Genomic DNA, 91,084 nt, shown 5'->3' on the forward strand with positions numbered 1-91,084 from the left:
TGTATCCTTTGTTTGTTCAATTAACTTGAACCCTTACAAGCTCTGTCAAACATCTGCTATTTAGTTTTCAAAGACCCGGTTTTGCCCCGCCGAAACGAAGCGACAAGCAAGGACTCTAACCAAACCATCCTAACTTGTCAATATTTTTCTTTGCTATGTCCGTCTGTTTTTTTATCGTCGCCGAGCTGTTTTGCCGGGCAACGGAGCGCAGTTATAACCAAAGCCCCATTGAGCGTCAACCTTTTTTTTAAAAAAAATATTGCCGGCGACAAGATACTGATCTAGCGCCCTTTTCATCAACTGAAATAATAGCGGCAATCACACAATCTCGATGACTATATAGTTTTTCTTCCCTTTCTGGACCAGAAGATAAGATCCCCCAACCAGATCAGCTACCGTTACCAGATAATCCTGGTCAGTCACCTTGGTCTTGTTAAGACTGAGGCCGTTGCCCTGAATGGTGCGGCGCAGATCACCCTTAGATGCAAAGGCCGCGGTATGGGTTGTCAGCAGCTCAACAATGGGAGTGCCTGCGTCAAGAGCGGTGCGTGCAACCGGGAAGGTCGGCACGCCCTCAAATACTGACAGAAACGTCTCTTTGTCCAGCCGGGCAAGACTATCTGTCGTTGCGTTGCCAAAGAGAATCTGCGACGCCTCAATTGCCTTGTTATATTCTTCAATTCCATGAACCATACAGGTCACTTCTGCGGCCAGGCGCTTCTGTAAAGGACGCAGATGGGGCGATGCCGCCTGCTCCTTTGCCAGTCCTGCCACTTCGTCATGGCTGAGCAGGGTGAAAATCTTGATGTATTTTTCGGCATCCTCATCAGAAACATTCAACCAGAACTGGCAGAACTTGTAAGGGGTGGTCAGTTTTGCATCAAGCCAGACATTGCCGCTTTCAGTTTTACCGAACTTGCCGCCATCAGCCTTGGTAATCAGCGGGCATGTCAGTGCAAAGGCCTCTCCACCCTCTTTACGGCGAATAAGCTCTGTTCCCGTAGTAATATTCCCCCACTGATCGGAGCCTCCCATCTGCAATCGGCAATTCTTTTCACGGTATAAATGCAGATAATCAGTGGCCTGCACCAACTGGTAGGTGAACTCTGTAAAAGAGAGCCCGGTTTTGGTTTCTTCACTGAGTCGTTTTTTAACGCTGTCCTTGGCCATCATGTAGTTGACGGTAATATGCTTGCCGATATCACGGATAAACTCAAGAAACCCGAAATTTTTCATCCAGTCATAATTATTGACCATCTCGGCTGTGTTGGGGTTTTTCGATTCAAAATCCAGAAACTTCGCCAGCTGCTTTTTAAGACAATCAACATTGTGCTCAAGGGTCTGCTCATCAAGCAGATTGCGCTCAGCCGATTTCATCGACGGATCACCGATCATGCCGGTTGCCCCGCCAACCAGGACAATCGGTTTGTGGCCGGCACGCTGGAAATGCTTGAGCATCATGACGCTGACCAGATGCCCGATGTGGAGGGAATCAGCGGTCGGATCAATGCCGACATAGGCCGTGGTCATCTCCTTCTGGAGCTGCTCTTCGGTCCCAGGCGTTATGTCGTGGATCATGCCGCGCCATTGTAGTTCTTTAACAAAGTTTCTGGTCATGACTACCCTGCTTTACTTCTGTAGAGGCTAATCTTCCGGGTCAATACTGGCGGCTAAACATACCAGACAAATCAGAGTCGCGCCTGGATGCGCTCAATACAGGTACAGCACCCAGTACCTTCGTCAATAGTCAGCACAACCGCTGACAGCTGTGGGTCATTCTTGGCAACCTCGAGGCGTATCGGCATCTGTGATAAAAAACGCTCCAGGGCCGCGTCTTTTTCGTTACCGATAATAGCATCCCGACTACCCGACATACCGACATCGGTTAAATAACCGGTACCACCGGAAAGTATGACCTCATCCGCGGTCTGAACGTGGGTGTGGGTGCCGATCACCGCGCTGACCCTGCCGTCGAGATAATAACCGAGCGCCTGCTTCTCGCTGGTTGCCTCCGCATGAAAATCGACCAGGATAATAGAAGTAGCCTGGCGCAACTCATCAATAAGCAGGTCAGCAGCGCGAAATGGACAATCGAGGTTTTTCATGAAAACCCGTCCCTCCAGGTTGCAAACACCAACCCTGATGCCACCAGCAGTCTCGTAGACCCCCGTACCCCGGCCCGGCAGGCCAGGTGGATAGTTGGCCGGGCGCAACAGGCGATGTTCCCGGTCAAGAACCGGGATGATCTCCTTTTTGTCCCAGATATGGTTGCCGGAAGTGACAACATCAACACCGCAGGCAAAAAGCTCCTTGAGAATCGGTCCGGTCAGCCCATAGCCGGCGGCTGCATTTTCGCCGTTGGCAATCACCAGATCGATCTGATAACGCCCCACCAGGCCCTGCAGATGGTCACTGAGCGCCTTTCTTCCGGCACGGCCGACAATGTCACCAACAAACAGCAATTTCAATACAACAACCTCGAAGCGGTAGCGCAAGACCTGCCAGCAGCGGCGCTATCTGCCCGGAAGACGCCACCGCTAAAGAAGAACCGTCACCAACCATCAGCTACTTGGCATACTCTACCGCACGCGTCTCACGAATCACATTAACGCGGATCTGCCCCGGATAGGTCATCTGCTGCTCGATCTTGGCAGCAATGTCCTTGGCCAGAACGTGGGAGTAATCATCAGACACCTCATCGCTGGAAACCATCACGCGGATCTCACGACCGGCCTGAATGGCAAAACAACCGGTGACACCGGAAAAAGACGTGCCAATCTGTTCGAGATCGCGCAAACGCTTGACGTAGGTCTCCAGGGTCTCACGGCGGGCACCTGGACGGGCACCGGAAAGAGCATCGGCGGCCTGCACCAGAATAGCAAGGACCGTATCGGGTTTTTCATCCTCATGGTGGGCCATTATCGCATGGACAATGGCGGCCGACTCACCATATTTACGCGCCAGCTCCCCACCATTAACCGCATGTGAGCCTTCCAGCTCGTGACTGACCGCCTTGCCAATATCATGCAGCAGGGCCGCACGCTTGGCTTCTTTGACATTCAGACCCAGCTCAGCAGCCATCATCCCGCAAAGAAAGGCCATTTCGATAGAGTGAACCAGGATATTCTGGCCGTAGGAGGTCCGGTATTTGAGCATTCCCAGCAGCTTGACAATTTCGGGGTGAATCCCATGAACACCGACATCGAAAGTGGCCTGTTCACCAGCTTGACGGATCTCCTCGTCGACCTCTTCGCGTGCCTTTTCGACCAATTCTTCAATCCGTGCCGGGTGAATCCGTCCATCAGCGATGAGCCGCTCGAGGGCGATACGGGCGACCTCGCGCCGCACCGGATTGAAGCCGGAAATAACAACCGCCTCGGGGGTATCATCAATGATCAGATCGATACCGGTAGCGGCTTCTATCGCACGGATATTGCGTCCCTCACGGCCGATAATCCGCCCCTTCATCTCATCTGACGGCAACGGCACCACGCTGACGGTTTTTTCTGCTACAAAATCACCGGCATAGCGTTGGATCGCAAGGGCCATGATTTTTTTGGCTTTTTTATCAGCCGTCTCCAGCGCCTCATCTTCGATGCGTTTGATACTTTTGGCAGCATCATGCCGCGCCTCACTCAACATTCCATCAATCAACTGCTGCTTGGCCTCGGCCTGGGTCAAACCGGAAATCGCCTCAAGGCGCGTCTGCTGCTCTGCCCGCAATTTTTCGGTTTCATCCATTCTGTTCTGCAGCTCTGACTCCAACTGGCGCAACTGCTTCTCTTTGGCGGCCAGCTCGTCATTTTTCTTTTCCATCTGATCAAACTTGCGATCAAGATTTTCTTCCTTCTGCTGCAACCGGTTCTCGTTGGTGTGAATCTCCTTGCGTAATTCACGCGCCTCTTTTTCCCAATCGGTTTTGGCCTGAAGAACCAGATCTTTCGCCTGGATAATCGCCTCTTTAGTAATTGTTTCTGCCTCTTTGCCGGCATCACTGACAATTTTCTGGGCTACCGCCTTGGCACTGTTGACCGTCGATTCAGAAAGTTTACGGCGCAGCAACATTCCCAAAAAAACCCCGGCTGCCAGAGCGACCAGAACCAAAACAATCGTAATTATTTCTGTTTGCATAAAAACCTCCCCCTTTAAGGGCTATGTTAAGCCTGGCAATTTGCTGCACCAGGTAATGGTTTCCGTATCTGTCACCAGAACATCCAGAGACTGATCGTGCGCTCCGACTGGTAATGCGTCGCACAACTGAAATGAATAAGAAAAGCCGACCCGAACAACCTGGTTAGAGCAACAGGCCAGATAGCGATCATAAAAACCCCGACCGTAGCCAAGTCGGTGGCCCCGGCGATCAAACGCCACCCCGGGAATTAAAATCAAATCCGGTGCCTGCCCGCTCATTTCAAGATCGGCAACAGGCTCAAGCACACCAAAAGCACCCGCCACCAGCTGTTTCGGACTGACAATTTCAACAAATTGCAAGTCCTGTTTTGCAACCCGGGGATAATAAACCTGTTTACCCTGGTGACGGGCAGCGACAAAGATGTCACTCGTTGCTATCTCATTTTGTATGGGGCTGTAGAGTGCCAGGCTCCGTGCAGAACAAAACAGCTCTGAGGCCATCAAGCGCTGCTGAGCCAGACGCGACAATTGCGCCACCTGCTCAGGCAACAGGGCACTGCGACGTCCCAGCATATGCGTTCGGATCGCCCTTTTATCCATAAACCAATAAGTCCAGGCTTGGTGCAGGTATGGCCGGAAGGTTCCGCCAGAGGAGGGTCAGAAATGAGAGGAAAAACGGGTATGTAAGCAGTTTACCGGCAATAGCGCTCTAGCGGCAATTGTCATCCACCTGTATGAAGGAAGCCGCTCTGAAGACAACTTGCACTCATAGTACCTATCCGCAAGATGATACTGCATGCCAATGAAATATAAACCACACAACCCGCTCCCGGGACCGATTTAAAACCCGGGGTGGTTTGACTTGCATTCACTTCTTCTCGTTCGACACTCAGGCAACAAGCGTTCCGACGATCTATCAATCAACCCGACAACAGTCGAGAATATCGGTGATATTACAACGGATTGTTCGGGATTAGCAACCAAAATTATCATCAATTTCCAGCAGCAACTGACGCTCCAACTGTCCCAGCCGCCGGCCTACCTCACTATCATCCTGCGCTTTTTTTTCCTGCAACAGCAGGTGTTCTCCGGCCAGGTTCAACAGGGTCAGAATCATCAGGTCAACCGTGTCGACAGACCTGCCGGCGGCTGTTTCCGCCAATTTTTCTTCTGCAAAGGCCACAACCTTCTGGATCTGTTGTTCCGACTGTTGACTACGCAAGGTATAGATGCGCCCCTGGATCCTGATCTGAAGTTGTGCGCTCATATTCCCTCCACATCGATGTCATCTAAACCTGCGAGGATTCGATCAATCTGCTTCAGCAAGTACTGCCTTTCTTCCAGCCACCGCTGCTTCTCCTGCTGCAACTGGCGATTACTGAGTTTCAGGGCACGATGTTGCTCAAGCAAGACAGCTATGGATTTTTCCAGATCAACCAGCTTCTGCATTTCGATCATCCCTTTGTTGGACGGTGCAACATCAAACAAAAATCAAGAACGCTCAAACAGGGCACTGACAAACATGTCGGCATCAAAGGGGCGCAAATCGTCAAGTTTCTCGCCAATGCCAACATAGCGGACAGGGACACTGAGCTCTGCCGCGATGGCAACGACAATGCCGCCTTTCGCCGTTCCGTCAAGCTTGGTCAGGGCAATGCCGCCCAAACCGACCGCTTCATGAAACATGCGCGCCTGGGTCAGGGCATTCTGGCCGGTGGTGGCGTCAAGGACCAGAAGGATTTCATGGGGGGCACCAGGGATCTCGCGATCAAGCACCCGGCGCACTTTTTTCAATTCTTCCATCAGGTTGACCTTGGTATGCAGGCGACCGGCGGTATCGAGAAGCAGGATATCAGCCTTGCGTGCCACCGCCGCCTTCGCAGCATCAAAAGCAACTGCCGCCGGATCAGCCCCTTCCCCGTGGCGAATCACCTCAACTCCGGCACGTTTACCCCAAATTTCGAGCTGTTCAGCCGCAGCCGCACGGAAAGTATCCCCCGCCCCCAGGACGACCTTGTGCCCGGCCCGGGAGAGCTGGCTGGACAATTTGCCGATGGTAGTCGTCTTGCCAACACCGTTAACCCCGACAACCATCATTACAAAGGGGGAAGCCCTGCTGAAATCGACAGAAGAGGCCTCGACCGCAAGAACTTTTTTCAGCTCCTGTTTGAGGAGCTCGCGGACCTCTTCAGGTTCTTTCAACCTCCCTGAGGCCAGGCGCGCTTCCAAAGTCTGGATCAGATGCTGGGTAGTTTTCATGCCAAGATCAGCGGTAATCAAAACCTCTTCAAGGTCTTCGAGCAACTCTTCGTCAACCTCGGTGCGTCCACGCAACAAGCTGTCAACCCGCCCTACCAGGGACGACTGGGTCTTGGCGAGTCCCTGTTTGAGGCGCTCAAACAGGGTCAGGCGAGGTTCCGGTTGGATTTCCGGTTCCGGTTGGATTTCCGGTTCCGGTTGGATTTCCGGTTCCGGTTGGATCTCCGGTTCCGGTTGGATCTCCGGTTCCGGTTGGATCTCCGGTTCCGGTTGGATCTCCGGTTCCGGTTGGATCTCCGGTTCCGGTTGGATCTCCGGTCCGGGTTCAGCCTGTTTCCTGGAGCTTTTCTTTAACGGACGGCGGACAATTTTCAACAGCAGCAGCACCAGCAGCAGAGCCATGATCGTCGCTACCAGGTACAGCCCCCCCCAGGCCGCCACCATCAGGTGCTCAGCCGGAACACCGAGGGCTCCCAGCCACTGGGTCAGCATCTCAATAAAGCCGGTAAACTTTTCGAGAACATCATCAACGGTCAGGGTTCTGACCTTATCCACCAGATCGTACCAACTCATATTCAATTATTCCAAACGAGGTTAAAGTTCATATGGAAAGTGCCAGGAACTACTAGCAGCCATTGGGCACTACAGGGCAATATCATCGTACAGAAACTCTGCACAACGGCGCAACTTTAGAGCCGCCCGGGCGACCAGTGCTCCTTGCTGCAATTGCAGAATCAGCAGGTAATCTTCAGTCAGGGGTTGAATCAAGGTCGTTCCCTGCTGCGTACGAATAACCACCTCTTCCGGGCAATCAGAACCCATGCGTTCCAGAGCCTCTCGCAGTAAGGTCAGTATGATCCCATGATGGGCTCCCAGTATTTTAATATCATACTCGCCGATGCGTGTTGCCTGCTCAACAGCCTCTCCTTCCCAATCGACGATAATCACCCCGAGAGCACCGGGGACATCCTGCAACAGCTGGTTCAGAACCGCTTTAAACGGCATAGGCTTTTTCTCCTGTGGTGAACCTATCTATCATGGTGTCGTAAAAACTCATCTACGACTGCGTTGCGGCATCAACCCTTGGCAACAGCATTCTCTGTTTCATGCCGCACCGCCGGCGCATAGTCATTCATACGCACCGAGACCAATCGCGACACACCGGGCTCCTGCATCGTAACGCCATAAAGGGTGTCAACAACTCCCATGGTGCGCTTACTGTGAGTAATCAGGATAAACTGTGAACGATCTGTCATTTCGCGCACCATTTCCGCAAAACGATCAATGTTAGCGTCATCCAGTGGGGCATCAACCTCATCGAGAACGCAGAATGGCGTCGGCTTGAGCAGAAACAATGAAAATATCAAGGCAACAGCCGTCAGGGCCTTTTCTCCACCTGACAACAGATTGACGTTCTGCAGACGTTTGCCCGGCGGCTGGACAATAATGTCAATACCCGTTTCAAGCAGATCATTTTCATCGGTCAGTCGCAACTCAGCCTGGCCACCACGAAATAATCGTGGGAACACCTGGCGAAACATTTCATTAGCCTGGTCAAAGGTTTCCTTAAAGCGCCGGCGGGTCGTACGATTAATCTGGGTGATGGCCTTTTCCAGATCGTCGAGTGACAGTTTGAGGTCATCGCGCTGGCCGATAAGAAAATCGTAGCGTTTTTCCTGCTCCTCATACTCTTCAATCGCCATCAGGTTTACCTCCCCCAGATCGGCAATTTTCTGCTGGAAACGCTGCAGCTGTTGCTGCTGACGTTCAAGCTCCGCTTCAGTGGCCTGGGGGACCTGATGCAGCCGCAGATCGACAGCATAACGTTCCTGTACCCCCTGATACAGGTGCTCCGCCTCCAGTTGCTGTTCGCGCTGTCGTAACTGTAAACGCGCAACAGTCTTGCGCGCTTCCTCGGCATCGGTACGCAACCTCCGCAACTGCTCACGCTGCTCATCGAGTGCTTCACGCAGTTGTTGATAAGCTTCCTGCAAGCGCACAGTCTGTTGTAACTGTGTATGCCGGTCATCAAGGCGCTGATCCAGATCTGCGCGGATCAGGGACTGTCTCTGTTGTAGCTGCCTGCGCGCAGCATCCTGCTGCGATAAACGCTGCTCAAGGTTCTGCTGCCGTTCACGCAATTCATGGCATTGGCGGTCAACCCGCACAAGGGCCTGATCTGTCGCCTGGCGTTGCTGCTGAAGTTCGGCGAAAACCACCCGATACCCGGTCAGCGTCTCACGACAACGATCAACCGCCTGACGCAAAGAGGTTAACTCCTGCTGGTCATGTTGCTGTTGTTGTTCAAGTTGCCGCTGCTGTGCCAGCGCTGCATCACGACCGGCCAGGCACTCTTCCATTTCTGCCAGCAAGCCGCTGTGGGCCTCATCGATTTGTTCCAGATCAAAAGAAACCAGCTGCCGGCGCCGCGCCAGGCTGTCCTGCTCCTTGTCCAAAGCTTGCTGATCCTTCCCTAACTCCAACGACTGCAGCTCAAGACGATGAATTTCTCCCTGAAGCCGTGCCAGCACTTCGTCGGTTTCGCGCAAACGATCCTGATGTTGCTCCAGTTCACGCTCCTGACTGCTGTGTTTCAACTCAAGTTCGGCGATGCGTTCTGCAAGGTCATCCAGCTCGCGTTGGCGACGGAGCAGACCCGTTGCGGATGCAGCCATGGAACCGCCATTTAATATGCCGCGCCAATCCAGACAGGTTCCAGCCCGGTCGACCAGTGTCACCCCGACAGCAAGCGGCTGATCAAGGTGATCGGCTACCACGTCAACCAAAAAAACGCCAGTGAGCAATTGCGCAACCACCTTTTCGGCGGCGGCAACCGGGGTGACCAGACCCAGCAAGGGAACACCTATTGAACTGACACTGGCCGGCACCTTCTGGTTGGTCAGCAGCATGAGACCGCGCACCTGTTCTTGCTGCAGCAGTTCAAGGCTTGTAAGCGGGGTGTCAGTCAGGCCCAACGGAACCGCCTGCAAGCGCTCCCCCAGCACACTCTCTACCGCGAGTTCATGGGTTGCGTCAACGCGCAGCAGATCCGCAACAATCCGACGGCCCGCAGCAGCGGCTAACAGGGTGCGGGTGCCTTCGCCACAACCTTCCCGTCGCTGTTGCAACTCTTCGAGCGATTCATAACGGGAGTGCAGCTGCTCAAGGTCCCGGCGACAGCTATTAACCAGGGTCTGCTGCTGCTCCAGATTATTTTTTATCACCTGAAGCTCTTCCATCAGCCCCTGCTGTTGGTCGTGTAACGCTTCGGTTTTGCCAGTGACCGCATGTCGCTGGCCGGTTAGCTGCTGCCCCTGTTCTTCCAGTTCGCGCAGGCGCTCATCAATCTGAGACAACTCCTTGTGCAACTGCTGCTGACGCTGCTTTTCCGTAGCCAGACGGCGCTCAATCTCTTCCCGACGATTCTGCAGGCGACTGGCCTGGGCAAATTGTTCCATCAGCGCCCGGCGACCATGCTCGTAGCGTTCATTGGCCTGGTGATCCCGCTCTAAAGCCAGAGTCAGCTCCTTTTCAGCGCTGCGGGTTTTATTTTCAAGGTCGCTCAGGCTCTCCTTCGATTCCTGTTGCTGGGTCTGCAACTCACCAGCTTCGCTCTCAAGCTCGGCAAGACGCAAAGTACATTGTTCCAGTTCGGTGCGCGCCTGCTGATCCTGTTGCTGCAGCTGCTCCTGCTGACGCTGAATCAGGCCCAGCTCACCTTCCAGACGCGTAATATCGGCACCCGCCTGGTAGTCCTGTTGCTGTGCCTGATGATAATCTCCTTCAGCTGCGGTAAGTTGCAGCTGCCGCTCTTCCAAACGCAGTTCCCCCGCTTCCAATTGGCCATCAAGGCGCTCAAGGATATCTGCTTCGCGTTTCTCCTGCTGCTCAAGCAGGGCGACTTCCCCATCAAGACGCTGCAAACGATTCCCGCTGAGGCTCAGCTCAATCTGTCGTGCTTCGCGGCGTAGCTCGCGAAATTTCTCCGCTTTACTTGCCTGGCGCTGCAGGCTGCCAATCTGGCGCCTGACCTCCGAAATAATGTCACCCAGACGAATCAGGTTCTGGCGCGTAGCATCCATCTTGCGCACGGCACTTTTCTTGCGCGACTTGTATTTAGTGACCCCGGCCGCCTCTTCAATCAAGCTGCGCCGCTCCTCCGGCTTGGCGCTGACCAGAGCACCAACCTTACCTTGTTCAATAATCGAATAGGCGCGCGCGCCGACTCCGGTATCCATGAACAGCTCATTAATATCCAGCAGACGGCAGGGGGTTTTGTTGATCAGATAATCGCTGTCGCCACTGCGATATAATTTGCGCGTTACCATGATTTCGGCGAAGTCTTTATAAGCCGCCGGACAATGACCGTCGCTATTATCAAAAATCATGGAAACTTCTGCCAAACCGGTAGGCTTGCGGGTTTCACTGCCGCCGAAAATCACATCTTCCATCGTGCGACCACGCAGGTGCCGGACATTCTGCTCGCCCATCACCCAGCGGATCGCGTCAAGGATATTACTTTTGCCGCAACCGTTGGGACCGACAATGCCGGTAATCCCCGTCTCAAACTCAATAGAGACCTTGTCAACAAAGGATTTGAATCCGAAAATGTCAAGACGCTTGATCTTCATGGCCTATCGTTGACTTATCTTAAGAAAGAAGAGAAATTCCAACCTATTGCTGGTGGATGGGTATCCGCCAGAGGGCTGGTTATGTTATCAGGGGCATTTAGTCAAGTAAAGCACAGATATCCTCAGGATTGTCGGCAGCTATTGTCCCTTGCTGGCCGGCACTGGACAGGCTATCATGATCCTTGGTGTTGTTTATCTTGCAATCGGCCGATCGGGCAAAACAGGTGTAAAGATTTATGATGAGATCGATCATCACCACTGCAACCCGCATTATCATGACCCTGCTGCTGATTGGTCTACTCGGCATTGCCCTGTTGTTGCTCTATATCAGCCGACTGGATCTGGAAGAATATCGCCACACCCTTGAGGAGCAGATCAGTTCAGCATTGCAACAACCGGTGAGTATCGCCTCCGGATCCATTAAATTTCGCCAGGGGTTGGCCATTGACTTGTATCAGGTTGAAATCGGCACTAAGCAGGAGTCCCATCTGCTCATTCCACACATCAGGGCCACCCTCCCCTTATTGCCACTGCTGAACAAACAAGTCGTCCTCAAGAACGTGGAAATTCTCGAGGCCGAAACCACTCTGTACTTACCGTTAAAGAAACAACCTCAACCTGCAGCGACAAGGATCTCTCAAGACAACTCCTTTCAACTGGATATCCGTATGCTGACAGTCAGGCATGCCGAAGTCAGGATCTATGATCAGGGTAAGCCCCTTGCCCATCTGGCCAACCTCCACGCGGTTATCTATGACTGGCAGGCGCAACACCCTGCGCAACTGGTTATTTCCGGTCATGAGCTTCAAACGCAGGCCGATTTTCTCCTTGAAACCATACTGCCGCCTTTTACCGGCGAGAACTGGCGGCGGCTCAACTGGCAGGCTGACCTGCACATCGGTCGCCATGGATCCGAAATCGAGATAACAGACTTACAAACGGCACTGGCACAATCGGGGCGCATCAAGCTGACCCTTGACGGCGTCCCCGCTGACGGAGCCCAGGTGTCAACCACCGTAATCCGGGCCGGCAGCAGCGTGCCACTGATTCATATCGACGGCATCTGGACATCTGCCACGGATACTGAAAAACTTGAGCACCTTGACGGCACACTGCTGGGCTTTCCCGCCAGTGGCTATTTCAGCCTGCAGCACACCCCGACCCGGCAACTCAGTGCTCTGCTGGAAAGCTCCAATCTCGCCGTCACAACCGAGGATTTTGCCGCAATCAATCAAATTACTCAGGCCGGGGTTGTTTCAGGGGTTCTTGATCAGCTGCGTCTGCGCATCGACCACCAGTGGTCTGAAACCGGCGAAGACACGCCTCCTGTACGCATTGACGGCGAGATCAAACTCTCTGAGATCACCTGGAAGGATCCCGCAGCCTGGTCAATCAGTGCCATTGACTCCGAGTGGAGCGTCAGCAGTTCAACCCTGACTCTGGCCGCTACTCAAATTCATACCGATCTTGGCAGCCTGCAGGTCAGTGGCCATATCGATCATCTTTTTACCGATCCATCCCTCAGACTGGAAGCCAGGGCAACCTCCCCGATGGAGAACCTGGTGGCTGGTCTGAGCCTGCCCACAGGCTGGTCTGCCACCGGACCGGCACATCTGGAGATTGGAATCAATGGAGCCGTCAACGCCCCGGCCTTCACCCTGGGCGCCAATCTGGCTGACAGTCATATCAGCCTCGGCTCCTACTACATCAAAGAAGCCCAACAACCAGCACGGATAGAGGCCGGCGGCACGCTACATCACCATGACCGAATCGAGCTTGATCGCTTTACTATCAATCTTAAGCCCGCACAGATTGCCGGAAAGGCAACGATGCGCCCCTGGGATAAAGTGCCGAGCGCTACCTTGATCACAGACGATCTGGACCTGTCCAGTCTGTCCTCTATCAACCGCACCTTCAGGCGCCTGCAGTTAGCCGGCAAGGCCTCCGCAGAGTTATTCATGGATGCCGCCACCCTGAACGGCAAGTTGTTCATTACTGCCGGTGGCGCCCACCTGACCTCCCTGATCGGCGATCTCAATAGTGTTTCCGGTACAATCAGCATCAACAAAAATGGCTTACGCTTCAGTCAGTTACCTGCCAAGCTTGGCGAGTCCCAGTTCATTGTCAACGGAAATCTGCAAGGATGGACCAATCCGTTGCTCAAACTAGAAGTTACAGCCACCAGCGCGCGGGCCCGGGATCTGGTGTTCAGCAATCCCGACTTGACCCTTCATAACCTGCGCGGACGACTGGAAATTGATCAGCACGGCATCAGCTTCGATCCGGTAACCGTCACCCTGGAGAAATCCACCCAGGCTTCCGTATTCGGCAGCGTCAGGAACTTCAGGCGACCGCAGACCAATCTGATTATTCATGGTGAGCAAGCCCATGTCCTCGATATTATCAATCTGTTTCGTGGGCCGCCAAAAACATCAAAAAATTCCATTCGCCTCAATTCACCGCAGGAACCCATTACCATCCACATCAGCGCGCGCGAGGGAAATCTCAGCGGCATGAAGTTCAGCAACGCTCGCACCACCCTGATTGATCACAAGGGGGTTCTCTCCATTTACCCTCTGACCTTTGAAAGCGGGGGTGGCTGGGTCCGCGCCAAGGTCGAGTACAATCGCCACGATCAGGCTGCCCCGCTTAAGATTTCCGGGCACCTCAACGGCGTCGACGCTTCCATCGTTCATCATGATCTGTTTGATCGTCCCGGCTTGATCCGCGGGCCCATGACCGGTGACTTTTACCTTACAGGAGACCCTGGCAGCGGTGCGTTCTGGAAGCACGCCAGCGCTGGTGCCTATTTTCAGATCCATCAGGGTACATTACGCAAATTCCGCGGATTGGCACAGATGTTTTCACTGCTGAATGTTTCGCAGATTTTCAGCGGCCGACTGCCGGACATGGACCAGGAAGGGATGCCCTTTAATCTGATGGAAGGGAGCTTTCTGCTCAGTGATGGGATACTTCATACTGAAGATCTCAAAATAATCGGTGAAGCCATGAATATGTCGATCGTCGGCAAGCAGAACCTGACAAACGAAACCCTTGATATGATTCTCGGCGTCATGCCCCTGCGCACGGTTGACAAAGTGGTCAGCTCCATCCCGATCGCCGGCTGGGTGCTGGCAGGCGAAGATCGGGCGGTACTGACCGCCTATTTCCGCATCGAAGGCGCGGTCGAAACTCCTTCTGTCAGCGCCATACCTGTCAACACGATCTCTAACACCGTCCTGGGCGTTTTCAAACGCACTCTGGGATTGCCCGAAAAGCTGATCAAGGATCTCGGATCCTTCTTCCAGTCCGAAACCCTCAAAAAAGAAGAGTCCGAATAGCAGCGTTCCCCCGCAAAAAAATAAGTTTCTGCGAAAGCCTGCCACCTTAAGTCATTGAGATCTTTTTCCAGGCATGGAATCAAGCATGCAATTAACTATTCGCGAACGTAAGTATCCATGTCACTCTCGTGGACCATCCCCATGGTACGCGCGTATTCTGATGAAATGATCTCACAGTGAATGCGGGTGTCTCTGGCAACTTCGTTAAAAACTGCACGGACCTGAGGATCAATAATATATTTAGCGGCCTGCAAAAAGGTTTTTTCCAGATTCTCTTCTTCTTTAATGGCCAACTCCCGAGCTTTTCGTTCATGCACATCCTTGTTCAGCGCTTTTGTCAACTCAACCAACATCACTGAATCGGCCTTAGGCGGGCGGCCTACCACATCTTCAAAACTCCCCAGATCATCCCATTGATAATATTGATAAAACTTCCCGGCGTTTTCCCTGACCTCTTCAGCCAGCCGGGTCAATACGCTTTTACCCTTTTCATTTTCTGTTATCTTTGCTGCTTCCAGGTAGAAATCCATCAGATTTTTTTTAGCCAGAATAGCCATCTTCAACGCTTCTTTTAAGGTGTATTCCTGTGGCATATAATCCTCCTTGACCTTGATAGGGGGTTAGCCAACCCTGGGGTAAGCCCTGATTCAGAACATGGATCTGTGCCTTAATGTTTATCATTGTTTAGGAAAAAGTCTACTCTGGACGACCGACAAAAAAGACCCCTCACATAAATACAACAAGTCATCCTTATCCTTGCCGCGGGATCTGGACTGGACAGGAATAACGCGATGGCGGTTTAAAAATCCGTGACCTATGGGGGGATTTTCAGTTCGGGCAGGTTCAACGCAGGAGGAGTACGGCCGGGAAAAGCCGCAGGAGCTACCGATACCGGTTATAGTGGGCCGGTTTCCACAGACGGATCAGATGCGCCCCTCCTCTACGGCATGGCAGGCGACCTGACGACCGGCATGGAGAGTACACAACAGCGGCACTTCGGAAATACAGCGCTGATCCGCGAAGGGGCAGCGTCCGTGAAAAACACAGCCACTGGGCAGGTTGATAGGAGTCGGCACCTCCCCTTTCAATCGCGTGTGGCGACTACGGCCGCCGGTCAGACGCGGGATGGCACTCAGTAGAGCCTGGGTGTACGGGTGCCTGGGAGACTCAAACAGTGATGCCGTATCAGAAAGTTCACACATCGTCCCCAGATACATAACACCGACCCGATCACTGATATGTTCCACTACCGACAGATCGTGAGCGATAAACAAATAGGTCAGCTGATGCTGTTGCTGCAGGTCCATCATCAGATTGAGAATTTGCGCCTGGATTGACACATCAAGGGCGGAAATAGGTTCATCAGCAACGATAAATTCCGGGTTGACAATCAATGCCCGGGCAATGGACATGCGCTGACGCTGCCCTCCGGAAAATTCATGGGGCAGCCTGGTGACCCACTGTGGATCACTACCGACCTGCAGCATCACCTCGTCAACCCGATCTTTCACCTCGGCCGACGTCAGCTGCGGATAGTGATAGCGCAACGGTGCTTCCAGAGTTTGACGAATGGTCTTGCGCGGATTAAGCGATGCATAGGGATCTTGAAAAACCATCTGCATTTTTTTTCGATAAGGGAGCAGCTGTTTGTGGCTGAGGTTGTCGATCCGTGCCCCACGATAAAATATTTCACCACTGTTGGGTGGATATAACCCCATTATTGTCCGTCCGAGGGTTGATTTGCCGCATCCCGATTCCCCAACGACACTGAAGGTTTCGCCGGGCAACAGGTCGAAGGACAGGTTATTGACTGCTTTGACCAGGGTTTTATGCCGCGCTAACCGACCATCGCGCCATTGCAACTGATCCAGAACACCTCCGGAAATATCGAAGTGCTTGTACAGCTTGTTGACGGTCAGGATGTTATTATTCATGGTCAGGCTGCTCCGAGGGAGTTGCTACAGGATAGAGGTGGCAGGCGGCGAGAACGCCATTTCCTGCCCTTCGTAGGGCCGGTGTATCGGTGCGACAGATCTCCATAACCTGACGACACCGTGGATTGAAAGCACACCCCGGCGGTATATCTTTCAAGGTCGGCATCATCCCGGGGATTTGATTCAGGCGCGTGCCATGGCCACCGCTTTGCGGCAGTGCCGCAATCAAGCCCTGCGTGTAGGGGTGCTGTGGCCGGGCGATGACATCTTGTGTCGGCCCTTTTTCAACAACCCTGCCGGCGTACATGACGGCCACTGTCTGGGTCACCTGGGCGACAACGGCAAGGTCGTGGGTAATGAGAATCATCCCCATCCCCTCCGTCTCACAAAGCTCTATCAACAAATCCATAATCTCCGCCTGGATCGTCACATCCAGAGCCGTTGTCGGCTCATCGGCGATAATCAGTTCCGGGCCGGTTAACAGAGCGATGGCGATAATGATCCGCTGGCGCATTCCCCCTGAAAATTCATGGGGATATTGTTCCAGACGCTTTTCCGGCGAGGGAATGTGGACTTTACGTAATTTTTCCAGGGCAATGGCACTTGCCCGCTCCCTGCTGATTTGCGGGTTATGGGCCATCAGAGTCTCAATCATCTGGGTTCCAATCGTCAGCACTGGATTGAGAGTCATCATCGGATCCTGAAAAATCATGCTGATCCGGTTTCCACGGATCGTGCGCAGATGCTCAGCACTCATGGTGGCCAGATTCTCGCCATGAAAGTTCACCTCACCTGAGGCGATGTATCCCGGCTGACTGATCAGATTGATTATAGAAAAACCGGTGACCGACTTGCCGGCCCCCGACTCCCCCACGAGCCCCAGGCGCTCCCCTCTGGCAAGACCGAAACTGACTCCGTTCGTAGCGGTTACATCGCCGCCCCGCAAGGCGAACTTGACCACCAGATCCTTCACTTCAAGAAGTATTGCCATGGTGTCAGCCCTTGTAAAGCTTGGGGTTGAAAACGTCGCGCAAGAAGTCTCCAAGAAGATTGATTGACAAGACCAGCACTACCAAAAGGACTCCAGGAAGAATCGTAATCCACCAGGCGCCGCTGAAAATATATTCAAACCCGGAATTGATCAACGACCCCAACGACGGTCGATCGATCGGCATCCCCAGTCCCAGGAACGATAAGGCCGCCTCGCTCATCACCGCATTGGCAACCTGAATTGTCGAGAGCACCAGAATCGGTGACAAGGTGTTCGGGAAAATCTGGCTGAGGATAATCCGGGATGACGTAAATCCGGCCACTCGTGCCGCTTCAACATATTCTTTCTTGCGTTCGGCCAGCACCGAAGCGCGTACCGTTCGAGCGTACTGGGGCCATTGTGAAAAACCGATGACAAGAATCAAAAAAGGGACGGCAATTTCTCCAAAACGAGAGACACCCACCACCGCCTGCAGCACAGCACTGAGAAAAATCGCGACCATCAAATAGGAAAATGACAATTGAACATCAGCCGCCCGCATGAAAATAGCGTCGAGCCGCCCGCCATGGTAACCGGCAAAAAGGCCGATGAGAACACCAAGAAACGCCTGAAGCAACACCGCGCCAAGGCCGATCATAATAGAGATCCGCATGCCGTAAATCATGGTCGAGAGCATATCGCGTCCCTGAGCATCGGTTCCCAGCAGAAACTCCCGACTCCCCTGGTCTTCCCAGGCCGGCGGAATTTCCGAATTCATGATATCGATCATTTCGGGGTCATACGGGTTATAGGGCGCTATCAGCGGAGCAAAAATTGCGCTGCATAACAACAGCACCAGCACCAGCAAGCTGACTATCGCAATTTTATCGCGCTTGAAGCTGTACCACAGATAACTCTCACGAAAGGTCGCCAGAGCGCTCATGACGAGGCCCCACCGATCCGGATTGTCGGGTTAACCAGACCATAGATCAAATCGACGATCGTATTAACGACAACCATCACAATACCGACAAACATCAGATAAGCCACCAGCAGCGGGGAATCAGATCGTTCTACCGCTTCCATAAACATGAAACCAAGCCCTTGCCACTGAAACACCGTCTCGGTAAGAATCGTAAATGCGATGGTCACTCCCAACTGCACACCTCCGACGGTAATCACCGGCAACAAGGTATTTTTAAACGCGTGAACAAACCAGACCCGTTGATTGCTGAGCCCTTTAGCCCAGGCGAACTTGATATATTCCGATTCCAGCACCTCCATCATTTCTGCCCGAATCAGGCGGATAAAAAGGGGCAGCATGATGGAGCTTAAGGCGACGCTTGGCATCAGAATATGCAACCAGCCATCGACGGTCAGCAGGCCGCTGTCCCAGCCACCGACCATGACCAGTTCACCGCGTCCGAAGGAAGGCAGCCACCCGAGCTTAATCGAAAAAACATAGATCATCATGATGGCAGTCAAAAAAACCGGGATTGAAACCCCGACAATACTGCCGCTCATTAAAAATCGAGAGAAGAAATGGTTAGGACGGATGGCGGAAAAGACCCCCAGCGGTATTGAAAAGAAAATAACAATCAGACTGCTGACAAAAACCAGTTCGAGGGTCGCCGGAGCCTTTTCCAATATGACCTCGGTTGCCGGTCGCTTGTAGAAAAAAGAATTGCCCAGATCCCCCTGAATCGCTTTGCCGAGGAAACGAACATACTGGACATACCAGGGATCATTAAGCCCCAATGTTTCCCGAAATTCCTGCAGTTCCTCTGCCGACACCGAAATTCCGGTCATTTCGCGTACCGGGTCACCGACACTCTGCTTGACGGCAAAACCGATGACGCTGATGACAAAAATAACGACAAGGGCTTGAATAACCCGACGGATGACAAAAGCTATCATACCTGCTCCAAGAATGTTCAGGGGGGAGCGCCGTCGGCGCTCCCCCCTGAACCCGTAACTACCTCAAGCACTATGGTATCAGTCGATGACCAGATCACCGAAATAGGGGAAATCCATCACATTGACAATCGGCTCAATCTGCAGGTTTTTCTTGCCCGCCCAGGACAGATCCTGCCAGTGCAAGGGGACAAAAGCCGCGTCATCGTAAGCGATCTGCTCCATTTGCTGCATCATCGCAATCCGCTTGACCTGGTCGGTTTCCGACTGTACTGCAATAGTCAGACGATCGACTTCAGGGTTACAGTAGTTGCCGGAATTGTACTGACCGTATCCGGTTTCCTTGTTGGGACACATCAACAAAAATTCGAAAAAGTTGCCGGTATCCTCGGTGTCCGAGTGCCAGCCGATCATCTGAATATCAGCGACCTGAGCATCGAACTGGTCCCAGTACTGTGCCTTGGGCATTGTTTTCAGATTCACCTTGATCCCGATTTTACCCAGCATCGATGCCGCAGCTTCAGCAATTTTCTCGTCATTGACGTAACGGTTATTGGGGGCGATCATACTGACCTCAAAACCATCAGCGTAACCGGCCTCCGCCATCAACTGTTTGGCTTTATTCAGATCGTAACGTGGGGTCAGTGCCGGATTATGACCCAGGTAGCCCTTTGGACTGTTCTGCGCTCCGACAGTTGCCCGTCCCTTCATCAGCTTTTCAGCAATACCGGCATTATTGACGGCATAAACTATCGCCTGACGGACCTTCGGATCCTTGAATGCCGTGACCCGGTTCTGATTCAGTTGAAGTGTGATGATGCGGGTGCCACTCATGGTTACGAGCTGAACGTTGTCAGCCTTTTCGATCCGGTCCATATCCTGCGGCGGCACCGGCATAATGAAATCGACATCACCGGAAAGCAGCGCGGCGACACGGGTTGCGTCATTCTTGATCGGGGTCAGGATAATTTTGTCGACATTACCGGGGGAAGCCTGGTCCCAATAGCCGGCAAATTCATCAAAAACGACCTTGACGCCCTGCTGGCGCTCAGTGACCCGATATTTACCGGTACCAGATGCGTTCTCGTTGGCAAAAGAATAATCGGTCTTGACGATAACCCCCTTGTCCATTCCTCTGTCATCGTTACCCGAATAAAATTTACTGTCCATCGGAAAAACATAGGTGGCCGTGTTCAGCAACAGCGGGTAGGGCACCTTGGTAACCAGATCCACTGTATACTTATCAACCTTGACCGGGACATCAAAGGGTTCAAAAATGCCCTTGAAATCAACGGAGTTTTTCAAACGGTTCACGGTCCAGATAACATCATCCGCAGTAAATTCGTTGCCGCTATGAAACATCACCCCCGGTTTGAGATAAAAACGAACGGTAAACTCATCCAGACGTTCCCAGCGCTCGGCCAGGCGCCCCTCAATCGTTGTCTCCTTGGTCCAGCGCACCAGAGGATCGAACACCATGTGGGAGTACTGCAGCATCCCGCCTGACAACTGCACATGGGGATCAAGGGACACTGGATCGGCATCCATCGCCAGTTTAAGGGTTTTGGCCTGCACCAGACCAGCCATCATTAATACCAGCAGTATCACGAACAAAACTCTTGTCATTTTTTGCATCGTCTACCTCTCCTCTTCGACCAACAGTTATTACCGGTTCTCCCTCGAACGATCCCGCGATCATTCGTTCATTAAAGGGACATCCACTGATGAAAATCTATTGAGTTTATCACTCATTGTCAACAACAGCCGCCAGGACACATGAGAAATATGTTCATAAACATCCGGGGATATTTGCCCGATGCTGGTTTTATAGAAAAATATCGGAGTCTACCTATGACCATGCCGCTCGCAAACAACAGACCAAAAGGTTGGGCACGACGGCGACGAAGTCAATCTGACATAAAAAGGACTACCCTCCCAGGTAGGCTTTTTTAACGTCGGGGTTGTTGCTCAGTTCAGCGCTGGTGCCTGCGGCGACGATATTGCCGGTATCGAGGACATAGCCGCGATGGGCGAGGTTCAGCGCCAGACTGGCATTTTGTTCAACCAGCAGGATGGTCATTCCTTCTTCATTAAGACGCTTGAGCTTACGGAAGAGCTCATACTTCAACACGGGGGCCAGCCCCATACTCGGTTCGTCAAGAAGGAGCATCCGGCAACCGGTCATCAAGGCGCGACCGACGGCCAACATCTGTTGCTCGCCGCCGCTTAAGGATTCACTGCGCTGGTGGCGACGTTCCTTCAGCCGCGGGAAAAGGTCAAATACGTAATCATATTCCCGCTCCAGATCAGCATCCTTGTCTCGAGCGAAGGTGGCAAGCTTGAGGTTCTCCATTACCGTGAGGTTTCCGAAAATCCGGCGTCCCTCCGGGGATAACGCCATCTTGAGATGTTTAACCACATCGCTTGGGCGCGTGGCCAGAATGGATTTTCCCTGGAAACGAATATCACCGCCGATCACACGCGGGGCTTCAGGCGGAGCCAGCCTGGCAACAGCATAAAGACTCGTGGTCTTGCCTGCACCGTTGGCACCGATCAGAGTGACGATCTCACCCTCGTTGACATGGAAACTGATTCCGTGCAGTGCCTGGATATTGCCATATCTGACTTCAAGGTTTTCAACACTGAGCAGCATCAGATTTTATCGTCTCCCAGATAAGCGGTGATAACAGCCGGATGATTGCGGATTTCTTCCGGCGTCCCTTCAGCGATAGTCTGACCGAAATCGATGACCTTGATGTGGGTACACAACTCCATCATCACATCCATGTGATGCTCGATCATCCAGATGGCGACATCAAAACGCTCATCAATCCAGCGGACCAGGCGGATCAGTTCGTGAATATCGGACGAATTCAGTCCGGCGGCCGGTTCGTCGAGCAACAGCAACTTCGGATGGATAGACAGGGCACGGGCGATCTCCAGCTTGCGTTGGGTGCCGTAGGGGAGGTTTCGGGGATACTCATCGGCATATTTCTTCAACTCAAAAATGTCCAGCAGCTCCGTCGCTTCACGGGCGATTTCCTCCTCGCGCTGACGATAGCGCTTGCTGCGCACCGCGCTGTGAAAGAACCCATAACCAAGGCGATAATGCTGTGCCACCCGGATATTGTCCATCACCGACATGTCGTTCCATAGACGGATATTCTGAAAGGTTCTGGCCACCCCCAGGGCCGTAACTTTGTGGGGCTTCAAACCGGCCGTCGGCACACCACCAATCAGAATCTGCCCCTCGCTCGGCTGATAGAAGCCGCTGACCAGGTTGAAGACCGTTGTTTTACCGGCACCATTCGGTCCGATCAGTCCGGTCAACTGGTTACCGGCAAGCTTGACGTTAAAATCGGATACCGCTCGCAAGCCACCAAAATTCTGCGTCAATCCACGAATTTCAAGGATTGGAGCGGGAGTTGTCTGCTGCTGTACTTGTTGCATAGCGCTGCCCATCTCTATTTAAACCGGTAGAATTTCTTCAGACGGGGGAAAGTCTGCCCTAACTCACGATTGCCCATAATGCCTTCCGGGCGGAACTGCATCAGGATAATTAACACCAGTGGAATCACGATCCACTTGATAATCTGCAGCGGGCGTAAAAGCTCAAGCAGGATAGTAAAGAGTACCGCTGCCAGAATTGACCCGGAGAGAGACCCCATCCCGCCGAGATAGACCATCACCATGATCTCCGTTGACTTGAGGATATTGAAGCTGCCCGGATTCACGTATCCGAGGATGTAGGCGAACAACCCCCCGCCAATTCCCGCCAACCCTGACGACAGCATGAACGTGATGGTTTTGATCTTGTTGGTGTTGACGCTCATGATCTCGGCGGCTACTTCGTCCTGGCTGATGGCGTTAACCCCCTTGCCGAAGGTCGACGAGACATAGCGGCGAATCACCCATACGCAAAAAATGGTAAACAGAAACACCCAGATCGGCATCCACGGCAGATAAATGGTATCTTCCATGGCATTGATCACCCCCTTCATCCCCATAAAACCGCGGGAACCGCCGATGGTGTTCATATTTTCGATGGCGCTGATAATAATATAATTGGCCGCGATGGTGATAATCGCCAGGTAATCCCCCCGGGTCTTGTAGGAGGGAAAGGCGACCAACAACCCGGCCAGCGCCGCCGCGACGCCGCCCGCGAGAATGATTACCGGAAAAGCATAGAGAGCATATTCAGGATCCAGCAGCGCCGCACCAAACACCCGATCCCTAGCGAACAGCCAGACCCCGAGCACTGAGGCAACGTAGGCGCCGACACACATGAAGCCGGCGTGGCCGCAGGAAAATTCGCCCATGTAGCCATTGACCAGGTTCAAGCTCGACGACAGGATAATGTTCACCCCCATGAACATCAGCACCGACAGGTAATAGAGGCCCAGATACTCATTATAGGCCAGATAGACGATCACCCCGCCGAGCAGCGCCAGGATCAGGTGAACGGAATAACGTTTCAACAAGGGGTACTCCTAGATCTTGGTGGTTTTGGCAACACCGAAAAAACCGGTCGGCTTGAAGGTCAGAATCACCAACAACACGGTAAAGGCAATCAGGTCACGCAGGGTCGACGGGAAAAAAGCCACCACCAGGATCTCGATCCCCCCGAGCAAAAACCCACCCAAAAACGCACCACGGATATCACCGATACCACCTACTACGGCGGCAATAAAGGCCTTCCAACCGATGAGCGCGCCCATGTAAGGCTCCAGCACCGGATAACTCATGGCAAACAGCAGCCCGGCCAACCCGGCAAAACCGGAACCGAGAACAAAGGTGATAACGATGATCTGATCCAGGGGAATCCCCATCAGCGGCACAGCAAACTTATCGTAAGAGATCGCTCGCATCGCCATACCGACCCGGGTTCGGGTGACGATCCAGTGGAGAATCAGAAACACCAGGAAGGCGGTGACAATAACGGCAATTTTAAGGTTGGTGAAGCTTACGCCGCCGACGTTGTAAACATGCTCCTGAATCAACGGCGGGAAGGCCTTACGGCTCGCGCCAAAAATCGCCAGGTTGGCATGCTGCAGAATCAAACCGCACATCAGGGCGGTGATAACCACATAGAGCCGGTGCGCCCCCTTGTTGCGCAGGGGTCGATAAGCGACACGTTCCAGGGTGACCCCGACCAGTGAGGTCAGGATCATCGTCAGCGGCACACACAGAGTCAGCACCACCCAACCGGGCAGGCCCAGCGCCGCCAATAAAAAAGTGGCAACAAAAAAAGCGACGTAGGCGCCGACCATAAAGACATCGCCGTGGGCAAAGTTGATCAGGGTCAACACCCCGTATACCAGGGTATAGCCGAGGGCGATCAGGGCATAAAAACTCCCCCACTGCAGGGCGTTGATAGCATTTTGAATAATCAGTTCCAGCATCATGAACCTTTTGCCTGCAACCCGCAGAATAACGTACCACCGCTCCGGGCAGGAGCGATCTGTCACGAACCTGTGGGTGACCCTTTTTCCGGTTGGTAAAGGAGAAGTATCCCGTCATGCCGATCAGACGAAATCGGCATGACGGGATCAGATGATATTAGACGCTCAGGGACAGACCGACTCCTTGAATTCAAACTCACCGGTCTGGCTGATCTGGACCACCACGGCACATTTTACCGGGTCGCCTTGTTCATCAAACTTCATACTGCCGGTAATTCCATCGAAGCTGGTGATCGCTTTCATCCCATCAAGAACGGCCTGACGGTCGGTACGCAAACGGCCGGTCAATTGGCCAGCGTTCTGAATCCCCTGCAACACAACCTTGGTCGCATCCCAGGTCAGGGCAGCGACGTCATCCGGAGTATAACCGTAAGTCGCGGTGTAGCGGTCGATGAACTCTTTAGTCGCACCGGTGGCACCAGCGGCGGCGTAGTGGGTGGAGAAGTGCAGTCCTTTACAAACATCCCCACACAGTGTCATCAACTCTGCTGAGCCCCAGGCGTCTGAGCCCATGATTTCGCCGGTGTAGCCCTGTTGGCGAGCCTGACGCACGATCAGCGCCACTTGATTGTAATTGTTGGGAACAAAAATAAAGTCGGGCTTGCGGTTGATGATTGTAGTCAGCTGCGCAGAGAAGTCCTGGTCTCGGGTACCGTGACTTTCAAAGGCGACGACGGTGCCCGCGCCCATCTTCTCTTCAAATACCTGTTTGAAAATTTCAGCCAAACCTTTTGAATAATCGTTGGAAAGGTCATAAATAACGGCGGCAGTCTTCGCATCAAAGGTCTTGACGGCGAAATTGACGGCTACCGGTCCCTGGAAGGGATCGAGGAACGCCGCGCGAAAGACCCAGGGACGGTCCAGGGTCGCATCGGGATTGGTCGACCAGGGGGAAATCATTACGGTCTTGTTATCGTTGGCAATCTGCCCGGCCGGCACCGCCTGCTTCGATGAATTAGGCCCGACCACTGCCAGCACCTGGTCGCGCTCGATCAGTTTGAGCATCGCAGTAACCGCCGATTCGGCCTTGGATTCGTTATCTTCATAGATAAAATCAAGCATGTACTTTTTACCACCAACTTCCAGACCGCCGGCACCATTGATGTCGGCCTTGAGCATTTCGGCAGCAAACTTGGATGATTCTCCAACCTTCGGGATATCCCCGGTCATGGAGATGTTGAAGCCGATCTTGATGGTGTCCGCCAGAACCGGCAGCACCAACACCAGTGTAAATACCAGTGCCAGAAATAAAATGACTGTTTTTCTCATTTGAAGCCTCCTGTTGGTTGATGGAAAATCTTTTGACTAAAAGCCCTGTCGCACAGAGCACAAAAAAACCGCCCGCCGGTTATGATTTAACCGGATCGTGGCGGCGTCATTGCCCTGCCAAAACAGATTGATATTCTTCCATAAACACCTTCGCCCTGAACAAAACTGATGTTCATTGTTCTTTAACCAGGTCAAGAAATCAAGCGGAAAGTTCTGCCATGAACAAATATCCTCCCCTCGGCATCATTTCCGGGGTTTGTTCCCCACGTACACAGTCGCGATGCCATAGGTTAAGTCAACATATTGAACCCGCGCAAAACCGGCTTCCGTCATCATTGCGGCGAAATCATTCTGCACCGGAAAATCGAGCACTGAATCAGGCAAATATTCGTAGGCACTGCGTTTTGACAGTAACCCCCCAATTGCCGGCAGGACTTTCCGGAAATAAAGATAGTATATTTTACGAAAAAAGTCATTTTTTGGATGAGAAAACTCAAGAATCACCGCCCGGCCACCCGGCTTGAGTACCCGCACCATCTCACGTAAACCCGCCTCACGATCAACCACGTTACGGATACCGAAGGCGATGGTAACACCATCAAAGCAGTTATCCGGATGTGGGATCGCTTCACAAGGAGCATTGACCAGCATGATCCGCTCCCCACAGGGCGACTGCTTCAGTTTAGCTTGCCCCTGAACCAGCATCCCCTGAGTGAAATCTTCGCCGACGATCATTACCGAGGGGTCGGTCTGGGCGGCAATCTCCAAAGCCACATCGCAGGTGCCGGTAGCAATGTCGAGAACCAGTCCATTTTTGGGAATACTCAGCTGGCTGACAGCAAAGCGTCGCCAACGCCGGTCAATACCGAGAGACAGAACCCGATTGAGCAGATCGTAACGATTGGAAATATCATCGAACATCTGCCGCACACCGCGGCCCTTGTCGGAAATCTGGTACATGAAATAACTCCTGGGATTAACGGGATTGTCACGGAAGATGTTTCTATCATAGAGTGTTTGACAGCACCAACAAAAATCCCGGGGCCTCGAACCTTCCCTCTCATGGAAAGCATGCGGATGAACACACAACAAACAGAGCAGATCACTATCGTCTGTGCTGCCATCATCATTCACCAGCAGAAGGTATTGTTGACACTTCGTCCCCAGGATAAACGTCTGGGAGGGTTCTGGGAATTTCCCGGTGGCAAACTCGAGCCGGGGGAAGTCCCTGAGGCCGGACTCCGGCGGGAATTGCGCGAAGAGCTTGATATCCAGATTGACATTGACCGGCTGTTACAAAGGGTTCAGCACCGTTACGAATGGGGTTCTGTACGCATCGACGGCTATCTTTGTCGCCACACCGGCGGCACGATCAGGCATCTGGAAGTCGCTGACCACGCCTGGGTACCTTTTGACCAGTTGGACACCTATAATATTCTGCCGGCCGATCAACCCTTCATCGAGTGGCTGAAGAACCACGGCAAGCAGGAAGAGGGGCCGGTGCAGGAGGCAAACAAATGAGCGTTAAATTAACCATTCTCTGCGAGAACTGTGTTGAGAAAGCCTCTCCTTTAGGCCTGCTGGGGGAATACGGGTTTAGTTGCCTGGTTGAAACAACCAGCGGCACCTACCTGTTTGATACCGGAGGCGGGCTGACCATCATCAACAATGCCGAACGCCTCGGAATCGACCTTGGCCGACTGGATGGGATCATCCTCAGCCATGGCCATTTTGACCATACCGGTGGTCTCAAACAGGTACTGAAAAAAACCGGGCCGATTGCCGTCTACGCTCACCCGGATCTGTTCAACCGGCGCTTCAGCAGCCATGGCGGCCCTTTACGCAATATCGGTATTGCCTGGGAGCAAGAAGAACTTGAACTCCTTGGTGCCGATTTTCAGCTGTCCAGAGGCCCCGTTGAAATCGCCGAGAGCTTGCTACTTTCGGGGCGCATTCCCCGGACCAGTCCACACGAAACCGGCGACCCCAAACTGGTGATTGAGATCGCAGGGGGGAAACTCGACAGCGACCCCCTCGAGGACGATCTCTCCGCGTTTCTGCGCACCGACAAGGGACTGGTACTCCTTCTCGGTTGCGCTCACGCCGGACTGATCAACATTATCGACCATGCCATCGCGGTCACCGGGGAAAAACGAATTCATGCGATCGTTGGAGGCACCCATCTGATGTACAGCGGCAAAGACCAGCTCAAGGCAACCATGGATCGGCTGGAAAGCGAGGAGGTCTCTTATATTGGCGCATCCCATTGTACTGGACGGACCGGCGCCCTGGCGCTGGCGGAGCGCTGCGGGGAGCGCTATTTTTCGGCAACCGTCGGTGCAACCCTGGAAATTTAGAGGTCAGCTATCATGCATGAGCTGCCTTCCGGCACGATCGTTCGCGGCTAAAAGCGCTCATTGCAGGTTCTGCTGAATATTGCCGAGGGTCAATCGGCGGCGGCAATCCCCATCACCTCATGGCGAAAGCGTTTGACCAGTTGTCGTTGAAATACATCCAGCTTGGCCAGACACCAGCTCACCAGAGGCTCAGAAATCCCGCCATAAGAGGCTTCAGCAATAGTGCCGCAGATACAGGCGATAGTATCTGAATCACCACCAATAGAAACAGCCGTACGAATCGCATCTTCAAAGTCGCTGCTGTACAGAAAGCAGCTTAGCGCCTGGGGCACCGAACCCTGACAGGTCACATCAAATTGATATCCGGGTCGAATCTGGTCCGGCGTCAGATCCAGGGCATAACCGAAGTGTTGCTCGACAGCTCTTTTGATCTGATCTTTGCCCTTACCATGACGTGCCAGAAAAACCGCACTGGCGACCGCCTGCGCGCCCCTGATTCCCTCCGGGTGGTTATGGGTCGGCAGGGCGCTCTGCCGCGCCAATTCCATTACCTTGTCCAGTGTGGATCCGTACCACCCCACTGGTCCTGCCCGCATGGCCGAACCATTACCGAAACTGTTGTACCCTCCGGGACTCTCTCCCTGTGCCCAGGCAGCAAAACTTCGTCCGTAACCGGCGTTGGGATAGCGCCGGTAATTGGAGCGATAAGCCTCACCGAAAGGAATATGATCGAGCAGGGCCTGCGCTGTGGCGATGGTCAGCACCGAATCGTCCGTAGCCCGGCAATCGGCATGACAGAATTCAAAGTCCCTGGCCTTATAATTGTGCCATTCAAACCGGCTGCCGACCATATCTCCAATCAACGCCCCGAGCATTTATCCTCTCCTTTTACAAACCGCCTGTAATGCTGTGCGTCGCTCAAGCCTGAGAACCCACATTAGATGCCAACGATAAAGTAATGATCATGTTATGCTGCCGGGTCAGCAGATGAAACACCGACAGATCGGGTTCATCTTGCCTGTCAATCATAAGTGTACGCCTGCCGGGGCCAGGCGCAACAAGAATATCTTGACCTTTTCATCCCCAGCAGCTCTTACATTTACTGCCGGATGGCGTTAAAATTACCCAGGGTAATTCAATTCCTTACCAACTGGAGACCAAATGAAACATCTCCTGATCTTTCTGCTTTTCCTCGTAGCACCGGCAGTAGCAGAGGGAGCTCTTTTCCACGGCGAATGCAGCGTGTCCTTCGCGGTCCGCTCGACCCTTCATGATTTTCAGGGGTCCGGCCGTTGTGAGCCGTTTATTATCCGTGCAGCTGATGGTTCCATCGGCGCCCCCCTGCTGGCAGTTCCGGTCACCAGTCTCGATACCGATAGCCGTCGTCGCGACAATCAGATGCACAAGATGTTTGAATCCGAGGTATTCCCACTGATCACCGGTTCTACCGAAGAGGTCATTCTCAAAAACGTTCTCGCCCTTTTCAACGGGAATCATGTTTTACCAACAGAGATTGTCTTTGACCTAAAGATTCGCTCCATAACCCACCAGATACGGGCAGCGGTTGTAGAGCTTCACGTTGGTGCAACAGAGCTCAGGGCCGAATTGCGTTTTGACGTATCCCTTTCAGCATATCAACTGCACCCTCCTTCGGTCTTTGGAATCATCAGGGTTAATGACACGATTGAAGTCACAACATCGGTGCTGCTGCACGCTGACCAATGACCCGCCGGCCAGCTATCTGCTAAGGATTTAACGATGAAACCTGTATGGATCCATCATCTGGAGACCGCGGTCCCGGATAAAAGCTACAATCAGCAAGACGTCGGCGAGCAGATGCTTGACTGGACCAGCGATCCGCGCGCCCGGCGACTGACCCGGATGCTCTACCGCAGCTCCGGTATTGATACGCGTTACAGCGTCATCCCGGACTGGGGTGCCAATTTCTTCACCGCAACGCCGGACGGTACCTTCAGACAACCAACAACCGCGCAACGCAACCGGATCTACACCACTGAGGCGACCACCCTGGCCACTAAGCTGGGGCATAAACTCTTAGGCGGTACAACCACATTCGATCCGCAAGACATCACCCACGTTGTCACCGCCTCCTGCACCGGCTTTTTCAATCCCGGTATCGATTATATCCTCTGCCGTGAGCTGGGGCTGGGCGACAATACACAACGCTATCATCTTGGTTTCATGGGTTGCTATGCCGCCTTTCAGGCCTTGAATATGGCGGCTCAATTCTGCCGGGCCGATCCGGATGCCGTGGTTCTGGTCATGTGTCTGGAATTATGCAGTCTGCATCTCCAGCTGAACGGCAGTGAAGACAGTCTGCTGGCCAACGCCCTGTTTGCAGACGGCGCGGCGGCGGCCCTGGTCAACTCGCGCCCGGCAGCCGCCGGCCACAGCTACCGCATCATGGATTTTCACTCGGCCCTGATCCCCTCAGGGGTGGACGCCATGGCCTGGAGCATCGGTGATAACGGTTTTGACATTTCCCTGTCGAGTTATGTTCCTAAAATCATCGGCGCAGGAATCGCCGATCTGATAAAACCCCTGCTGGATCTGCACCAGATGGGGATTGAAGACGTCCATACCTGGGCTGTCCATCCGGGCGGCAAATCCATCATCGACAAGGTGGTCGAAGGTCTAGAGATTCCACCCGGCAAGGTCGCGGCTTCACGTGATATTCTTCGGCGCTATGGCAACATGAGCAGCGCCACCATCCTTTTTGTGCTGCACCATATCCTCGCAGCAGCCAAAGAAGATCACCAGCAACTGATCGGGGCGATGGCCTTCGGGCCGGGTCTCACCGCTGAAATGGCCCTGCTGCAGCTAGAGCCGGGCCATCCATGAGCGCCGCTTGCGATTACGACGTCATCATTGTTGGTGGTGGCCCGGTCGGATTACTGCTGGGGAACCTCCTTGGTCATGGCGGCATCCGCACCCTGCTGGTAGAAAAAAAAGCGGCAGCTCCCCGGCGATCCATGGCCATCGGCATGACTCCTCCGAGCCTGGAGATCCTGTCACGGATCGGTCTGGCAGAGACCTTTATCAAAGAAGCCGTCAAGGTTGATCATGCCTGTATTTTTGAAGAAAAAAAGTTCCTGGGCGAGTTACGTTTCAACTCACTTCAGGGACATTATCCCTTTATCCTCTCTCTTCCACAGGCGCAAACCGTCTCGCTGCTCGAAAAAAATCTGGAATCTTCAAGCAGTATCACGCTCCGCCGCCAGTGCAGCTTTCTGGATGCAACCCAACAACAAGACAAGGTCCTGGTGGCGCTAGGCCCTGATGAGAACAGGAGTCAGCTATTCACGACCAGGGTTCTGATCGGTTGTGACGGCCATCGTAGTAACGTCAGAACGGTGGCAGCCATCCCCTGTTTCGACACCAGAACCTACCCGGTTAATTTTGTCATGGCCGATTTTCAAGATCGAACAGATTTCGGCTGCAGAGCCCACCTGTACTTTAACCGCGCCGGATCCCTGGAATCCTTCCCTTTGCCAAAAGGGCAGCGGCGCTGGATTCTGCAGCTTGATCGGCACCAGAGCAGCTCTGACGTCACTACCCTTATTCATGGGATACACAACCGTTCCGGCCTGAATCTGTCACCTGCTGATTGTGTTGACACCTCCCGTTTCAGCGTTCATCGCTTTGTCTGCAAACGTTATTTTTCGGGAAGGACCATACTCTGTGGTGATGCCGCCCATGTCATGAGCCCCATTGGTGGCCAGGGAATGAATACCGGCATGGCTGACGCGGAATTCCTCGCCGATCTTCTGATCAGGCACTTTCTCTCTTCAGAGGATCTGGCTGCGCTGTTGATGCGTTATGATCATGTGAGACGCCAGGCGTTCACGGTGGCTGCAAATCGGGCGGCACGGGGAATGTGGCTGGGAACCAGGCGTGGACGAGTCGCCTCTTTTCTCCGTGCGCCGGCTATCAGAACCCTGCTTAACTCCCCCTTGAGCAACTGCCTGCCCCCCTATTTTGCGATGCAGACGATCCCCGGCCGGTCTCTTTCAGGGAGTCATTTTTATCCGGAGGCGACAGGATGAGGTGGCCCAAAAAAGGCTTCAAATCACCGGGAGAACATTTTCTGCAGTATCAGCTCGGCAAAGGTCGCAATGTCTTTCTGCTGTTACTCCTCGTTCTGACCGCAACAGCGATCTATCCCGCCCTGCACGTTGACATCGAAAATGACAACAGCTCCATGGTTTCCCATGACCGGGAGCTACGACAGAACTACAGTGTTTTTCGCGACACCTTCGGCAATGACGAACTCCTGATCATCGCCCTGACCGCTCCGGATCTGTTAACTCCTGAAAAAATCAAGCGGATACACAATCTCAGAGCCGATCTGACCGGGATCAACGGTGTTATCAGTGTAACAACGCCGTTCTTGCAGCGACAACCACCCGTCATCATGACCCCCTTTTCTCCTGCTTTGCCGCCCCTTACCACCCCTGAGTCAGGCCTTTCCTCTTTGCCCATGTTACTGTCCCCGGACCGCGAAACAGCACTGATCCTGGTTGACCTGAGTGCTGATATCGCCAAGCAACAGCTGGCACTGACAACCATTGAGGACCTGATTGGCAAGGTCCATTCAGATCTTGATCTTCGGCTGTCCGGAATCCCGTTACAAAAGCTGACCGTATCGCGACTCATACAGCGAGACCAGCTGGTTACGATCCCCCTTGCCGTGGTCATTCTGAGTCTGCTGCTGTGGTTTTTTTTCCGGCAGTTGTCTGGATTGTTGTTGCCCCTTACGGTGATGGCCATCAGCATGTCCTGGACCATTGCTCTTTACAGCCTCAGTGGCTTTGCCCTGAATACCATTACTGCACTGCTAGCACCGGTTGTCATGGTTCTATCGGTAACGACCACCGTACATCTTTACAACAACTGGTTGCGCGGTAACCCGTCAACCAACGATAGACATCATCACATCATCAGGGTGGCAATAACCCTGTTCCGTCCCTGCCTGTTCACAACCTTGACGACAGCCATGGGGCTGGCTTCTTTGTTGCTCAGTAATATTCCGGCAGTCCGTTTATTCGGTGGCTTTGCGGCGATGGGTATCTGTTTGTCATTTGTTGTCAGTTTTCTTCTGGTTCCAATTGTCTTGAGCTTTTTACCGCAACCGATCCCGCAACAAGATGCAAGCTCTTCTGTTTTTCACCATATCCTGGCGAAGCTGGCTGATTTGTCAATCAACCAGCCCGGGAGGGTACTGCTGGCGGCTCTGGCTTCGGTCCTGTTTGCCTTCAGCGGAATTCCACAGATCAGCAACAATACCGACCTGATCCGATTTCTGAAAACAGATCAGAAGCTGTTCCGTGATACCATGCATATCGACCGTACCTTCGGAGGAGTCAACCGGATCGAATTCATGCTTGAGCGCACTGATGGCTTACCCCTCACACAAAACCGGGACATTCAACAGCTGATCATTTTTCAACGCGGCCTGGAAGCCATGCCTCAGGTCACTGGAACCGATAGCCTGTTGTCATTACTCGCGCAGCAGATGGCATCTGCAGGTATAGCTTTCTCACCGGCTGAACCAGGTCAGATCGTGCGTCTACTGAAGACCGCCCAAAAGTCCGAATCCGCCATCTTTGACCGCTTCAGCAGTCCGGACCAGACCCGACTGCGACTGAGTGTCCGCACTCCTGTCCTGGGAACTGCGGATCTTGCAGCTCTGATCACCGACATTGAAGAACTTGCCGATCTGGGTCTTGGTGGCTCATATTCGCTGACACCAACCGGCGAAGCCTACCAACTGGCAATCGACTCCAATCAGCTGGTTCGCAACCTGGTCGGAAGCTTTTCCCTTTCTCTGGTGATGATTCTCGCCGCCATACTGGTGATGTTTCGATCCCTCAAACTGCTGATCGTGGCCCTGATTCCCAACCTGATTCCGTTGCTCTGGACCTTCGGGCTGATGGGCTATCTGGGGATAGATTTAAGTACCGGCACAGCCATGATTGCCGCTGTCGCCATCGGTCTGACCGTGGACAGCACGATCCATTACCTGGCGGAATTTCAACGGGAAAATAGCGGCGACATCAATGCCGCCATCAGATGGACAACCACAACAACAGGACAAGCCCTGAGCATTTCAGCCCTGGTTCTTTTTTTTGGTTTTGCGGCCGGAGGCGCCAGCAGTTTTCTGCCGACAGTCTACTTTTCCCTGCTGACCGGCACAACCATGCTGGGAGCATTGCTCTGTGATCTTGTCGTTCTACCCGCCGGCCTGGTATTAATGAATCGCTTTGAAGCCGGGAGACGGGCATGCTGAGGCAATTATCCACGATCAAAGAGCGATTCAATCGTGCGCGCAACATCTCAGGTCATATTGACACCCCGGAAAAAAAACGACAATTCAACCGGCAGCATTTTGCCGTTTCAGCAAACCGCTATGACCTGGCAACCAGAGCCATGTCATTAGGCCGTGATCGCAGCTGGAAAAAACAACTGATCGCCGCCCTTCCGCAAGGGGGAGCGCTGAACTGCCTGGATCTGGCCACGGGCAGCGGCGATCTGGCTTTTCTGCTCGCTCGCGCCTACCCCGAGGGCAGGGTAATCGGCCTCGACCTGACAGCGGAGATGCTGCAATTGGCCAATGAGCGTAACCACTATCATCATCTCACTTTTGTCTGCGCCGACATGGCAACTACGGGGCTGGCTGCTGGCAGCTTCGACATCATCACCGGCAGCTACGCCCTGCGTAATGCCGCCGACCTGGGTGACGTTTTAGATGAAATTCAGCGCCTGCTCAAACCGGGCGGGCATGCCGCATTCCTCGATTTTTCAAAACCGGCACTGATTGTGGCACAAAAAGGACAGTATCAATTACTCAAGAGCTGGTGTGGCTTGTGGGGGTTGTTGCTGCACGGTGATCCGGGGATCCACGCCTATATTGCCGACAGCCTGAAACAGTTTCCCGACCGGAAAAACTTTCATCTGCTGCTCCGCAAAGCAGGTCTCGAGTTGATATCGTCGCGGTTGTTCTATGCCGGAATACTCGAATTGGTGCTGGTGCGCAAAGCAGCATCAAAAGGTTTAACAGCGCTGTAAAGTGCGATGGTTCCGTAGATGGTATTAACCGTCTGCAGCTGCTTCACGTCGATAAAACCCTGGCCGGAAAAGAGTTCGGGCATGCGGCCGGCGATGTGATCTCTGGTCGTGGCAAAACCGTCGAGCACTTGCACGGTCAAAAACAGTAACCGCATCAAGCGGCTGTCCGGAGCCCCCCAGTCGGCAACATAAAATTGCCCGCCCGGTCGCAGAACCCGATAAACCTCCCTGACGGACCTGACTTTTTCGTCCCAGGTTAAATGATGAAAAAACATGGTCGACAACACCTGATCAAAACTGGCACCCGCATAAGGCAAGGAAAAAGACAAAGCCCGATCAAAGGCAATTGACAGCCCTGCCGATTCTGCCTTGCGCCTGGCTTTGTTCAGCATTCGCTGATCAGCATCAACACCGGTCAGTTCCAGAGCCGGGTGGTATTTCTTGACCATTACCGCCAGGGTTCCGGTCCCGCAGGCCAGATCCAGGGCTTTTTGTCCTGGTTGAAGTTCGGCCCGGCGTATCAGAGCCTGCTTGACGGTCCGCTCGCGGCCGGTCAGTCCAACGATCAGATCGTAAAAGGGGGTAAAAAGATGAAATCCCAGGGCGGGGATAAATTTTTCACTTTCGGGGATTTTCACAACAGAACCGTCAGGGCAAGAAGTCTCAAATACTTCAGCTGAAATAACTGTCAGACCGTTGTAAACCAGTCTATATCATTTATCTGCACCCGGCAAATGCCGACCAGAGCCATTGGTGCCCTATAACATGGCCGACGTGTTGTCACATGGCCGTTTATTCCCCCTATACCCTCTGTGCACACTGCCCTACATTGCCAACAACCGCCGAGATGTAGTTTTTTATTTAACCTGTGATAGAATGGGTAGCACCTGTACAAACGGCACCTGTGAATCAAATGAAAAGAAACCAAGGAGGTTACACTATGCCTGTCAAGAAACTATATCTGTTCCTCACGCTCTCGGTTGCCGCTCTGATGACCCTCACCCTCGCTTCCTGTGGCGGCGGCGGTAGCGACAGCTCCAGTAGCGGTGATGGAACCCTTACCCTCGCACTTACCGACAGCACCACTCAGGAATACCGGGCAATTTATGTCACCATCGATCAGGTTGACGTCCATCGTGCCGACGGCAACTGGGAGGTTGTAGCCACCCCACAGGCGACCTATAACCTGCTCGAACTGGTTAATGGCGTCACTGTTGTTCTCGGTGAGGAAAGACTGCCAGCGGGTGACTATACCCAGATGCGCCTGATTATTGGTGCTGTTGCGGATAATGGCACCAACCTTGACAACAATCCCCACCCCTACGCCAACTATCTGTTGATGACTGACAACAGTATCGAGAAACTCAAAATCCCCAGCGGCCCGCAAACCGGCATCAAACTGGTCAGCGGCTTTACCATCAACGAAAGCCAGACCACCGAGCTGCTCCTCGATTTTGACGCCATGCGTTCCGTTGTCAAGGCAGGGACTAGTGGCCTCTACCTGCTCAAACCCACCATCAAGGTACTAAAAGTTGCCGAGTACACCAGCGTTGAGGGAACGGTCACAACCACCATAAATGAAGTATCCACACCACTGGCTGGTGCCTTCGTCAGTGCTCAGGCCGGTGATCCGCTGCACATTCACGCAGGCACCGTTACTGATGACGAGGGTGAATACAAACTGTTCCTGATGCCCGGCACCTACACCCTGGTGGCCACCGCAACTGAGTACCTGCCGGCATGCAGTCCCCTGACCCTGACAAGGGGTGATCAATTACTGGCCGATATTGATCTGACACCGGCAGATATAGCCTTCACCCTTGAAGGCACAGTCACCGTAGCAAATCCTGCTGAAGATCAGAGTGTCACCCTGACCTTCTACCAGACGGTTGCCTGCAGCGATGCCACCCCCGCCGTCGTGGTGGTCAGGGAGTTAAATGTCGCCGCTGACACCGATGGGGTCAGTTATGAGATCAGCCTGCCTGGTGGAAGCTATAGGATTGTAGCGACCACTGACGATAAGAATGCGATTGAGATAAATCTCAACCTCAACAGCAGCGCCACCGAAAACATAAATTTTCTTTAAAAAAAAGAAGCATTAGTATCATTTTCTGCCACCCCCGTCGCTATCGATTAGCCGCGGGGGTTATTTTTGGGGAGCACTGATTAGTCTCAATAAATGTGAATTGACAAACAAAGCTGACTTCTCTATAGTTGTGTTCTACGAGGAGGCCGCCATGACCCTTTCCATCAGTACCAGTATTTCCGCCCTGAATGCCCTTGGCAAAAGACAGGCGAACAGCGCCAATAACATTGCCAACAGCGAGAGCGAGGGGTTTAAAAAATCGCGGGTAGTGCTTGAGGAAGGTGCAAAGGGAACGGTTACGGCAAAACCCCAGGTGGTCAACACCCCCGGCACCATGATCAACCAGCCCGATGGTTCGCTGACTGAAACCTCAAACGTTGATCTGGCCACTGAAATCACCACTATGATGCCGACCAAACATGCCTACCAGGCCAATCTCAAAGCCCTGCAAGCCGCTGCCGAGATGGAAAAAACCACCCTTGATCTGATCGGCTAGGCGGGCTGATTCTCATCCCTTGATCGTGTCCCGCACCTTGACGGCAAACTCCGCCACCGAGAAGGGCTTCTGGATAAAGTGAACACCTTCATCCAGGACGCCGTGGTGAGCTATAACGTTGGCGGTATAGCCGGACATGAACAGGACCTTCATCTCCGGCTGCAATGCCTGAATGATCCCGGCCAGGTCGCGGCCATTCATCTCCGGCATCACCACATCGGTGACCATCAGGTCGATGGAATCTTCTTTTAGTTGAGCCAGGCGAATTGCTTCGCTGGGAGAGGATACCGGCAGCACCTGATAGCGCTGGTTTTCGAGCATGGTTCCGGCCATTTCCAGAATCGCCTGGTCATCTTCAACCAGAAGGACGGTTTCACCACGACCCCATGGGATAGCGGAATTTTCACGAGTCATCATTTCTTGAACCTCACCAATCTGCCGGGGCAGATAAACCCGGAATGTTGTTCCTTTATCCAACTCACTATAGACATTGATAAAACCCTTATTCTGTTTAACAATGCCATGAACGGTGGCGAGCCCCAGCCCGGTTCCCCTGCCAACCCCCTTGGTGGTGAAAAATGGCTCAAAAATTTGGGCCTGCAGCTTCTTCTCAATGCCACAGCCATCATCGCTGACCGCCAACAACACATAATCACCAGGAAAAACGTCGATATGTCTGGCGCAATATTCTTCATCAAAACTGACATTACCGGTTTCAATGGTAATCTTCCCGACGCCACCAATGGCATCGCGGGCATTGACACACAGGTTGGCCAGCAACTGATCGAGCTGCGACGGATCGATACGAATCTGCCATAGATCGGACCCGGGACGCCAGGCGATATCAATATCTTCACCAATGAGACGCTCGAGCATCTGTAACATGCCGGTTACAGAGGCGTTCAGGTCGAGCACTTTGGGCGCGACCGTCTGCTTGCGCGCAAAGGCCAGCAGCTGCCGGGTCACCTCTGCTGAACGCTGGGCTGCATCAATAATCTGAGTGAGCCGCTTGAACAAGGGGTCATCGGCCGTTATTTTGGATAAAGCCAGTTCGGCATTACCAAGAATAACCCCAAGCATATTATTGAAATCGTGAGCGACACCACCAGCTAACTGCCCCACTGCCTCGACCTTCTGTGACTGCAGCAACTGATCACGCAAATTCACCTGCTCAGTAACATCTCGGGCAATGCCAATAAAACCAGTGATCTGGCCATTTTCATCTGTCACCGGCGAACCACTGGAAACATGCCAGCGCCAGCTGTCATCGCTGGATTTAACGCGGTATTCAGGACTGGTCTGTTTTTTACCGGCAATCAGGGTTGTTTCAAAAAAGTTGCGGCACAGAACCAGGTCGTCGGGGTGAATAAGATGGTCAAAAGGTTGCCCCAGGGGATTTTGCGCCCCCTCACCCAGAAAATCAATCCAGTTGGGTGAGACATAAGTAAAAATGCCTTCAGGCGAGAGCGAGTAGACAATATCATGGGCATTTTCCACAAAGCCACGAAAGCGCATTTCACTCTCACGCAGTTCCTGTTCGATGCGCCGCTCCTCGGTCTGGTCCCGGAACACCAACACCACTCCGGTGATATTTCCCTGATCATCATATATGGGGGCACCTGAATCGGCAATGGGGCGTTCGCTGCCATCAGGGGTAATCAGCAGGGTATGATTAGCGAGCCCTACGACCACCCCCTCCTTCAGTACCTTGGCCACCGGACTTTCCACCAGAGTTCGTGTCTCTTCACTGACGACACAAAACACCTCATCAAGCTGACGACCTAGGGCTTTACTTTCACTCCAACCGGTCAGTTGTTCCGCCATCGGATTCAACAACTCGACCCGACCCGTAGCATCGGTGGCGATAACAGCGTCACCGATCGCCTTTAAAATGATGCTGTGACGTTCAACAATAGCGCGCAACAGTGCCTCAGAAGTGTACAACCTTTCATAGTGAAACCTGCGATCACGTTGCCAGAACAGAATCCCCATGGCACCAATGGACAGTATCAGGGTTGCCAGCAGTCCGCTGATCATCAGCGCGCGAAATCGCCATTCAGCAAAAATTTCCACCGCATCTTTTTTGACAACAACGAACCATGGAGAATCGGGCACCGGCGACACTGCCGCGACTACAGAAACGCCACGATGATCTGTCCCTTCAAAAATACCCTGATGACCAAGAACTGCCGCTACCGCAGGGTCATTGGTGTTCTGCAGAGGAATCCGCAGATCTAAAGCAGCGCCTTCACGATGGCGCACATCACTGAGCACCAGCACGTCATCCCCGTCGCGCGCCACGAGATAGGCTTCCGCCGTATCACTCGGGAGCGGCCAGCCCTGTATCATGGGGAAAAGCTGTTCCTGCGCGTTGCTGATCAGCAAAACGGCACCCATGGCCTCGGTTTCGGCCCGGACATCGGAATAAAGTGGGGCAACTGTTGCCAGATAAGGCTTGTGGGTCATTGGATCAGGATAAATATGGGTAAACAACGGGCGCCGTTGAGCCATGGCATTATAAAACAGATCAATGCAACAATCGGACAAAACCCTGTCGCGACCTGTCATGGTCAATCGAATCGTAGCGTCAGGATCAAGCAATACGACATCCTGATAATGATGATTGGCCTGAAAACTCATAAACCTTGAGCGGATAAATTCGCGGCTTTCTGTCTGGGGATCGGCAAGGAAACTGGCAACTTGACGCAGGAACGGTTGACTGCTGATAATCAGTTCGGCATTACTGAGGCGCTCCGCGCGCCAGGACACCAGTTGATCGACCTTAAGCTGGGCAACAGCGGAAAGGTCCCTCACCATCACAGCATGCATTGCCGCCTGCTGATTTTGAAAGAACCAGGCTCCGGTTACGGTAATGGTCAGCAGAATCACGCCAAGAGCAATGATGATCCAGCGGAATTTTTTAGCTGCAAGAGCTGTCTGCATCAAACCTCCTGACGCACACCGGGGTCGTTCACTCTATGAATGCCGGGATAAGGAAGAACAAAAGACAAAAAGACAACAAGGTAAGAATACGCTAATACATCCCAAAAGAGAAGAAAAAAAGGAAGCAAAGCGGCCGATCATTAACGAAAAATACCCGTTTGCATCATCGTTGCAACAATAACGAGAAATCCACCATGATACGATTCGCGGATGGCTGCAAAACGAAAAAAACAACAGGGGCTCGTTAGGGACTTTGGAAAACCGGAATCTTTTCCACTGGCCAGCGGTCTCCCTTTTTGAGGAGTGCAGCGAATGTATCTGCCGGCAGTGGTTTACTGAACAGATAACCCTGGACGACATCACATTCGTTGGCCACCAGAAAGTCCAGCTGTGCGGACGTTTCCACCCCTTCTGCAATGGCCACGAGGTTAAGGTTATGGGCAATGTCGACGATACTGGCAACAACGGAAGCCCCGGACGGGTCGGTGCTGACGTCGTGAATGAAAGACTGATCAATCTTCAGACTATCAACGGGAAAGCGCCGCAGATAATTCAAGCTTGAATAACCGGTGCCAAAATCGTCAAGGCTCAAATGAAGTCCGAGCTTTTTCAGTTCATGCAGGGTTTTACTGGCTCTTTCGGGATCGTCCATGATCATGCTTTCAGTTATTTCAAGTTCCAGCAGATCTGAACTGACCCCGAAGTTTTCGAGAACGGCCCTCACCGTATCCGCCAGATCGCCCAGGCGGAACTGCCTTGCCGACAGATTAACGGCAATCCGAATGCAGGGCAGCCCCGCAGCCTGCCAGCTCAGGCTTTGGCGACAAGCCTCCTCCATGACCCACCTGCCAATCGGCACAATCAGGCCGGTCTGTTCGGCAATAGGAATAAACTTGGCGGGAGAGATCATCCCGCGCTGCGGATGCTGCCAGCGCAGCAAGGCCTCACAACCGGCAATCTGTCCGGTGCGCAGATCCACCTTAGGCTGGTAATGCAGGATCAGCTCATGATGGTCAATAGCCAGATGCAGATCATTCTCCAGCTCCAGGGTGTCGACCCCCTCTAACTCCATTTCACTGCTGTAGAGGCTGCAGCAATTCCCACTTTTTTTTGCCTGATACATAGCAATATCGGCATAACGGATCAGAGTATCGCTATCATCACTGTGGTTGGGGTACAAACTCACACCCACACTGGCCGACAGATTGAATCGCCGCTCACCAAGCTCATAAGGAGCAGTCAGCACCGCAGAAAGATTATCGATCACTGCCATGACATCATCCCGGTTGGCCACCTGGGTCAGCATGACAACAAATTCGTCACCGCCGAAACGCGCAACCGTGTCGGTTTCCCGTACCGTCTGTTTCAGTCGCCTGGCGACATGACACAAGAGCTCGTCCCCCAGCGCATGTCCCAGGGTATCGTTAACAACCTTAAAGCGATCGAGGTCGAGCAGAACCAGTGCAACAATCCGACCGGAGCGCTGGGCAAAGTTGATGGCCTGATCGAGACGGTCCTTGAGCAGAACGCGATTGGTCAAGCCGGTGAGCAGATCATGGGTCGCCTGAAACTCAAGCTGTTTTTCATATTTCTTCTGGGTCGTGATATCGCGGGCGACATGAATGTAATATTCCTGATCGCTGGTGGCGGGAAAAGGTGTCGTGGTTATTTCAAATATCTTTTCTTTCTGTTGACAATACACTACTCCACTATGGGATTTTCCATCCCAGATTGTTTGAGCCTGCGGACAGTCAGAACAGACATTGGTTTTACCCCACAAGGCCTCGCAGCAGCGCATACCCACCAGCTCTCCGGGCAAAAAGCCAGTCAGCCGGTAAGCTGCCCGGTTGGCACGGATGATCTTCATCTGCTTATCATGAATGGTAATCACCTCACTCATGGCATCAAAGGTCATCTCCCACTCCTGCCGCGCCTGACCGGCTTGCGCTTCAGCACGGTGACGATCCTGCAGGGCTTCCCATTCCCGCAGGCAACGTTCAACGATGCGCGGCATAGCGGCGAAAGTTTCAGGTGTTTTGACAATGTAGTCAAGAGCACCGGCCTTGATGACTTCAACGGCCAGCGCCTCACTACCCTGAGCAGTGAGGATCAGCACCGGGAAAGCGCGATCTTCAGAATCCTCTTTGAGATAGCTTATCGCCTGACCATCGGGCAGATTGAGATCAAGCAGCAGGATATCAGGGCAAAAGGTCTTAACCTGCCGGCGACACTGCTGCAGACTGTCAGCAATTGAAACCTCATAAACGGAACCACTTGACAACAAACAGCGCATGATCGCGTTAGCGTGCGGCAACTCATCTTCTACGATCAGGATACGAATGAGTTCCTGTCTCATAAACCCTCTCAAACCCTAACAACCCAAAAGAACACTCAAGCCTTAACCACACATGATCCGTAAAATCATGCAACATGCCACCCCAAAATGCAAATTCCCCCATTTTTCGTGTGACTGGGGGATCGTTCTTAACCGCGTCTAGTTCCTGTAAAAATGCGAAAAACCGAATACCGCCAGCAGGGGTTAATTTTTTAATACCCCATCTTCAATTGCTAACAATCCTTTCAACTGATGCTGGGGACCTGCACTACGGCAAGGAAAAGCCCCAACTGGCGGATGGCGTTGACAAAAGCCTCATACTCAACCGGCTTGGTGATATAATTACTGCAGCCTAACTGGTGGCAACGATCAACCTCGCGCGGGTCATCGGTGGTGGTAATCATGACCACCGGAATCTTTCGCAGTTGCGGGTCAGACTTGATCTGCTCCAACACCTCGATCCCGCCAAGTTTCGGCATGCGGATGTCGAGCAACAAGACGTAAGCTTGTGCCGCCTGCCGGTGCGGTCCTTCGCCCTGAAAAAACAGGAAATCGAGCACCTCCTGGCCATCCTTGAAATGGATAATCCGGTTGGTAATTCCAGCCCTCTTCAGGTTTTTACGAATCAGCTGGGCGTGTCCTTCATCGTCCTCAGCGATTAGAATAATAACTTCCTGGTTCATACTGCTATCTCCATTAGTTTCAGCCTGAGTCCCATTTATTTGTCATTCCCGTCACGACTCTGACCGGTATTCAATTTGAATCGCTTGAACGCTTTGAATCGTCAGTGAAAATTCTCGAGGATCACGGTTTTTTTTGATAAAAGTATCCACTGTTACCCTTTAAAATATCTTTTAGCGACTGTCGGCAGAGCGACAGTGAAGACGCTACCGATTCCCGGCTGGGACTCGACCCTGATGTCACCGTCCAGCCGACCGAGAATCTGTTTGACTGCCGTCAGCCCCAAACCCTCACCGCCTTCGCTACCGGGATTAAGCTGGTGAAACAATTCAAAAATGTTGGCCTGATGATTTTCCGCAATGCCGATTCCGTTGTCCTCCACCCGGTACAGGGCCCACTCCTTATTCGCGGTACCGGTGATATCAATTCTGCCTGATCGACTCTTGTCCCGATACTTGATGGCATTATCTATCAAATTGGCAAACACCTGGGTAATCTGGGGGGCATCACCCAGACAGGATGGTAGCGCGCCAATCTCCAACTCCATCCCGGCCTCCCTGATGCGGTAGGCAAAAGACCCGGCAAGTTCCTGCAACAGGCCATTCATGTCAATCGTTTCAATCTGAAGTTCTGTCCGCCCTGAACGCGAAAGCTTGAGCAGCCCCTTGATCAGCACATCCATCTGTCGCACACTGCCGCGAATACGTTCAAGCGACTGTAGCATGTCGGGAAACTCAGCCCGCAGCACCTGTTCAATCGTGGCGTGATCCGTATCATCCTTCTCGAGCAGAGTTCCGATGTCCTTTAGGGAATATTCCAGTTCACGACTGAAACCATCCACATTCACCAACGGAGAACGCAGATCGTGAGAAGCAACATAAACCAGTTGTTCGAGTTCGTGGTTTTTTGCGGCGAGGTGCCCTTCACTTCGTCTCAGCTTTTTGTTAACACGTCTGACGGAATGATGTTTCCACAATACCAGCAACGTCGCCGACACACCGGCCAATAAGAACATAAAGATTATCGCTCTTTTTATCGTCCAGAAAGGTTCAGGTTCACCGTACCATTTTTTCAACAACCCGGCATAATAATAAGACCCGACCAGCTCCGACAGGATCCGGTTGAACCTCTCCAGATGTTCGTCGCCCGAGCGAAAAAGGTACCCCCTTTTGAGGGTGAGCAGTGGTTCATCCACTGCCTCGACAAATCCTTCCAGCCCCATGGAGCGCAATTTCTGCAGCAACACCGGTTCGGGGAAAATAAAGGCATCCGCGCTACCTGCCAGCAGGGCATTGAGCCCCTCATCAATATTGCTTTCCAGCGCCAGAAGATAACCACCGCGCCGTCGCAGTTCGACATGGGCGGCACCCTCATTGATAACCGCCGTTGTGAATCCGGCAGCGGCAAGGTCCTCTATTCTGCGGATGCGCCGGTCACCTTTCTTGACAAAAACCCGAACGGGGATGCTCTCCATCGGCACGGTGAAATCAAATTCTGCCAGGCGGTAGTCATTGATACCGTATCCGGGCACAAAATCAGCTTCTTTATCGCGTATAAGTTGGGCGGCCGTACCCCAGTTCTCACTGGCAATATAATCGACGGAAAATCCGGCTTCAGCAGCAATGGTCTCGAGCAGTTCGACGGCAAAACCCGTGGGCCGCCCCTGACTGTCTTCCATGTATAGAGGAGGGAAATCGCGTAACACCGCGACCCGAAAGCTTGCCCCGCGCAAGCCCGCGGCAGCAACTGAATCGGCGTGAGCAGCGCCGGCACAGCCAAAAAACCACAAACCACAGACGAGTGTGATCAGTATTCTGCTCATGTTGACCCGTCCCCCTGATCGGAACCCTTCGCCAGGGTTGAATCTACCGCCATCGGCAAGGTAAACCGGAAACAGCTGCCTTGCCCCTCCCCGGCTGATTCTACCCAGATGTGCCCCTGATAAGAGGTGACAATCTTCTTGATCAGAGCCAACCCGAGGCCGGTGCCATCGCTGTTGCGGTCAAGCTGAGCAAAGATATTGAAAATTCGTTGATGGTGTTCGGGGGCGATGCCGATACCGTTATCGCGCACATAAAATACCAGCCCCGCGTCCTGTTCTGCAGCACCGATCTCAATACGTGGCCGGGGCTGGTCACCCATATATTTAACAGCATTTTCGATCAGGTTCTGCCAGATCTGGCCAAAATGCAGCGGGTCACCGTGCAACTGCCAGGGCAGATCGGCAACTTGCACCTCGACCTGTCGTCGATGCAGAGAGCCGGCCAGGATATGCAGACAGTCATCAACTATTTTCTTCACCGTCTGCGTTTGCGCTAGCGAATCAATCCGGCCTATACGCGAAAGCTGCAGCAGGGCACTCAAAAGATGTCCCATCCTATCTGTCGCTTCCTTAACAAACTGGAGATCTTCTGTAACCCCTGCAGTGTTATTATCAGCGATGTCTTCCTGCAGCATACCAAGAAAGGTATTGATGGTGATCAACGGGCTTTTGAGATCGTGGGAGACGATATAAACAAACTGTTCAAGCTCTTCGTTTTTCTGCTTGAGAGCAGCTTCGGCTGCTTTGCGCTCGGTGATATCAACGGCTGAGGCCGCCATATACTCAGGATTTCCCTGGTCGTCCTTGAGCAGCAGAACACTCATCAGCAGCGGGAATGTTCGGCCATTACGATCAACATGCCAGGTTTCCCGAGGAGAAAGGTGCCCCTCCTGGTGCAGCAGATCAATGGCTTTGGTGACTTTGTCAAGCTGCTCCGGCGGATACAGCACGGCAAGGTTTTTACCAATCAGTTCTGCGGGAGCATAACCATGAATTTCGGCGAGAAACCTGTTGACATAAACCAGCTTTCCCTCAAGATCTGCAATCGCTTTGCCATAGACAGCATTGTCGGCAATGGTTTTGAATCGTTTGTTTTCTTCTTCACGCGCGGTCAATTGCTCCAGCAGCCGATTAAAAGCGCCGATGAGGGAATCAACCTCTTTGCGACCGGTCAGTGGCAGAGACCGCCCCGATTCTGCAGAAGCTGTCAGGGCACTGATATGGTCGACGGTAGTCAGCATTGGCCGCAGATGACGCTGCAATAACCACCAGACAACAATGCCGACCAGCAGGGTAACGGCCAGGGTAATCAGGGTCATACGCCTTTGCATGACCGCGATCGGGGCAAAGGCCTCTGCGACCGGCGTTATCGCCGCAACCTGCCAGTCTGTTGCTTCCAGTCCTTTCACCGTGGTCAGGGTCTCGACGCCCTGGACAGTGGTATAAAGATAGGTTCCATCTTCGTCCAGAATAGCCCGATCCAGCACCGGGCTGATTCCCTCTGCCGGCAGTTCATACATGATCAGATCAGGGTTCGATGATGTGACAATGATCCGTTTGCTCCTGGAAATGACCGAATAAGTACCGGTACGACCATAACTCTGGGCAGTCAGATCATCAAAAAAGTTCGCCCTGTTTAAATCGATGGCGCCGCCAAGGGCACCGATCACCTGTCCGGCGGCATCACGGATGGGTACGGCAAGAGGAATGAGTGGCTGTCCGGTTGACAGGCCCATCAGCGGACTACCGACATTGGCACGCCCTTCATCCAGAGCAACAGCAAAAGCATCGACCCGCTCGCGGTAATTAATGCCGATGCGCTCCGGCAGATAAGGGCTATCGGCAATACCGGTTCCATCTCTGCTAACAACCAGCACACTGACATTGAAAAAACTTGCCGGCAATGGGTTTTGATCAAGCATATTCTGCAGAGCTACAGGGTTCGTCATCAGATCGCTGCCAATCAGCCTGGCTTTTTGCCCCAGCGCATCCAACCGGCTTTTCAGCTCCCGGTCAATCTGTGAAGCCATCTGGTTGGCAGCAGAATTTTGAGCGTCGGTCACCAGTTGACTGATATCCTGTTTCAGAAGCATGGCGGTCAGGAAGGCGAGCACCCACAAGCTGAGCAGAAAAACGCCCAGAGCACTCAAGGTGACCCTGGCTTTGATCGACTCTGGCCAAAGAGAGAATTTCATGGGTGAGCTCCTGAATTATACCGCGCCACCAGCAGCGCGGCAGAGGGCCGGCAGCGAGGGCGATGGATGACATGCTGCGGTTTAAACTTGGTTTATCGTCCTTCATCCTTGTAAATAGATGCACAGCCGCTGACTCGCCATTCCGAAACCAGTCAGAACTGCTGCAACGAACCGCAATAAAGTCACTCAGACAAAAAATAAAGATACACTAATGTAGCCGCCAGTCAACCATTAATCAAGGGTTCATTTTGCAGGTTCGTTTACTCACTGTGACCACTGGATCTGTATCAGGGCGGCATTTGGTGGTGCGTGATGCCATATGTCCGTGTCGCACCACTCCTGCTCCTGCTTCCTTGTCGACGGGAGATCTACCCATGATAAAGTTAGCTGCATTCTGACAATTCTCCGTTACGGCTGGTTGTGGAGTTGCCGCTTGAGACGTACAATAGGTAAAGCCTTCCTGGAGTGTAGAGGGCATCACAGAAGCCTTGTCATTTGCAACCAAGTCAGGAGAAAAGCATGAACAACACCAAAGCCTACGCTGCCGATAGCGCCACCTTGCCCCTTACCGCCACCACCATTAAGCGCCGCGAACCAACGTCGCATGATGTGCAGATCGAAATCTTGTTTTGTGGCGTCTGCCATTCTGACCTTCACACGGTACGCGACGAGTGGAACAGCGTCATGCCAACCGTCTACCCCTGTGTGCCCGGACACGAGATTGTCGGGCGGGTTACCAGAGTCGGTTCGGCAGTCACCAGTCACAAACCGGGAGAGATAGTCGGGGTCGGCTGCCTGGTTGATTCAGATCATATCTGTCCGAGCTGCCAGGCCCATGTCGAGCAGTTCTGCGCCAACGCCACCTTTACCTATAATTCCCCCGACAAGCATCAAACCGCACCGGTAACCTATGGCGGTTATGCGGAAGATATCGTCGTTGATGAACGCTTTGTTCTGCGCGTTCCTACCAACCTTGACCTGGCCGGGGTCGCACCGCTGTTGTGCGCCGGCATCACCACCTGGTCTCCGATCCGGCGCTGGGGCAATATCAACGGCAAGAAGGTTGGCGTCGTCGGACTGGGGGGATTAGGTCACATGGGGGTAAAGTTCGCCAAAGCTTTTGGTGCCAGGGTCGTCGTCTTTACCACCTCCCCCGGCAAAAAAGATGACGCCCTGCGCCTGGGAGCCGATGAGGTGATTATCTCGACCAATGCCGATCAGATGAAACAGCATGCCGGTAGTTTCGATTTTATTCTGAACACTATCGCTGCCGAGCATGACATCAACGCCTACATTCAGATGCTGGGACTCGACGGGAATATCACCCTGGTGGGAGCGCCGGACAAGCCATTGCCGGTTTCAGCTTTTGCACTACTGTTCGGGCGCAAGAGTCTTTCCGGTTCGCTGATCGGCGGGATCAAAGAAACTCAGGAGATGCTCGACTTCTGTGGTGAACACAATATTACCGCCGACGTCGAAGTCATTGCCATTCAGCAAATCAACGAAGCATACGAGCGGCTGCTCAAGTCGGACGTCAAATATCGCTTCTCCATCGATATGACATCGCTGAAAAAATAGTTTTACTCTAGATCCCCGGCAGTTACCACTGCCGGGGATAGTGCCGGGCACGGATGGTTAAACTTTGTGCAAAAAGGACAAAAGGTTGCTACAACCTTTGCTTAACAACGTTCATCAACAGTAGCCCACGCGGTTATCAACAGCCACTGTGTACAACCGGTCATCAGCCCCTCTAAAACAATCCAAACAGTCGGACAGGACAAGGATAATCGCCAGACAAGCGGCACCATTAAGTAGTCGGCAACAGTGCAGATCAATCATCATCCAGATGATACTGAATGCGCCGCCCGACATACAGACCAGCAGAAGCTCCTGCTACCGCGACAAAATAAGCGGTCATGATTCCCCACGGACGACCCCCCAACCAGCCAAGCCAGGCCCCCAGGAATATAGCAATCATCACCACCAGGGGTTTTATTACCATCGCAGCTCCTATAACGCTCAGGCACAATAGCTGTTGATATTATTATAACCAGCAAGACGCCGTGATATCAGCCACTATTATGAGTCGAAAACAGGACTGTGCCAAGACTCACGAGAATCTTTCCTGGTTGCAATCGCACATCAGATGGCGTATAAACGTCCCCCATGCGCCCGTAGCTCAGCTGGATAGAGCGCTGCCCTCCGGAGGCAGAGGTCAGAGGTTCGAATCCTCTCGGGCGCGCCAGTAAAATCAAGGGGTTAGCGACTTTGGCAGGCCCTTTTTTTGTGTCTGTGCCCATCCTGTGCCCATTTTGTGCCCAACTCGTGCCCATCCACTTATGGTTTTGACCGTTACCCTCGGCAAATCTGCGGTTTTCCCGAGGGTAACGGTCCGTGCCCAAACGACCTTTGCCCAATTATGGGCACCGTGCCCATGTATTTACAATCAGTTACAAATTCAATATTGATGCCAACACGTCATTTGACAAAAATAATATAAAAAAATATAGCCCTTTTGACCTTTGCCTACTTCTCAAAACATGTTTTTTGGTAACCCCAAGCACCCCATAAATATTGATACCCACCTCTACGTTTGAATGCAAAAAGACCAACTACTCCGATGGTGGAAATCGGTTGCGTATCTCTCAATTAAGAAGCCATGAGCATCTCAGGGTTGATGACAAAAATTAAATGGCATCCACCCCACCCTCATTTAGCTGTTTTAAAATCTGATCCAATAGATATTGTAAAATGACGCTCCTGGATGATTTCTTGACTATTGTCTTAACTTAGCAGGAAAATTATCAAAAAATGGAGGTAGAAATGCCAACTTCAAGGATTGAGTCGCTTGCAGATATTATGGGTCTTAAACTGCGTGGACCTGTAGATATTGTTTACCGTGTCCGAAAAGGGTTATCGCCTGGAGTAAGTCGCCGTATCACAGAGGCCTACGGCGTTTCCCAGGAAGATTTAGCGCGCATTATCCATGTCAGCACAAAAACTATTCAAAAACAGAATTCTAAAGGGGCCTACAATACGAAAGTCTCCGATGGCCTTGTACGTCTTGCTGATGTTTTTGCTCGGGCTACCGAAGTCTTTGAAGACAAGGCAGAAGCCCGTGCTTGGCTACAAGAAGAGTCAATCGCTTTGGGAGGAGTCGCGCCATGGTCCCTTCTTGATACCTCAACCGGGAGCGATATGGTGGTACGAGAATTGGGAAGAATTGAACACGGCATAGTTTCCTGATGCTACTTTTCCGGCGGGTGTCAAGATAGTTGTCGCCTCAGTCTCATTATGCCGCTTCGCAACAAAGGGTCTCTTCGGGGGTCCTTTTCCGTTCAGGGTTAAGTCGAACTATTTCAACCGGTTCCCAGTTTCGAGTTTGCCGGGTCCAACGACAGGGATTCTTCTGTCGTGCCTGCTCATAAACGTCTTTCCGTTTTTTCAGCTTAGCAGCCTCTCGCCCATAATGCCGATCATCCGGCGTCACAAAGCGTATTTCACTATGCTGGTGCTCGGTGTTGTACCAATGAACGAATGCGTCAACCCACCGTTGGGCCTCGTACTCGGAGGCAGATGGGCGTGACGGATATTCGGGCCGATACTTTAACGTGCGGAACAGCGACTCTGAAAATGGATTATCATTGCTGACGCCCGGACGACTGAATGACGGTACAACGCCCAATTTTTGCAAGGTGCCCAGCATCGTGGATCCCTTCATCGGGCTTCCGTTGTCTGAGTGTAAAACCAGCCCCTTTGGATCGACACCGTGGCGGTGAAAGGCCTCAACACATAGCAGAGCGCTATTTTGACCACACTCTGTGGAGAAGACGGTTGCCGCCATGATTTTTCGACTCCAGACATCCAGGATCAGGTACAGATAAAAGAAGCGCCCGGTGATCGTCGACCTCAGATAGGTAATATCCCATGACCACACTTGACATGGACCGGTAGCCACTTTCTCACGGGGCCGTCGGTGCGTTGCTGGACGACAGCGTTCCCGGTGGGCCAGTTGATTCGCCTCGCGCAAGAGACGGTAGAAGGTCGATTCCGATCCAACGTACCTGCCTTCATCGGCCAGACGGGGAACAATCTGTTTGGGAGACAGCTCCCGATAGCTCGGCGCGTTGGCGATCAAGAGGACTTTCTGCCGTTCGTCTGGCGTCAATTTGTTCGCAGGCACGGTCAACGGTCCATGGCGACGATCCTCGCCACCCCTCTGTTGGATCCACCTCTGAATTGTCCGGGGGCTCAGTCCCAGCATTTCGGCTGCAGGCGTTAATCTGGCACCCCGAAGAACGGATTCAGCGATAAGATCAAGAGCTTGCTGCCGCTCTAATGATCGGTGTCGTCGTCCTCGTCCCCCCAAATCTCCTGTGCTTTTTTTTTGAGAACCAGCAAGGCCGCAGTTTCTGCTAAAGCCTTATCTTTACGCCGAAGCTCCTTCTCCAACGTATGGATACGCTTGCTTTCTGAGCGTTTAACCGCCTTGGGTTCAAGACCAATAAGCATCTGATCGCGCCACTGCTGAAGTTGCGCGTCATGTAAACCTCGGCTACGTAAAAATACGCCGAGATCTTCTTCAGAAAGGGCAGCCGCTTCCAGGACGGCCGCCAGTTTTTCTTCCGCACTCCAGTCTTGTGGTCGTTTCATATTAGACAGCCTCTTCATGGATTCAGCAAAGGATGGCGGTTCAGTTGAAACAGGAATATCGAGCGTATCAGCTTCACTCACCCATCGATAGAGTGAGCTGCGTGAAACGCCTATTTCGTCGGCTAAAGAAATTGGACTTGGCCCATCCGGATCAGTCATCTTCTGAATCATCAGGGCCCTGAAGGCTGGGGAATATCTCATTGGCATGACGGATTGTCTCCTCTCAGTTGTTATTTGAGGCGACAACTATGCTGACACAGGGGGCTTATCATCCACTACCTTCAGGGGATTTCGAGCAATTATTGTTGTAACAAATACATGATTGGTTTTCATAAAGGACTGGGGGCGAGGTTTGCTGAGAATCAGGAAATTTCTAGCAAAAAAGGTAGGGCTGACAAATCAATATCATTAGGTATCGATTTCTTGGACATGTTCCATTAGATCGCCAATCTGGCATTTAAAAAAAAGACACAGTTTGTCGATGTTGTCGGTTGTCGTGTTGTAATTACGCTGATTTGCAATTTTCGAAAGAGTCGTTCGGTGTATTCCCGTTTCAGTGGCAATTTCTTCGAACGTTAACCTATTGCCTGTTCGAAAATGATAATCGGCCATCAGTTCACGCAATCTGTAGCGAATCACATGTAACTCCTTTCTTTGTTCATCAATTCAAGCTTTAACAAAATACCCTGATGCTGGACACATATCAAGCAACAACCGATGAATGCTTGATGCAAATGTAAAAAAAAATCATAGAATGTGATTGACAGTCACTTAAAAACGATATATGATGTTTTTAAACATCAAACGTAGAAAGGAGACTACAATGGAACAACAAACGTATTTAACAACAGAGGAATTGGCTAAAAGACTTCGTTATGACGCTCGCTACATTCGAACTGCGCTAAAAGATGCCGTCCTTATCGAAGGCATCCACTATATCCGGCCTTTTGGTCGACGGCGCGTCCTTTACATGTGGGACGCGATTGAACGAGACATGGTGAAGCAGTCCATGAATGAAAAACCAAGCATTCCTATGGCAAATGGAGGGGTCTGTTATGGGTAGCATTCGATCACGAGGGAAAATGCTGTTTTTTGATTTTCGCTATCAAGGCACCCGATGCCGTGAGCAGACTCTCCTTGATGACAATCCGACCAACAGGAAGAAGCTCGAATCCTTCATGGTCCAGATTGACCGGGAAATTCAGCAGGGAACTTTTCAATACGAAAAGTATTTCCCCGACAGTAGCAACGTAGCTCGTTTCTCTGGTCGGGCTTCTGCGGCACCTGTTCAAAAGAAACCCAGGGCAAGCCACTCTGCGACACCCTTATTCAAGGATTTTGCCCAAGAGTGGTATCAGGAGAACGAAATCGCCTGGAAGATCAGTTATCAGAAAACCATCAAGGGCACTATTGATCGCCACCTGATTCCGGCGTTTGGAGAAGAAGAGGTCAGCTGCATCACCAAGGGAGACATCCTTAAGTTCCGTTCCACACTCGCCAAAGTTTCGAACGGAAACAAAGTAGGTCTGTCACCTGATCGCATCAACCACATCATGACGCCATTGCGCATGATCTTGAATGACGCAGCTGACCGTTTCCACTTTACCACGCCTTATTTCGGGATTAAATCCCTCAAGGTACCAAAAACCGAAGTCGAGCCCTTCACCCTGGAAGAAGTGAAACTGTTTATCGCAAAGGTTCGGGCCGATTACCGTGATTATTATATTGTCCGCTTTTTCACCGCTATGCGCACCGGCGAGATTGACGGGTTGCAGTGGAAGTATGTGGATTTTGAGCGGCGCCAGATTCTGATCCGCGAAGCTTTGGTTCAGGGCCGTATTGAAACGGTTAAAACGCCGGGATCCATTCGGGAAATCCAGATGACAACGATGGTGGAAGAAGCCTTATTGCGCCAACGGGAGCTCACCGGCGATTTAGGTAAGTTCGTGTTTTGTAACCGCAGCGGTGAACCTTTAAACCACAACAATGTAACCAAACGGATCTGGCTCACCACCCTGAACTATCTTGGACTCAAGCGCAGGCGGGCCTATCAAACTCGTCACACGATGGCGACCTTGTGGCTGGCATCTGGTGAGAATCCGGAATGGATCGCCCGACAGATGGGGCATACCTCAACGGAAATGCTCTTTACCGTGTATTCGCGCTTTGTTCCCAATCTGACCCGGCAGGATGGATCCGCTTTTGAGAATCTGCTGATGGCTCGCATGAATGGAGGTGAACATCATGTACAGCGTTGAGGCGTTAAAATTGTACCAACCAGGAGCGTTTACCAGCACCTATCGTCTGCGCGATGCTGCTTATTGTGAATCCCGACATGGTCACCCCTATTTAAAGTTCATGCTGGAAGACAGCACAGGGTCACTGCCCTCCTACATCTGGGATGAACATCTCTATCGGGAGCTGTATCTTCCCAACTATGTAATGATTCAGGTGACGGCAGCTACCCGTGTTTTCGATGGGCAACTGCGTGTCAACGTCAGCAACATGGTACCAACCACTGAAAAGACGTCGGGAGAAGTGCTTCGTTTGATTCCCCAGAGCCTCTGCCCTATTCCAAGAATGTTAACTGATCTGGAATATGTCCTGCGTCAGATCACTATTCCGGCTCTGCAGAACTTTGTTGAGGCGGTGCTGGCGGATGACGGGATTACCTTTGCCTTTATCTCAGTTCCAGCCAGCTTACGTCATCACCACAATTATCCCGGTGGCCTGCTCTATCATAGTTTAGACAGCGTTCAGATGCTGGAACGCCATCGGGATTATTCCCGGAACAGTTACGAGTTAGGCATCGTTGCGATGCTGTTTCATGATATTGGCAAGATCATGACCCTGACCAGCATGATGACGCGAACCTCGCTGGGCAGCTGTATGGATCATGACAAATTAACCCTGGAGGTTCTCTCACCCTATCTGCGCAAGCTTGAACAGCAGTGGCCTGAAGGAGCGCAGGAGTTGCGTTATCTGTTGACCTGGAAAATCAACAAACCGGTCCCAAGGTACGATATGGCAGACCTAGTGGCCTGTTGTGATCGTTTGAGTGCCGGGCTCGATATGCAGAGGGCCAAAAAGAAGCCATACTTATCAACCTCCCCTACTCATCACACGATAGACGCCGGTAACGTTACGGTAGCGTTATCGCCGAAACGTTACCGTAACAAAAGAGAAATGGCATGAAAACACCCATTACCCTCGAAAACGTCCAGCAGGCCATTGCCAACCTGAAACAGCAGGGAGAGCGAATCAGTCGTCGCAATGTCCTGGCCATCACCGGTGGCGGCATGTCAACGGTACACAGACTGATGATCCAAGTGGAAGAGATTGACGCACAAAAAGCCTTGGCAGCCGCCACTGGATTGTCTGCTTCCCTACTGGCGGCCATCAACACCGAGATCACAAATAAAATCAGCCAAAACACCCAGCTTTTACATGATCAGATCCAGGGATTGAAACGGCGTGAACAGGAAGCCCTTGACTCTTTGGCGCTAATGGAAAATCAGGCTGAGGGGTTGGCCGCTCATCTTAAAGAGTTGACGCAAGTGCGGGATCAGGAACGATCGGAATCGGCCAAAGCGCAGGCTGCTGCCGATCATGCTATTGCTCATTTACAGCAGAGCCTGGTCCATCAACGGGAGGCCAACCGGCAATTGCACGATAAAGCAGAAATGCTTGGGCAAGACAACGCCCGAACAGGGCACCAGCTTGCCATGGCCGAAGCACATGCCATCAAATTTGAAAACCAGTGTGATAATCTCCGAACGGAATTGGAACAATCACGGAACCAGCATGCTGATGCCGATAAACGAGCCGCTGTAGAAAAGCAGAAGGCTGCCGACCTGCGCGAAGCTCTGATGAAAGCTGAAAGCCGGCTTGCTGTTCTGGAAGAAAAGCTGGAAGGGGTGGCATGATAAAATAGACGTGCTTTCTCAGTTTCACCCAAAGAAAAACACACTGAGGAAAAGACCTACAGCTGACAGCAATCGCAAAAGCGATGGAGACAAAACAACCGGTCCTTCTACGTCATATTAATATTTTTTATACGGGTATTGTTTAACAGTTCATCAAGACATTCCTCCTGGCCCAGCCCGCTAATTTTCCAGCCCCCATAGGGTGCGCCCAGATATCGGCCGCTGCTGTTGATCCAGACATATCCCGCTTCTACCCGTTCCGCAGTGATCATTGCAGTACGCCATGATTCGGTGACGATCATGGCGGTCAAGCCGAAATCGAGCTGATTGACCTGCCGTAGCATATCCTGCTGGTCCGTCCAGGGAATGATCGACATGACGGGACCGAAAATCTCTTCGCTGGCGATGCGAATTTCATGCTGAAGCCATCAAATACCGTCGGCAGGATAAAAATTCCGGCAGCCAGCTCGGGTTCCGATGGTCGCTTCCCGCCAGTCAGCAACTCAGCCCCTTCACCTCGTCCAAGATCGCTATAGCTAAATAATTTCGAAGCTATCAAGCGCATTGTTCAGCAGGGTAATACCATTAGTTGTCTGTCACGTCTGGCGGTGCAGAATGAATTGGATTCAGGAGACCTGACCTCTTTGAAGGTCCCTTTTCTTGATTTGAACCGCGCATTTCACTTGTTGATTCATCGCCGGAAATACCGCAGTTCGTTGATTAACGAATTTGTCAACCATTGTCATCAAAGAGTACGATATTATCGGGAAACAGGAACCTGGTAGGCCTGATTACACGTCTTGATGCTTAGGTTTTAAAACCTTCATAGACAATTGGAATTGAAAGGGTAGAAAGATGGCAAAAGAAACAAAACCCCTGGTCACGTTAGAAGAATCTTTAGAAAAGTTGGACATAAGGGTCGGTAGAGTCGTTTCGGTTGAGCTTGAAACGCGCACGCATAAGCCGACCTATAAAATGACGATAGATTTCGGTAAGTTTGGAGAACGAGTCAGTTATGGCCGCTTCACACAACATCCTATCGAAAATCTGTTAGACAGGCTCGTACTTGGAGTATTGAATTTTGAGCCACGACAGATGGGGACTGTCACTTCAGAAGTATTAATTTTAGGCGTCCAGTATCCCAGGGCCGAAAGTGGCGAAGCTACGTTTGCAACAACAGCTGTCGAGGCAAAACTTGGCAGTAAATTATTCTAAGCACCGACCCCTGACTGAGGGCGCAAGAGTGTCCGGAATTGTGCCGTGCGGTCTCGGTAGCGTTGAAACAAATCGTTAAAGCGTGATTTGCGGATGAACCGATGGCATCCGCAGAGTGACGTTAAGTGCTCTTCTCCTGGATATGAGGGATTTGAATATCCATCATCCAAGGGACTTCTGTTCTTTTTCACTTCTGCGACATGTGAAATGTTTGTGGTTAAGCCGTGCAACTAACCACATCGTTGCCAGTTGAAGACCAATCGCCAGACCGGAAACAAGCCAGTAAATGACCGAAAAATTAGTGATAAGACCCGCATCAACCATTCCTCGGTTCAACCAGAAATGGGTCATCACGACCAGAGCCACCCCGGGGCAAACCAAGGCGTATGAACCCGCAGAGGCTTCAGTTCCCCAGACAAAACGGCTAAAATACCCTAATCGAATAAGCACCAGCCCGGTTAAAAGCGCGAAGAGCAGCTGCACTGAAAAAAATTGTGAGAGCATCATCAGGCGATCAGCTGCACTGCTTGCCAGCGCAAAATGTTCATCCAGACCGTGACTTTGACGCAAACCAAGAATGGCTAAAATCGTTAATACCGGGATAAAGATTGAAAGGGTCGGTGCTGTCTCAATGGTTGCGCCTTGTTCCAGCAAAGCACGAAACCCGAGTAATAAAGCAATCAAGGCAATCAGCCCGGTAGCAACAAAAAAGAAACTTGAAAACATCAGCCCAACTCCTGCTATTTGCGGGATGCCGGAGAGCCCAGCGGGTGCTGCCAGTCCCACGCCGACCATGGCGAACGCAAATGCCGGAAGAGCCTGAGCGAAAGAGTTGTTGCCGGCGCACAGAAAACCTCCCTGTGTCAGCACCCGTCCCAGAAAGGCCCCCAGTTGCCACAGGGCCAGAACACCAATCATCAAAAACATAATGATCGCCAGGGGGAACAGGTATTCAACCACCTGCCAGAGCCCTGGCACCAGAACCATACCGAGAACAAACAGCACATTGACAGTCATCGCCAGGGCAAGGGGCAACGCCAGTATTTGGGTCTCGGTATTGCTGCTGCGAAGTTTAAGATAATCGTCGCTTTGTCTCCAACTGCGAAAACGGAACAGATTCCACAGTAAATATTTCAAGTTAAGAAAGGCATAATAAAGAATGCCGGCGATAGCCAGCAGGATCATTCCCCGGGTCATGGGGCCACCGCTGGAAAATGTTTGGACAATGTCCTCAAATACGGGTACGGATCGGTCCGGATGAGGAGTCCAGTGCATCAACCACATGAAAAAAGTAACCGCCAACCCCCCTGACCCTAGAGACGCCAGAAAATAAAGGGGTGAATAATTGTCTGCCGGTCGGTTAAGCACATTCTTCACGTTGCTCTCCAATGAATCAGGAAGGTATGATTGGAAAAAAGAGCTGCTGTTGCCAGCGATGCATGTTCAAGGGGACCTTCATACAGTGCATCTGTTTTCGTACAACCATATTCATGCAGCCCCGGCACAAGGCCCAATGACTTTATGCCGTCGTACCTTATGCCGGGGTTGGAATTATTGTTTAAATTTAGCTGTTTTTTCATGCAGCAAGCAAAAACCTATCAGGCAAGAATCTCTTCCAGATTGATGTAACTGCCAACGTTACCTGTCATTTGCTCTACATCCGTGTTAACGGGAAGGGTCTTTTTCCCTTTTCGCCAGTTGGCAGGGCAAACCTCCCCGGTATTGTAAGCATGTTGCCATGCTTCCAGTTGACGAATCAATTCCATCACGCTACGACCGACACTGTCAGCAACTGTTTCTTCGGCAACAACAACGCCATCAGGGTTAATAATAAAGCGACCACGCAAAGCAACCCCTTCCTGCTCAATCCAGACCCCGAATTTACGGGCGACATTACCGGTATTATCGGCCCCCATGGTCAATTTTAAGCCTTTTAGCAGGGGCTCAGTTTCGACAAAGCGCTTATGACTGAATTTGGTATCACCCGAGACAGGGACCACAACAACTCCAAGCTCATTGAGCTTGTCCAGTTGGGAATTCATCGCCGCAATTTCGGTCGGGCAAACAAAGGTGAAATCTGCGGGATAAAAACAGACCACGGCCCATTTGCCTTTTAGTTGTTCACTCGATATTGTTGTGTAGTGACCAGTAGCAGCATCAAAAGCTTCCATTTCAAATTCCGGCATGCGCCGCATCACCAAGGTTGTGCTCATCTGTTTTTTCTCCTGTTTGGGTTGAGGTTGATTGTCAAACGGTTCTGTGTCTTCAATAATTTTTGTCGTGTCGCATGGCATGACTTGACTCCTGTTTAAAATATCTAAATCATCTTTCCCGTAGAAACCGGACTGGGATCCGGGTTAGCGCTGCATTGCGCGCAAGAACCAAAGATTTTTGGCATAACCGTTCGCGTGCTCTTCCATCATCGCCACGCTGGAAAAATCCCCGTCATGATCTGCCAGGGAACGGATCTCCACAGCAAGTTGCTTCATTTGTTCCATGTCCTCCCGAACGACGTTAAGAACTTCAGCGGAAGAAAAGTCTCTCGCCTGAACTTCCTTGATCGTGGCCAGTTTGATATATTCAGCGATCGAGGCTGGTGGAGTCTGCCCCTGGATCTTCAGTTGCTCTGCAACATCATCAAACTTCCCGAAGACATCTTCATACATCTCTTCGGTAAACTTGTGTATCGCAGGAAACTGCTCGCCAGTAACATTCCAGTGTAAATTATGTAGCTTGACATTCCAGACATGAAGGTTGGCAATATATTTTTTCATTTTTTCAACTTTACCCATGACGATCTCCTTTTTTTTGTAGAAGTAATTTTTGTAATCATCACGTCAATGATTAACCTTTTACAGTGTTATCCAGCAAAGTGCATGCCATGTTTTTTATCAAGCACAACAAATGCTTTAAATCAAATGGTTAGGAAATATCTCTGTCAGAGATCAGGCAAACTTTATTGACTTGCAACGTTATTTCGTTGAATCATCCAATGATATTTCGTTGCCCATTAAAGAAATAACGTTATATCGTTTATCTTGGATGATTAAAAAATCTTACCCGCAGGATACCGCGTCAAAGAAGGAAAAACATGGATCCTCAACAATTACTCTCCCCGATATCAACCGACAAGGTTCTGGAGCTGATTCTCAATGCCCTGCGCGACCTGGTCGACTATGAATTGGCCGTCATCCTGAAATTGACCGAAGGCAATATCCTGATGGTACAGAAAGCCCAGGGACCACTGGTCAACGAGCAGATCAAGGACTACAGTATTGATCTGAACCATCGCCGGGATCTTGCCCGCATTATTCGCCTTGACCAGCCCCACCTGTTCAACGAGCAGGAGGAGCACGAAGACACCTACGAAAACGTGCTGGAATTACCCCAGAACCATTCATGCCTGGTAGTCCCTCTGTCTGTTCAGCAGACCACTATCGGGTTGCTCACCTTGGACCACACGGCCTGCAATATGTTTTCACCGGCCATCGTGAAGTTTATTGGAACTCTTTCTGGGCTCATCGCAGTAATCATCAACCAGAATGAATCCAGCCAATATCTGGACACCATCAGACGCGATCTAACCCGAGAACGGAACCTTCTTCTGACCCGTGACGATCCGCATTTTCAGAATCTCATGGGTCACTCGCCGGCCTGGTCTCGCGTGCTCGACCAGGTGAAAATTGTTGCTGAATCAGACCTGCCGGTACTGATTCATGGTGAGACCGGAACCGGCAAGGAGCTGGTGGCTCGTACGATTCATAAGCTGAGCCCACGTAACGACAAACCCTTTATTACCCTTAACTGCTCAGCGTTGAACGCCAGCCTGGCCGAAAGTGAACTCTTCGGTCATGAAAAAGGCGCCTTCACCTCGGCGATAGCACAGCGTAAGGGGCGTTTTGAAATTGCTGACGGCGGCACCCTGTTCCTCGATGAAATTGCAGATTTGCCCCTGGAAATTCAGCCCAAACTCCTGCGAACCCTGCAGGAAGGGACTTTTGAGCGGATCGGTGGTGAAATCACGCGGTCTTGCGACGTTCGCATCATTGCGGCAAGCCATATGAATTTGCAGAAAAAGGTTCAGAAAGGCCAATTCCGCGAGGATCTCTATTACCGGCTTGGCGTCTACCCCCTGGAGCTCCCTCCTTTGCGCCAGCGGAAGGAAGATATTCTTCTTCTGGCCCAATACTTTATTCAGAAGGAAGCTCGCAAAACCGGAATCAGCCCTCCGAAAATCAGTGAAGAGGCCGCCACGGGGCTACTGGACTATCCCTGGCCTGGCAACGTACGCGAGCTGCAGAATGCCATCAGCAGGGGCGTCCTTCTAGCCAGGACTGACGAGATTGGATGCCGTCACCTCGGCTTGAAACAGAGCGCGCTTACGCCAACCAGTGCACCCTCCGACAGCCCCCCGGTGACCATACCTGAATCACAGGACCCGTTTCCAAGCATGGTCATCTGGGAAAAAAGGCACATCGAAAGTGCTCTTACTCGAACTGGCGGTAAAATTTACGGTGAAAACGGCGCAGCAGCCCTGCTTCAAATGAAGCCAACAACACTTCAAAGCCGTATTAAAAAGCTCAATATCAGCAGGCAGAAGATCATAAAAGATCAAATTTGATCGAGACCAGATTGTTGTGGCATCGCACTGTTTGAGAGCAGAATATAGCCCGACAAACACCATAAACCCTGCTCAAGGCATGGCGAAAGAAAAAGATATCCACAGAAATATTTGGTTAAAACTTCAAGATTATTGCCAAACTGATTTATTCACGCTAATATTACACAGTTATACATGTGATCTCTTGTGAATTTTTATCTATTGTTGGTGTTGATCCAACACCTCAATATAGTGGTACAAATTTTAATTCCAGCTGTAGTTCCAGCTCTTAAGACGAATCCCTTCAATAATTGGCGCCTAACATAGCCACCGAAAGGAACTTTACGAATGGTAATAGTCCTCTGTGAGAAAGGTACCGTATCCGAACTGGCTACTCAGATAAAAAATGTAGCTTCACAACCGAACATCAAATCCCTGATGATCCTGGCCTGTGATGCCAACGAATTCACCCCTGAACAAGTTGATTCGCTCCTCAAGCATTGCCCCCTGCCTGTATTTGGCGGCATTTTTCCGCAAATCATCGCAGGCGACAAAAACCTGAGCAAAGGAACCCTCGTAATCGGAATGGAGCATGTTGTTCATAACGTCATCATCGATGGGCTCAATGATCCCGAAGTTGATCTGGACGATAGGGTTGCAGAAGCCTTTTCCGGGATCGATTGCCAGAATAAAACCTGCTTTGTCTTCGTTGACGGGTTAAGTAAGCGTATCTCCTCATTAGTTGAAGGCCTGTTCAACAACCTCGGCCTGCTGCCTCACTATATCGGTGGTGGCGCAGGGTCGCTGAGTTTTGTTGCCAAACCCTGCCTGTTCACAAATAACGGATTAATTGGCGCCGCTGCTATCGTTACCGTTTCCGATGTCGCCGCAGGAATTGGTGTCGCCCACGGTTGGCAACCTGTGACAACCTCCATCAAGGTCACTGAAGCGCAAGGTAATCGGGTCATCAGCCTTAACTGGGAACCAGCCCTTGAAGTGTACAAGCAAGCCGTCAAACAGCACTCCAATCCGGATTTTGACACAACCGCCTTTTTTGATATCGCCAAGGCCTACCCACTGGGAATCACCAAACTGGACACGGAAATGATCGTACGCGATCCCATCATTGCTGAAGGTAACCATTTGATTTGCGTCGGCGAGGTTCCGGAAGGGTCCTATATCTATATATTGAACGGCAACCTGAAGTCCCTGGTCAAGGGAGCGGAATCGGCCCGCAATATGGCCTGGAAGGGAATGGACAACAACGCCATGGACAAAACGATCTTTTTTGTCGACTGCATCTCTCGTGTACTATTCATGGAAAATGAGTTTCACCAGGAGTTGAGCGTCGTCAGCCAGCGATGTCCCATGTTCGGGGCCCTGACGTTAGGAGAAATCGCCAATACCGGCAATGACTACCTGGAGTTCTACAACAAAACAGCGGTTGTCTGTGTGCTCAACGAGGCATTATGAATAACGGGATGGCCCAGGAAGTTTTGTCATAGTTCAGCCTCTATTTTTATACTTTTCAGAAATCACAGGTATCTTTTTATTTCATATAAATCCCCCCACTGATGGTATCCGACGAGATCCTAGATATCGATTCGCAAGTGGCATTCCATTCGTACTCGCTGCCACCATTGTCTCTGTTTCTATTTGATAGCAATACCAAGCTGATCTATCTTTTTGATAGTATCTGACAGAATCCAGTGATAATGTCAGTGAATAGGAGCATAAAAAAGGCTTCAGGCCGACGGCAATTCCGGGAAAAAGCGTATGGCGAAGGACATCACTGAAAAATTTACCTTAATGGTTGTTGATGACGATGCATATATCCTGTCGTCCATCAAACGCATCTTTCAACGCAACGACTATTATCTGTACCTCGCCCACAGTGGTGAAGAAGCCCTCTGGATACTGGATCGGACACGGATTGATGCGGCTATCGTTGACCTGAAAATGCCCCACATGGATGGCCTGACACTGCTTGAGCAGATTCGCCAACGGTCAATGTTGACCAGGGTGCTGATGTTGACCGGTCACGGTGGAATCCAGGATGCGGTGCATGCGATGTCTCTCGGTGCCGTAGATTTTATTGAAAAACCAATCTGCGCTGACAAATTACATGCTCGAATCAAACTCATCGCCAATCAGTGGCAGGAGTCCCAGGAACATCGCAGGCGGCGTTCTAATCTTTACCGGAACCATCATTTTCCCGAGCTGATTGGAGAAAGTCCAGCCATGCTTGATGTCAAGGAACTGGTGGCGCGAATAGCTGATTCGGATGTATCAGTGATGATTCAGGGCGAGACAGGAACCGGCAAGGAATTGGTGGCCATGGCCATTCATTACAACAGTTCCCGGCGCGACCAAAAATTTGTACCGGTGGATTGTGCCTCCCTTGGTGACGGGGTAATACAAAGCGAGTTGTTCGGTCATGCCAGGGGCGCCTTTACTGGTGCAATGAGTGCCCACCCCGGCCTGATTCGTCATGCTGACGGAGGAACGCTTTTTTTTGACGAAATCGGTGAAATGGACCTGCTGCTGCAGGCTCGACTGTTGCGAACGTTGCAGCAGCGACTGGTTCGCCCCGTAGGCAGCAATCAGGAGTATAAAGTCGATGTCCGGGTGATCTCTGCCACCAATCGACAACTCACCAAAGAAATTGCGGCTGGACATTTTCGTGAGGATCTATATTTCCGCCTGAACACGGTATTGATCGATCTGCCGCCATTGCGTGACCGACAAGAAGATATTCCGGCCTTGGTTGAATATTTTATCAAGCACAACAGTCGTAGGCAAAAGCAGGTAACCGGTATTGATGCAGATGCTCTAGACCTTCTCTGTACCTACGAATGGCCGGGAAATGTCCGGGAACTGGCCAATGTGGTGTTTCGCGCCATTGTGTTAAGTAATGACAATATCATTCGTCCTGACGCCCTTCCGCGAGAAATCACTCATTCAGTGTCCGAAACACCTCCGAGAACCGCTTCGCTTGCTGGTGACTCAATGGATGATTACGAGCGTCTCGCGATTATCAACGCGCTGGAGAAAGGCAACCACAATCGTCGCTGCGCTGCAGAAATTCTCAATATCGGCGAGGCAACCCTTTATCGTAAACTAAAAAAATACCACTTGAATTAACCTCTTGGCTCCTTCTATCAAATTGACAGTGTTATCTGTCGCAAAATGTTTATTACTGCTACAACATCTGCTTTTCTGCAATATCATCATATTGACTCTATCCTTTTGAACTTCAATAAAGCCCATTTTAATTAACTACTTACACGATCCTTAAATATTCATTGGCCTAAATCTATACATAAAATTTAATCGGTATGAAGTTTGCTGTGCAAGGTAGGCAGCAAATATGTCGTTAATATTCGCATTTACGCCAGGCGGAGCTCAATAGACTGGCAAGTGCTGGAGGAGGGCATGACATGACGAACAAGAGAGTGCTATTTGTCGACGATGACAGAAATTTCTTATCCGGGATTCAGCGCAGCCTGTTTCGCCGTTTTGACATCTGTGTAGCATCATCGCCGACGGAAGGCCTTGAACTGCTGACGCAGGAGACCTTCAGCGTGGTCATTTCCGATATGAAAATGCCGGAAATGACCGGGATCCAGTTTCTTTCCCGGATCAAAGACCTGTACCCCGATACGGTACGGGTTCTCTATACCGGTTTCGCCGATCAGCAGACCGCCATCGAGGCCGTCAATCAGGGGGAAATTTTTCGCTTCCTCACCAAACCCTGCAGCCTTGAGCTGCTGATCCGGGTGTTGCAGGATGCCATCCGCCAATATCAGTTGATCACCTCAGAGCGCGAGCTGGTCGAGAAAACCCTGTTGGGGGCCGTCGATCTGCTGTCACAGATTCTTTCGGTAAAAAATCCGACTGCCCAGGGGCAAGCCAAGCGACTGAAATTTTATATTCACCATCTGGCGAGCGCTCTGGGCTATGGTGATCTGTGGTTCTATGAAATGTCTGCCATGCTTTCCAGGTTGGGTTGTCTGACCATTCCAGCCAGCCTGTTCGACCGCTATCTGGCGGAAGAAGAACTAAGCGATGGCGACTTAAGTCTGATCAACGGTCATCCGGCAGTGGCCGAAGAATTGTTACTCAATATCCCGCGCATGGACGATGTCGCCGCTGCCGTGGCAATGCAAAACCTGCCCTGCAGCGCGTTCAGCCAGGGGCCCGACCAGCAGTACAGTGAACGGGTCAGGATGGCCGCACAGTTGCTGCACGTATTGAATGAATATGATCGTCAACTGAATATTCGCCATCGTTCCTGTGCGGTAGTGATGAAACAGCTTGCCGACGACCCGGTTGAATATCATCCGGATATGGTTGCCGCACTGGAACAGCTGCAAACCCTGAAAGTACAGTATGAGCCGGTATCCATCGGTGTCATGGATCTGACCATGCAAATGCAGCTGGCAGAAGACATTTTTACCAATACCGGGGTCAAGCTGGCCGCCAGTGGTCAGGAACTGACAGATTTTCTGCTGATCGGCATAAAAAATTACGCAAAGAAAATCGGTGTGAAGGAACCCTTCACGGTGCTGGCTCCCGTTGATTATGTTGAAAAGCATCGGGTGAATAAAGGAGCAGGAAAATGAAACAACTCATGTTTATCGATGATGAAAGAGCACTCCTTAACGCGCTGGCGCGAATGCTTAAGCCGTTGGAGAAACAGTGGAAGTTCATTTATGTCGAACGTGCGGCCGAGGCCCTTGAACTGCTCAACACCGTGGATGTTGACGTGGTCATCAGCGATCTGTGCATGCCGGGGATGAACGGACAGGAATGCCTTGAACATGTGCGCGAGCGGCATCCTCATGTCACCAGGGTCATGATGACAGGTCGCTCGGAATACGACGTGTATCGTGAGGGGATGACGGTAGCGAAATATTTTCTCTGGAAACCGGTATCGCCGCAAGCCATGTCGACGCTGCTCCAGCTGTTATCCAATCAGGAGGTCACCTTGCCGGGGGAAGATCATGATACCGATCCCCCACAGTAACCCTGTCCGTCCGAATCAGGTGTTAATCAATGGCCCTTCAACCGATGGGAGATCTCTGTGAAAATGACGGCATGGGCGCCCGGTGAGCGTCAGGCTGAAGTTCTGTTTGTCGATGATGAACCCGACAATCTGGCATCAATCCGTCGCCTTCTTCACATGTCGCGCAGGACCTGGAACAGTACCTATGTCGGCAGTGTCAAAGAGGCCCTGCAGCAGATCGACTCAAGGCCGGTTGACGTGGTAGTTTCCGATATCTACATGCCGGCGCAATCCGGTTTTGATCTGCTTCGCCAGCTGCGGCACCAGGAACATACCAATGATATCCCGGTCCTCATTCTTACCGGGAGCACCCAGACCGTTCTCAAACGGGAAGCTCTCGATCTGGGTGCAACGGATCTACTGTTCAAGCCGGTTGAACACGATGATCTGATCGTTCGTGTCAACAATATGCTGCGGATGAAATACCAGCAGGATCAGATCAAGGAACAAAACCGCCTGCTGGATGAAAAAGTCAGAGAGCGCACCAGAGAATTGGAACATGCGCACATTGACCTGATCTGGCGGCTGGCAAAAGTTGCCGAATGTCGCGATCAGGAGACCGGCAATCATATTCTGCGGGTTGCTCATTACTGCCGCATCCTGGCGGTAAATAGTGGCCAGGATCACCAGTGGTGTGAACAGCTCTTTCTGGCGAGCCCCCTGCATGATATCGGCAAGGTCGGTATCCCTGACCCGATTCTGCTGAAAGCCGGAAAGCTTAATGAAGAAGAACGGCAAACGATCAATCAACATTGTCGTATCGGGGCCGAACTGCTGGAGCGGAATCTACTGGAAACCAGCGGCTTTGGGTCCTTGTCTGATCAGACCTCTTCCCGGCTCCGGTATCCAAATCCGGTACTCGATCTGGCGGCGGAAATTGCCCTGAATCACCATGAACACTGGGATGGCAGCGGATATCCCAATGGACTCAAAGGAACAGACATCCCTGTCAGTGCCAGGATCTGTGCGGTTGCCGATGTTTTTGATGCCCTGTCCACCGCGCGACCTTATAAAAAAGCCCTGCCCGAAGAAGTGGTACTCAAGATCATGAGCGACGACCGGGGCAAACACTTTGATCCGGATTTGTTCGAGATTTTTTTGCACAGCCTGCCTGAGTTTAGGGCCATTCGCGACCGGCTGGTGGACTGACAGGATGGCTGACAAAGGACATGTTTTCGTACGGGGGACAGAATGAGGCGTGAACTGTATCAGGAAATATTGCTGGAAATTGCCCTGTCGATCAGTGGTGAGTTTGATCTCGACAAGTTGCTGAAGAAATGTCTGCCTCTGTTTCAGCGCAAGCTCAATTGTTTATTCTCCGGAGTCTATCGTGAAACGGAAGGGATGCTTGAGCTTCAGATGGTTCTGCCAGGCGCCATTCGTACCAGTGACGGATATCGACGGGTTCACGCTGAACTGATCCGGGTTCATGGCGAGGGGAACATCGAACCGCTGGTCGTTATCAATCTGGGTGATCTGTATCTGTATCTGATTCATCTGAGCGGATTCGGTCGGTTGCTGCTGTGCCGGGCAACAGCTTTTGATCAGTATTTCCTCAAAGAGCTGCTCCCCCTGGCGCCAATGCTGGCTCGCGCCTGTACCTCCTGTCAGGAGGTGGCCAGGCGCCGGGAGATCGAAGCATCAATGGTAAAAGAAAGACATCTCACCGCCGCGATTATTGATCATGCTCCCATCGGTATCTGGCTGACCGATTATCGCGACCGATCCCTGCAGCTGGTCAATCGATTTATGAAGGAGCAAGTCGGGCTTGGCACAGATGACAACTGGATGAGTCAAGAGGAGATGAGTGTCTGCGCCCAGACTGACAATCAGGCGGTTGCGACTGAGGGGTCTTTTGAATGCGAAGAAGTCATCACCTTTAAGGATGGCCAGCAGCATACACTCAAAACGATCAAAACGAAAATCCTGGATGATGATGGTACCGTAGCCGCTGTTCTAGGCCTTGGTGTCGACATTACCGACACCAAAAAGGCTGAGATTGAAGCTCTGCACCAGTCCCGGCTGCAGCAGTTGCTGATGGAAATCGCCGCCACCAATATCAACCTTCCTCTAGACCGGGTTGATGAGGCTATCAATGCTTCATTGCAAAATTTGGCGCTGTTTGTCAATGCGGATCGCGCCTACATTTTTGATTATGATTTCACCGCCAGGGTTACCTCCAATCTGTTTGAATGGTGCAATAGCAGCGTACAACCTCAGATAACTTCCCTGCAACAGGTGCCAATGGAAGAATTCCCCGACTGGCTTAATGTGCACCTACAGGGGAAGTCGATGTACGTTCCGGATGTCGGCGCTCTGCCTCCGGGAGGCTTGCGCAATATACTTGAGCCCCAGGGAATCAAAAGCCTGCTGGCCGTACCGATGATGAATCATGATAAATGTCTCGGCTTTGTTGGCTTTGACTCGGTTCGTGATCATTATTATTATAGCGAGAACGAACAACATCTCTTAACCCTGTTTGCCCAGATGCTGGTCAATGTGCAATTGCGACAAAAGGCCGAACAACAGCGACAGGAAGCAGAACAAAAAGTCGTTAAGATGAACCGAACTCTGGAGATCAAGGTCAAGGAGCGTACTGTCGAATTAATGGAGGTCAACGAAAAGGTTCGTCTGGCATTGGCACAATCAACACGTGCCGAAGCAGAGGCAAGCAAACTGGCTCGGCAGAACAAGCTGTTCCTTAATTCCATCAGCGAAGGCATCTACGGTGTTGACACTCACGGCCTGATGACATTTGTGAACCCTGCTGCAGAAAAGATGCTGGGGGCTGATCCTGGCGGACTGATCGGACAACCCATTAACCTCTTAGCCCATGACTCATTGACGGGCGATGGTCACCATTCCCCGGCTAAATGCCCTATCCGCTATCAGGTTCTGCAGCAGGGAGTAGCTCTGTCAAAGGTCAGGGGAACATATCGACGCAAGGACGGCACCAGCTTCATGGTGGAATTTCATTCTGCTCCAATCCGTGAAAACGCCCGGATAACCGGCGCGGTTGTTGTCTTTACCGACATTACAGAGAGAATGATCCTTGAGCAACAACTGCTGCAGGCGCAAAAACTTGAAGCAATCGGTCAACTGGCCGCCGGGGTCGCTCATGAAATCAATACACCACTGCAGTATATCCAGAACAATACGAATTTTCTTCGCAACTCCGTCGAGGAGCTGAACGTCATCCTGGAGTCGGTACAGCAGTTGTTGACGGCTACAGCTCCGGAAGAAAAATATCAGAGAATGAACCAGTTGATAGCCGCAGCCCAGGCTTGCGATCTTGACTTTTTGCTGACAGAAATCCCCTTAAGCATTCAGGAGTCATTACAAGGGACTAATCATGTTGTCCGTATTGTTTCAGCGATGAAGGAGTTCAGTCATCCAGGTCAGGCAAACCAGACACCCACAAATCTGAATCACCTGATCGAAAACTCTACTATAGTCACGCGTAACGAATGGAAGTACATTGCTGAACTGACCACCGACCTTGATCCGGCCCTGCCACTACTGGTATGTGATCCCGGCAGCTGGAGCCAGATCATGCTGAATCTGATCGTCAACAGCGCCCAAGCTATTAAAACTTTACAATGCCAAGAGGGGGCTCTTGGCAAGATCAAGATCGCCACCCGCAGCCAGGACCAGCGACTGATCCTGTCTGTAGAAGATAACGGTGCCGGAATCGCCGAAGAACATCTTGATAGAATTTTTGAACCCTTCTTTACCACCAAAGATGTTGGCAAAGGAACCGGCCAGGGACTGGCTATCGTATATGACATAGTGGTAAATAAGCATCAGGGAAAAATCTCCTGTAACAGCGCGCCCAGAAAGGGTTGTCAATTTACTATTGATATCCCACTTACAAAGGACATCTGACAAGGAATATTGCTTTGAAAACCCTGCTTTTTGTTGATGACGATCCCAATCTGCTGCGTGGTCTTAAACGCGGGTTGCACAGTCTACGCAATCAATGGCAGATGCTCGATGCCGAAAGTGGCAAGCAAGCTTTGGAGATCATCGCTTCCTCGCATGTTGATGTGATCGTTTCCGACTATCGAATGCCAGGAATGAATGGCTATGAGCTTCTATTCCAAGTGCGCCGCCATTACCCGAAGACCATCAGAATCATGCTCACCGGCCAGCCTGACCGCGCAACTTACTCCGAAGCCATCAGCCTGTGCCATTATTTTTTGTGGAAGCCCGTCGATATCGCAGCCTTTACCCAGCTACTGGAGAGACTGTGCAAACTCGATGACATGTTATCGGATAAAAAGCTCAAGGGATTAATGAACGGGTTAATCTCTTTGCCGACCTTGCCCAAAACATACCGGCAACTCACTGCCCTGCTCGACCAGCCGGAAGCTGATCTTGCCGGCATTGTCAACCTGATCCGGAATGATGCCGTGCTGACCCTTCAAATCCTGAAGCTGATCAATTCCTCAGCCTTTAGTTTGGTCCGTCAAATCCAAACCCTGGAAGAATCCATACAATACCTGGGCATCAATACCCTGCGCAGCCTGGTATTAGCTCACCATATCTTCAGTTGTTTCAGCCCCACTCATCCCCACAAATCCCAGTTGGAAGATCTGTGGCAACACAGTTATTTTACCGCCCGAATCGCAGAAGCCCTGGTCCGCAAGCATAACGACAGCTACCTGTCAGCCCACGCTTCGTTTGGCGGTTTATTACACGACATTGGCAAACTGGTACTGACCCACTGTCTGCCTGAGATATCTCAAACGATCAACAACAAACAACTGAAGGAGAACCTGACCTACCTAGAAGCGGAAGTGCAGACACTTGGCGTCAGTCACGCTGCCGTGGGGGCCTACCTGGCCAGCCTCTGGGGGCTACCACATCCGGTCATTGAAGCCATTTCTCTTCACCACACAGAGGATATGTCAGATTTTCAAGGCTTGTCTGAAATTGCCATGGCCGTCTGGCATGCCAACCGCATCAGCCGTGGTGACTATGGCCGCTCGCTGGAGGAAATCAAAACACTGTGCCTTATGCCTGAATTCAAGCAAATCAAGTTGTCTTAAGGGAGGTAACTATAACAATCAGGCTCACCAACGACATCATCACTTTCTTTTATGATGGTGTTCACCGGCATCATCAACAGCTAACCTCACTGCAAGGCTTTCCTGATAAAACTGTTCAATCATTTTTTTCTCCTGTCATTGCTGGTTGATATATCTGTGGCCGGTGTTTCTCCAAAGCAGCGCATCCATTCGATTTGCGCACTGACTTGATAATTGTGAATACTTTCATGACTGATGACCTTAACCTGAAACCAGGCAACCCGCCGATCAGCCATTAAACGGGCAGCAACATCGCGCGCCATGTCTTCAACAGACTGCTGATTGTCATAGGCCTGCTCGGTCACCGCCTTTTCATCCTCACGTTTAAGCAACGCGAAGACCGGCGCAGACGCTGATTGCTCGGCAATATCGATCAGTTCTTCAATCCAGATCAATTCCAGGCGACCATCTTCCTTATGTTCCGGTCGCACGTCTATCGTGAGGTAACTGCGCTGACTGTGGGCCCCGTAATCAGCTATTGCCTTACTGCAAGGGCAAAGGCTGGTGACCGGTACAGTGACCCCCTGGATGTATTCCTCGCCATGGTCATGAAGACAACCGACATAACAGCAATCGTAGTTCATCAATCCGGAACGTTGGCTGACCGGAGCCGCTTTCGCAACAAAATAGGGAAAATCGATCCTGATCCGGGCGGTCTCTGCCGGCAGTTGCTGCTTAAGTTCGGCCAACAGAACAGGCAGGGTATAGATGCTCATCTCTTCACGGTAATGATTAAGCACCTCAATAAAACGACCATAGTGAGCCTCGTCCAAGGGCTGCGCAGGGGCAACGGTCATTGACCAGGTGGCTACCGTCCGCTGCCTGCCGGCAGTCTTATCTAAAACAGCGATGGGATAGCGAATATCGCAGACACCGACTTCATCAATCGGGATACAGTGGGGTTCGGGAGAAATGAACTTCATAGAGATCATATTCATGGGCTGAGACAATCAACAATCTACACCATTCCAGGATTGCCATGCCCTTAAAGACTTCCGATCCTTTAAGAAAAAACCAGCATTACAATCTGTCCGGACTATACTCCCCCATATTAGTTGACGCCTCCAGCGCTGGAAAGGTTTCCTGATAAAACTGTTCAATCATTTTTTTGGTTTGATCATACTCATGAACCAGGCAGGACTTCACCTCGGCTGTCACATAATAGCGTTCGCAGATCAGGCAGCGGCGAACTCGCTGAACATAGAGCCTTTTCTGACGTGAGTCCTGCGCCCCTTCTTCAACAATTTCCATCGGCTGCTCGGTTTCGCAGTACGGACAATAGACAAGCTGCATCGACACCTCCATGAAAACAGGTTGACCTGCCCTCCAGGGAAAACCCCGTCCCGGCAGAAACATTAAATATTCATGCAGGAGATCTGCAAATTTCGCTCCCTGCCTGACCAACATCGGACAAAACAAAAATCTTGTTGATTATCAGCTTGTTACGAGAATCTTATTTGAAAGGACTGGAAGGATGCACGATAGGGACAAGGAAAACCCTGTCATTTCTGAAGAGACTGGAGGCAGGAAAGACTATCAGAATGAAAAGTCGGCTGAGGCTATATAAAGGCTATCCAAAAAAGTGCTCACCTGCTGCTTGCCAGACAACGCACCTGCAAGGTAGCTACTATGTTGTTGGTCAGTAAGGCTTCCGATAAAAATACCAGATCAGCACCAACATACATAACGATGTCCATTGGCCTGCCGCCGTTAACCGGCACTTCCAGCAGATAATCTTTGCCGATTTTATTCAGGGAAATATGATTTCGGGACTGAACTCGCAGATTGGTGATGTTGACTTTATCCTCTATGCCAGCAGGCACCTGGACGGTTACTTCCAATAAGATTTTTTGTCCTGGATTGGCCCTTATCTGAAATACACCTGGCGCCGGATACGATCGATGGGAGAGACTAAGCCCTCTGGAAATCTGGAAACTCCCATCAGGCCACAGGCTTACCCACCCCGGCTTGAAGGGTTGTTGATACCTGTAAAGCCCGTAGTCAATCGGCCTTGTGGAGTGGAAAACAACATCGTCACAGGCAGACCAGGAAGGTATTGGTAGAACCAGCATAACCAGCATAACCAGCATGGCAACGAGGCATTTAATCATGCTGCCTGCCCGCAGCGTCAAGAAACTGATCATGGTTACCGGCAGGGATGCCCTGATCATCAAGTCTCCACAAGGTAATGATCAATGTTGCTTACCTGGTTAAGGGCGTTATGCTTACCGTCCGTTCCCGAACGATTTCCCAATGAGAATCAGTACGTCTTAAATCGAACAGCTTCCGGGATATATCAGCATAAAGATTACTCTGATACTGTTGTACCACCTCAATTTGAACCAGATCACCGTCTACTTCACGTTCATTCAAATCGAGAATGACAACTTGGATAGTAGTTGGTTTGGAAAGGCGTCCACGCCTCACTTTCTCCCAAGCATGACGATCAATCCCTCCTGCCGGGAGATAGTCGCTCGCATAAAAACCCAGATAGGTCTCAACATCCTGCATCGACCAGGCATCGGCCCAGCGCTGCAGGAAGATGTCAGGACTTTCGTAATGATCGTCCAACGCAGGTAATATGCGCAAATTTTCCGGAACTGGCAGAGGCACGGGTGCCGGCGCATTAACAACTGGTAGTGTTTCTGACGGCATTTCAACTACATCTTTCACAGCATTGCCGCTCCATAAAGTGTAGGGGAACACCACCTTAACGTCATGAACATCAATGTCGCCCGGTAAAATCTCTATGGTGCGGGAAACCTTAAGCGATTGTCCACTTTGCCCTAAGCGACTGCTTTCGGCTTCGATCTCCCATTCACCCGGATAAAGATGTTCAAAGGAAAAAAATCCGTCCGAAAGCGCACGAGTGACAAAAGTGCCGGATCCATCTGCCGACCGGACCCTGACCTCACTCAATCCAAGGCCGTGCAATAGTCCATCGCCCGTTTGATAATAGATTTTTCCCGATACATATGTTGCCTCAATAACCGGTATATCAATTGAAAAGATCCTCCCCGGTCGCGGCCACAGCAAAAAATCACTATTGGGACTGGTTCTGAATTCAGCAGCTAATTGTTCCCGACCGATTTTCAGCCAATGTTCAGAGAGATGGTCCAACCCCCAGAGCAGCAATTGCCCATCATCATCCGTTGTGTTTTCCAGTAATCTGCGATTGTGAACCACGTCAACCAAGGGGTGGCCCTGCTCCTGCCGCTGGCGTATTCCGTCGCCGTTATCATCATGAAAAACTTGCAAACGTGAGGCACCGTAAGTAGCACGTTGGCGGTTGCTGAGGTGTAACCCGGCTTGTTTATCACCGGAGAAGGAAAAAGTCAGCCGCAGGTTGATCACTGTGTCATCATCCGTGTGGGATATCCCGCCGCCAAGCACGAACAGATCCCCGATATCTCTACTGAAACCGGCGCTGATACCGTGACTGCCGGCAAACGAATAGCTGTAACCAAGGTGATAGTTGGTGCGATCATTCTGCCGGTATGAACCCTGAAGATTGAGATATTGTGAGGCAAAACCCGGTGAAATTACCGCACTGTATTCTGTTCTGAACTGATATTGATGAAAATCGTAAGCCAGCAATCCACGGTACCAGCCGTTAAGCTCCGACCAATCGCCGGCTGGATTACTGGAGCGATTAAAACGCACATCATGAGTTAGATGTGCGGCACCGAACTGACTGCTATACACGGTGTTCAGGGAATCAGTAACACTCCCTCCGTGGGTTGTTACCCGTTCAATATATACTGGAATGCTGAATTTTTTCCTTTTCCCAACAGTAAAAGCCGTTGAGAGGCGAATACGTTGCTTAAGCGCTTGCAATCCCTCACCGATATAACCTGAACTGAATGACGGATCAGCGGATTCAATACGCAAATTAAAGGGATACCGCAGGGCCGAAGCCCCCAGGTTCAAGTACCAGGCAGCTCCGCCGGTCGTATGTTGATGAACATGGCCCACACTGGCGGACATGTTGGCAAACCGGGTACGGATCTCACTACCAACATAGAATTCCCGATCCGTCTGTCTGGCTGGATCAACATCATCTAGTCCGGCCCCTGGAAGAGACGATGCCTGCAGACTGATGCTGAGATGATCGGTGATCCCCACATCGCTGCGCAGGGAATACGCCAGGCCGCCGGAGCTGCCGGTTGAGTTGTTCAGGGGCCAGACATCCTGGTCAGGTTCAAGAACGGAGCCCCACAGATAAATCTTTCCGGGCGGAAGAATTCCCGGCGAGACCGAGGCACTATAATCGACCAAGCGCACCTCACCGGTTGGGCTGTACAAGCGAACAACGATCACATTGGTACCGTAGAACAAATCGACATCATTAAATCGGTAACGCCCATCGTCGCTGATACGTTGAAAATCCCTTAGCTGTCCGGCGACATAAAGCTCGGCATCCCAACCCGGAGGAGCATCACCATCAATAGTCGTTGATGAAAAACCGTCGCTTAGTTGAAGAGGGGCAGCCTGAAACTTTAGTCCGCGCCCTCTGGCGCCTGAGCCCACAAGAGAAATAGACTGGCCGACAACATCGCCCAGAGAAAAACTTTCCAGTGATTCGATGCCGAACAATCCGCCGCGAGGGTCCTCCCGACCGGCAGTCCAACGCAACGAGTCAATTCCATCATCAGAAGCGGCGATAAAAAAGCGATTGGTCAGAAACAACAATTCGGAAGCAGCGCTGAGACTCATACGGGTTGTGGTTTTATCGGATCTGCTTTCATAAAACGAACCCAGCTGAAAATCAGCAATCACCCCGCCGGCCAGGTGATAGGGGATTTCCATGGTAGGAAGTGGTTGTTCCGGCGCACCGTTGGTACGCCCTAGACGTCGCCACGAACGTTCCCGCAGCAGACGTAAATCCCGTGGCAGGGGCCGCGTACTGGACACATCCAGATATCCTTCATCCAACCGGGTAGTCAAATACAGGCCAAAATATTCCTCCAATACCTGTTTTTCAACAAACAGCCTGTCCTGATCGAATCTGATGGCCGTTTGGGAGAGAGATTTTATTGATTGCGGGTAAATGATGAGGGATTCCAGGGCGTCAAGAACAACCGGATCATTGTCACCATACAGGTTTACTGAATAACGACCCGGCTTGTCCCGGCGAAACACCCCTTCGGCGAAGACCACCAGCGATTCCAGGTCAAGCCATACATGCCCCATATCGCCATGCAGCACCTCTTGAAACTCAGGAAGCACGGAGCCGTTAAGGCGCATCTCAACAACCCCGAACATGACCTCTTCATCGACAACAGTGGTATCGGCAAGAAGATTATCACTCTTATTCGCCGGGATTGCTCCGACAGCAACACCGTTGAAACAGGCCATCACCAGGCAGACAATCCAAAAAACCCCTAGAATCAGTTTCGGCCGGGCTAAAACGCCGTGTCGCGTCATTCACTTTATTCGCACAAACTGATGTAAGGTTCTCCTTCACCGGGGAAATGATCCCACAGGCGCAGGCAATAACCCTCCGCCCGATCAGCAGGATAAAAAACCCGTGGCATCGATACTCTAGCGTTGGTTCCCTGTTGCGCCAGATGCAGGCGTCCGCTGCTCAGAACCTCACCCGTATCCCTATCAACCACCTGAATCTGACCGACAAAGCTGACATTGGGAACACGTTTGACAACCTTGAAGTAACCCAGGTTGTCCTCGTCCTCAGGAGTAAGAACCAGAGGCTCCGGGTCGACCCGAGGGGTCTCCATACGATGACGCACATAAACCGTCACCGGCAGTACCGGCACCACCGGCACCGATGCCGAAATCAAGGGTTCGGGTTCTTCGCCATCCTGAAGCATGCGGATCGGCGGAGCCTCACGCTGGACCTGGGCACGGACACCAAACTGATAGGCATATTCACCCGGCTCCAGTTCAGGAGACGGTCGCGCCAGCACCCGAAACGACAGTGACCGGTGAGCAGCAGCAACCGCTCGTTCCGGGGCCCAGCGCAGTATTGGTTCCGCCGACGCCACGATGCCGGGCGGATCTTTCATGGGAAACACGGTAAATTCCATGGGATCTTCGCCGCCGTTGACCAGATCGATCTGACCCGACCGCGCCCTGCCTTCGATGACGATCAGATTATCCGAGATCGCAACCGATATGCCTGCTTCCGCAGAGTTTTCTTCGGCTACGGCGGCCCCTGAGGTTAAAAACAGAAAAAATAGCGGCAGCATGACCAGATGAGTCACAACAGTAAACATTAGATTTCCTTTAAGGCAAAGCCGTGTCAATAACTGTGATCGTTGCAAGGTTGTCAGCCGCTACCGCTGCGGCAGAATAGGCCCCGTAATTGTCAACAGTAATCACCGGCGGCAGGGTCATGATACCGATCACCCGAAAGGTTCCGCGCCCGGCAGAATCAATCGCGACAAAATCCTCCATCAGCTCCAGATCCGCCTTGAGTGCTGCATCTTGATTGGGGCGCTTGATGAGCCCACGATCAGCTCCGGCGAGATCGAGGTTTTTGTTATTACTGATGGTAACGCGTATTCGTTGATTCGGATGATGGGAACCCTGTACCACACAGGTTCCAGCCACGGCACCCTCGTAGTCAGCGACCCGGGCAATAAAGAGGGCATCACCGCCGATGGTTTCAAGCGTTTTGACACCAGCTTTATTGGCTACGGCAGATATAAAAATGGTGGTGGAGGTCGTACTTGTCTGACGTACAGGAACACGCCAGACACTGAAGTCGACATCCGTACAGGACAAGGACAACACCGGCTGCAGCCCGGTATAAGCCTGGACATAGGCCGTACGTGCGTTATCGGCAAAGGCATCAGAAAAGCCGAAACAAGACATCAGCAATAAAAAATATTTCAGGAATTTTATTCTTGCCTGGCTTGCCATCTGTCAATTCACCACCCGGACGAATCCTCGCGCATAAAAAAAGCCCGGCAGGTCACCAAGACCCACCGGGCTTTTTCATCCGCAATAGATTATTGCACCAACGTATCAGTCACCGTCACGGTAGCAGCATTGCCTTCTCCCTCTACACCGCCGGTACTGGTGCGATAACCACCATAGTTGTTCGCAGCAATCGTTTCAGGAATTGTCAATACACCGACAACCCGGAACGTACCAGCACCTGATGTGTTGATAGCAACACCGGTACCACCGAGACCAAGATCGGCCGACATGCCCGAAACAACCTGGCTTGGATTGTTCAGATTGTTATGGTTTGATGCGCCAAAAGTTAAGCCTTCATTGTTGGCAATCGACGTTTGAATCGTCTGTGAGGGGTTATTGGAACCGTTGACCGTACACACCGCAGCACTAGGCACGTTGTAGCCGGAAGCAGCCGCAACGCCTGTCGTGTTGCCGCCACTGGTTGCCGTCGTTGCGCCTGCACTGGTATTTGCTGAGACCGTCAATGTTACCGACGTTGTTCCGCCACTGGAACGAACCGGTACTCGCCACACGCCGAAATTGACGTCGGTACACGTCAGGGACAGTACCGGACTCAGACCGGCCAGGGCATTGACACTGGCACTGACGGTGTCGTTAGCACTGGCGTTTAGCGCGGTACCACCGAGCAGCGCCAGACATGAGACAGCAACCATCCCCTTTTTCCATACTCCAAACTGTTTTTTCATGGTATTTCTCCTTGGGTTTATCGTCGATTGATCACCTTATCGACTGGCTCATAAATACGATCTCAAGGATCGTCAGCGATATATTCGCTTTATCGGAAAAATACACTACTTATTCAGTCAACTATCAGTATCATTTGCTCTCATGAATCTCTCAATCGGCTTGCTACAGACCGCATCGGGTGACCACGCTGGCTATCTGTTTCCTTCGCCGGGCTGGACAAACACCACCCCTCTACCGAAAACAGCGCGCATAGGCAGTTCCATTCCGACATCCCGCGCTTTTTTACGCACTCTGCTGATAATCACCTCTATGCGATGTGGTTCATAGTCCACATATTCAGGCAGAACCACCTTATGCAAATGCTCCTTGCTTAACACTTGCCCGCTGTTCCTAACCAACTCCTCCATCATCATGAATTCTCTGCTGGTCAGAACCATTTCAGCTCCCGAGGGGGAAGAAATCAACAGCAGCCCCTTGTTCAGCTGCCACTTCCCCCCAATATCGGCGGCCCGTACCCGGTCCTGGCGAATCATCCGGCGCCACAGTGCATCAATAATCCCACAGAGTTCAGGCAGATCGACGGGTTTCACCAGGTAACAATCCGCTCCTTCCTTTAAACCGGCAAGTCGATCCTCCAGACGACCATAACCGCTCACAGCAATGATCCCGACCGGCGAACCGGTACTTAAAAATCTGATGAGCGATAAACCGTCCTCGCCGGGCAGACCGATATCCACCAGAACGATATCGGTTTCTCGTTGATGAAGTTGTTTATAAAAGATCTCAGCGCTCTCGGCACCCCAGGCATCATAGCCATGAGCAACGAGATATTTGATCATGCCTGTGCGCAAATCATTCTGATCCTCAACCAGGGCTATCGTCGGCAACATGAATATGATCTCCGTTGGAAGCAAGACGGGAATTTTCACATCTGGGCAAAGTGAAAACAAATAAACAGCAATCACATCGATCAGCCAGGATGAGTTCACCACCCAGCCTGCGCACAATCTGACGAGCAGCAAACAACCCGAGCCCGGTCCCTTTGGACGCAGGCAAGCCATCGGCAACTGTACCCTTAAAGTAGCGCTCGAAAATCTGTTGAGCGTATTCCGCAGGGATAACGGTCCCTTCGTTTTCAATATCAATCCGAACCTGCGATTCGGTGACGATGACTCGTACTTTAATCAGCCCGGGAGGAGAATATTTCACCGCATTGTCAATCACATTGGACAGAGCAATACGTAACATGGCGCTGTCGGTGCGGAGTGTGACATCTTTCAGGTCACTAACAGGCTCTGCCGTGCCGTGGTCAACAACCGTTAACAACAACCTGTGATTGGTCGAAAAACTGACAAGATTTGCGGCTTCCCTGATCAACTTCATGAGGCTGACGGAATGAGTATCAATGACACTTAAAGGATCAGATAAACGGGCATCAACAAGGCAATTATCCGTCAGCTGCGTCAAACGGCGCGATGCCTGAATAATTTTATTCGCTTCTACATCGAGTTCTTCCTGGGTGAGGGGGGGGTCAGCTTTCAGATTACTGGCTATGGTATGGACCAAAGCCAAGGGCGTGCGAAGCTCGTGGGATACCATGCCTACGAACTGTCGCTGGATAAAGGTCGCTTCACGCTGACTTTGAAGTTCCAGTTGCTGCTCCTTCAAACGCTGTTCATTTTGCTTGCTGCTCCACAATGTGGCAATGGTGATGCCAAGAATAATCACCATCAGCCCCAGCATGCTGTGCTGCCACAGTTCATATACCAGGGGCGTTAATGGCAACATGTTGCCGATCAGCAGACACAATGAGCCGAACAGCAGATACAGGGCATAGCAGAATGCAATGAAAAATTGGCCGGCATTGCCGGACCTGAGCGATAATATCAACCCGGCCACGGCAATGGTCCACTTGACAGGTTCCAAAATCAGGATGGCAACCCTGATTCCCGTACTGTAATATCCGAAGGGAATCGACAGAGATAAGAACCCGATGACAACGATGGAAACAAGAATCAACAAGTCGAGTCTTGGAGCATGATTCTTGATGTGAAACAGAACCCTGCCAAGCCATAACACCAGTATCATCGTCAAAAAATAGCTGAAGCCGGTTAAATGATCAGTAAGCCAGGGCCATTCAGGCAGCAACAGCCAGCTGACATAACCCTGGATGGACGCAATAAACAGATAACTTATCCCGTACAAAGACAGAGCGATTAATAGATGTTCTCTGGTAAAGACAGAAAGAGCGCCGGCAAGCAAGGTGGTTAACACAGCGATACCGAAAAAAGCTCCCCAGTATAGATTTTTGCGCGCTGAAGCTGCGATAAAACTACTCATGTCCCAGATCTTTCCCACCATCATCAGCAAACTGGAGGTCTGGATACGCATCAGCAGATCCGCGCCCTGGCGTGAATCAATCAGAGGAATGACAAAAAAACGGTGATTTATTTCCCGCGTTGATACCGGCAGGGTATCGCCCAATGACGAGACGTGCCAGTTGCCTTCGGAATCGGAGAGCCGCTGATAGACCGTCAGATCGTCAAGATAAGGGGGAAATATTTCCAGTAACAGTTCGTTCCCGGCAACAGACACATCCGGTAATTGCACCCGAATCCAATATACAGAATTCGTATAACCTTTATACAGATAACCCTCGGATCGACTAAAATCGGAAGATGCTCGATCAGCAACCTGTCGAACACTCAACCTGCCATCCGGATCTTCCAGATAATCAAAGGGAATATCTTTGCCGAGTTTCAGCGGATAATGTCGAGCGGATCCGTCATCGCTCAAGAAAGCCCACAGCAACAGCAAACCCAGCAGAGCGGCACCGATCATTACCGGATATTTCATAGACACCTCACCTGGCGGATGACTTTACCTTCAAACAACACGCTGGAGCAGTGAGGGGGGTTGGGGCAGATCGGGGAACAGCCACCAGATGATCTGGTTGACGGGCAACAGGAAAACCAGCAGGGCGCTGAACAGCACCAGAAGATAGGTAGTAAAATTGTTGTTTTCAAGATGCCATTCATCCAGGGCATCGAGATAGCCACACATCATCCGGCATTTATAGCCGACATCGTTCTTGGCGAGTGACAGCTTCCCCCCCCTGCAAACCAGGGTGCTGATGTTCAGACATCCGGGAACTACAGCAGCCCTCCTGAGCTGCATCGGCTTCGGTATTTGGGCAAAGCACTCAATAGAGATGGGATCAGGTCCGACCAGGCAGATATGACCGGCGAGGACATTCAGCAACCGGGGTACGCCGGCCACAATACCGCGATCAATCCGCGCCAGCCGCAGCAGATCAAACTGTCGCCCGTTTCGGCCCACACACGGTTCTCGATAAAGCACCTGACGATTACCTGTCATCCGTAACATCAGCATCACCGGCAGCATCAACGGCAGGAGAACCAGCAAAGCCACACCGGCAAAAAGAAGGTCACAGCAGCGTTTCATGATCAACCTCATGGGCTCCGGAGAACAAGAGACGTCCTGTTGCTACAGTCTGTCTACCAACCGATAGCCAGACCACCGCCGTAGCTTCTGGTGCTGCCGGAAATCCCGGCACTGACCCGCACCGCAATATTTTCGCGGATGGAGCCGATATAACCAACAGCCAATGCGGTCTCCCCTTCCTGGGTTCCCATGCCCACCGCCAGGCCATTGGCATAACCAGTCGGCAAACTGAGTTGCGAAACCGCCATGGCAACCGCCCCGGTTCGATTGATCTTGTCATCCAGACTGGAATAAGAGGATCTGATTGCCGAATGGAGTTGAGAAACATTAACTGCATCGGTAGCGGCTTCTCCGGAAGCAACATTGGTAATTTGCCGGGTTAATCCCTGGGCGGCATCGCCGACACTGACTGTCTCGTCCCTGACTGCAACAGATCCCTGCCCCAGCGCAACGGAATTGTCTCCGCTGGACTGTGTATTGGCGCCAAGGGCAACGCTGTTGTCACCAGCGGCAATCGCATCATTACCGATGGCCGTTGTTGGATCCGAACTCGCCCGCGCCCCTGCGCCGATGGCGACGGAGCCATTAAACAAGGCAACAGCGCCATCTCCTACAGCAATGGCACCATCCCCGCCGGCGGTAGAAGATCCAAAAGCCAGGGCCCCAGCTCCGGAACTTTGCCCCCAGTGACCCTGCAGCTCGGTAATATCCTCGTCATGCTTATCCAAAGACTCCCTGAGCTTGACGATGTCGGCCGAGTTGGTTGTGATATTGCCCGTATTTGTTTGCTGCCTGTTGTCCAAAACGGCAATCTCGGTGGAGTTCAGTTCAGCCTGGGTTGACACTTGCCACAGCTGGCTACCATTAACGGCGTCTGTTGAATACGCCGACAGATCACCAGGTGCCATATAGATCATTTTGCGCTGTTCGAACTCCGAGCCGATGGACACGACATTATCTGCCCCATTATCTTGACTGAAGGCTCCAAGAACGACCGAATTGTACCCCTCAGATTGTGCCGCCGTACCCACAGCGACCGAATCACCTCCGGTAGCTGATGGTTTAACAGAGTCCGCCAAAAAAACCATCCCGGACCCAGGATATTGCAACCATCTCGAACCAACGCTGCCAACCGCTACATTACCGCTGGTTTGTTCCCCGTCAGTAACCTGAGTAACAGCCTGTCCAAGAGCGATATCCCCCGCACCACCTGCATAACTACGTGAGCCTATTGCTGTGCTGTTCAACCCACTGGCCTGGCTTGTATAACCAACGGCCGTACTGTCTCCGGCCTCAGCTCTGCTGAAAGCTCCACTTGCCGTACTGCTAACACCATGAGCCTCGCTGCCGTAACCGATCGCCGTAGAGTACGTTTCGGCGGCCTGACTCTCTGATCCGGTAGCCGTACTCCATGCACCACTCGCGCTGCTATAACTGCCCGTTGCCGTACTGTTACGGCCAAGGGCCTCACTGCTTACCCCCAGTGCCGTTGAAATTATGCCGGAAGCAACACTCTCCGCCCCGCTTGCGGTACTCGACAAACCGGTCGCTTTACTACCGTAACCAACCGCCGTTGTAAACGACATTTCCGCTTCGCTACGCAGACCCAGGGCAGTGCTGTGCCAGCCGGTTGCCTGACTGCCGCTGCCAAAAGCAGAACTGCCGGAAGCGGAAGCATTACTTTGGTATCCAACCGCAGTCGCGTGTGAAGCATCTACGGCACTTTCGTTTCCATATGAGGTATTCGATGGTTCACTGGCTATGGTCATTTCCGCTGCCCCTGTCAGCAGTGAAAAACATAGAAGAGCGCAAACTGAATATGGGTTAAGCAACCAGGAAACCATTCCTTTAAGACAGACTGAATTTTTCATCATGATCCCTCCAGGGAACGTTAATAGAGAACGAAACAACCGAACACGCTGAAAAAAAACCTTTTATTCCGGACAAAAAACTAACTCTTGACAACAGATTTACGAACATGATGGATGTAAAATCCGCTTAATCTCTGTCATAGCGAGGCATGGCCCATGACGGGAATGCAAAAGAGCATCAACTGCAGGAAACATTGAAGGGGCAGGCCGCGGGAGCCACTGCCGTAGTTACAACGAAGAATCACGTTGTGGTTTGAACACCCCGCCGCCTGCTGATCCAGACCAGAGGCAAACCGATCAGCACACCCACCAGGTTAAAGACGCCATCCAACGGATTGAAACAACGATAGGGAAGCAACAACTGCAGCCCTTCCAGACCAAGGGCCGTCATCATGCCGACCAGCACCAGGGTCAACAGCGGCAGCAACCCGACAGATACCGGCTTACAGGTGTCAGGCGCTACCGACAAGCAGACCGACTGCCGTCTGAGACTTAAAAGCCACTGGGTACCAATCGGTGTCCAGGGAATGAACATCGCCACATGCAGCAGGTCTTCCAGTTGAAACATAAAAATATCTGCCTGGCCCAGGACCATCTCGCCAAAGGGGATCAGATGGAGCGCCAGTAGAAACCAGAGGTAGGTGGAAGTAACAACCAGAGCCATGGGCGGCAAGATTCCCGACATGAAAAGAGCACGCAGACGCGCGGATGAAAAAACAGAATTGACAAGAGAAAAATCAGAGTTCAGAAGGTTTTACATGCGATATCCCATATCCTGACATATTTGTTATCCGTGTCAGTTGCGCGCGTTCCCTGCACGGCTTGATTTCAACCAGCTGTTTTAGGCAATCCTGGGATCTTGCTGACGCGGGATCAAGCTGGCCAGATGGGTGGGCGTGTCCATTCGATTTGCGCACTGACGTGATGATTGTGAATACTTTCATGACTGATGACCTTAACCTGGAACCAGGCAACCCGCCGATCAGCCATTAAACGGGCAGCAACATCGCGCGCCATGTCTTCAACAGACTGCGGGTTGTCATAGGCCTGCTCGGTCACCGCCTTTTCATCCTCACGTTTAAGCAACGCGAAGACCGGCGCAGACGCTGATTGCTCGGCAATATCGATCAGTTCTTCAATCCAGATCAATTCTGGGCGACCATCTTCTTTGTGTTCCGGTCGCACGTCTATCGTGAGGTCGCAACGCTGACTGTGGGCCCCGTAATCAGCTATCGTTTTACTGCAAGGGCAAAGGCTGGTGACCGGCACAGTGACCCCCTGGATATATTCCTCACCATGGGAATGAAGACAACCGACATAACAGCAATCGTAGTTCATCAATCCGGAAAGCCGGCTGACCGGGGCGGCTTTCGCGATAAAATAGGGGAAATCGATCCTGATCCGGGCGGTCTCTGCCGGCAGTTGCTGCTTAAGTTCGGCCAGAAGAACCGGCAGTGTACAGATGCTCATATCTTCGCGATAATGGTTAAGCACCTCAATAAAACAACTATAGTGAGTCCCGTCCAAGGGCTGCTCAGGAGTCACGGTCAGCGACCAGGTGGCTACCGTCGGCTGTCTGCCGGCAGTCTTATCCAAAACAGCGATGGGATAGCGAATATTGCAGACACCGACATCATCAATCGGGATACTGTTCCGGTCGTGTAAAATGGACCTTATTGAGGTCATCATATGTGATCAAAAGTTAGTGGACAGAACAGAGAGCATGGATCTTAGGGCCAAAACAACACCAACAAGGCAAACCCTGTTTTTCAAGGAGAATTGGGCTAGTCTGCTGATAAAACGTGAGGGAATGCTTTTTTTTGAGCCGTAGATGAACGCTGATAAACGCAGATCAAAACGGATCTAAAGCAAGGCTTTTTGTCGCGGTGAAAACCTTAAAACATACGCGGTGAGGGTCAAGGTCAAAGGCAAGGCAAAACCTTTTTTTGGGGTTAAACCTTAAAATCTTTCTTGGTGGCCTTGGTGACTTCGTGGCTTCGTGAGAGATGGTTTTTTTCGTGTTTTTCCGTGTTTTTACGTGGACTTCTTTTTTTTAGCCGCGGATGGACGCTATCCGGACATATCCGGCAAATGCCGGACAGGATCCATGTTTTCGTGCAAGACGTCCACGATCACGATCAACTCTTTATCCCGAATGAGATAGAACACAACATGCTTGTTCACCGGGTAGCTGCGCAGTTGATCATGAATTTCCGGCCGTGCCCTTCCCTGCATCGGAGTATCAGCAACCACCTGAAAACAATCATCTATCGCTTTCAGATAGTCCACTCGTTGCTGTCGCCCCCAGCGCTGCTCTGTATACAGACCTATCTGCATCAGGCTCGATCGGGCGCGACCTGTTAACCGGAAAGAAGCCATCAGATCGTTTCCCGATCAAGATCACGCATCAGCTGTTCATACGAATAGTCGGCATAGATACCTTTGTCAGCATCCTCGATACCGGGTCTGAGAGCCTCTTTCAGGCGGACCAGTTTCAATTCATAGAGCAACTGCTCATTGCCATCCAGGCGACGAATGGCTTCCCGAATAAACTCACTGGCATTATTGTACATGCCGCCGGCAACTTTGCTCTGAACCAGCTTCATCAGTTCAGGCGTTAGCGATACATTCATCGTTGGCATAGAACACCTCCTGCAGTATTGGCAATATCAATACAAAGATTGCCATAACTGCCTTATGCCGTCAACACCGCAAAGGGGTCAAAGGCAAGGCAAAACCTTTTTTTGCCACAGACCCACACGGACAACAGCGGACAGTGAATCACATTATTGAAATCAGTTTTTAAGGTTTAACACCCCAAATCAGACTTTCTTCGTGACTTGGTGGCTTTGTGAGAGGTGGTTTTTCCGTGTTTTTCCGTGTATTCCGTGGACTTCTTTTTTTAGCCGCGGATCGACGCTGATGTACGCAGATAAAGGCCGATAATCCTTTCTAGCGCGTGGAGTGCTTGCTCAAAGCCAATCACTTCGTTCTCGGCACCATACGACATACTTTCGACATACCAGGTGTACTCTTTTTGGTATAAATGGTCTTCTTTTAAGACGTTCAGGGCGCTAATCAGCCGATCAGCGACGGCCATTCCGGCGATAACATCGCCACCTCGACGATTATTGTCCTGTTCCAAAGAACCTCTAGCCGTGGAGACAAAGCTATCTGCTGCTTCTGTAACCATGCTTTCCAAAACGGCAAGGTCGTGAAGATGGCGTATCGTCGTGGGATCATCTTTGGCATTCGCCCGATCACGAACAAGAACGCGCCAAGTCAATGCACTGAGTTTGTCACCAGCCGTTTCAATAGCTGAAACACAATCAATTTCGAGTTCCGGTCCGGACCTTGCCACCTCTGATACAAGCGAATGAATATCCATGCGCCGGGGAAGCTGCTTTGGTTCCGTAAAGGTCATTTCAAGTTGCAGATATGGCCGCAGGAATGAACCAATGAAAGTCCTGTCGTATTGAATGGGAAGCTTGAAAAAACGATGACTGTCACCGCACAGGATTGCGTCTTCATCAATGCTGAAACGTGCATCATGTTGTATGGCAGACACCACTGCTTTGCGGTAATTTCTCCTCTGTCCGACAGACAAAGGGCTTCCATCAGAGCTGGTAAGAATAAAATCCAAATCTTCAGAAAATCGCTTGATTAAACCATAACCCTTGGCAAGACTGGTGCCTCCGGCAAACACCATTTTCACCTTGCTGTCACTTTGCAGCTCAGAGACAAGGGCAAGAAGCTGTACCGCATACCAATCCTTTTCAATAAAAGACGGGTCAACGCCTAACTCCAGAGCGACATCGCGGATAACGTTGTTATCAAGAGGCTTTTTCAAAAGAAATGTACCTTCCGTTATAGCCGATCCGCCTGACAATTCTGCTTTTAACGCCTATGGTACGGCCGGTTGGAACCTGTGTTGATGTCCCGGAATTGTAAGCCCGCTCGGCAGAGGACGAAAAGGTTTCAACCCCAAGTTTCTTCAACAGCTCCAGGGCCAGTTCCGGCAAGGGTTTTTCCGGGACAACAGCACCACTGACAGTGGATTTTTTCGCCCGTGCATAGGTGCCGTACCCCAAACTGACAACAAGCTCCTTTTTGACCAACCCCCTCAGTACGCGGCCGACCTGATCGTAACCACCCATATCATCAAAATCAGCGCGCACAAAAACAGACGCCTTGCTGCGTTTTATGCGGCTAACGATTTTCCTTTCCAACGTGTTTTTAACCGGCATCGCCTTCTCCATGCTCCATGCAAAAATACGACATTCTCATGTGCAAATATACGACAACTATAAGGTCCATGCAAGGATTATAAGTCACAACGAAATAAGGGTAATCTGCTTATAAAATTTGAGGGAAAGCGATTTTTTCAGCCACAGATGAACGCGGATGAACGCGGATCAGGGCAAATATGATCTGTTGGCCACAGACGCAGGCGGACGGAAGCAGACAATGGATCAAAGACTAATAACCGGTTTTTAAGGTTTAACCCCAAAATCAGATTTTCTCAGTGACTTCGTGGCTTTGTGAGAGATGGTTTTTTCCGTGGACTTCTTTTTTTAGTCGCGGATCGACGCTGATGTACGCAGATAAACGCTGATAAAAACGGATCTGGGCCAAGGCGTTGTCGCGGTAAAAACCCTATTGTGCATTCACTAATTGTTTTATTAATTGCGCCATCCCCGGCAAATCAGATTCTATTGTACGCCACACTACGGCCATATCCACCTGAAAATAACCGTGAGCCAGCACGTTACGCATTTCGTAGGCGATAACCCAAGGGACTTCCGGATGCCTTGCTCATACAGGTCTGGCCTCTTCAAGGACAGACTGCCTGAACTTCTCGGGTAACGACATCGGCGTTAATACATCGACAGAAACTCCTAAAAGTTGGCGAAGTTCATAACGAATTGCGCCTATATCCATCAGTGTTGTTTGGGGTGTTATATCAACTAAAAGATCGAGATCACTTTGTTCTGTATCGTTACCGTGCAAAACTGAGCCGAAAACGCGCACATTTGCGACTCGTCGCTTAGCGGCAATATCCCGCACCTTATCCCGGTGGAGTTGAAGTGCTGTTGATGGTTTCATCTTCTCCCCTTTTCTTTGTCTGAAGACAATTTATCACAAAAAACACTCAGACATGAAATTCTTACGAGGGAAAACAATGACAAATGATGACTGTTGACTCCTTTCTTAGCCGCAGATGAACGCTGATAAACGCAGATCAAAACGGATCTGAACCAGAACCCTTTGTCGCGGTGAAAACCTTCAAATATACGCGGTGAGGGTCAAGGTCAAAGGCAATGGGCTTGGTTTAACATCTTGAAAAGCTGTCTCGCGCCCGTTCGCTTTGCTCTCTCACGACGCAAAGGACGCAGAGAAAGGCATGGAAAACCCAGCATTTTTTGGATAAATGGGATCAAACGAATTCTGCTTTTATGGCGAGGCTAGACGGACTTTTTCTTTTTCCCACTTCAACAACAGATTCTTTATAAACCAATCGGGACTGAACCGCCCCGGGATTGTCGGAGACTCCAAACTTTGAGAGTATGGGGTCATGAATACAAACAAGAGATACAGTCCCGAGGTTAGAGAGCGCGCAGTCCGGTTGGTCCTTGAACAGCAAGGAGA

79 protein-coding genes, 1 tRNA gene and 2 pseudogenes are annotated in these 91,084 nt (G+C 51.6%); 27 read left to right on the forward strand and 55 right to left on the reverse strand.

What is annotated here, in order from left to right; all coding sequences use genetic code 11:
• Positions 1-318: 318 nt before the first annotated feature.
• The 9 genes from tyrS to smc all read right to left on the reverse strand — a co-directional run bounded on the left by tyrS (position 319) and on the right by smc (position 11,021).
• On the reverse strand, positions 319-1,617 hold the full coding sequence (gene tyrS, locus AC1931_RS14265; RefSeq protein WP_483877956.1) for a tyrosine--tRNA ligase: 1,299 nt from the start codon (positions 1,615-1,617) through the stop codon (positions 319-321).
• 71 nt (positions 1,618-1,688) lie between these two features.
• A complete protein-coding gene (locus AC1931_RS14270) occupies positions 1,689-2,468 on the reverse strand; it encodes a TIGR00282 family metallophosphoesterase (protein WP_483877957.1) in 780 nt (259 codons plus the stop codon).
• A gap of 97 nt (positions 2,469-2,565) precedes the next feature.
• Positions 2,566-4,131: a ribonuclease Y gene (rny, locus tag AC1931_RS14275; protein ID WP_483877958.1), complete on the reverse strand. Its 1,566-nt coding sequence runs from the start codon at positions 4,129-4,131 to the stop codon at positions 2,566-2,568.
• A gap of 21 nt (positions 4,132-4,152) precedes the next feature.
• The gene (locus AC1931_RS14280; RefSeq protein WP_483877959.1) at positions 4,153-4,731 is read right to left on the reverse strand and encodes a 5-formyltetrahydrofolate cyclo-ligase; all 579 of its coding nucleotides are present in this window, start codon (positions 4,729-4,731) and stop codon (positions 4,153-4,155) included.
• 373 nt (positions 4,732-5,104) lie between these two features.
• Positions 5,105-5,398, reverse strand: a complete 294-nt coding sequence (locus tag AC1931_RS14285; protein WP_483877960.1) for a cell division protein ZapA — start codon at positions 5,396-5,398, stop codon at positions 5,105-5,107.
• Positions 5,395-5,580, reverse strand: coding sequence for a hypothetical protein (locus AC1931_RS14290; protein ID WP_483877961.1), 186 nt, complete (start codon positions 5,578-5,580; stop codon positions 5,395-5,397). Before AC1931_RS14290 ends, AC1931_RS14285 begins: the two co-directional genes overlap by 4 nt.
• Positions 5,581-5,622: 42 nt before the next feature.
• Entirely contained in the window at positions 5,623-6,963 is a 1,341-nt protein-coding gene (gene ftsY / locus AC1931_RS14295) for a signal recognition particle-docking protein FtsY (protein WP_483877962.1), read from the reverse strand.
• A gap of 69 nt (positions 6,964-7,032) precedes the next feature.
• Entirely contained in the window at positions 7,033-7,395 is a 363-nt protein-coding gene (locus AC1931_RS14300) for a roadblock/LC7 domain-containing protein (protein WP_483877963.1), read from the reverse strand.
• 71 nt (positions 7,396-7,466) lie between these two features.
• Positions 7,467-11,021 (reverse strand): chromosome segregation protein SMC, encoded by a 3,555-nt coding sequence (gene smc / locus AC1931_RS14305; protein ID WP_483877964.1) that lies wholly within the window; start codon positions 11,019-11,021, stop codon positions 7,467-7,469.
• 236 nt (positions 11,022-11,257) lie between these two features.
• On the opposite strand from smc, the gene AC1931_RS14310 reads away from it, so the two are divergent.
• Entirely contained in the window at positions 11,258-14,362 is a 3,105-nt protein-coding gene (locus tag AC1931_RS14310; RefSeq protein ID WP_483877965.1) for a YhdP family protein, read from the forward strand.
• A 95-nt stretch (positions 14,363-14,457) separates the two neighbouring features.
• Here AC1931_RS14310 and AC1931_RS14315 read toward each other — a convergent pair whose 3' ends face one another.
• The 12 genes from AC1931_RS14315 to ubiE all read right to left on the reverse strand — a co-directional run bounded on the left by AC1931_RS14315 (position 14,458) and on the right by ubiE (position 26,871).
• On the reverse strand, positions 14,458-14,955 hold the full coding sequence (locus AC1931_RS14315; protein WP_483877966.1) for a ferritin family protein: 498 nt from the start codon (positions 14,953-14,955) through the stop codon (positions 14,458-14,460).
• 330 nt (positions 14,956-15,285) lie between these two features.
• Positions 15,286-16,296, reverse strand: a complete 1,011-nt coding sequence (locus AC1931_RS14320) for an ABC transporter ATP-binding protein (RefSeq protein WP_483877967.1) — start codon at positions 16,294-16,296, stop codon at positions 15,286-15,288.
• On the reverse strand, positions 16,289-17,287 hold the full coding sequence (locus AC1931_RS14325) for an ABC transporter ATP-binding protein (RefSeq protein ID WP_483877968.1): 999 nt from the start codon (positions 17,285-17,287) through the stop codon (positions 16,289-16,291). The genes AC1931_RS14320 and AC1931_RS14325 overlap by 8 nt, the downstream gene beginning before the upstream one ends.
• A gap of 4 nt (positions 17,288-17,291) precedes the next feature.
• A complete protein-coding gene (locus AC1931_RS14330; protein ID WP_483877969.1) occupies positions 17,292-18,209 on the reverse strand; it encodes an ABC transporter permease in 918 nt (305 codons plus the stop codon).
• On the reverse strand, positions 18,206-19,183 hold the full coding sequence (locus AC1931_RS14335; RefSeq protein WP_483877970.1) for an ABC transporter permease: 978 nt from the start codon (positions 19,181-19,183) through the stop codon (positions 18,206-18,208). The genes AC1931_RS14330 and AC1931_RS14335 overlap by 4 nt, the downstream gene beginning before the upstream one ends.
• Before the next feature lie 78 nt (positions 19,184-19,261).
• Entirely contained in the window at positions 19,262-20,815 is a 1,554-nt protein-coding gene (locus tag AC1931_RS14340; RefSeq protein WP_483877971.1) for an ABC transporter substrate-binding protein, read from the reverse strand.
• A 292-nt stretch (positions 20,816-21,107) separates the two neighbouring features.
• The gene (locus AC1931_RS14345; protein ID WP_483877972.1) at positions 21,108-21,833 is read right to left on the reverse strand and encodes an ABC transporter ATP-binding protein; all 726 of its coding nucleotides are present in this window, start codon (positions 21,831-21,833) and stop codon (positions 21,108-21,110) included.
• Positions 21,833-22,630 carry an ABC transporter ATP-binding protein gene (locus tag AC1931_RS14350; protein WP_483877973.1) on the reverse strand — a complete coding sequence of 266 codons (798 nt, stop codon included), beginning with the start codon at positions 22,628-22,630 and terminating at the stop codon, positions 21,833-21,835. Before AC1931_RS14350 ends, AC1931_RS14345 begins: the two co-directional genes overlap by 1 nt.
• A 14-nt stretch (positions 22,631-22,644) precedes the next feature.
• Complete coding sequence (locus AC1931_RS14355) at positions 22,645-23,661, reverse strand: branched-chain amino acid ABC transporter permease (protein ID WP_483877974.1); 1,017 nt, start codon at positions 23,659-23,661, stop codon at positions 22,645-22,647.
• 9 nt (positions 23,662-23,670) lie between these two features.
• Positions 23,671-24,648, reverse strand: coding sequence for a branched-chain amino acid ABC transporter permease (locus AC1931_RS14360; RefSeq protein WP_483877975.1), 978 nt, complete (start codon positions 24,646-24,648; stop codon positions 23,671-23,673).
• 99 nt (positions 24,649-24,747) lie between these two features.
• The gene (locus tag AC1931_RS14365) at positions 24,748-25,911 is read right to left on the reverse strand and encodes an ABC transporter substrate-binding protein (protein ID WP_483877976.1); all 1,164 of its coding nucleotides are present in this window, start codon (positions 25,909-25,911) and stop codon (positions 24,748-24,750) included.
• Between the two features lie 243 nt (positions 25,912-26,154).
• Positions 26,155-26,871, reverse strand: a complete 717-nt coding sequence (ubiE, locus tag AC1931_RS14370; RefSeq protein WP_483877977.1) for a bifunctional demethylmenaquinone methyltransferase/2-methoxy-6-polyprenyl-1,4-benzoquinol methylase UbiE — start codon at positions 26,869-26,871, stop codon at positions 26,155-26,157.
• Between the two features lie 117 nt (positions 26,872-26,988).
• Between ubiE and AC1931_RS14375 the strand changes: the two genes are divergently transcribed.
• Positions 26,989-27,432 (forward strand): (deoxy)nucleoside triphosphate pyrophosphohydrolase, encoded by a 444-nt coding sequence (locus AC1931_RS14375; protein WP_483877978.1) that lies wholly within the window; start codon positions 26,989-26,991, stop codon positions 27,430-27,432.
• A complete protein-coding gene (locus AC1931_RS14380) occupies positions 27,429-28,268 on the forward strand; it encodes an MBL fold metallo-hydrolase (RefSeq protein ID WP_483877979.1) in 840 nt (279 codons plus the stop codon). The genes AC1931_RS14375 and AC1931_RS14380 overlap by 4 nt, the downstream gene beginning before the upstream one ends.
• Before the next feature lie 89 nt (positions 28,269-28,357).
• Here AC1931_RS14380 and AC1931_RS14385 read toward each other — a convergent pair whose 3' ends face one another.
• Positions 28,358-29,143 carry an ADP-ribosylglycohydrolase family protein gene (locus AC1931_RS14385; RefSeq protein WP_483877980.1) on the reverse strand — a complete coding sequence of 262 codons (786 nt, stop codon included), beginning with the start codon at positions 29,141-29,143 and terminating at the stop codon, positions 28,358-28,360.
• 286 nt (positions 29,144-29,429) lie between these two features.
• Between AC1931_RS14385 and AC1931_RS14390 the strand changes: the two genes are divergently transcribed.
• Genes AC1931_RS14390 through AC1931_RS14410 form a run of 5 tightly spaced genes read left to right on the forward strand, consistent with a single transcriptional unit; the run spans position 29,430 to position 35,357 of the window.
• Positions 29,430-29,993, forward strand: coding sequence for a YceI family protein (locus tag AC1931_RS14390; protein ID WP_483877981.1), 564 nt, complete (start codon positions 29,430-29,432; stop codon positions 29,991-29,993).
• A 33-nt stretch (positions 29,994-30,026) separates the two neighbouring features.
• Entirely contained in the window at positions 30,027-31,130 is a 1,104-nt protein-coding gene (locus tag AC1931_RS14395; RefSeq protein ID WP_483877982.1) for a type III polyketide synthase, read from the forward strand.
• Positions 31,127-32,335, forward strand: a complete 1,209-nt coding sequence (locus AC1931_RS14400; protein ID WP_483877983.1) for an FAD-dependent oxidoreductase — start codon at positions 31,127-31,129, stop codon at positions 32,333-32,335. Before AC1931_RS14395 ends, AC1931_RS14400 begins: the two co-directional genes overlap by 4 nt.
• Complete coding sequence (locus tag AC1931_RS14405) at positions 32,332-34,578, forward strand: efflux RND transporter permease subunit (protein WP_483877984.1); 2,247 nt, start codon at positions 32,332-32,334, stop codon at positions 34,576-34,578. Before AC1931_RS14400 ends, AC1931_RS14405 begins: the two co-directional genes overlap by 4 nt.
• On the forward strand, positions 34,572-35,357 hold the full coding sequence (locus AC1931_RS14410; protein WP_483877985.1) for a class I SAM-dependent methyltransferase: 786 nt from the start codon (positions 34,572-34,574) through the stop codon (positions 35,355-35,357). The genes AC1931_RS14405 and AC1931_RS14410 overlap by 7 nt, the downstream gene beginning before the upstream one ends.
• On the opposite strand, the gene AC1931_RS14415 is transcribed toward AC1931_RS14410, so the two are convergent.
• A complete protein-coding gene (locus AC1931_RS14415; RefSeq protein ID WP_483877986.1) occupies positions 35,291-35,995 on the reverse strand; it encodes a class I SAM-dependent methyltransferase in 705 nt (234 codons plus the stop codon). The genes AC1931_RS14410 and AC1931_RS14415 overlap by 67 nt on opposite strands.
• A gap of 302 nt (positions 35,996-36,297) precedes the next feature.
• On the opposite strand from AC1931_RS14415, the gene AC1931_RS14420 reads away from it, so the two are divergent.
• Together AC1931_RS14420 and AC1931_RS14425 are read left to right on the forward strand one after the other, a co-directional pair.
• Positions 36,298-37,443: a DUF4382 domain-containing protein gene (locus tag AC1931_RS14420; RefSeq protein ID WP_483877987.1), complete on the forward strand. Its 1,146-nt coding sequence runs from the start codon at positions 36,298-36,300 to the stop codon at positions 37,441-37,443.
• Between the two features lie 151 nt (positions 37,444-37,594).
• Positions 37,595-37,939, forward strand: a complete 345-nt coding sequence (locus AC1931_RS14425; protein WP_483877988.1) for a flagellar basal body rod C-terminal domain-containing protein — start codon at positions 37,595-37,597, stop codon at positions 37,937-37,939.
• A 12-nt stretch (positions 37,940-37,951) separates the two neighbouring features.
• Here the strand turns inward: AC1931_RS14425 and AC1931_RS14430 are convergent, their stop codons facing one another.
• From AC1931_RS14430 to AC1931_RS14450, 5 genes are all read right to left on the reverse strand, one after another.
• Complete coding sequence (locus AC1931_RS14430) at positions 37,952-40,882, reverse strand: PAS domain S-box protein (protein ID WP_483877989.1); 2,931 nt, start codon at positions 40,880-40,882, stop codon at positions 37,952-37,954.
• Positions 40,883-41,126: 244 nt separating this feature from the next.
• Positions 41,127-43,238: a GGDEF/EAL domain-containing response regulator gene (locus AC1931_RS14435; RefSeq protein ID WP_483877990.1), complete on the reverse strand. Its 2,112-nt coding sequence runs from the start codon at positions 43,236-43,238 to the stop codon at positions 41,127-41,129.
• A 224-nt stretch (positions 43,239-43,462) separates the two neighbouring features.
• Positions 43,463-43,900, reverse strand: a complete 438-nt coding sequence (locus AC1931_RS14440) for a response regulator (protein WP_483877991.1) — start codon at positions 43,898-43,900, stop codon at positions 43,463-43,465.
• Positions 43,901-44,052: 152 nt separating this feature from the next.
• Positions 44,053-45,720, reverse strand: coding sequence for a sensor histidine kinase (locus AC1931_RS14445; RefSeq protein WP_483877992.1), 1,668 nt, complete (start codon positions 45,718-45,720; stop codon positions 44,053-44,055).
• Positions 45,717-47,915, reverse strand: coding sequence for a sensor histidine kinase (locus AC1931_RS14450; protein WP_483877993.1), 2,199 nt, complete (start codon positions 47,913-47,915; stop codon positions 45,717-45,719). Before AC1931_RS14450 ends, AC1931_RS14445 begins: the two co-directional genes overlap by 4 nt.
• A gap of 519 nt (positions 47,916-48,434) precedes the next feature.
• On the opposite strand from AC1931_RS14450, the gene AC1931_RS14455 reads away from it, so the two are divergent.
• The gene (locus tag AC1931_RS14455) at positions 48,435-49,493 is read left to right on the forward strand and encodes an NAD(P)-dependent alcohol dehydrogenase (protein WP_483877994.1); all 1,059 of its coding nucleotides are present in this window, start codon (positions 48,435-48,437) and stop codon (positions 49,491-49,493) included.
• A gap of 253 nt (positions 49,494-49,746) precedes the next feature.
• Here the strand turns inward: AC1931_RS14455 and AC1931_RS14460 are convergent, their stop codons facing one another.
• The gene (locus AC1931_RS14460) at positions 49,747-49,917 is read right to left on the reverse strand and encodes a hypothetical protein (protein ID WP_483877995.1); all 171 of its coding nucleotides are present in this window, start codon (positions 49,915-49,917) and stop codon (positions 49,747-49,749) included.
• A gap of 166 nt (positions 49,918-50,083) precedes the next feature.
• On the opposite strand from AC1931_RS14460, the gene AC1931_RS14465 reads away from it, so the two are divergent.
• Positions 50,084-50,160: transfer RNA gene (locus AC1931_RS14465), tRNA-Arg, on the forward strand.
• Between the two features lie 578 nt (positions 50,161-50,738).
• Entirely contained in the window at positions 50,739-51,161 is a 423-nt protein-coding gene (parS, locus tag AC1931_RS14470) for a type II RES/Xre toxin-antitoxin system antitoxin (RefSeq protein WP_483877996.1), read from the forward strand.
• Between the two features lie 46 nt (positions 51,162-51,207).
• Here the strand turns inward: parS and AC1931_RS14475 are convergent.
• Together AC1931_RS14475 and AC1931_RS14480 are read right to left on the reverse strand one after the other, a co-directional pair.
• Positions 51,208-52,769 (reverse strand): IS3 family transposase gene (locus tag AC1931_RS14475; RefSeq protein ID WP_483878032.1). Its coding sequence is split into 2 segments (ribosomal slippage): positions 51,208-52,289 and positions 52,289-52,769, totalling 1,563 coding nucleotides; the frame shifts between segments, so codons are not numbered across the junction.
• 207 nt (positions 52,770-52,976) lie between these two features.
• Positions 52,977-53,207, reverse strand: coding sequence for a helix-turn-helix domain-containing protein (locus tag AC1931_RS14480; protein WP_483877997.1), 231 nt, complete (start codon positions 53,205-53,207; stop codon positions 52,977-52,979).
• Between the two features lie 184 nt (positions 53,208-53,391).
• Here AC1931_RS14480 and AC1931_RS14485 point away from each other — a divergent pair, with 184 nt between their 5' ends.
• From AC1931_RS14485 to AC1931_RS14500, 4 genes are read left to right on the forward strand one after another with little or no spacing between them, the layout of a single operon-like run.
• Entirely contained in the window at positions 53,392-53,631 is a 240-nt protein-coding gene (locus AC1931_RS14485; protein ID WP_483877998.1) for a hypothetical protein, read from the forward strand.
• Entirely contained in the window at positions 53,624-54,826 is a 1,203-nt protein-coding gene (locus AC1931_RS14490; RefSeq protein WP_483877999.1) for an Arm DNA-binding domain-containing protein, read from the forward strand. The genes AC1931_RS14485 and AC1931_RS14490 overlap by 8 nt, the downstream gene beginning before the upstream one ends.
• Positions 54,813-55,763, forward strand: a complete 951-nt coding sequence (locus AC1931_RS14495) for a hypothetical protein (protein ID WP_483878000.1) — start codon at positions 54,813-54,815, stop codon at positions 55,761-55,763. Before AC1931_RS14490 ends, AC1931_RS14495 begins: the two co-directional genes overlap by 14 nt.
• Positions 55,760-56,494, forward strand: a complete 735-nt coding sequence (locus tag AC1931_RS14500; protein WP_483878001.1) for a DNA-binding protein — start codon at positions 55,760-55,762, stop codon at positions 56,492-56,494. Before AC1931_RS14495 ends, AC1931_RS14500 begins: the two co-directional genes overlap by 4 nt.
• Positions 56,495-56,601: 107 nt before the next feature.
• On the opposite strand, the gene AC1931_RS14505 is transcribed toward AC1931_RS14500, so the two are convergent.
• On the reverse strand, positions 56,602-56,907 hold the full coding sequence (locus tag AC1931_RS14505; protein WP_483878033.1) for an aldehyde dehydrogenase family protein: 306 nt from the start codon (positions 56,905-56,907) through the stop codon (positions 56,602-56,604).
• Between the two features lie 138 nt (positions 56,908-57,045).
• On the opposite strand from AC1931_RS14505, the pseudogene AC1931_RS14510 reads away from it, so the two are divergent.
• Both AC1931_RS14510 and AC1931_RS14515 read left to right on the forward strand, forming a co-directional pair.
• Positions 57,046-57,279 (forward strand): annotated as a pseudogene (locus tag AC1931_RS14510) (LysR substrate-binding domain-containing protein); the annotation flags it as partial.
• 70 nt (positions 57,280-57,349) lie between these two features.
• Entirely contained in the window at positions 57,350-57,709 is a 360-nt protein-coding gene (locus tag AC1931_RS14515) for a hypothetical protein (RefSeq protein ID WP_483878002.1), read from the forward strand.
• 162 nt (positions 57,710-57,871) lie between these two features.
• Here the strand turns inward: AC1931_RS14515 and AC1931_RS14520 are convergent, their stop codons facing one another.
• The 3 genes from AC1931_RS14520 to AC1931_RS14530 all read right to left on the reverse strand — a co-directional run bounded on the left by AC1931_RS14520 (position 57,872) and on the right by AC1931_RS14530 (position 60,501).
• Positions 57,872-59,086 carry a TsoY family (seleno)protein gene (locus tag AC1931_RS14520; protein ID WP_483878003.1) on the reverse strand — a complete coding sequence of 405 codons (1,215 nt, stop codon included), beginning with the start codon at positions 59,084-59,086 and terminating at the stop codon, positions 57,872-57,874.
• A 221-nt stretch (positions 59,087-59,307) separates the two neighbouring features.
• The gene (locus tag AC1931_RS14525; protein ID WP_483878004.1) at positions 59,308-59,922 is read right to left on the reverse strand and encodes a peroxiredoxin; all 615 of its coding nucleotides are present in this window, start codon (positions 59,920-59,922) and stop codon (positions 59,308-59,310) included.
• A 144-nt stretch (positions 59,923-60,066) separates the two neighbouring features.
• Positions 60,067-60,501 carry a Dps family protein gene (locus tag AC1931_RS14530; protein WP_483878005.1) on the reverse strand — a complete coding sequence of 145 codons (435 nt, stop codon included), beginning with the start codon at positions 60,499-60,501 and terminating at the stop codon, positions 60,067-60,069.
• Positions 60,502-60,800: 299 nt separating this feature from the next.
• Between AC1931_RS14530 and AC1931_RS14535 the strand changes: the two genes are divergently transcribed.
• The 8 genes from AC1931_RS14535 to AC1931_RS14570 all read left to right on the forward strand — a co-directional run bounded on the left by AC1931_RS14535 (position 60,801) and on the right by AC1931_RS14570 (position 72,428).
• A complete protein-coding gene (locus AC1931_RS14535; protein ID WP_483878006.1) occupies positions 60,801-62,330 on the forward strand; it encodes a sigma-54-dependent Fis family transcriptional regulator in 1,530 nt (509 codons plus the stop codon).
• Positions 62,331-62,657: 327 nt separating this feature from the next.
• Entirely contained in the window at positions 62,658-63,782 is a 1,125-nt protein-coding gene (locus AC1931_RS14540) for an FIST signal transduction protein (RefSeq protein WP_483878007.1), read from the forward strand.
• Positions 63,783-64,085: 303 nt separating this feature from the next.
• Positions 64,086-65,453, forward strand: a complete 1,368-nt coding sequence (locus AC1931_RS14545) for a sigma-54-dependent transcriptional regulator (RefSeq protein ID WP_483878008.1) — start codon at positions 64,086-64,088, stop codon at positions 65,451-65,453.
• A 296-nt stretch (positions 65,454-65,749) separates the two neighbouring features.
• Entirely contained in the window at positions 65,750-66,934 is a 1,185-nt protein-coding gene (locus AC1931_RS14550; RefSeq protein WP_483878009.1) for a response regulator, read from the forward strand.
• The gene (locus AC1931_RS14555; RefSeq protein WP_483878010.1) at positions 66,931-67,338 is read left to right on the forward strand and encodes a response regulator; all 408 of its coding nucleotides are present in this window, start codon (positions 66,931-66,933) and stop codon (positions 67,336-67,338) included. The genes AC1931_RS14550 and AC1931_RS14555 overlap by 4 nt, the downstream gene beginning before the upstream one ends.
• 63 nt (positions 67,339-67,401) lie before the next feature.
• A complete protein-coding gene (locus AC1931_RS14560; protein ID WP_483878034.1) occupies positions 67,402-68,526 on the forward strand; it encodes an HD domain-containing phosphohydrolase in 1,125 nt (374 codons plus the stop codon).
• A 42-nt stretch (positions 68,527-68,568) separates the two neighbouring features.
• Positions 68,569-71,262, forward strand: coding sequence for a GAF domain-containing sensor histidine kinase (locus AC1931_RS14565; protein ID WP_483878011.1), 2,694 nt, complete (start codon positions 68,569-68,571; stop codon positions 71,260-71,262).
• A gap of 14 nt (positions 71,263-71,276) precedes the next feature.
• Positions 71,277-72,428, forward strand: a complete 1,152-nt coding sequence (locus AC1931_RS14570; protein WP_483878012.1) for an HDOD domain-containing protein — start codon at positions 71,277-71,279, stop codon at positions 72,426-72,428.
• A gap of 119 nt (positions 72,429-72,547) precedes the next feature.
• Here AC1931_RS14570 and folE2 (AC1931_RS14575) read toward each other — a convergent pair whose 3' ends face one another.
• The 20 genes and pseudogenes from folE2 (AC1931_RS14575) to AC1931_RS14670 form a co-directional block, all read right to left on the reverse strand.
• The gene (gene folE2 / locus AC1931_RS14575) at positions 72,548-73,390 is read right to left on the reverse strand and encodes a GTP cyclohydrolase FolE2 (RefSeq protein WP_483878013.1); all 843 of its coding nucleotides are present in this window, start codon (positions 73,388-73,390) and stop codon (positions 72,548-72,550) included.
• 97 nt (positions 73,391-73,487) lie between these two features.
• Positions 73,488-73,760 (reverse strand): hypothetical protein, encoded by a 273-nt coding sequence (locus AC1931_RS14580; RefSeq protein ID WP_483878014.1) that lies wholly within the window; start codon positions 73,758-73,760, stop codon positions 73,488-73,490.
• 293 nt (positions 73,761-74,053) lie between these two features.
• A complete protein-coding gene (locus AC1931_RS14585; protein ID WP_483878015.1) occupies positions 74,054-74,611 on the reverse strand; it encodes a hypothetical protein in 558 nt (185 codons plus the stop codon).
• 58 nt (positions 74,612-74,669) lie between these two features.
• Positions 74,670-77,825 (reverse strand): L,D-transpeptidase Cds6 family protein, encoded by a 3,156-nt coding sequence (locus tag AC1931_RS14590; RefSeq protein ID WP_483878016.1) that lies wholly within the window; start codon positions 77,823-77,825, stop codon positions 74,670-74,672.
• A 74-nt stretch (positions 77,826-77,899) separates the two neighbouring features.
• Positions 77,900-78,703, reverse strand: a complete 804-nt coding sequence (locus AC1931_RS14595) for a hypothetical protein (protein WP_483878017.1) — start codon at positions 78,701-78,703, stop codon at positions 77,900-77,902.
• 10 nt (positions 78,704-78,713) lie between these two features.
• Complete coding sequence (locus AC1931_RS14600) at positions 78,714-79,352, reverse strand: hypothetical protein (RefSeq protein WP_483878018.1); 639 nt, start codon at positions 79,350-79,352, stop codon at positions 78,714-78,716.
• 89 nt (positions 79,353-79,441) lie between these two features.
• A complete protein-coding gene (locus AC1931_RS14605) occupies positions 79,442-80,098 on the reverse strand; it encodes a hypothetical protein (RefSeq protein ID WP_483878019.1) in 657 nt (218 codons plus the stop codon).
• A gap of 192 nt (positions 80,099-80,290) precedes the next feature.
• Positions 80,291-80,989 carry a response regulator transcription factor gene (locus AC1931_RS14610; RefSeq protein WP_483878020.1) on the reverse strand — a complete coding sequence of 233 codons (699 nt, stop codon included), beginning with the start codon at positions 80,987-80,989 and terminating at the stop codon, positions 80,291-80,293.
• Positions 80,964-82,955: a sensor histidine kinase gene (locus tag AC1931_RS14615; RefSeq protein WP_483878021.1), complete on the reverse strand. Its 1,992-nt coding sequence runs from the start codon at positions 82,953-82,955 to the stop codon at positions 80,964-80,966. Before AC1931_RS14615 ends, AC1931_RS14610 begins: the two co-directional genes overlap by 26 nt.
• A gap of 30 nt (positions 82,956-82,985) precedes the next feature.
• A complete protein-coding gene (locus AC1931_RS14620) occupies positions 82,986-83,564 on the reverse strand; it encodes a sugar transferase (protein ID WP_483878022.1) in 579 nt (192 codons plus the stop codon).
• Positions 83,565-83,617: 53 nt separating this feature from the next.
• Positions 83,618-85,333: a hypothetical protein gene (locus AC1931_RS14625; protein WP_483878023.1), complete on the reverse strand. Its 1,716-nt coding sequence runs from the start codon at positions 85,331-85,333 to the stop codon at positions 83,618-83,620.
• Between the two features lie 343 nt (positions 85,334-85,676).
• A complete protein-coding gene (locus tag AC1931_RS14630; protein WP_483878024.1) occupies positions 85,677-86,099 on the reverse strand; it encodes a VanZ family protein in 423 nt (140 codons plus the stop codon).
• 209 nt (positions 86,100-86,308) lie between these two features.
• Entirely contained in the window at positions 86,309-87,124 is an 816-nt protein-coding gene (gene folE2, locus AC1931_RS14635; protein WP_483878025.1) for a GTP cyclohydrolase FolE2, read from the reverse strand.
• Between the two features lie 381 nt (positions 87,125-87,505).
• The gene (locus tag AC1931_RS14640) at positions 87,506-87,814 is read right to left on the reverse strand and encodes a type II toxin-antitoxin system RelE/ParE family toxin (protein WP_483878026.1); all 309 of its coding nucleotides are present in this window, start codon (positions 87,812-87,814) and stop codon (positions 87,506-87,508) included.
• Positions 87,814-88,077, reverse strand: coding sequence for a type II toxin-antitoxin system ParD family antitoxin (locus AC1931_RS14645; protein WP_483878027.1), 264 nt, complete (start codon positions 88,075-88,077; stop codon positions 87,814-87,816). Before AC1931_RS14645 ends, AC1931_RS14640 begins: the two co-directional genes overlap by 1 nt.
• Positions 88,078-88,337: 260 nt before the next feature.
• Positions 88,338-89,285 carry a nucleotidyl transferase AbiEii/AbiGii toxin family protein gene (locus AC1931_RS14650; RefSeq protein WP_483878028.1) on the reverse strand — a complete coding sequence of 316 codons (948 nt, stop codon included), beginning with the start codon at positions 89,283-89,285 and terminating at the stop codon, positions 88,338-88,340.
• Positions 89,269-89,682, reverse strand: a complete 414-nt coding sequence (locus AC1931_RS14655; RefSeq protein WP_483878029.1) for a DUF6088 family protein — start codon at positions 89,680-89,682, stop codon at positions 89,269-89,271. The genes AC1931_RS14650 and AC1931_RS14655 overlap by 17 nt, the downstream gene beginning before the upstream one ends.
• Positions 89,683-90,091: 409 nt before the next feature.
• Positions 90,092-90,235 (reverse strand): annotated as a pseudogene (locus tag AC1931_RS14660) (HepT-like ribonuclease domain-containing protein); the annotation flags it as partial.
• 15 nt (positions 90,236-90,250) lie between these two features.
• Positions 90,251-90,541 (reverse strand): nucleotidyltransferase family protein, encoded by a 291-nt coding sequence (locus tag AC1931_RS14665; protein ID WP_483878030.1) that lies wholly within the window; start codon positions 90,539-90,541, stop codon positions 90,251-90,253.
• Between the two features lie 331 nt (positions 90,542-90,872).
• Positions 90,873-91,084 (reverse strand): hypothetical protein (locus tag AC1931_RS14670; RefSeq protein WP_483878031.1); only part of this gene is annotated, 212 nt, incomplete at its 5' end.

Source organism: Pelovirga sp. C15f (assembly GCF_057178085.1).

Coding starts and splice junctions, on each gene's coding strand:
- tyrS (WP_483877956.1), bottom strand. CDS start 1,617: ATGACCAGAAACTTTGTTAAAGAACTACAATGGCGCGGCATGATCCAC.
- rny (WP_483877958.1), bottom strand. CDS start 4,131: ATGCAAACAGAAATAATTACGATTGTTTTGGTTCTGGTCGCTCTGGCA.
- AC1931_RS14280 (WP_483877959.1), bottom strand. CDS start 4,731: ATGGATAAAAGGGCGATCCGAACGCATATGCTGGGACGTCGCAGTGCC.
- AC1931_RS14285 (WP_483877960.1), bottom strand. CDS start 5,398: ATGAGCGCACAACTTCAGATCAGGATCCAGGGGCGCATCTATACCTTG.
- AC1931_RS14290 (WP_483877961.1), bottom strand. CDS start 5,580: ATGCAGAAGCTGGTTGATCTGGAAAAATCCATAGCTGTCTTGCTTGAG.
- ftsY (WP_483877962.1), bottom strand. CDS start 6,963: ATGAGTTGGTACGATCTGGTGGATAAGGTCAGAACCCTGACCGTTGAT.
- AC1931_RS14300 (WP_483877963.1), bottom strand. CDS start 7,395: ATGCCGTTTAAAGCGGTTCTGAACCAGCTGTTGCAGGATGTCCCCGGT.
- smc (WP_483877964.1), bottom strand. CDS start 11,021: ATGAAGATCAAGCGTCTTGACATTTTCGGATTCAAATCCTTTGTTGAC.
- AC1931_RS14310 (WP_483877965.1), top strand. CDS start 11,258: ATGATGAGATCGATCATCACCACTGCAACCCGCATTATCATGACCCTG.
- AC1931_RS14315 (WP_483877966.1), bottom strand. CDS start 14,955: ATGCCACAGGAATACACCTTAAAAGAAGCGTTGAAGATGGCTATTCTG.
- AC1931_RS14320 (WP_483877967.1), bottom strand. CDS start 16,296: ATGAATAATAACATCCTGACCGTCAACAAGCTGTACAAGCACTTCGAT.
- AC1931_RS14325 (WP_483877968.1), bottom strand. CDS start 17,287: ATGGCAATACTTCTTGAAGTGAAGGATCTGGTGGTCAAGTTCGCCTTG.
- AC1931_RS14330 (WP_483877969.1), bottom strand. CDS start 18,209: ATGAGCGCTCTGGCGACCTTTCGTGAGAGTTATCTGTGGTACAGCTTC.
- AC1931_RS14335 (WP_483877970.1), bottom strand. CDS start 19,183: ATGATAGCTTTTGTCATCCGTCGGGTTATTCAAGCCCTTGTCGTTATT.
- AC1931_RS14340 (WP_483877971.1), bottom strand. CDS start 20,815: ATGCAAAAAATGACAAGAGTTTTGTTCGTGATACTGCTGGTATTAATG.
- AC1931_RS14345 (WP_483877972.1), bottom strand. CDS start 21,833: ATGCTGCTCAGTGTTGAAAACCTTGAAGTCAGATATGGCAATATCCAG.
- AC1931_RS14350 (WP_483877973.1), bottom strand. CDS start 22,630: ATGCAACAAGTACAGCAGCAGACAACTCCCGCTCCAATCCTTGAAATT.
- AC1931_RS14365 (WP_483877976.1), bottom strand. CDS start 25,911: ATGAGAAAAACAGTCATTTTATTTCTGGCACTGGTATTTACACTGGTG.
- ubiE (WP_483877977.1), bottom strand. CDS start 26,871: ATGTACCAGATTTCCGACAAGGGCCGCGGTGTGCGGCAGATGTTCGAT.
- AC1931_RS14375 (WP_483877978.1), top strand. CDS start 26,989: ATGAACACACAACAAACAGAGCAGATCACTATCGTCTGTGCTGCCATC.
- AC1931_RS14380 (WP_483877979.1), top strand. CDS start 27,429: ATGAGCGTTAAATTAACCATTCTCTGCGAGAACTGTGTTGAGAAAGCC.
- AC1931_RS14385 (WP_483877980.1), bottom strand. CDS start 29,143: ATGCTCGGGGCGTTGATTGGAGATATGGTCGGCAGCCGGTTTGAATGG.
- AC1931_RS14390 (WP_483877981.1), top strand. CDS start 29,430: ATGAAACATCTCCTGATCTTTCTGCTTTTCCTCGTAGCACCGGCAGTA.
- AC1931_RS14395 (WP_483877982.1), top strand. CDS start 30,027: ATGAAACCTGTATGGATCCATCATCTGGAGACCGCGGTCCCGGATAAA.
- AC1931_RS14400 (WP_483877983.1), top strand. CDS start 31,127: ATGAGCGCCGCTTGCGATTACGACGTCATCATTGTTGGTGGTGGCCCG.
- AC1931_RS14405 (WP_483877984.1), top strand. CDS start 32,332: ATGAGGTGGCCCAAAAAAGGCTTCAAATCACCGGGAGAACATTTTCTG.
- AC1931_RS14410 (WP_483877985.1), top strand. CDS start 34,572: ATGCTGAGGCAATTATCCACGATCAAAGAGCGATTCAATCGTGCGCGC.
- AC1931_RS14420 (WP_483877987.1), top strand. CDS start 36,298: ATGCCTGTCAAGAAACTATATCTGTTCCTCACGCTCTCGGTTGCCGCT.
- AC1931_RS14425 (WP_483877988.1), top strand. CDS start 37,595: ATGACCCTTTCCATCAGTACCAGTATTTCCGCCCTGAATGCCCTTGGC.
- AC1931_RS14430 (WP_483877989.1), bottom strand. CDS start 40,882: ATGCAGACAGCTCTTGCAGCTAAAAAATTCCGCTGGATCATCATTGCT.
- AC1931_RS14435 (WP_483877990.1), bottom strand. CDS start 43,238: ATGAGACAGGAACTCATTCGTATCCTGATCGTAGAAGATGAGTTGCCG.
- AC1931_RS14440 (WP_483877991.1), bottom strand. CDS start 43,900: ATGAACCAGGAAGTTATTATTCTAATCGCTGAGGACGATGAAGGACAC.
- AC1931_RS14445 (WP_483877992.1), bottom strand. CDS start 45,720: ATGAGCAGAATACTGATCACACTCGTCTGTGGTTTGTGGTTTTTTGGC.
- AC1931_RS14450 (WP_483877993.1), bottom strand. CDS start 47,915: ATGAAATTCTCTCTTTGGCCAGAGTCGATCAAAGCCAGGGTCACCTTG.
- AC1931_RS14455 (WP_483877994.1), top strand. CDS start 48,435: ATGAACAACACCAAAGCCTACGCTGCCGATAGCGCCACCTTGCCCCTT.
- AC1931_RS14460 (WP_483877995.1), bottom strand. CDS start 49,917: ATGGTAATAAAACCCCTGGTGGTGATGATTGCTATATTCCTGGGGGCC.
- parS (WP_483877996.1), top strand. CDS start 50,739: ATGCCAACTTCAAGGATTGAGTCGCTTGCAGATATTATGGGTCTTAAA.
- AC1931_RS14485 (WP_483877998.1), top strand. CDS start 53,392: ATGGAACAACAAACGTATTTAACAACAGAGGAATTGGCTAAAAGACTT.
- AC1931_RS14490 (WP_483877999.1), top strand. CDS start 53,624: ATGGGTAGCATTCGATCACGAGGGAAAATGCTGTTTTTTGATTTTCGC.
- AC1931_RS14495 (WP_483878000.1), top strand. CDS start 54,813: ATGTACAGCGTTGAGGCGTTAAAATTGTACCAACCAGGAGCGTTTACC.
- AC1931_RS14500 (WP_483878001.1), top strand. CDS start 55,760: ATGAAAACACCCATTACCCTCGAAAACGTCCAGCAGGCCATTGCCAAC.
- AC1931_RS14515 (WP_483878002.1), top strand. CDS start 57,350: ATGGCAAAAGAAACAAAACCCCTGGTCACGTTAGAAGAATCTTTAGAA.
- AC1931_RS14525 (WP_483878004.1), bottom strand. CDS start 59,922: ATGAGCACAACCTTGGTGATGCGGCGCATGCCGGAATTTGAAATGGAA.
- AC1931_RS14530 (WP_483878005.1), bottom strand. CDS start 60,501: ATGGGTAAAGTTGAAAAAATGAAAAAATATATTGCCAACCTTCATGTC.
- AC1931_RS14535 (WP_483878006.1), top strand. CDS start 60,801: ATGGATCCTCAACAATTACTCTCCCCGATATCAACCGACAAGGTTCTG.
- AC1931_RS14540 (WP_483878007.1), top strand. CDS start 62,658: ATGGTAATAGTCCTCTGTGAGAAAGGTACCGTATCCGAACTGGCTACT.
- AC1931_RS14545 (WP_483878008.1), top strand. CDS start 64,086: ATGGCGAAGGACATCACTGAAAAATTTACCTTAATGGTTGTTGATGAC.
- AC1931_RS14550 (WP_483878009.1), top strand. CDS start 65,750: ATGACGAACAAGAGAGTGCTATTTGTCGACGATGACAGAAATTTCTTA.
- AC1931_RS14555 (WP_483878010.1), top strand. CDS start 66,931: ATGAAACAACTCATGTTTATCGATGATGAAAGAGCACTCCTTAACGCG.
- AC1931_RS14560 (WP_483878034.1), top strand. CDS start 67,402: ATGACGGCATGGGCGCCCGGTGAGCGTCAGGCTGAAGTTCTGTTTGTC.
- AC1931_RS14565 (WP_483878011.1), top strand. CDS start 68,569: ATGAGGCGTGAACTGTATCAGGAAATATTGCTGGAAATTGCCCTGTCG.
- folE2 (WP_483878013.1), bottom strand. CDS start 73,390: ATGAAGTTCATTTCTCCCGAACCCCACTGTATCCCGATTGATGAAGTC.
- AC1931_RS14580 (WP_483878014.1), bottom strand. CDS start 73,760: ATGCAGCTTGTCTATTGTCCGTACTGCGAAACCGAGCAGCCGATGGAA.
- AC1931_RS14585 (WP_483878015.1), bottom strand. CDS start 74,611: ATGATCAGTTTCTTGACGCTGCGGGCAGGCAGCATGATTAAATGCCTC.
- AC1931_RS14590 (WP_483878016.1), bottom strand. CDS start 77,825: ATGGCCTGTTTCAACGGTGTTGCTGTCGGAGCAATCCCGGCGAATAAG.
- AC1931_RS14595 (WP_483878017.1), bottom strand. CDS start 78,703: ATGTTTACTGTTGTGACTCATCTGGTCATGCTGCCGCTATTTTTTCTG.
- AC1931_RS14600 (WP_483878018.1), bottom strand. CDS start 79,352: ATGGCAAGCCAGGCAAGAATAAAATTCCTGAAATATTTTTTATTGCTG.
- AC1931_RS14605 (WP_483878019.1), bottom strand. CDS start 80,098: ATGAAAAAACAGTTTGGAGTATGGAAAAAGGGGATGGTTGCTGTCTCA.
- AC1931_RS14610 (WP_483878020.1), bottom strand. CDS start 80,989: ATGTTGCCGACGATAGCCCTGGTTGAGGATCAGAATGATTTGCGCACA.
- AC1931_RS14615 (WP_483878021.1), bottom strand. CDS start 82,955: ATGAAATATCCGGTAATGATCGGTGCCGCTCTGCTGGGTTTGCTGTTG.
- AC1931_RS14620 (WP_483878022.1), bottom strand. CDS start 83,564: ATGAAACGCTGCTGTGACCTTCTTTTTGCCGGTGTGGCTTTGCTGGTT.
- AC1931_RS14625 (WP_483878023.1), bottom strand. CDS start 85,333: ATGACCATAGCCAGTGAACCATCGAATACCTCATATGGAAACGAAAGT.
- AC1931_RS14630 (WP_483878024.1), bottom strand. CDS start 86,099: ATGGCTCTGGTTGTTACTTCCACCTACCTCTGGTTTCTACTGGCGCTC.
- folE2 (WP_483878025.1), bottom strand. CDS start 87,124: ATGATGACCTCAATAAGGTCCATTTTACACGACCGGAACAGTATCCCG.
- AC1931_RS14640 (WP_483878026.1), bottom strand. CDS start 87,814: ATGGCTTCTTTCCGGTTAACAGGTCGCGCCCGATCGAGCCTGATGCAG.
- AC1931_RS14645 (WP_483878027.1), bottom strand. CDS start 88,077: ATGCCAACGATGAATGTATCGCTAACGCCTGAACTGATGAAGCTGGTT.
- AC1931_RS14655 (WP_483878029.1), bottom strand. CDS start 89,682: ATGCCGGTTAAAAACACGTTGGAAAGGAAAATCGTTAGCCGCATAAAA.
- AC1931_RS14665 (WP_483878030.1), bottom strand. CDS start 90,541: ATGAAACCATCAACAGCACTTCAACTCCACCGGGATAAGGTGCGGGAT.